The following is a 112,194-nucleotide window of genomic DNA, read 5'->3' on the forward strand; positions in this document are numbered from 1 at the left end:
TGCGGGGCTGCGGGCGATGGGGCTGAGCCTGTATGGGCAGGATGCCTATCGCATGACCAACGTGACGGGGGTTTATATTCCCGACGGCGTGGATGGCGAGCGGGTGCGGGCACGGATGCGCGGGGAGTTCGAGATCGAGATCGGCACCGCCTTCGGGCCGCTGGCGGGGAAGGTCTGGCGGATCGGAGCAATGGGCTACAATGCGATGCGGCACAAGGTGCTGATCACGCTCGGTGCGCTGGAGGCCGTCCTGCGGGCCGAGGGCTACGCGCCGCCGCCCGGCGCGGCCATCGATGCGGCCCGCGCCGTTTATGAGGCCGCGTGATGACTGTGCCCTATCCCCGTGACCTTGTCGGCTATGCCGGCGACCCGCCTGATCCGCGTTGGCCCGGCCAGGCGCGGATCGCCGTGCAGTTCGTCATCAATTACGAGGAAGGGGCCGAGAATTCGGTCCTGCATGGCGATGCGGGGTCCGAAGCCTTCCTGTCCGAGATGGTCGGTGCGCGATCGGTGCCTGGCGCGCGGGCGATGGCGATGGAGAGCCTGTACGAATATGGCTCGCGCGCCGGGTTCTGGCGTCTGCGCCGGCTGTTCGTGGAGCGGGAGGTGCCCGTGACGGTCTTCGGGGTTGCCGCTGCGATGGCCCGCAATCCCGACGCGGTGGAGGCGATGCTGGATGCGGGGTGGGAGATTGCCAGCCACGGCCTGCGCTGGATCGATTACCAGGATATTCCCGAGGCGCGCGAACGCGCGCATATCCGCGATTGTATTGCGCTGCACACCCACCTGACCGGGTCGCGCCCGCTGGGCTGGTACCAGGGTCGCACCAGCCCGAACACCGCCCGGTTGATCGTCGAGGAAGGTGGCTTCGTCTACGATGCGGATTCCTACGCTGACGACCTGCCTTACTACGACGACCGTTATGGGCGGCCGCAACTGATCGTGCCCTATACGCTGGATGTGAACGACATGCGCTATGTGGCGCTGAATGGCTTCACCGAAGGCGAGCAGTTCTTTCGCTATCTGCGCGATACGTTCGATACCTTGTACGAGGAAGGTGACGTGGCGCCGAAGATGATGTCCGTCGGGTTGCATTGCCGCATCGCCGGCCGTCCTGGCCGTGCCCGCGCGGTGGCGCGCTTCCTGGACCATGTTCTGGCCCATGAACGGGTCTGGGTGGCGACGCGCCTGGATATCGCCCGCCACTGGCTGGAGGTCCATCCTGCATGAACCTGGTGATGCAGCGCGTGAACGAGATGGAACCCGCGCGGTTCGTCGAATGGTTCGGCGCGCTCTACGAACATTCGCCCTGGGTGGTGGAACGTGCGGCGGCCTTGCGCCCGTTTGCGGACCCGGGCGCGATGCTGGCGGCGATGACCGGTGTGCTGGACCGGGCGACGGTGGAAGAGAAGCTGGCACTGGTGCGTGCGCACCCCGAACTGGCGCGCCGGGCGGGGCTTGACCCTGACCTGACCCGTGCCTCGCAGGCCGAACAGGCCTCGGCGGGGCTGGATCGGCTGACGCCGGAGGAATATGCGCGGTTCAACAGGCTGAATGACGGCTATGCCGCGCGTTTCGGCATGCCGTTCGTGATCTGCGTCCGCCTGTCGGACAAGGCGCTGATCCTGTCGGAAATGGAGCGCCGCCTGGCCCAGGCGCCGGTGGAGGAACTGGACACCGCGATCGTGGAAATCGGCAAGATCGCGACCCTGCGCCTGACCGATGCGTTGGGCGTGCTGGCACGGGAGGAGCCGGGATCATGAGCAGTCTGTCGAGCCATGTCCTCGACCTGGTCTCCGGCCGGCCGGCGGCGGGCATGGAGATCGTGCTCTGGTCCGGGGATGCCTGCCTGTTCCGTGGCCGGACCAATGACGATGGACGGTGCCCGGATCTGGCCGGGGCAGGGGAATTGTCGCCGGGAGCCTATCGGCTGGAATTCGCGGTTGCCGCCTATTTCCGGGCACGGGGCGTGGCGCTGAGCGACCCGCCCTTTCTGGACGTGGTGCCGATCGCGTTCGGGATTGCGGCTCCGGGGCCGGATGGTAAGGGCGGCCATTACCATGTGCCGCTGCTGGTCTCGCCCTACGGGTTTTCGACCTACAGGGGAAGTTGAAAAACGCCCCGCCGAGGCGGGGCGCGGGGCCGCCGGTTCCGAGGGGGGAGCCGGCGACCGGGATCAGACCAGGTGCTGCTTCAGCGCTGCCGTGAATTCGCGCGTGCCGTTATTGCCGCCCAGGTCGCGGGTCAGCAGTTCGCGCTTGGTGATCACGGCGCGGATGCCGCTTTCGATGCGCTTGGACAGGTCGTCGCGGCCGACATGCTCCAGCATCATGTTCGCGGCCAGCAGCAGGGCCAGCGGGTTGGCGAGGTTCTTGCCGGCAATGTCGGGGGCCGAGCCGTGGACGGCTTCGAACACCGCCGCCTTCTCGCCGATATTGGCTCCCGGGGCCATGCCCAGGCCGCCGACCAGGCCGGCCGTCAGGTCGGACAGGATATCGCCGAACAGGTTGGTGGTGACGATGACGTCATACTGCCAGGGGTCGATGACCAACTGCATGGCGCACGCATCGACGATGCGCTCGTTGCATTCCACGCGGCCTTCATATTCCTTGGCGACCTTGCGGCCCTCTTCCAGGAACAGGCCGGTCAGCAGCTTCAGGATGTTGGCCTTGTGGACCAGCGTCACCTTCTTGCGGCCATGCTTGACGGCATATTCGAAGGCGAAGCGGACGATGCGGTTACATTCGGCGCGCGAGTTGTAGCCGGCACCCGTCGCGATCCCGTGCGGGTCGTCGCCCACCGGGATGTAGCTTTCCATCGCCGCGTAGTACCCTTCCAGGTTTTCACGCACCAGGACCAGGTCGATCTTGTCGAAACGGCCGCCCGGAACGAACGTCCGCGTCGGGCGCAGGTTGGCATACAGCCCGAATTCCTGGCGCAGGGTCACGTTGATGGACTTGAAGCCGCCGCCGACGGGGGTCGTCAGCGGGCTCTTCAGGGCCAGGCCGGTGTGGCGGATGCTGTCGATCGTCTGGGGAGGCAGCGGATTGCCGGTCGCCTCAACCGCCGCCATACCCGCGAGCTGCTTGTCCCAGGCAAACGGCGCGCCAACCGCGTCCAGGATCTCGGTCACGGCATCCATGATTTCCGGGCCGATCCCATCGCCGGGGATCAGGGTAGCCGGAATGGTCTTTTCAGCGGACATTGTCGAACGTCTCCCTCTGTGCTTTGTCAGGCCCGACCTGCCGACCGTGCGTTCGCGAGGCGGGGCAGCCGGGCCGGAACCCGTATGGTCCTAAGCCTGTGGCAGACGGGTGACAATTGCACTCGCCCCCGTCGCAGGGGCTTTCGCAGTCACATTATCTGGCGCTGTCCGGGGAGGTTTCGCGCTATTCCGCCGCGATCGGGGCACAGGCAGTCGCCAGCCATGCACGGGCGTCTATATCCAGTTGCGGCGCGATAAGATCAAAAACGCGTGCATGGTACGTATCCAGCCATGCCGCCTCTTCGCCGGTGAGTAGCGCCGGGTCGATCAGCCGCCGGTCGAACGGCGCGAGGGTCAGAGTCTCGAACCCCAGGAAGGTCCGTCCGGCCTCGGCCGGGACCGGGTGGACCAGCAGCAGGTTTTCCAGCCGGATGCCGTAGGCGCCCGGCCGGTAATAGCCGGGCTCGTCGGACAGGATCATGCCCGCCGCGACCGCCACCGGCCGGTGAACGGGCGAGATCGAGCATGGGCCCTCATGCACCGAAAGGTAGCTGCCGATGCCATGGCCGGTCCCGTGATCGTAATCCAGCCCGTCCTGCCACAGCGCGTAGCGCGCCAGGGCATCCAGCGCGTGCCCTGTCGTGCCCACCGGAAAGCGGGCCCGCGCCAGGGCGATATGGCCCTTCAGCACGCGGGTGAAGGGGCCGCGCACGCCGTCGGGCCCCAGCCCCTTGCCGGTCCACAGGGTGCGCGTCACGTCGGTCGTGCCGAACGGATACTGGCCGCCGCTGTCGATCAGATAGACTTCGTCGGCACCGATCGTGCGGGCGGATTCCGGGGTGACCCGGTAGTGGATGACCGCGCCGTTCGGGCCGGCCCCGGAGATGGCGGGAAAGCTCTCCTCGCGGTAATCGGGGCAAAGCGCGCGGAAGCCATCCAGCTTTGTCGCGGCCTGGAGTTCATTCTGCCCGACGCCCTGTGTATCGACCCAGTGGAGGAAACGGCATAGGGCCACGCCGTCGATCAGGTGCGCCTTGCGTGCGCCGTCCTGCTCCACATCATTCTTGCAGGCGCGGGGCAGCGCGCACGGGTCCGTGGCGCGGGCGATGGTGGCACCGGCGGCTTCCAGCGTCTGGATGAACCAGATTGCCGTGCCCACCGGATCGACCCGTATCGTCTGGCCGGCCAGTGCCGCCAGGGCCGCGTCGAGCCCCGAGGGAGGCACGATCCGCACCTGTGGACCCAGCCAGTCGGCGGCGTCGGGCGACACGCGCGCCGGCTCGATGAACAGATCCACCCGCCCGTCGGCATGCAGGATGGCGAAGGCCAGGCAGGCCGGGGTGTAGGGAATGTCGTTGCCGCGGATGTTCAGCAGCCAGGCGACCGATGTCGGGTCGCCCACGATGGCCGCGTCCTGGCCGGCGGCACGCAGGATGGCGGCCATGCGTGCCCGCTTGTCGGCGCTGTCCTCGCCCGCGAACGACAGGGGGTGGGGCTGGCAGGGCGTGCCGGGGGCGGCCGGCTGGTCGGTCCAGATCCGGTCTACCGGATTGGTCGCCAGCGGCACCATGTCCAGCCCGTGGGCGAGGTAAGGCTGCAGCCCGGCCTCGCCCACCAGACGGGGGTCGTAGCCGATCCGCAGGCCCCGGCCGCCCTGTGCCGCCAGCCATTCCGCCGGTGGGGTGTCGCGCATATGCAGGCGGGCCCAGGCCGTGCCGTCCACCTGCTGGTCCATCTGCGTGATGTATCGGCCGTCGGAGAATACGGCCGACGGACCGTCGCGCAGCACGACGGCCAGGCCGGCGCTGCCGGTGAAGCCGCTGAGCCACGCCAGGCGTTCGGCGTAGGGGGCGACATATTCGCCCAGATGCTCGTCGCCGCGCAGCAGGACGAAGCCGTCGACATCCATCTCTTCCAGAACGCGGCGCAGCGCGGGAAGGCGGGCTTGGATCTCGGGCATTGTTATCGTCCTTATTGCTTTATAAACAATCTATTCTATCGTTTTTCTGTGGCGACGTACGATCTGTCAGGCGCCGGCGGACCCGTCGGGGCGGCGCAGGACGAGCGTCGACCAGTCGCCTTCGGTCAGGTGCCGTTCCAGGACCAGACCCTGCCGCCGGTGGGCTGCGACCACCATCCGGGCCTGGCTGTTCAGCAGGCCGGCCAGGATGGCGGTGCCGCCGGGCGCCAGATGCGCCGCCAGGTCCTTCGCCATCAGGCAGAGCGGGCGGGCCAGGATATTGGCGAAGATCAGGTCGAAGGGGGCATGGCGCTTCAGGCCCGGTGTGCCCCAGCCATTGCCCAGCCGGGCCGTCACGAGTGCCGACAGGCCGTTCAGCGCGGCGTTCTGCCGGGTGGTGCGGACGGACCATGGGTCGATATCCACCGCCAGGACCGGGCGGTGCAGCAATGCTGCGGCGGCCATGGCCAGGATGCCCGAGCCGCAGCCCATGTCCAGGATCCGGTGCGGCCGGCGATGGGCTACCTGTTCCAGGGCGCGGAGGCAGCCGCGGGTCGATCCGTGCTCGCCCGACCCGAAGGCCATGCCGGCATCGAGGGTGATCGCGATGCGACGCGAGGTGGACGGACCTTCCAGATGGGTTCCGCGCACCACGAAACGCTTCCCGACATCCTGCTCGGGGAAGGATTCGTAAGTGCGGGCCAGCCAGCCTTCGGCCTCGGTCCGTGTGCGTTCCAGTTCGGCAGCGTATCCGCTGACGGCTGCGGCCAGGGCCAGGGCAGCCGTCAGTTCGGCCTCGCCGAAGCCGAGATCGCGCACGCCTTCGACCCGCCACAGGATCTGGGTATCGTCGACCTCGAAGATCCCGATTGTGGAACAGACGACCGAGAGCGCGTCCTCGTACGCCATGACGGCGTCGGCGGGGACGGTGACGGCAATGGTTTCCAGTTCCGTCGCGTGGCGACGGGTCAGACTTGTCATGGTGCTTTCTCGACAAAACTGTCCAGGAGACGTTTCGGTCCCGCCTTGTCGAAGGCGACTTCCAGCCGGTTGCCCTCGACGGACGACACCGTCCCGTATCCGAATTTCTGATGGAAGACGCGCGTGCCCACCGGCATCGCCGCTTTGGCGGGGACCGCCGCGTCGCCCGCATCGGCCGCGCGCGGCCGGCGCGCGGTGATGGGGAAGGCGCTGGAGAAGGCCGGGGTCTGGCCTAAGCTCCGGCTGCGCGCCTGGCTGGCGGCACCGGTCGTGGTCACGTATTCGTCCGGCAGTTCCTCGATGAAACGGCTGGGCATGGCCGATTGCCAGTTGCCGTAGATGCGGCGGCTGGCGGCATGGCTGATGATGGCCCGATGCCGCGCCCGGGTGATGCCGACATAGGCCAGGCGCCGTTCTTCCTCCAGCCCCTTCTGGCCGCCTTCGTCCAGGGTACGCTGCGAGGGAAACACGCCTTCCTCCCAGCCTGGCAGGAACACGGTGTCGAATTCCAGCCCCTTCGCGCCGTGGAGGGTCATGATGCTCAGGCGTTCGGTGCCCGCGCTTTCCTCGTTTTCCATCACCAGGGCGACATGTTCCAGGAAGTGGCCCAGGCTTTCGAAATCGGCCAGCGCGCGCACCAGTTCCTTCAGATTGTCCAGCCGGCCCGGTGCCTCGACCGAGGTATCGGCCTTCCACATGTCGATATAGCCGCTTTCCTCCAGCAGCGTGTCGACGACCACGACATGGCCCTCGCGCGGCAGGGCCTCGCGGCCTTGTGCGAGGCTGTTCAGCAGTGCGGCCAGGCTGTCGCGGGCCTTGCCCTTGATCTCGCCGCGTTCCAGCATGATGCTGATTGCTTCCGTCAGCGGCACGCCGCCGTCGCGGGCGGCCTGATGGAATTTCTGCATCGCGACGGCGCCGATACCGCGCCGGGGCACGTTGATGATGCGTTCGAACGCCAGATCGTCCGCCGGCTGGTTCAGCACGCGCATATAGGCCAGCGCGTCGCGGATTTCCGCGCGTTCGTAGAAGCGCAGGCCGCCGACGACCCGGTAGGGCAGGCCGAGTGCGATCAGTCGCTCCTCGAACGCGCGGGTCTGGAAACCGGCGCGGACCAGGATGGCGATTTCCGACATTTTATGCCCGCCGGCACGCAGGCGTTCGACTTCTTCGCCGACCAGCCGGGCCTCGTCGTCCGAATCCCAGACGGAGGCCACGCGGACCTTCTCGCCCGACGCGTCGTCGCGGCCGGGGCGCAGGGTCTTGCCCAGCCTGCCGTCATTATGCGCGATCAGGCCGGAGGCGGCGCCCAGGATCTGGGCGGTGGAGCGATAATTGCGTTCCAGCCGGACGATGGCGGCGCCGGGGAAGTCGCGCTCGAAGCGCAGGATGTTTTCGACCTCCGCGCCGCGCCAGGAATAGATCGACTGGTCGTCGTCGCCGACGCAGCAGATATTCGCCTGCTGCCCTTCGCGCTGGGCCAGCAGGCGCAGCCAGAGATACTGGATGGTGTTGGTGTCCTGGTATTCGTCGACCAGGATGTAGCGGAACAGGCGGTGATATTGCGCCAGCACGTCCGGCCGGGTGCGCAGGATCTCGGTGACATGCAGCATCAGGTCGCCGAAATCGCAGGCGTTCAACTGGACCAGCCGCGCCTGGTAGCTGGCATAGATCGCCCGGCACTGGCCATTGGCGAAATCGCAATCCTCGGCCGGGGTGACGCGCTCGGGCGTCAGTCCGCGATCCTTCCAGCGCTGGATCACGCCCAGGATACCCTGGGGAGGCCAGCGTTTGCTGTCGATGCGCAAGGGCTCGATCACCTGCTTGAGCAGGCGGAGCTGGTCGTCGGTATCGAGGATGGTGAAGCCCGAACTCAGCCCGACATATTCGGCATGGCGGCGCAGCATGCGCGCGCAGAGGGCATGGAATGTGCCCAGCCACAGCCCTTCGACCGGTTCGCCCAGCAGGGTGCCGATCCGCTCGCGCATTTCGCGCGCCGCCTTGTTGGTGAAGGTCACCGCCAGGATCTGGTAGGGTCGCGCGCGGCCCGACAGCAGGATATGGGCGAAGCGGGTGGTCAGGACGCGGGTCTTGCCCGTGCCGGCGCCGGCAAGGACCAGCAGCGGGCCGTCGGTTGTCTCGATCGCCATCCGCTGTTCGGGATTGAGGCGCTGGAGATAATCCGGAGCGTCGGGGGTGGGGGCTGGGGTCTGGTTCACGGTTTCGGTATAGGGCGTCGCGGGACTATGACCAAGCATTGCGACGACGCGTTGCGGACTGATTCCCGCGCCGGGGGGGGACTGGTCCATCGGATACGGGAGACAGGCAGCGTCATGACGCGGGTGGGCAGGAGCGGCGGAAAGGGCGCGGGGCAGGCAGTTCCCTTCAGGGAAACCGGGCCGAGCGGGCACCGGGCGCGGATGCGCGCGCGGGTTCTGGCCTCCGGCGCCGCGTCGCTCGCGGATTACGAGATCGTGGAGATGCTGCTGTTCATCGGTGTGCCGAGGCGGGACACCAAGCCGCAGGCCAAGGCCCTGCTGAACCGATTCGGCAGCCTGGGTGCGCTGCTGTCGGCCTCGGCCGATGTCCTGCGGGAAGCGGGCCTGTCGGATCGGGCGGCGGCGGCGCTGGGGTTGCCGGCTTCGGTGGCCGATTGCCTGTCGCGTCCCGATCCGTTGACCCGTACCCCGATGGGGGACTGGGATGCCGTGCTGACCTATTGCGACACGCAACTGGCCGATGCGCCGCCCTGCCAGCTGCGTGTTCTCTTCCTCGACAGCATCAATCACATCATCGCGGACGAAGCGGTGGACGACATATGGGATGAGGGTAAACATGAACTGACCCAGCGCCATATCCTGCTGCGCGCGCTCGACCTGCATGCCACGGCGCTGGTCGGCGTCCGCATCGCGCCCTCATGGCCGCCGCCGGTTGCGATGATCGAAGGGGACGCGGTGCTGATGCAGGCCATTTCCTACCACGCGCAGAATCTGTCCCTGACGATCCAGGACCATGTGTTCCTGCGGCAGGGCCAGTGGCTCAGCCTGCGTCAGCAGCGGCGGCTCTAGATATTTTACTCCAGATATTTTACTCCGCTGGATGGATGTGCGCTGCCGCGAGCTGGCCCCGGATGGCGGCCATCAGTTCACCGGGATCGGTCACCAGCGCGTCCGCTCCGGCTTCGGTCAGTTCTTCCTCGCCGCCATATCCCCACAGCACGCCCAGCCCCCTGATATGGTTGGCATGCGCCCCGCTGATATCGAACCGGCGATCGCCCACCATGATGGCGCGGTTTTTGGCGATCTGGTGTTCTTCCAGCAATTGCGCGATCAGTTCGGGCTTTTCCGCGCCGGTATCGTCGGGCCGTGCGCCGTACAGAGCCGTGAAATAGGGGGTCAGTTCCCGCAATTCCAGGATCGCGCGCGCCAGGTGAACCGGTTTGGAGGTTGCAAGGAACAGGCGGGCGCCTGATGCCGTCACGGCCTCGATCACCTCGCGCATGCCGGGAAAGACGGGGCTGCGATGCATGCCGCGCCGTTCGTAATGATAGCGGTAGCGGCGTACGGCTTCTTCGGCGCGGTCATCGCCATAATGCGTCAGGACGCGGGCCACCAGATCATGCAGGGGCGGGCCGACAACCCAGGTCAGGTCTTCCGCCGGATCGGGTTCATGGCCAAGATCGCGTATCGCGTCATGCAGGGAACTGATAATGCCGGCGCGGGAATCGATGATGGTACCGTCGAGATCGAGAAGAATCGCGTCGTGATGGCTGAGAGACGACAGAACATTCATACCGGCGATGGTCCTTTTGGCTCCATGAAGACCCCTTATAGCCTCGCCGCAGCCGCTTCGCGACCATTGCCGGCCTTCCTTGCGGGTGGCCGGGGGCGCGGGACGGCATGAGCGCCGCCGCGACCATCGCGGAGGATGCCGCGCTGCTGTCCACGATCCTGGCGCTGATCCTGCCGCCGGGGGCTGATCCGACGGCGCTGGCGCAGGCCCTCCTGAAACGATTCGGGACGGCCGGTGCCGTCTTCGCCGCCGATGCCGACGAATTGTCGGCGGTTGCCGACGGACGCCTTCAGGTGGTCGTCACCTTTCCGCTGCTGCGTGAGGCGGCCATCCGGCTGATGCGTACGCGAATCCGGCAGGGCAGCCTGCTGGCGTCACATGATGCGCTGATGGCCTATCTGCAGGCCGTTCTGGCGCGCGAGACGCTGGAACAGTTTCGCGTGCTGTTCCTGGACCGGAATGCCCGCCTGATTGCGGATGAGGTACTGGCCCAGGGCACGATCGACCAGACGCCCGTCTATCCGCGCGAGGTCATGCGGCGTGCCATCCGCCTGAAGGCGAGTGAGCTGATTCTGGTCCACAATCATCCTGGCTGGAACCCCATGCCGTCGCGTGAGGACATCATGATGACCCGGCGGCTGGAACAGATCGCCACCGTGCTGGGGTTGACGGTGCGCGACCATGTCATCGTGGGCAATGGCGGCGCGACCAGTTTCCGGCAGGCCGGGCTGCTGTGAGAGCCCGTTCAGGCGCTGTCGGCTGGCTGTGAGGTGAGGGTGGCGTCGGCGATCATCAGCCGGTTGCGGCCCCCTCTCTTCGCGGCATAGAGCGCCTGGTCGGCGCGCTCGATCAGTGCCGCATGATCTTCGCCGGGCTGGTGGCTGGCGATGCCCATGCTGATGGTGACATGCAGGATCGGGCCCGACGGGATTGCGATCGAATCCGACGAGACGGCGCGGACGAGGCGGCGCGCCAGGCTGATCGCCTGCTCCGGGTTCCGGTTGGTGATCAGGACCGCGAATTCCTCGCCTCCGATCCGGGCGACCATGTCGCCGTCGCGCACCGAGGCCAGCACCGTGGACGCCACCCGCCGCAGCACCACGTCCCCGACCGGATGACCGTAGCGATCATTGACCAGCTTGAAATGATCGAGGTCGAAGATCGCGACCGCTATCTTCGATGGGCTCTCCGCCAGGCAGGCGTGGAGCGTCTGGAAGAATGCGCGCCGGTTGGGCAGGCCGGTCAGATCGTCGGTGTTGGCGGCATGCTCGTTGGCTTCGGCGATCTGACGGTTCTGCTCGTCCTGCGTCAACTGGTCGGTCACGTCGCGGATCAGCCCGCCATAACCCAGATCTTCATCCAGGCGGTGGGCCAGGATCTCGACATGTCGGATCGTGCCGTCGCGACGGCAGATGCTGACGATCTGGCGCAGATCTTCACGGCTGCCCGATACGATTTTGGCCAGCGCACGGCTGAGCGCCACGCGATCCTCGGGGATGACGCTTTCCAGCATGTGCTGGCCCAGCCGGTATTCGACCGGAACCCCGAATAATTGCTCGGACGCCGGGTTGAGGTAGCTCCACCGCCCGAATGCATCCACCCGGAACAGCACGTCGCCCACCCGGTCGGCCAGGTGACGGAAATCGCGCAGCCGCCGTTCGGCCAGTACGGCCTTCTGGTCGCGCTGGGTCAGCACGGCCCCCAGGGGCAAGGCACAGAAGAAGATCGTCGCCAGGTCGAGCTGGAAAATATAGACCCGTAGCGAGTCCGGCCCATGAAAGGGCATGACGGGACCGACGTCGGTGAAGATGAAATAGCTGCCGATCATGCCGATGATCGCAACGGCCAGCGCGGCGCCCTTGGCGTAGAGATGGTAGGTGGCCAGGACCAGCGGAGGCAGGAGAAGGAACTGGAACGGATAATGTGACTGGCGATAGACCACGATCGCCGCACCGGCGACGAGCGCCATCAGGCCGATGACCACCAGTCGCGAGGGGGCATCATGGTCTGCGCTCCCCTTGGTATCGTAGGGGTTCAGGGCCAGAAGAACCGGAACGGTGATCAGCAGGCCGGGCAGGTGAGCCATCGTCCAGGCCATCGCGCCGCCCAGCCAGTCGCGTCCCTCGCTGAGGTAAAGCACTTCCGCGGCGATGGCCGCAGAGCAGATCACGGCCGATACTGTCGCGATAGCGAAACGAAATGCCCATCCGGGATATTCGAAAAAGCCGGATATGGGGCTGAAACGGCGGGTCAGAAGAACGGCGAACAGGATTTCGATCAGATTGGCGGTGGCGAAGCCGACACTGGTGACCCATGGGCGATGGTCACCCAGATTGACCATCGTCGACAGGACCAGCAGCAGCGGGGGAAACAGCCACCAGTTGAAATTCCGGACGCATAGGGCCGCCGCCACCAGGATTGCGTTGGCGGGCCAGATCATCGAGGAACTGCCGCCATGCCGGGTCCATCCGACGCTGATAATGGCGACAAGGCACCAGACCGCGCAGGTCAATATCGTCGACAGACTGCTCCGACCCGCCAGGATTTCCGTCATATTCCGCGACCCGTCCACTCTTGTAATTTCAATTACCATCACCGGGCAGTCGATGGACAGACGGCAAGAGCGCCAGCGGGCAGTCAATCGTCGTTTTCGGCGGTTCTGGTCTGGCGCTCGACATATTTCTGGACGCTGATCTTCGATGCGACCGGGAGGCGGCGGTAAAGAGCGATGAGATCGTGTTCATCCACCGAGAGATCCATGCGGAATGACTGCTCCGTCATGCCGCTGAGGAAGAGTTCCATGGGCACCTGGAACAGTTCGGCCAGTCTGGGGATATGGATGCGTGCGCTACTGCGGCCGGTTTCCAGGGCCGCTATGGCGGAGCGGCTCAGACCGAGTGCCGTGGCCAGTTCGGACTGGCTCATGCCGCTGGCCAAACGCAGGGTGGCGATTTTCTTGGCGAGTTCGGCAGAGGGGGAGGCCTTCTCACCGTCATTGCCGGCCAATGTTGCGCTGTTCTCCCTGATCCATTTGCGAAAGAGCTGTTGGGTGACCAGATGTTCGCCATCGTCCGCCGAAGGCGAAACCTGGGTGTAGGAGAGCATGCCCCTGGGGAAATCGCGTACCCGGCGGGCCGGGAGGGATGGATCTTCCGGGCTCCAGATCTGTCCGGGCTGGAGGAGAATTCTTTGCGCCATGGATGGTGGATAAAGCAGAAGCCCTGCCCCCGTGAAGGGAGCAGGGCCCGGTCACGAAACGACCGTGCCAGGATTGTCAGGCCATTCGCTCCGACGCGGCCCCGGCCGATCCGGTGGAGGTGACGTAAAGACCGGATTCCCGGACCTGAATGGCCAGCAGGGCAACGCCATTGGGGTATCGCTGGCCGAGCGGCAGCAGCGCGTTGCCGTCGGTCCAGCGCCGGTCAGCCTGTTCGAGCGCATTCCAGCCGGACAGGGTCGTGTCGACCAGATGTGTCGTGATGTTCTGGGCATGATTGCCTTCGAACAGCATGATCTCGCCGACCGAGACGCCGAACTGGCGGCGGTCGTCGACGAATGGGCCGATCGTGTCGCTGGGGCGGCCGGAGCGAGAGACCAGGCGCACCGATGCAACCCCGGTCGGGATCATGAAGCTGATATAGCCGTTCGCCTCGCGGACCGGGCGGAGGGTCTGCCCCCTGTCGGTGACGAGATGCAGGTCCGGGTCGGCCGTCAGGGGCGGTGCCTCGGCACGGTTTTCCAGGGCGGCCTGCGTCGCACGGCTCTCGATCCGGCGGAACAGGGGCTCGGCGAAGCTCCGGTCGACGCCGAGGGGGGCCGCCGCGTCCTCGGCCCAGTTCTTCGCGCGGCCGCCGATCCTGAGGACTGGCCCGTTCTGACGGAATGTGCCGCGATTGCCCGTGTCGAGATAGGTTTCGGTCAGAACGCCGTCCGCCATGATCACGGCGTGTTCATCGGTCTCGATATGGTAATAGTCATAGGTGGTAAAGGACTTGTCATAGAAAATCGATCGTCCGTTGACGAGCATGCGGGCCGGGATGAACTTGCCATCAAAGAACAGGCAATGCTCGGCCGTGATCAGCATGTCCTTATAGGGCATGCCATCGGCGAGCGCGTCCTTGAGGATGCGGATCGGGTAACCTGCCTCGTCATCCGGCAGATCTGGATCGACAGTCGTCGTCCTGCTGCCGGCCCAGATTACCTTGCGGGTGATCGTCGTGTCGTTCTGCCAGTCGAAGACCGATACTTCGTCGCCGATACGCATCTCTTCGATCGCACGGTCACCGTCCGGCATCCGGATCATGGAGCCGGCGAGATAGCAGACACCGATATAGGTATTGCCGCTATTGTAGGTAATTTTCAGGGGATTGGTCGCGGTATCTGTCGTCGCCAGGTTATTGTAAGTTCCGGCGGGAAGGTATGCACCTGCTGCGGGTGTTGCAGTGTAAGTTGCAATCTGTGTCCCGTCGCTTCCAAAAAGTGTAATTGTTTTGTCTGTTCCCGAATTTGCTATGGTATAACCAGAAATGGGGGCGACAGTATTCTGTAGTTCTATGGTATCGTACTGCGGGTCGTATCCGGTGATGTTTATGTTGGAAAGGTTCAGGAAGACGTTGTTCCCATTCAGGACAAGAGTGCCGCCTCCTGTCATGAACCGGATATTCGTTCCCTGAAGAAGGCTGACGAGCTGCGTCGAGCCGTCATACTCCCCACCGTAACCGATGTTGATGTTCGAACCGGTGAGGGCGCCGGCCAGGATGCCACCAGAGAATGATGCGGTACCACCATAAATATTGACGGTCGCTACCGTCGCGGCGTTCGCAACAAAATTAATATCTGTCGTTCCGCCAATCGTGAATGTGGGAACAGACAAAAGGCCGAGAAGAAAATCGATGGTTCCGCTGGAGCCGGGGGTGGAGACCCACGCCCCGCCAAGAACGGACACAAGGCTACCGTTGGTCGCATTCGTTCCTGTCTGAATATTTTCAGCCAGAAGATTGTCCGGGACGCCGTTAATTGTAGAGATCGTCTGTCCACTTGCGTTTTTTATGACGATATTGGAGTTTCCGATGCCACCATTAAAGATGGTTCCATCAGTAATGGTCCACGTAGTTTCTACATGACCTGCTGCATCGTAAGTGTAGTACGTTCCTGCGCTCGACATGGTCGTGCTCCCCCAGAGATTGAGGCTTCCCTTCGAAGACCGGAGTTTCAGATTGTCATATAAAAGTTAACAAACGCCCCATATCGCGGGCGGCACGCGCGGCGGCCATAAGAAGCCATGAATCCGGGCCTGCTGCAGGCCGGGGAACCGGTCATGGCGGCAGGGCAGGCCGAATGACGATCCTTGTTGGATCGAAACCTTGCCCGTCAGAATGAGGACGTTTGAGGGGAAAACGCTGGAATCGCCTGAGACGCGGTCCCTGCGTTATTGCCCGTGGGAGGAATGAGGGGATTTCTGGTGCCGGGTGAGGGATTTGAACCCCCGACCTTCGGTTTACAAAACCGCTGCACTACCGCTGTGCTAACCCGGCGGCGATGGGCGCTGCACCATCGTTTAGGCCATTCCACGACATCGTTGCCCGTCTGGGACCCACGTCGGAGACTGTCTGCTTTTGCCTCTGTCTCCCTGACGGGTCAAGAGGGGAGGGGGCGGAGATATCATGGCCCCCGCCACCCTTTTCCGGTCAGGGCTGCTGGTACAGCAGGCGGGCGCGGATCGTGCCCTTCAGGTCGCGCAGGCGGCGCAGGATGCGGTTGTCCTTGTCGGTATCGCGTCCCGTATCGGCCTCGACCACCACATAGCCCAGTTCGCCGTCCGTCTGGAGATACTGGGCCGTGATGTTGCTGTTCTCGGCCATGAAGATCTCGTTGATCTGCAGCATGATGCCGGGAACGTTGCTGTGGACGTGCATGAAGCGGGTGCCGCGCGGGCTTTCGGGCAACTGCACGGTCGGGAAATTGACGGCGCCCAGGGTCGAGCCCACGTCGGAATATTCGATCAGCTTCCGCGCGACCTCGACGCCGATCCGCTCCTGCGCCTCGGCGGTGGAGCCGCCGATATGCGGGGTGAGGATGACATTATCCAGCCCCTGGAGCGGCGAGGTAAAGGCATCGCCCGCGCCCTTGGGTTCGGTCGGGAACACGTCGATCGCCGCCCCCAGCAGGTGGCCGTCGCGCAGGGCGTCGGCCAGGGCGGCCAGGTCCACGACATTGCCGCGGGCGTTGTTGATCAGGAAGGAGCCGGGCTTCATCGCGCGGATCTGTTCGGCGCCGATCAGGTTCGCGGTGCTGGGCAGTTGCGGCACATGGAGGCTGACCACGTCGCTCTGCGCCAGAAGATCGTTCAGAGAATCGACCGGGGTGGCGTTGCCGTGAACCAGCTTGTCGATCACGTCGTAATAGATCACCCGCATGCCGAACGCCTCGGCCAGGACCGAGAGCTGCGAGCCGATCGAGCCGTAGCCGACGATGCCGAGCGTCTTGCCCCGGACTTCCCAGCTATTGGCCGCCGATTTGTTCCAGCCGCCTTCATGGCACTGGACCGAGCGGGGGAAGATCCGCCGCATCAGCATCACGACCTCGCCCATCACCAGTTCGGCGACCGAGCGCGTATTGCTGAACGGGGCATTGAATACCGGAATGCCGTGGCCGCGCGCCGCCGTCAGGTTGACCTGGTTGGTGCCGATGCAGAAGCAGCCCACGGCGATCAGCCGGTCGGCGGCGGCAATGACCTCATCGGTCAACTGGGTGCGGGAACGGATGCCCACGATATGCACGCCTTCCAGCGCCTCGCGCAGGGCCGCGCCTTCCAGGGCGGTCTTCAGGCGCGTGACGTTCTCGTAACCGTTGGCCTTCAGCAGCGACACGGCGCTGTCATGTATGCCTTCGAGAAGCAGGATGCGGATCTTGTCCTTGGGGAGGGACAGGTGGGAGGTGGCTTCGCTGCTCATCTCGAATACTCGCGTTTATTCGGTGAAGATGGTGCTCCTATCCGATCCGCGGATAAATGGATAGGGGAAGGATGGCATCGGTGCCATGTGCCGGCCGGGCGGTCGCGTGGGTCAATGCGCAGGCAGGCCGGTATTCAGCAGGGAGACGGCATCCGCCAGGATCGCCTGATCGCCCACGGCCAGCACCGTGCCGTCGCCCTCGGCCCGCAGCGGGCGGCCGTGCCAGTCCGTCACCCGGCCGCCGGCACCTTCGATAATGGGTACCAGGGCGGCCCAGTCCCAGACCTTCATCGTGCATTCCGCGATCACGTCAACCTGGCCGAGCGCCAGCAGGCCGTAGGCATAGCAGTCGCCGCCCCAGGTCACGCGGCGGGCGGCGCGGCGCAGTGCGTCCCAATGCGGTGTCGGTGCGCCCTCGATCATCTCGGGCGAGGTGCAGGAGAGTTCGGCCAGTTTCAGGTCAGTGCAGCGCCGGGTGCCGATGGCGCCGGGAAGGCGGGATTCGTAGCGGGTTGGCCGGCCACGCATGCCGATCCAGCGTTCGCCGGTGATCGGCTGGTCGATGATGCCCAGCACCGGGACCCCGTCATCCAGCAGGGCGATCAGCGTGCCGAAGGTTGGCCGGCCGGTCACGAATGCCCGTGTGCCGTCGATCGGGTCGATCACCCAGCACCAGCGGGAGCCCGCGCGTTCCAGCCCGAATTCCTCGCCCAGAACCGCGTGTTCGGGCAGGCGTTCGGCCAGGATTGCCCGGATGGTGCGTTCGGCGGTGCGGTCGGCGACGGTCACCGGGCTCTGGTCGCTCTTGTCGTCCACCACGACCCCGGACCGGAAGAACGGACGGATCACGCATCCGGCGGCATCGGCGGCGGCGATCGCGGCTTCCAGCAGGCGATCGGCATCGGGGAGGGGGATGCTGGCCTGGGGCGTGTTGGACAGGGTCATGGAAGGTGTCCTCCGTCGGACAGGGTGTGCAGATAGGCGATGATCGCCGCGCGGTCGCGGATATCGGGCAGGCCGGGGAATGCCATGCGGGTGCCGGGCGCGAAACGGGCCGGGCTTTCCAGCCACGTCGAAAGGGCTTCGTCGGTCCAGAGCTCCGACCGGTGTGCCGACAATGCGGGGGAGAAGCTATAGGCGGGAATGCCGGCGATGGGGGTGCCGGCGACGCCGAACAGGTCGGGGCCGACCGTTGGGGGCGCGTCCTTCGTGAAACTGTGGCACATTGTGCAGGATCGTGCCGCAAGGGCCTGTCCCGCCTTGGGATCGGCATGGGCAAGTGCGTCGGCGATCGACGGGCGGGCCGCGCCGTCAGGTGGTTCGGGCAGGGCGAAGGCCGGACGGAGCGGGATGGCGACGGGGACGGCCAGGCGCCCGACCCAGACACTGCCCGCGACGGCCAGTGCGGTCAGCAGGATCGCGGCGCCGATGCGATTGGCGTCGTGGCTGTCCATTCGGGATACGATGCTCCATCCGTGTTTCGGTTGCATGCGGGCCAGTCCTTACCTAGACTGCCGGCCGCCTTGTGTGAAGCAGCGTGGGATCGTGCCGATGGGCCGGAGCGCGTATCCGCAGCGGCGTTTCCCCGGCCGGACGTTTCCGCCGCTTTCGTGTGTCAAGGCCCCCTGCGTGTTCGCATGAATCCAATCGTCATTATTCCCGCCCGCATGGCCTCGACGCGCCTTCCGGGCAAGCCGCTGGCCATGATCGGCGACCGGCCCATGATCCTGCATGTGCTGGAGCGTGCGCGCGCGGCCGATATCGGACCGGTCGTGGTTGCGGTGGCCGAACCCGAACTGGCGCAGGTGGTGGCCGACGCGGGTGGCACCGCGGTCCTGACCGATCCTGCGTTGCCGTCCGGCTCCGACCGGGTCTGGCATGCGCTTGCGACCATCGACCCCGATGGCCGGCACGACGTGGTGGTGAATCTGCAGGGCGATCTGCCGGGGCTGGCGCCGGAGACGCTGGCCGCTGCGTTGCTGCCGCTGGCCGACCGGGCAGTGGATATCGGCACGCTGGTTGCCCCCGTCACCGAGCCTGGCGAGGCGCAGGCGGAATCGGTGGTCAAGGTCGCCTGCGCCTTTCCCGACGGCGCCCCGCAGGCCGTGGCGCGGGCGCTGTATTTTTCTCGGGCGGCTGTTCCATGGGGCGAGGGCGCGCTGTGGCATCATGTCGGGATTTATGCCTATCGCCGTGCGGCGCTCGCGCGGTTCGTGGCGCTGCCGGAAGCGGCGCTGGAGCGGCGTGAGAAACTGGAGCAGCTCAGAGCCTTGGAGGCCGGAATGATCATCGGATGTGCCCGGATCGGAGTCGCGCCGTTCGGCGTGGACACGCCGGCGGACCTGGAACGCGCGCGCCGCATCCTGGCAGGCGTGGCATGAGCGGCGCGCCGGCCATTCCGCCGACGGGGATCATCGCTTTCCAGGGGCGGCCGGGTGCCTATTCCGACCTGGCATGCCGGCAGGCTTTTCCGGGCTGGATCACGCTGCCGTGCGAAACCTTCGCCGACGCGATTGCGGCGGTGCATGACGGGCGCGCGGATCTGGGCATGCTGGCCTGCGAGAACAGCCTGGCGGGCCGGGTGCCGGATATCCATGCCCTGCTGCCGCAGGCGGGGCTGAACATCGTCGGCGAGCATTTCCAGCGGGTCGAACATTGCCTGCTGGGTGTGCCCGGCAGCACGATCGCCCAGGCCCGGCGGGTGCATACCCATCCGGTCGCCATGGGGCAGATCCGGGGTGTTATCGAGACGCTGAACCTGACCCCGGTGGTGGAATTCGATACGGCGGGCGCGGCCGAGCTGGTGGCTCGCTGGAACAATCCCGAGGACGTGGCCGTGGCGTCGGCCCTGGCGGCGGAGCTGAACGGGCTGGTGGTGCTGCGCCATAATGTCGAGGATGCGGCGCATAACACCACCCGCTTCTATATCACCTCGCGCGATGCCATTCGGCCGCCGGCGGGGCAGAAGGGGACCGTGACCACCGTGCTGTTCCGTGTCCGCAACACGGCGGGCGCGCTGTACAAGGTGCTGGGCGGGTTTGCCACCAACGGCGTGAACATGACGCGGCTGGAGAGCTACATGCTGGACGGGTCGTTCGCCGCCACGCAGTTCCTGCTGGATGTCGAAGGGCATCCAGAGGACAAGCCGCTGGGGCGGGCGTTGGCGGAGTTGGCCTTTTTTTCCGAAACATCCGCGATTCTGGGTGTTTATCCGGGTTCGCCGTTCCGTGAGGACGCGGCGTCGGGCCGATGATGGTTGCCTATCCCCCGTACCCGGCATTAACAGGATAGATCAGAGGCTGACTTTGCAAACAGCCTCTTAACAGAACAGGCAGGATCAGCACCCTGCCGGGCCGGCCCGAGGAGGGCGGCCCATGTCACAGCCTGCGAGATTCGAGTGGAAACGACTATGTTCAAGGGTTCGATCACAGCCCTGATTACGCCGATGAACGATGACGGATCGCTGGATTTTCCGGCCTTGGGCCGATTCCTCGACTGGCAGGTCACCGAAGGATCGTCGGGCGTCGTGCCGATGGGCACCACGGGCGAAAGCCCCACCCTGACCCATGACGAGCACGCGCGCGTGGTCGAATATGCGGTTCAGGTCGTGGCGGGACGGGTGCCTGTCATCGCCGGTGCGGGTTCGAACAGCACCGCCGAGGCCGTCATCATGGCGCGCCACGCCAGGGACGCCGGCGCCGATGCCGTTCTGGTCGTGGCGCCTTATTACAACAAGCCGACTCAGGAAGGGTTGTACCGGCATTTCATGGCGGTTGCCGACGCGACCGACCTGCCGTTGATCGTCTACAATATTCCCGGCCGGTCAGTGGTGGATGTCTCCGTCGAGACCATGGCGCGTCTGGCGCGGCATGCGCAGATCGTCGGCGTGAAGGACGCCACCGCCAATCTGCTGCGGCCGATCCAGGTTCGCCGGGCGATTGGCCACAAGCCATTCAATCAGCTTTCGGGCGAGGATGGTACTGTGGTCTCGTTCCTGGCGGCCGGGGGCGATGGCTGCATCAGCGTGACCTCCAATGTCGCGCCGCGCCTGTGTGCCGAGTTGCACCGCGCATGGCAGGATGGGCGCGTGGCCGATGCGATGGCGCTGCAGGACCGGTTGTCGCCGCTGCATGACGCGCTGTTCTGCGAAAGCAATCCGGCACCGGTGAAATATGCCGCCAGCCTGCTGGGACTGGCGGGCGAGACCTGCCGGCTGCCGCTGGCGCCGCTGACCGAGGATTCCCGTGCCAAGGTTCGCGAGGCGATGGCCGCTGTCGGCCTGCTGAACTGACGATCATGGCTGAAAAAAACAAGAGCGGCATGATCTCGCACGGTATCGCGGCGCAGAATCGCAAGGGCCGGTTCGATTACACGATCCTGGAAACGGTCGAGGCGGGGCTGGTGCTGAAGGGGCCGGAGGTCAAGAGCCTGCGCATGGGGCGCGCCACGATCAACGAAGCCTATGCCGGTGATCGGAATGGCGAGATCTGGTTGTTCAACAGCTATATCCCCGAATATCAGGGTGGTGTGCTGTCGCGCTTCGAACCCCGCGCGCCGCGCAAGCTGCTGCTGCACGGCAAGCAGGTGAACAAGCTGCTGGGGGCCGTGGCGCGCGAAGGCGTGACGCTGGTGCCGCTGGATATCCATTTCAATGCCCGCGGTCTGGCCAAGGTCACGCTGGGCATCGGCGAAGGGCGCAAGAAGGCCGATAAGCGCCATGCGATCGCCGAACGCGACTGGCAGCGCGACAAGGCGCGGCTGATGCGCAACAAGGGCAAGGAATAGGCCCTTCGACAGCGTCTGGACGCGCTATCGCGTTGTTTTAAGGCGCATCGTCATGCGGGCGGACACTTTCGTGCCGCCAGTGGTCGGCTTTGGATTGAACGGCGCGGAGCGAAGGTGCGGGGAAGAAGTCCCCCCAAACAAAAACAGGGCCACCCGAAGGCGGCCCTGCTTGTTGATTCGGCTGATGCCGGATCAGTCGACGCTGATGGAGGCAGCCTCGGGGCCCTTCTGGCCCTGGACGACCTGCACGTTCGCCGTCTGGCCTTCCGTCAGGCCCGTCAGGCCCGAACGCTCCAGAGCCGAAGCGTGGACAAAGATATCCTTGCCGCCGGTTTCCGGGGTGATGAAGCCGAAGCCCTTCGTGGCGTTGTACCACTTCACGATGCCGCGCATATCCTGCGCCTGCGACAGGTCGGGGGCCGGGCGGGCCGGACGGCCGCCGAAGCCGCCGGGGGCACGCGGGGCGCCGGGGCCGGCGCCGAAGCCGCGCGGACGCTCCGGCTGGGCGGTGCTTTCGTCAACCGAGCTGACCGACGCGACCTGACGACCCTTGGGGCCCTGGCCGATGCGGACGACCAGCGTCGTGCCCGGCGACACGGAGCTGTGGCCGCTCTGCGCCAGCGCGTTGGCGTGAAGGAAGACATCGCCCGAACCGTCTGCCAGCTCGACGAAGCCGAAGCCCTTCTCGCTGTTGAACCACTTGACGGAGGCGCTGATCTCCGGTCCCGAGGCGATCACCTGCGAGGGGGCGCCGCCACCCATGGGGCGACGGGGAGCACTGCTGCCACGATCACCAAACGTCGGCGGCGACATGAAATCGTCGTCAAATCCGCCGCGGCGCGGGGAACGGGGGCTGCGGTCGGTCCTGTTACTTCTCAACGGTCGTAATCCCGAGGTCTAGTTGGCGGGTCCTGTCCCAGGAGCCACCGGATGAAGAAATTTTGCTGGATCAAGGCATTACACAACCGTTCTCCGAACCGCCTGAGCGGCCGTGGCGGACAGCATCCTTTCCCCGCGCGGACCCTAGCACGAATGCGTCGGCATCCAATACAGATAAGCATAACTTCGGCTCACGGTTCCATCACCTCGTCATCTTTAATGTGACCAACGATTAATGTTGGCGCGACTGCGGTGGGTGGCCTGGATGCTCGTCATGGCGGCCGGCCGGACTGGACCGCTCGATCACGAAAAACGTCCATGGGCTTTCTCGAAACGCCGGGACGTTTTAGACAGTCGATGAGCGCGGTAGACATGGCGTCGCGCAGGGGAAAGGGAAGCTGATGGGCCAGACAAAGACGGAAAGAACAGCCCTTTGGATGGCGCGGGCCGGTACGCTGGCTGGAATGGGGTGCCTCGCGGCAATCATCTGCGCCCCGGCCCGGGCCACGCCGTTGCAGGACCCGTACGGAACCTGGACGCTCCAGGGGGAGAACGACGCGGTCAGCACCCTGAAGGGCACGTCGGACCAGTATTATACCAGCGGCCTGCGCATCAACTGGACATCGGGCACCGACAACCAACCGGCCCCGATCGAGACGATCAACCATGCCATCATGGGCGCCGGCGTCACCCGCATCAGCCTGGGGCTGCAACAGCTTATCTATACGCCGACCGATACGCAGACCAGCGTGCCGTCATCGCGTGACCGGCCTTATTCCAGCCTGCTGCTGGGGACCGTCAACCTGATCAACGATACGGATCTGTCTCGCTCGGTTTTCGGTATCCAGGTCGGTGTCATGGGGCCGGCGGGTCTGGGCCGGCAATTGCAGAATGGCTTCCACGGCGCGATCGGCGATACCAAGAACCTGGGCTGGAAGCACCAGTTGCAGAACCAGCCGATCTTCCAGGTGCAGGCGGGACGGACCTGGCGGCTGCCGCTGGCTGACGTCTATGGCATCTCGATGGACATGCTGCCCGCTACCTCGGCCGCGATCGGTGATTACCGCATCTATGGTTCGGTGGCGGATACGTTCCGTATCGGCCAGGGGCTGAACAGCGATTTCGGCACGCCCACCATCGGGCCGGGCGCCGACGGGACCGACGCCTATCGCCTGAGCCGGCCGGTCGCATGGTACGTCTTCGGCAACGTGACGGGCTATGCGGTCGGGTATGACGCCACGCTGCAAGGCAACACGATGCGCAGCAATTCGCCGCATGTGCCGGTGAAATGGGATGTGGGCGAGATCCATGCCGGTGTCGCGATCATGTGGCATGGCATGCGCCTGTCCTACAGCCAGGTGTGGCAGACCCAGCAATTCCAGGGTGCGCGCAGCGGGTTGTTCAATTACGGGTCGCTGGCCCTGTCCGCCAAATTCTGACAGGCCGAACGGAAATGCGCGCCGGTGATGATCCGGCGCGCGTTTCCTGTGCTTCGGTGCTTACGGTTCATTACTTCTGGTCAGCCTCTTCGCAGCAAGGAGAGGAAGACCTAACCGGATCGTAAGGTTCTGGCGGCATCGTGCCTGTCGAATAATTCCACGGCCAGAGCGATTGCGCCCCGTCTTGCCTCGGCGCCGCCTTCGATGATGCGTTGCGCATCCTGTGCGGCGATCGTCACCAGCAGATCCAGCCGGGCGCCGGTTGCCAGTCGCAGGTCGGGCAGGCCGGACTGGCGGCGGCCCGTCAGGTCGCCACCGCCCCGCAGGCGGAAATCCTCGTCGGCGATCAGGAAGCCGTCCTCGGTATCGCGCAGCAGGGCCAGCCTGCGCCGCGCCGTCTTGCCCAGCGCGTCGTCATGCAGCAGCAGGCAGAACGATTCGGCACCGCCGCGACCCACCCGGCCGCGCAACTGATGCAATTGCGCAAGGCCGAACCGCTCGGCGTGCTCGATCACCATCACGGTGGCAGCCGGGATGTCGACCCCGACCTCGATCACCGTCGTTGCGACCAGGATCTGGGTTCGGCCGGCGGCGAAATCGGCGATTGCGGTCTCGCGCACCGCGATGTCCTGCTGGCCGTGGGCCAGGCCTACGACAGGCCCGAATCGCTCGGCCAGCACAGCAAAGCGTGCCTCGGCCGCTGCGATGTCCAGTGCCTCGCTCTCGCTGACCAGGGGGCAGACCCAGAACACGCGTGCGCCCCCCGCGATGGCGCGGCCGATTCCATCCAGCAGGTCGCCCAGTGATGCCATGGCGTGCAGCGAGGTGCGGACCGGCAGCCGCCCCGCCGGCTTTTCGTCCAGGCGGCTGACCTGCATCTCGCCCCACTGGGTCAGCAGCAGGGTGCGCGGAATCGGGGTGGCGGTCATGACCAGGATGTCGGTCAGGTGCCCCTTTTCGCCCAGCAGAAGCCGCTGTTCGACGCCGAAACGATGCTGTTCGTCGATGACCGCCAGTGCGAGGTCGGCGAATACCACCTTCTCCTGGAACAGAGCGTGCGTGCCCACGACCAGCGGTGCGCGACCGGTGGCGATGTCCTCCAGCACGTCACGCCGGGCCCGACCCTTGACGCTGCCGCTGAGGAAGGCGACCGGGACGGGCGCCAGCCTGGTGAAGGTGGCCAGATGTTGGCGGGCCAGGATTTCGGTTGGCGCCATCAGCACGGCCTGATGGCCGGCCTCTACCGCGCCCAGCATGGCCTGCAAGGCCACCAGTGTCTTGCCCGCACCGACATCGCCCTGCACCAGGCGCAGCATCGGGCTGGGGGAGGCCAGATCGGCATCGATCTCGCGCAGGGCGCGGGTCTGGGCGCCGGTGGGGGTGTGGCCGAAGCGCGCCAGCGCCGTGGTGCGCAGTGCCCCTGTCGGCACGACCGCGCGGCCGGGGCGGTTGCGGTTGCGCCGTCTTGCCTCGGCCATCGCTACCTGTTCGGCCAGCAATTCGTCGCAGGCCAGGCGCAGGCGCGCCCGTTCGGACGCTGCTGCGTAGGCTTCGCCCTTCAGCAGCTCGGGAAATTCATCGGGGCAATGCAATTGGCGCAATGCGGTTTCGAAATCGGGCCAATGCCGCCGGCTGACGAGCGTGGGGTCCAGCCATTCGGGCAGGGCGGGGAAACGCAGAAAGGCCTGGCGCAGCGCATTGCGGATGTGGCGGGGGAAGAGGCCCGCCGTCAGCGGCCAGACCGGGTCCAGCATCGGAATGCGGCCGATATCGCCGTCCGGCACGATATGATCGGGGTTGGCGATCGAGAGCCGGTCGCCGAATTCGTCCAGCATGCCCGAGACCGCGACCTCGCTGCCCACCGTCATCTGCCGTGCCTGGTAGGGCGAGAAAAAGGCCAGGTCGATCGTCCCGCTGCCATCCGACAGGCGGACCCGCCAGGGCTGGCGCCTGCCGCGCGCGGGTGCGTCCACCCGCTGCACGCTGCCATGCACCGTACAGATCCGCCCCGGAATGGCGTCGCGTATCAGGGGGCGATAGCGACGGTCGATCACGGACTCGGGTAGGTGGAACAGCAGGTCGGCCACGCGCGTGCCGCCGGTCGCGCGCGCCAGCAGTTTGGCGGTGGCGGTGCCGACCCCGGGCAGTGTGGCAAGCGGGGCCAGAAGCGGGCCGAGGAGGTCCCGTGAATCGTCCTGGATGATGATGTCGGACACGGTGGGCTCGATCGTCCTCAATTCCCCGGTTCGTTCTCTGCGGGGGCCGTTTCTCCGGGCCGGTGCGACTGCCGGGCTGACAGGACCCTGACGGAGGGCTATAGGACAGCAACGCGAAGGAACAAAACGAAACCATATCCGGGCAGGTACCATGTCCCTCGACACATCGGACTTTTCGACCCTTGATCCGCGCCGTCGCCGGATTTATTTCCGCGCCACGCATCGCGGTACGCATGAAGCGGACATCCTGATCGGTGGCTTTGTCGCCCCGCGCCTGGCTGCGATGTCGGATGCCGAAATGGATGCGCTGGAAGCGGTGATGGACCTGCCGGACGCCGATCTGGCGGATTGGCTGAGTGGCCGCAAGCCGGTGCCGGCCGAGGTCGACTGCCCGATGATGCGCGCCATCATCGCCGATGCGAACGATCCCGCCCGGCAGGCCGCGATCCGGGGAGAACGATGACAGCAGAGGGAAGGGACCACGCCGCTGCGGCGTCCGCCGGGCATGCCGGCTGGATGAACGTCTGGGGCGTGCCGGACGGGTACGACGCCTTCCTCGTCGCCCGGCGCGCGCGCGAGCATGACGGGCCGGTGCTGCATGTGGCGCGCGATGATGCAGGCATGGCGCGGATCGGCGATCTGCTCTCGTTCATCGCGCCGAATGCCGAAATCCTGCGCTTTCCGGCATGGGATTGCCTTCCCTACGATCGGGTATCGCCCAATCCGGCGATCGTTGCCGAGCGGGTTGCCACCCTGACGCGATTGCTGGAACCCGCGAAGGGCCCGCGCATCGTGCTGACCACGGTTGGCGGACTGGTTCAGCGGGTGACGCCGCGCGCTGCCTTTCGGGGCCAGTCGCTGACAGTGACCACCGGCGACAATCTGGATCAGGAATTCCTGATCGAACTGCTGGTGACCAACGGCTACAACCGCACCGATACGGTGATGGAACCGGGCGAATTCGCGACCCGGGGCGGTATCTTCGACATTTTCCCCTCCGGCGAGGCTGAGCCGGTGCGGTTGGACCTGTTCGGCGACGAGGTCGAGAATATCCGCCGCTTCGACCCCGCCACCCAGCGTTCCTCCGACCGTTTGGACCGGTTCGTGATGCGGCCGGTCGCCGATTTCAGCCTCGATCAGGCCAGTATTTCGCGCTTCCGCACCGGTTGGCGCGACCTGTTCGGGCCTGCCGCCGCCGGCGATCCGCTCTACCAGCATGTCTCGGACGGGCGACGCCATGCCGGGCTGGAGCACTGGCTGCCGCTGTTCTACGAGCATCTGGAAACGCTGGTCGATTACCTGCCGGGGGTCGCGGTGATCATGGCCCATCAGGCGGACGAGGTTCTGTCGTCGCGGCTTGAAATGATCGCCGACCATTTCGAGGCGCGGCGCCAGCCGGTGCGCGAGGGCGAGGTTCCGTACCGTCCGTTGCCACCGCACCTGATGTATCTGGACCGCAAGGGGTGGGACGGGATGCTGTCCGGTCACCCGGTGGTGGTATTCAATCCCTTTTCGCGCCCGGATGGGGCCGAGGGCATCGATGCGCTCGGTCGGCCGGGAATCCTGTTCGCCCGGTCGGTCGGGGACGGATCGCGCGAAAACGTATTTGCCATGCTCGATGCGCAGGTTCGGCAATGGGCCGAGACCGGGCGGCGGGCCTATCTCTCGGCCTGGACGCGTGGATCGCGCGAGCGGATCGCGACGCTGCTGCGTGAGCATGGCATGCGGGCCGAGACGTTCGAGACCTGGACCCAGGCGCAGGATCTGCCCGCCGGTACGGTCGGGCTGCTGACGTTGGGGCTGGAACGCGGCTTTATCGCCGATAATCTGGCCTTCGTCTCGGAGCAGGACCTGCTGGGCGAGCGGATTTCGCGTCCGCCGCGCCGCCGCAAGCGGGCGGACCAGTTCATCGCCGAGGCGTCGGAGATCGCCGAGGGCGATCTGGTGGTGCATCAGGATTACGGCATCGGCCGCTATGACGGGCTGGAGACGGTGGCGGTCGGCAGCGCGCCGCATGACTGTCTGCGCCTGGTCTATGACGGCAACGAAAAGCTGTTCCTGCCGGTCGAGAATATCGAACTGCTGAGTCGCTTCGGCTCCGATCAGGCCGGGGTGTCGCTGGACAAGCTGGGCGGGGCCTCCTGGCAGAACCGCAAGTCGCGGATGAAGCAGCGCATCCGCGATATGGCGGGCGAGCTGATTCGCACCGCCGCGATGCGGGCCTTGCGCGAGGCGCCGAGCCTGACCCCGGCCGAAGGCCTGTGGGACGAATTCTGCAGCCGCTTCCCCTTCGCAGAGACCGAGGACCAGGCGCGCGCCATCGCCGATGTGCTGGACGATATGGGTTCGGGCCGGCCGATGGACCGTCTGGTGTGCGGCGATGTCGGGTTCGGCAAGACCGAGGTTGCGCTACGCGCGGCCTTCGTGGCCGCGATGTCGGGCGCGCAGGTGGCGGTGGTGGTGCCCACCACGCTGCTGGCGCGGCAGCATTTCCGCACCTTCTCGGCCCGGTTTGCCGGGCTGCCGGTCACGGTGGCGCAATTGTCGCGTATGGTCACGGCGAAGGACGCGGCGGCGGTGCGCAAGGGGCTGGCCGACGGCAGCATCAACATCATCATCGGCACGCATGCCCTGCTGGCCAAAGGTGTGCAGTTCGCCGACCTGGAACTGCTGATCATCGACGAGGAGCAGCATTTCGGCGTCGCCCACAAGGAGAAGCTGAAGGCGCTGCGCGAGGACGTGCATGTCCTGACCCTGTCGGCCACGCCGCTGCCGCGCACGCTGCAACTGGCGCTGACCGGCGTGCGGGAGATGAGCCTGATCGCCACCCCGCCGACTGACCGGCTGGCGGTGCGTACCTTCATCATGCCTTTCGACAGCGTGGTGATCCGCGAGGCGATCCAGCGTGAGCGGTTCCGGGGCGGCCAGATCTTCTGCGTGGTGCCGCGGATCGAGGACCTGGACCGCATGGGGGCCCGTCTGCAGGAAATCGTGCCTGATGCACGGCTGGTGCAGGCCCATGGACGCCTGACCCCGACCGAGCTGGAACGGGTGATGACCGAGTTCAGTGACGGCAAATATGATATCCTGCTTTCCACCAACATCGTGGAAAGCGGGTTGGACATGCCGGCGGTGAACACGCTGATCATCCATCGGGCCGACATGTTCGGCCTGGGGCAGCTCTATCAATTGCGCGGGCGTGTGGGGCGCGGCAAGCAGCGCGGCTATGCTTATCTGACCTGGCCGCAGACGCATGTGCTGTCGGCTGCCGCCGAAAAGCGGCTGGAGGTCATGCAGACGCTGGACACGCTGGGCGCGGGCTTCACGCTGGCGTCCCACGATCTGGACCTGCGCGGCGCGGGCAATCTGCTGGGCGACGAGCAGTCGGGTCATATTCGCGAGGTCGGGATCGAGCTCTATCAGCAGATGCTCGAAGACGCGGTGGCCGAACTGCGCGCCGAAAAGGGACGGCGCAAGGCTGAGGACCGGGATTGGACGCCAAACATCATCCTCGGTCTGCCGGTGCTGATCCCGGAAGACTATGTACCGGACCTGCCGGTGCGGCTGGGGCTGTATCGCCGCATCGCCGCGCTGGCGAATGATGCCGAAATCGAGGCGATGGAGGCCGAACTGGTCGACCGGTTCGGCACGCTGCCTGATCCGGTGCGCAACCTGCTGGATGTCGTCACGATCAAGCGCCTGTGTCGCGAAGCGGGGGTCGAGAGGCTGGAGGCCGGGCCCAAGGGAATGGTGATCCAGTTCCGGGGCAATCATTTCGCGAATCCGGCTGGGCTGGTCGCTTGGATGGCGACACAGAAAGAGGGCAATGTCCGACTGCGCCCCGACCATAAGCTGGCGTTGGTGCGGGAAATGACGAACGTACAGCGGATTCGGCTGGCAAAGGATACGGTCCAGGCGCTGGGCCGCCTGGCGGAACAGGAGAAGGCGGCCTGACGACACACCCCGCTTGTGGTGACGGACACGCGGAAGGAGGAAGCGGAATGAAAATCGATCTGGCAGGTAAAACGGCGATCGTCAGCGGCTCGACCGCCGGGATCGGGCTGGCCATCGCGATGGCCCTGGCCGAAACCGGGGCGGATGTCATCGTCAACGGCCGCAGCCAGGGCAGGGTGGATGAGGCGATGGCCTATATCCGGACCCGCATGCCCACGGCGCGGTTGCGCGGCGTGCCGGCCGACCTGGGAACGAAAGAGGGGATCGACGGATTCGTCCGCCTTGTTCCCCAGGCTGATATCCTGGTCAATAATCTGGGTATTTTCGAACAGAAACCGTTCCTTGAGACCCCTGACGAGGACTGGCAGCGTTTCTTCGACATCAATGTCCTGAGCGGTGTGCGCCTGACGCGCCATTATCTGCCGGGCATGGTCGAGCGGGCTTGGGGCCGCGTGGTGTTCGTCTCCAGCGAATCGGCACTGAACATTCCGGCGGACATGGTCGCCTATGGTTTTTCCAAGGCCGCACAGGTCGCGATTGCCCGAGGCATCGCCGAGAGCATTCCCGGAAGTGGTGTGACGGTCAATTCGGTGCTGCCGGGGCCGACCCGCACCGAGGGCGTGATGGAGATGTTTGCCAAGGCGGCGCAGGAGAGCGGCCGGCCGATCGAGGAGATCATGGCCGAATTCGTGCCGCAGCATCGCCCGGCCTCGCTGATCCGGCGGCTGGCGGAGCCGGAGGAGATTGCCAGCATGGTCGCCTATGTCTGCTCGCGGCAGGCCTCGGCTACCACCGGAGCGACCTTGCGGGTGGAGGGGGGTCTGCTGCGCCATCCGGGGTGAGGGGCGGCTCTGCCGGGTTTGCCGATGACCCGATGCGGGTTTCCTGTGCTGCGCTTTCTGGTTGATGGACGGTTTTTTTAACTACTGTCTGAGCGGGCATATGGCGCGGCTCTGGGCATTGTGCGGACACTTTTTCGTCACAAAGCAAGTCCCGGAGAGGGCGGCCCTTTTCGTATTGTCGTGCCGGATGTTAAGAATAGTGACAATGCAGGAAGGGAGCGATTCATGCCTGAGACCGAGGATCATGCGCCCCAGACCCCGCTACGCGACGTGTTTCAGCTTATGGGTGCGATTCTGTTCGTCATGGGCATGATTCTGGTCGGTTGGCGGGCGGCTTTCTTTTCTGGCGTCTGGCCCGCCTGAACTGGCTCCTTCTGCTTTCCCCTAGCGGGCGCGCGCCCGGTAACAATGTTCTGACCAGGCGGCATGATGGCCGGCCGGCGATGTCCGTCATTGCTGTGCGTCTGCCGATTCCGGTGATAGTGCGGCTGTGATCGCGTTGCGTTCCTCGGCCGTCAGCGGGCGGGCGGCGGCGGTAACGTTGGCCTCGATCTGGGCTGGACGGGTCGTACCGGCAATGACCGACCCTACGATATCGTGCGACAGCAGCCAGCCGAAGGCGAGTTCGGTCAGGCTGCGCCCGTTTGCATGTGCTACAGCGTCCAGCCGGTCGAGCAGGGTCCAGTTGGCGCCGGTCAGGTAGCGATCGGCCAGGTGGGTCCAGGCGCTCAGTCGGCTGCCAGGGGGCGGGGGCGTGTTGCGGTGGTATTTCCCGGTCAGGACGCCGCTGGCCAGGGGGAAGTAAGGCAGCAGCCCCAATCCGTAATGACGGATCGCCGGCACCAGGTCGCGCAATGCGTTCCGTGCCAGCAGGGACAGTTCGTCCTGGCAGGAGATGAAGCCGGCATAGCCCGAAATGCGCGCGACGTGGCAGGCATCGGCGACCTGCCAGGCGGGGAAATTGGAACAGCCGGCATAGAGGATCTTACCCTCGCTGATCAGGTCGTCGAGCGCGCGCAGGGTCTCCTCGATCGGGGTGGCCGGGTCGGGGACGTGAACCTGGTACAGGTCGATCCGGTCGGTTCGCAGGCGGGACAGGCTGGCTTCGACGGCTTGGCGGATATAGCGGCGCGAGGCACCCTGGAGGCGGCCTTCGGCGTCCATGGGCATGCCGAACTTGGTGGCGAGGACGATCTCGTTGCGGCGCGGCCCGAGGATCGCGCCCAGTGTTTCCTCCGACGCGCCATAATGGGCCTCGCGCCGTCCATAGACGTCGGCGACGTCGAACAGGGTGATGCCGCTGTCCAGGGCCCGATGGACCACAGTCCGGGATTCTTCCAGCCCGATACGGCCGCCCAGATTGTTGCAGCCCAGCCCGACGGCCGAAACGCGCAGGCCGGAACGGCCGAGGTGACGATATTCCATGAAGAAAGCCTTTCGCCTGGTCAGGGCATGTCGAGCCCGACCGAGACCGGGCAATGATCGGACAGGTTCGGCGCCTGGGCGGGGTCCTGCGCGTCATAGATCAGGACTCGGAGGCTGTCGGGGCGGAGCCATGCGCGGGCCTGATTGCCCAGCAGGATGTGGTCGATGAAATAGGTGCCGCCCCAGCACGGGCTCGCGCGCCCGGCCGTTGTCAGCGTCAGGGGGCCGTCGGCTTCCAGTTGCCGGAAGAACGGGTCGGATGGGGTCAGGTTCCGGTTGAAGTCCCCCATGACCAGGAAGGCTACGCCTTCGTCCTGTCGCTGGGCAATCCAGTCATCCAGCACCATCAATTGACGCGCCAGCGTCCGGCAGGCCGGTCGACGGTCGGCCGGGGCCGCGTTACGGCATCCGGCCTTGAGATGCACGATCAGGATGCGCAGGCTGGCGGTGCCGTCGTCGATCGTGACATCCAGTCCCGCGCGTAAGTGATGGGGCGCGTCGGGCGGATAGACATCGAATTCCGAGATATCGGGATGGCGGGTGACGGTCAGCCCGGTCGCCACGGCCAGTCCGACACGCTGGACCACGTGATCGTCGCTCATGACGATCCGGTAGCGTGAGGGCGGGAACAGGCGGGCGGCCAGGGCTGGGGAATCCACTTCCTGAAACCCGACAATGTCGGCATCGAGCCGCGTGGCATAGGCCGCGAGCTGGCGCAGTCCGGCGTCACTGCGGTGGGGGAGGTCACGGGGCAGGGCGGGGTCGCCCGGCGCCCGCGCCGTCAGCCAGTCCAGGTTCCAGGTCGAGACCTTGATCGTACGCGCCATGGCCCCCTGGGTAGCCAGGGCGGCCACCAGCCACCCGGCGCAGGCCAGGAGGCGGATGGTCGCCGGCCGCGGGTCAGGCCTGGTCAGTCTTCCCATCCACCTCGCGGGTCAGGCGGGCGATGGCTTCGTCCACATGGATGCTGGACCGCGTGGCTTCGTCCAGAATCACGACCTCGCCGCTGGCGATATCATAGAACCAGCCTTGCAGGATCAGCGTGTTGCGTGCCAGGGCGGCGGCGACCGCCGGGTGCGTGCGCAGATGCGCGATCTGCAGCACCACATTCTGTTCCGCCAGGCTGCGCACGGATTGCGGGCCGGCGTCGGTGGCCTGCAAGGCACCCGCAACTGCTCGGGCCGCTTCGGCATTGCGCAGCCAGGACGCGACGGTGGGCATGTGCGCCAGTTTGGATGGATCGGGGTCCAGCAGGGCTTTCATCGCACCGCAATCGGAATGGCCGCAGACGATGATGGTCGACACGCCCAGCGCCAGGACGGCGTACTCGATCGCGGACGACACGCCGCCCAGCATTTCGCCGTAAGCCGGAACGATATTGCCGATATTGCGCAGCACGAACAGGTCGCCGGGCTGGGTCTGCGTGATCAGGCTGGGATTCACCCGACTGTCGGCGCAGGCGATGAACAGCGTATCCGGTGATTGCTGGCCGGCCAATTCCGCGAACAACTCGCGATTCTGAGGAAAGACTTCGGCATTGAATTTCTCTACTCCATGCAGGAGCGAGATCAGCGTTTTCTTGGCATCGGTATCGGCCATCGAAGGTCCCTATGTCCTGAAGTCCGCCTGGGACTTCACAGTGGCGTTCGAACGGTCACCCGGACGGAAGAACCCGTCATGGCATGCCGACGCCAGGGCGCCAGCATAGCCGGGTCCGTCACAGATAGCATGGAAACGGGGACGGCACAGGTCCGGTTTCTCCTTTGGAGGCCCGGGACACACTATGTCAGAGGCCGGACACATCGCCGCGTGTGCGTGACACGGCAAGGTGTCCGGCTGAGAGATCAGGCCAGGGCCTTGCGTACTGCCTCGAGTGCCGCATCGGCCTGTGTCACGTCCGGACCGCCGGCCTGGGCCATGTCGCGCCGTCCGCCGCCGCCCTTGCCACCCATGGCAGCGCTGGCGGCCCGCACCAGTCCGACCGCGTCGAAACGTTCCGTCAGGTCGGCGGTAACGCTGACGACCACGCTGCCCTTGCCATCGGCGGTCGAAACCAGCGCCACCACGCCGGAGCCAACCTGCTGACGCAGGGAATCGGCCAGCGCTTTCAGCTCGCGTGCCGGCAGGTCACCCACATTGCGGGCGATGAAGCCCACGCCGTTGATTGTCTCGGTAGTCGCGCCGCCCTCGCCGCCACTGGCCAGCTTGCGTTGCAGGTCGGAGATCTGGCGCTCCATGACCTTGCGTTCTTCCAGAATCACCGCCAGCCGCTCCGGGGCTTCGGCGGCCGAGACACGCAGCATCGCCGCAACCTGGGTCAGGCGCTGCTCAGTGGCGATGGCGGCGGCCTCGGCGGCCTTGCCGGTTACCGCCTCGATGCGGCGGATGCCGGCGGAGACGCCGCTTTCCGACGTAATGCGGAACAGGCCGATATCGCCGGTGCGGTTGACATGTGTGCCGCCGCACAGCTCGATCGACCAGGCCGGACGATTATCCTCGGGCGGGCCCATGAATACGACGCGGACCTCGTCGCCGTATTTCTCGCCGAACAGGGCCATCGCGCCCTGTGCCACGGCTTCTTCCTGCGACATCGGGCGGGTGGTGACCGGGCTGTTCTCGCGGATGCGGGCGTTCACCTCGGCCTCGACCTCGGCGATCTCTTCCGGTGTCAGCGGTCGGGGCTGGCTGATGTCGAAGCGCAGGCGATCGGGCGCGTTCAGGCTGCCTTTCTGCGTGACATGCTCGCCCAGGTGCCGGCGCAATGCCTCGTGCAGCAGATGGGTGGCGGAATGATGGGCGCGGATTGCGCTGCGTCGTTCGTGATCGACAGTGGCGGTCACCGCCTGGCCGACGCGGACCGTGCCCTCGATCACCATGCCGGAATGAACCAGCAGGTCGCCTAGCCGCTTCTGCGTATCGGTGACGGCGATGCGCAGGCCCGGAGCGGTGATCAGGCCGGTATCGCCGACCTGGCCGCCGCTTTCGCCGTAAAACGGCGTCTGGTTCAGCAGCAGCGCGACTTCGGTGCCCGCCGGCGCGTCATGAACAGACTGGCCGTTGCTGATGATGGCCTGGATCTCGGCATCGGCCTGCTCGGTCGCGTAGCCCAGGAACTCGCTGGCGCCGAACCTGTCGCGCGCCTCGAACCACGCGGTTTCGGTCGCGCTGTCGCCCGAGCCGCTCCACGCGGCGCGGGCGCGTTCGCGCTGGACCTGCATCGCGCTGTCGAAGCCTGCGACATCGACCTCATGACTGCCGCCGCGCAGCGCGTCCTGCGTCAGGTCCAGCGGGAAGCCGAACGTGTCGTACAGCTTGAACGCCACGTCGCCGGGCAGTTTCTGGCCGTCGCCCAGTTTCGCCGTCTCGTCGGCCAGCAGCGCGAGGCCACGTTCCAGCATCGCCTTGAAACGTTCTTCCTCGCCGCGCATCGTCTCGCGGATCAGGGCTTCGGCCTGGACCAGTTCGGGGTAAGCAGCCCCCATCTGGCGCACCAGGGCAGGGACCAGGCGATGGAAGACCGTTTCCTTGGTGCCCATCATGTGCAGGTGGCGCATCGCGCGGCGCATGATGCGGCGCAGGACGTAGCCGCGCCCGTCCTTGGAGGGCAGCACGCCGTCCGCGATCAGGAACGAAGTCGAGCGCAGATGATCGGCTACCACGCGGTGGCTGGCGCGGAACGGGCCGTCCGGGTCCTGGCCCGTCGCCTCGGCCGAGGCCAGGATCAGCGCGCGCATCGTGTCCGTGTCGTAATTGTCGCGCTTGCCCTGCATGATGGCGGCGAAGCGTTCCAGCCCCATTCCGGTATCGATCGAGGGACGCGGCAGCGGCGAGCGGACGCCCGGCGGGTCCTCGAAGAATTGCATGAACACGAGGTTCCAGATCTCGACGAAGCGGTCGCCATCCTCGTCCGGCGAGCCGGGCGGACCGCCGGGTACGTCGGGGCCGTGATCGTAGAAGATTTCCGAACAGGGACCGCAGGGGCCGGTATCGCCCATCCGCCAGAAATTGTCGGCGGTGCCGATGCGGATGATCCGCTGGTCCGGCAGGCCGGCGATCTTGCGCCACAGCGCGGCCGCTTCCTCGTCATCGGCATAGACGGTGACCAGCAGCTTTTCGGCCGGCAGGCCGAAATTGCGCGTGATCAGGCTCCAGGCGAATTCGATCGCTTCGGGCTTGAAATAGTCGCCGAAGGAGAAATTCCCCATCATCTCGAAGAAGGTGTGGTGGCGGGCCGTATAGCCGACATTATCCAGGTCGTTATGCTTGCCGCCGGCCCGAACCACCTTCTGTGCCGTGGTGGCGCGGGAATAGGGGCGGGTTTCCTGCCCCGTGAAGACGTTCTTGAACTGGACCATGCCGGCATTCGTGAACAGCAGGGTCGGGTCATTGCGCGGCACCAGCGACGAGGACGGCACGATCTGATGACCGTTGGCTGCGAAATAGTCGAGGAAGGTCGCGCGGATATCGTTTGTGGAGGTCATGGCGGAGGGCTGACGATCCTGAAATGGCGAAGGCTGGAGAGCTCGGATACCATCACCTAGCGCACGGCGTGCCCGGCAGGAAGAGCAAGGGCGCGCGGCAAGGCAAATCGGCGCAGCAAGAAAGCACCGTAAGGAAGGATGAATCCATGAGTTGGATCGCGGAACGGGACTGGCCCAGTCTGGAACAGGGGCTGGCCGGCAGGCTGCGACGCGATTGCGGTACGGATTGGGAGCGCTTCATCCACCATCCTTTCGTGCGCGGCATGGCGGACGGAACATTGCCGGAGGCGGATTTCCAGCGGTTCCTGATCCAGGATTACCTGTACCTGATCCAGTATGCGCGGGCCTATGCGCTGGCGATCTATAAAGCCGATACGATGGAGGACATGCGATCGGCCTCCGGTATCGTGTCGGGTCTGCTGGATACCGAACTGGCGCTTCATATTGCCTATTGTGCCGGATGGGGATTGTGCGTCGATGATTTGCACAATCAGCCCGAATCGCTGGAATTGCTGGCCTATACCCGTTTCATTCTCGACCGGGGGCAGACGGGCGACCTGCTGGACTTGATCGTGACGCTGGCGCCCTGCTTGATCGGCTATGGCGAAATCGGCGCCAGATTGATGGCTGACCCCACGACCCGGCGGGAAGGCAACCCCTACTGGGAATGGATCGCCCTGTATGGGGGCGAGAAATTCGTCGGGCTGGTGGACGCGGGGCTGCGTACGTTGGAAGCGCTGGCCGGGCGGTATGGTGCCGAAGGGCGGTATCCCGCGCTGCTCGCCGAATTCCGCACAGCCGTCAAGCTGGAGGCTGCGTTCTGGAATGCGGGCCGATCCGGGATGCTTTGATGAACCGGTTCAGGGGGGTGGCTGGCGATGGCGGAAGACCATCCGGTGGCTGAGCGTGAAGTTGGCCACCAGCCCCGTGAGTGAGCCCGCTGCCAAGGCCAGGACGGGGATGGTCCGGCAGAGTGGAGCCACCAGGAAGAGGGTGAAGACCATGCCCCGATTCATGACGAAACCGAGCGAATTGGCCATCAGGAACCGTGCCCACTGAACCAGGGGACGGTCGGCGTGAACGACGTGACGGAACGTCCAGAGCCGGTTGGCCAGCCAGTTCATGCTGGCCGCGATGAAATAGGCGAGCAGGGTGGCGCCGGTCAGGCCGAGGAGGGGGCGGAATCCGTACACGGCCAACGTATCCCACATCAGCCCGGTGACCCCGACCATCCCGAATTTCAGGAATGGAACGATCCGGACGCGCGGGCCTCCGGTTCCGCCGGGGGAGGTGGTGTTGGCGGGGGAAGGGCAGGAATCCGGCACGTCGCGCGGTCTCGTCAGTTAAGGGTGAGAAGGATCGTTTTCAGATCATAGCGCGCAATAAAAAAGGGATGCCCGAAGGCATCCCCTCTTTACCCTGTCGAACCGGGCGAAAATCGCCAGGATCAGTGCAGGATGATTTCCACGCGACGGTTCTGCGGCTCGCGGGTGTTCGGGCCCGTCGGAACCAGCGGATGCGCCTCGCCGTAACCATGGATGTCGATCGCGTTCGCGGGCACGCCGTCGCGGATCAGTTCGGCCTTCACGCTCTGCGCACGACGCTCGGACAGGCCGAGGTTGTACTTCTGACCGCGCGGACCCGGGTGAGCCGCCGAGTTGTCGGTGTAGCCGTTGACTTCGATCCGCGTCGTCTGGACGTGGGTCGATGCCTGGGCGGCTTCGGCCACGATCTCACGCGCGCGGGCCGTCAGGTCCGAACGATCCCAGTCGAAGAACACCAGATAGGTGCGTGCCGGGGTCGGGGCGGGCGGCACAACGACCGGAGCCGGCGGCGGCGGCGGCGGTGCGGTGTCGAACGCGTAGCGCAGACCCAGGATGAACTGGTGGTTGAAGCGATGGTCGAAGTTCGCGTTGCCACGGCTCAGCCCAGCCGGGCTGTACGAAGTCATCGTGAAGGAGCCGTTGTTGAACGTCTGGCCGACCATGCGATACTGCGCCGTGATCTGCAGGCCCGGAACGTTCGGGACGTCGAAGGCCGCACCGGCGATGCCCTGATAGGCAAAGCCGCCCGTCGTGCCGCCCAGGCGGTTGACGTTGCCGTTCATGTAGGTCGTCGTGGTCGGGTTGTAGTGCTGCCACAGATAGCCGGCACCGACACCGACGAACGGCGTCACCGGAACGTCGATCCCGAACTGCTTCAGGTCGATATCATACAGCACGTTCACCAGGCCGCCATAGGACTGGTCGCTGCCGCTGGTATGGTTCGGCGCGCCGCTGCGGTGGTTGAGCTGCGAGTAGTTATACAGGCCCTCGACCTCGACGCGCAGGCCGTTGCCGAAGCCCCAGCCGAAGGAGCCGAAACCCGTGTAGCCGTCCTTGTGACGGTACTGCGACGAGCTGCTCATGCCGGCCGTCGGATTGTTGGCAAAATGGCCGTGCTGATTCTGAACTAGGTTGTAACCAGCGCCCAGATCGACGTACGGACCGGTAATGATTGTGGCGTTGGCTGCAACAGGAGCCGCTGCCATCAGCGTGGTGGCGAGTAATGCCGTGCGGAGACGCATTTTTTCGTCCTCTTGATCATCCGTTCGAGTAGCCGTCAAACCACAGACGGCTAACCTCAGCGTGATGCTTAACCCCCTATAGATCTTCCGGTTCCGGCTTAGGAACCCGCATCATAGGCAAAGCAGCCATTACCACTGAGCACCGTGTTGAAAAAGCAACAGTTTGTTTCGCTAAGATTACGTGCTGATTGCAACCATTTCCGGGGGGCGCGTATTCGGCCGCAGGCTCGGGGCGGCTCTATGGCAGGATTATGTGATATCCGCGCATCTGTGTTGCGATGTCGCAACGCATGACGGACGTGTCATGCAGCGCATCCTTCTGCCAGCAGAATTTCCCGCACCAGGCTGTCCGGTACATCTCGGCAGGTAAAGGCCTGCCCGATGCCGCGTACCAGGACAAAGGACAGGCGCCCATCACGCATTTTCTTGTCACGCTGCATGTGGGCGAGCAGCCGTTCAGCCGAAAATGCCTGCGGCAGGTCACGCAGATGCACCGGCATGCCCAGCCGTTCCAGATGGGCGGTTACACGCTCGACATCCGCGCTGTCGCAGAAGCCCATGCGTTCTGACGTCAGGAACGCCAGACGAAGGCCGATCGACACGGCTTCGCCATGCAGCAGGCGGCCGTCATAGCCCAGTTCGGCCTCCAGTGCGTGGCCGAACGTATGTCCGAGATTGAGCAGGGCCCGTCCGTCCGACTTCCTTTCCTCCCGTTCGTCGTCGCCCACGACGGCGGCCTTGAACGCGCAGGCCCGGCGTACGGCTTCGGCCTGGATGTCGGCATCGCCGTCCAGGACCGCCTGGCCATGGTTTTCGCACCATTCGAAGAGGGCGGCATCGCCGATCAGGCCGGCCTTGACGATTTCGGCATAGCCGGCGCGGATTTCGCGCGGCGGCAAGGTGGCCAGGGTCGTGGTATCGGCCAGAACCGCCAGTGGCTGGTGGAAGGCGCCAAGAAGATTCTTGCCGAATGGGGTATTGATGCCCGTCTTGCCGCCGACGGAGGAATCGACCTGCGACAGCAGGGTGGTCGGAATCTGCACGAAGGGCAGGCCACGCATCGTGGTCGCCGCCACGAAGCCGGCGAGGTCGCCGACCACGCCGCCGCCCAATGCGATGATCGTGGTGCCGCGCTCGACCCCCATTTCGAGAACGGCCCCCGTCACGCGCTCGTATTCCGCCAGCGTTTTCGAGCCTTCGCCCGGTGGCACGACGATGGTCCGGGCCTCGATTCCCACCTGGGCCAGTCCCTGGAGCAGCCGGGGCAGGTGCAACGATTCGACGGTCGAGTCGGTGATGACCACGACTCGCTTCTGCGGCAAGACCGGCGAAAGCAGGGTTCCGGCGTGACGCAGCAGATCCTCGCCGATCGTTACGTCATATCGCCAGCGGTCCAGCGTGACGGGAACGAGCCGCGGCTGCCTGCCCAGCGCCAGGGCGTTGATGACGGTCGCGGCACTCTGTTCCACGCTTTCTTCTCCACAATCCACTGTAATGTCGGCCTCGGCATAGGTCGGGTGACGGACGTCCATCAGTTGCGCCAGAATGTCGCGCGGGTTGCCGGCGTTCAGAAGCGGCCGGTGGCCGCGCCCCTGCACCCGACGCACCAGGACCGGCAGCGGGCAACGCAGCCAGACCGAGGTGGCACGGTCGCGGATGATTGCCCGGGTCATCGGGTCCATGAAGGCGCCGCCCCCGGTTGCCAGCACAACCGGGGGACCATCGAGGATGCGGCGAATGACACGGTGTTCGCCCTTACGGAACTCGGCCTCGCCATACTGGGCGAAGATGTCTGCGATGGAGCATCCCGCCGCACGTTCGATTTCTACATCCGCGTCGATGAACGGCATGCCAAGGCGTGTTGCGATTCGTCGGCCGATCGTCGTCTTGCCTGCGCCCATCAGTCCGACCAGGACGATGCTGTCGTCGCGGGAAGCTGGCCCCTGCGGGGAGGCAACGGCTGTCACGGCCTCTCGAATGGGAGGGGGGAATGACATCGCCGGTCCTCCGGCAGAAGGCCGGGAGGTGGACTCGGGCGGATCGGAAGCGTTCTGGCGTGACATGAGCGCCAACCTACCATAGAGCAAAGACAACTCGCCATGTCGCATCGAGGCTGGCTCATCCGGCAAGGCGGCGGGCACCATCGCGCGGAGATTTGGTCATGCGGCGCATCCTGTTGGCTCTTGCGGGCATTGTAGTCCTGGTCGGAATCGGTGGCTTTGTGTCGCTGGGTGTGTTCCCGCCACCGGCGCCGGCCATGTCGGTACACAAGGATCTGCCGCCGGATCGTTTCGTCCACTCATGAACGTGGCCGTCCAGGCCGAATCGTTCCTGGAAATGCTGGCGGCCGAGCGTGGGGCGGCCGTGAATACGCTGCGGGCCTATGCCCGCGACCTGCGCGACCTCGAATCGTTCGCGGCGCAGGCCGGATGCGGGATAGCGGGCGCCGACGCAGGCGTGCTGCGCGACTACATGGCGAGCCTTGCATGTGCGGGTCTGTCGCCACGGACGCAAGCGCGGCGTCTCTCATGCCTGAAGCAGTTCTATCTGTTCCTGACGCGCGAGGGGATGCGGACTGACAACCCCGCCGCGTTACTGGATGCGCCCCGCCTGCCGGCCACGCTGCCGCGCTTCCTGACGGAAGAGGAGGTCGATGCGCTGCTGGGCGGGTGCGACGTACCGCCCGATGACGGGCGTCGCTGGCTGGTCGCGCGCGCGGCGCTGGAAATCCTGTATGCCTCCGGATTACGGATTTCGGAACTGCTGGTTCTGCCTCGCCGCGCCCTGGCGGGGGACGCACGCATGTTGCTGGTGAGGGGAAAGGGGGGGCGGGAGCGACTCGTGCCGCTGTCCGTCCAGGCGCGGGCGGCGGCCGAGGCGCTGGCGGTGCGAGACCAGGCATTGCGCAGCCCGTACCTGTTTCCGGGCCGGGATGGGCAGCGTCCCCTGACACGGCAGGGATTCGACCGGATCCTGCATGATGTCGCGCTGCGGGCAGGACTGGACCCGGCGCGCCTGTCGCCGCATGTGCTGCGCCATTCCTTTGCCACCCACATGCTGGCGCGTGGGGCCGATCTGCGTGCGCTTCAGGTGCTTCTGGGCCATGCCGACATCGCCACGACCCAGATCTATACCCATGTACTGGCCGAGCGGCTGCGTGCGGTCGTCGAGGCGCATCATCCGCTTGCGGGTGGTCGCAAGGATTCGGACGAACAGCCGGATATGCAGCCATAAGGACGGTTGCGCTGCCCCATGGATTTGGGGGGAGGCTGGACGGGGGGACTTGGCAGGATTCGTGGCTGTGCTATCCGCACGGGATGCGCCAGTTTCTAGATTTTGAAAAGTCGGTCGCCGAGCTTGAGAACAAGATCGACGAACTCCGCCATATGTCAGGCCCCGACGGCATCAATATCGCCGAGGAAATCGCCCGTCTGACCGAAAAGTCGGAAAAGCAGCTTCGTGCCGCTTACGCCAAGCTGACTCCCGGCCAGAAGGTCCAGGTCGCCCGTCATGCGCAGCGGCCGCACACGGTCGAGTATATCAGCACCCTGATCCAGGATTTCACGCCACTGGCCGGTGACCGCCTGTTCGGCGAGGACAAGGCCGTGGTCGGTGGTATCGGCCGTTTCCAGGATGTGCCGGTGGTGGTGATCGGGACCGAACGCGGGTCGGAGCTGGAAAGCCGACTGGAGCATAATTTCGGCATGGCGCGCCCCGAGGGCTATCGCAAGGCCCAGCGGCTGATGGAACTGGCGGGCCGTTTCGGCATGCCGATCCTGACCTTTATCGACACCGCCGGCGCGTGGCCCGGTATCGATGCCGAGGCGCGGGGCCAGGCCGAGGCGATCGCACGGTCCATTGATACCTGTCTGTCGGCGCCGGTACCGGTGATTGCCACCGTGATCGGCGAGGGGGGATCGGGCGGGGCCATCGCGCTGGGCGCCGGCGACCGGGTGATGATGCTGGAACACGCGATCTATTCGGTCATTTCGCCCGAGGCCTGTGCGTCGATCCTGTGGCGCGACCCCAAGCTGGCGACCAGCGCGGCCGAGGCGCTGAAGCTGACGGCTCAGGACCTGCTGCAACTGCATCTGGTCGACCGCATCATTCCCGAGCCGTTAGGTGGTGCGCAGCGCGATCCTGAAGCCGCGATTCGCGCGGTGGGTGAGGCGATTGCGGCCGAGCTGCCCGACCTGCTGTCGCTCAGCGCGGCCATGCTGGTGGCGCAGCGCAGGGAGAAATTCCTGGCCATGGGGCGTGACGGGCTGACCTGACCTGACCTGACCTGACCTGACCGGCCGGGCCTGCGGCCGTGGGGCTCTGGCGGTGATTTCTTCGTTGCATTCGGATACGCGCGGAGGATCCCCATCTGCGCGCGGTTACGGGCCAATACTCATTGGCCGGGACGGATAATCATGCAGTCCAGTCCCTGCTGGCGCAGGGACGAACAGGCTGTGGCGGCGCTGCTGCGTGCCAGGCCGGCCAGCCGGGCGCGATAGAGCGGGTGCCCGTTGAACGAAGGGACGGGTTGAACGACGCTGCGCGCCCCATCCAAGGCGCTGAACGCCGCCTGGCGGGCCATGGTGTTGGCAAAGCGGGCCTGCCCTTCAGAAGTAAACGCGCCGACCTGGACCGCCCATTGGCCGTAATTCACGCCGCCTGCGGCACTGCCGCCCAAGGGGGCGCGGGCCGCCATCGGTATCGCGATGGCGGCGGGGGCCAACGGTTCGGCGATGGACGGCGCGGGCGTGGGGGCCGCGTCGGCCCGGGGCGTAGGCGGCGGTAACGGCGACGACAGCGGGGGTGCCAGGGGTTGGCACGGAGCATCGGGATCGTAGGCAGCATCGGGGTCGTGCGCGCATTGCCCGGCGGGTGCGCGGGGTGGCACGTAGGCCGCATACTGGACAGGCTGGCCGCCCGTCGGATCGGCGATGGTTGGGGTGACGACGACCGGTTGGGTGGCGCGAGACGTCGACGCCATGGCAACCGGCAGCAGGGGCGGCGTGGCCGAGACCATCTGGCTGCCGCTGCCATAGGCGGCCAGCGGGCCGCTGAGGGCGACCGCCGTGCCCAGGTTGGGTGTGACCGAGGCCAGATAGTTTACCGTCTCGTTCGGCAATTGCCGGCCGGTCTGGAGATAGTCATCCAGACGCTGTGGGCCGGCATTATAGGCTGCGAGAAAGCCCGGCGCGCCATAGCGGTCGTACATCTGTCGGATATAGGCAGTGCCGGCGAGGATATTGTCGTGCGGCTCGTATGGGTCCGGTCCCAGCCCGTTCTGCGCCTGCATGTCGGCATAGGTCTGGGGCATCAACTGCATCAGGCCCATGGCTCCGGCCGACGAGGTGATCGGTTGTCCGTTCAGATATTCATGGCCGCCCGATTCCTGCTGCATCACGGCGCGCACCCATTCCTGCGGGACCGAGAAGCGGGTCGAGGCATCGGCGATATAAGGCCGCCACGGGTCCTGGGGCGGGCCGGGGGCACGATAGGCACCATTGCGGGCGTAATAGCGGGAATAGCGTGAACCGGGCGTACTGCTGCATGCCGCGAGGATGGCAGGGCCGATCAGGGCGAGCCCGATCATGGCGGCACGGCGGCCGCGCCGTCGGTAGGGGGGCGCTAGATCAGGCATAGGCCGGCCAGGTTCCGCCGCAGCGATTCGGGGAGCGTTCCGCCATCGCCTCCGCCGACGGACAGGTCGGGCGGTGCGTCGGCGGGGGACAGGTAGCGCCAGCCCTGGAACGGGCGCATCGGGCGCGGGGCAACCGGTATGATCTCCGGTGCCAGGACCACCAGTGCGCAGGCCACGCCGTCCTCGCGCGTGTCGGGACGAATCTCGATGACACGCTGGCGGCACAGGATCAGCCCGTTGATGACCCGGTAGAGCGAGCCGCCATCGAGGATCTCCGGTGCCCGGCGGGGGAACATGCGGGTCCGTAGCCAGGGGTGGCCGGATGGCCGGGTGCCGTCCAGCCCGTCCCCGGCTCCTTCGGCCATGGTACGCTGCCGGTGCGCCAGATCCTCGAGCGAGGTGATTCCGACAGCGAGCTTGACCAGATGCAGCATGAATCAGGGGTGACCGGCGGAGCGCACGTCGCTCTGTGCTTCGTGCAGGAACGTGTCCAGGAAACGCTGGGCGTCGATCGACTGCACGATCCGTACCTTGCGGATGTCCATCTCTCTGGGCGCAGTGGAATCGGGCCAGACGACCACATGACCGTAATGCGGCCCGTTGGCGATGTCGATGTCCATATAGGCGTCGAGCGACGCGGTGATCAGGCTGGGATCGGCGGCGATCGCCGTTGCCATTTCATCCCACATCGGCAGAGGATCGTAATAGGTGCCGATATAATCGGTCATTGGCGTGCGCTTCTGCTGAATGTGTTTCAGATAATCGCGCGTCATCATCAGGTCGTTGGACACGTTGCCGACGACGGTGATCGACGGCCATGGGGCGGTCAGCGTGATATGCGCCGCCTCCGGATCGAAGATCATGTTGAAGTCCGAGGCGAAATCGACGTTTCCGGTCAGGGCGCGCATGCTGGTGTCCAGCAGGCCGCCCATGAAGATCAGCTCCTTTGCCGTGGCGGCAAAGGTTGGGTCGATGCGGATCGCCAGCGCCAGGTTGGTCATCGGGCCGGCTTCGACGATGGTGACCTGGTGCGGATGGGCATGGACCTGTTGGATCAGGAATAGGGCCGCACTTTCCGCCGTGGGCTTCAGGGTCGGGGCGCCGTCCTTCATCGCCGGTAGCGGCGGCTGTTCGGAGGGGACTTTGTCCATCGGTCCCAGCGCGCCCCAGGCGCCCTTCCAGGGAATGGTGCCGAACTGTTTTTCACGCAGGCGCATCAGCTTTACGCTGTTGATCAGCGGGTAGACGGCACCGTCGGCGACCGGCACGTCGGTTCGGCCGATGATCTCGAGGAAGCGGCGCAGATGGGCGGATTCCTGATTTTCCCAGCCGTCGCCAGTTGCGACGGTAAAGCCCAGCACCTTGACGGCCGGATTGAACAGCAGGGGGATGACCGATTGCTGGTCGGAACCGCCCGGGCCGAGAAAATCATTGTCTTCGATCACCAGCCGCGGCTCCGCCGCATGGGCGGCAGGCTGTGTGGCCAGCAGGCCTGCCCCCAGGGCAAATGCCCGCAATGTGGTGGGCAGAAGGTGACGAGGGCGTGAACCGGCGCGCGTCCGGCGCTGGAAGGGGGAAAGTGGCATGCTGCGTCCTGTGTGCAAGAGCCCGGCTGTTCGGTCGTCCTGCAGACTGTTTTAAAAGTGCCGCTGTTGGCAATCCGGGGCGTGTTTTAAGTGCTTCGCGGCAGACGGCTGCCAAGACGTTCCTGAAGCGCACCGACCCTTTTAAAACAGCTCGTTAGAGCACCACGGCGCCGAGCAGGGCTTCCAGTCGGAGGCGGCCCGCATTCGTGGCGCGCAGGGCGACGCCCTCCGTTGTCTCGTCGCGGACAAGATATCCCTCTTCCAGCGCCGCTGCCAGAATCACCGGATCGAGCGCATCGTTCATTGCCATGCCGGTGCGTTGTGCGAACCGGGTCTCGGCCACGCCCTCGGTCAGGCGCAGGCCCATCAGCAGCATCTCGCGGGCGCGGTCGCGGGCGGTCAGGGTATCGTCCTGTGTCAGGCCGCTTCCCGTCCGTTCCACGCGCTCCGCCCATGGTTCCGGAGCGCGGTGGCGGCGGGTGGCATGTAGCCCGTCCGCCAGGGTTATCCGCCCGTGGGCACCGGGGCCGATTCCCAGATAGTCGCCGTAACGCCAATAGGTCAGGTTATGGCGGCTTTCCGCCCCCGGCCGGGCGTAATTCGAGACTTCGTAGGCCGCCAGCCCGTGACCGGCGGCGACCATGGCGGTTTCCTCGTACATCAGCGCCCCCGATTCCTCATCGGGCAGGACCAGCAGCCCCTGGCGGTGCAGTCCCTCGAAACGGGTACCTGGCTCGATGGTCAACTGGTAAAGCGAGAGATGGTCTGAAACCAGGGCGAGGGCCTGGTTCAACTCGGCCCGCCAGGAAGCGGGCGACTGGTCCGGCCGCGCATAAATGAGATCGAAGGAGATCCGGCTGAACAGATCGCGCGCCGTCTCGAGCGCCGCTACGGCCTGTCCGGCGGAATGCTGTCGCCCCAGCAGGCGCAGCGCGTCGTCGTCCAGGCTCTGGATGCCCAGCGATACCCGGTTGACGCCGGCGTCGCGGAATGCGCGCAGCCGCCCGATTTCGACGCTGGTGGGATTGGCTTCCAGCGTGATTTCCAGATCGGGCGCCGTGGCGAACAGGGACCGGGCATCGGCGATCAGGGACGCGACCGTCTCCGGCGCCATCAGCGACGGTGTGCCGCCGCCGAAAAAGATCGACCCCAGCCGGCGCGGACCGTCTGCTGTCAGGCGGGCGGCCTCATGCCCCAGTTCGCGCCGCAGAGCGGCGGCGAAGCGGGCCTGCGGGATGGAGTCGCGTACATGGCTGTTGAAATCGCAGTACGGACATTTGGCCAGGCAGAACGGCCAATGGACATAGAGTGCGAGGGGTGCTGCGTCAGATGGCAAGCCGCACGCCCAGTTCCACCACCCGGTCGGGTGGAATACGGAAGAATTCGGTGGCGGGGATGGCGTTGCGCGCCATCAGCAGGAAGAGCGACATCCGCCAGCGCGACATCTTGGGCACCGAGGAGCGCACCAGCAGTTCGCGGCTGGTGAAATAGGAGGCCTGCATGGCGTCGAACTCCACGCCGTTTGCTTTCAGTTCCTCCAGCGCGCGGGGCAGGTTCGGAGTTTCCATGAAGCCGTAGCGCAGGATCACCCGATAGATGTTCGGGGCGAGCTGCTGCAGGGCAACGCGGTGGCCGCGCGTGGCTTCCGGCTGGTCCAGGGTCTGGACGGTAACGAACAGCACATGCTCATGCAGTACCTTGTTGTGCTTCAGATTGTGCAACAGGCAGGTCGGCACGAATTCCGGCGTCGCAGTCATGAAGACGGCCATACCGGGGACGCGGATGGTACGTGACTGGGGCAGGCGGGCCAGGAAGGAGTTGACGGGCAGGCTGTCCAGTTTCTGCCGGGCCATGATCAGGCTGCGGCCGCGCTTCCATGTCGTCATCATCAGGGTCAGCGCGGTACCCAGCAGGACCGGCACCCAGCCGCCCTGCGGGATCTTGAGCGCGTTCGACGCGAAGAAGACGCTGTCCATGACGAAGAAGCCGCCGAACGTGACCGCTGCAGCCGCCCGCGACCAATGGTACTGGCGGCGGAACACCACCATCGCCAGTACACAGGTGCACATGAAGGTGCCGGTAACGGCGATGCCGTAGGCCGAGGCCAGCGCGTCGGAACTGCGGAAGGCCACCACCAGCAGCAGGGCGCCGACCATCAAGGCGCGGTTGAATTCGGGCAGGTAGATCTGCCCTTCCTCGTTCTTGTTGGTGTGGGTGATGCGCATGCGCGGCAGGTAGCCGAGCTGAATAAGCTGGCGACAGAGCGAGAAGCCACCCGAAATTCCAGCCTGACTGGCGATGACCGTCGCCATCGTCGACAGGATGATCATCGGGATCTGCAGCCAGCGCGGCCCCAGCAGGAAGAACGGATTGCTGATAGCCGACGGGTCGGAAATGATCAGCGCGCCCTGGCCCATATAGTTCAGCGCCAGGCAGGGCAGGACGCAGAACAGCCACGCATAGCGGATGGGCTGCCGGCCGAAATGGCCCATGTCGGCATACAGTGCCTCGGCGCCGGTGACCGACAGCACGACGGAGCCGAGGGCAATGAAGGACAGCCAGCCGTGATAGATGATGAACTGCACGGCATAGATCGGCGAAATGGCCATCAGGATGTGCGGATGGCGCACGATGGCCAGAAGGCCGAGGACGCCGAGCATCGTGAACCACAGCACCATGACCGGTCCGAAGATCGCGCCGACCTTGCCGGTGCCGTAGGATTGCACGCTGAACAGGCCGATCAGTACCACGATCGCAATGGGAATGATCAACTCGCGCGCGGCGGGGAAGCTGACCTCCAGACCTTCGACGGCCGAGAGGACCGAAATCGCGGGCGTGATCAGCCCATCCCCGAAGAACAGGCAGGCACCGGCGATGCCGGCCATGCCCAGGACCAGCTTCAGCCTGCTATCCTGAGACACTTTCTGTGCCAATGCCATCAGCGAGATGATGCCGCCCTCGCCATTATGGTCGGCGCGCATGATCAGCAGCACGTATTTTACCGTGACGATCAGGATCAATGACCAGAGGATCAGGCTTTCGACGCCCATGACCTCCCACGCATCGATCTGGTGATGCTGCGAGACGACGAGGATGGTGGAACGCAGGGCGTAGAGCGGACTGGTGCCGATATCGCCGAAGACCACGCCAAGAACGGCCAGCAGGGCGGCGAAACCGACCGGGCTGGCTGCGTGTTCGTGCTGGTCGGCGCCGAATTCGGTAATCTTGGACGACGTGTCCGAATGGCCGCCGGTTTCGGCGGCCGTTGCGGCAGCCTGGGCAGGCGGCGTCGATCCGGCAATATGGTCGACCGGGTCTGGCGTCATGTCGGGACGTCTCCGAAGACTGTTGGCAGGCAACGGCGCGCCGGCCGCGTTGTCTTCCGGCATAGCGTCATGATTCGGAGGCAGCAAGGCGAGCGGGCGGGATTGCGCTATTCGGTGGGCTGGCAGGTCGATGGCCGAAGATCGCGCTGCCCACGCGCACATGGGTGGCTCCCGCCGTGATCGCCGCCTCGAAATCCGCCGACATGCCCATGGATAGCAGCTTCAGGTCGTGCGCCCGGGCCAGATCCGCCAGATAACGGAAATGCGGTACCGGGTCTGCGTCGGCCGGCGGAATGCACATGAGACCTCGCACGGCGTCACCGAAACGCTGGCGGCACGAAGTGATGAAACTGTCGGCCTGTGCGCGGGGGATGCCGGATTTCTGAGATTCGTCGCCGGTGTTCACCTGTACCAGGAGATCCGGCAGGCGCCCCGCGCGGTCGGCGGCCCGGGCCAGCGCGTCGGCCAGGGACGGGCGGTCCAGACTTTCGATCATGTCGGCGATCCGTACCGCCTCCAGGACCTTGTTAGTCTGCAGGCCGCCAATAATATGCAGACGCAGGGCTGGCCAGGCGTCGCGCAGCGGGGGGAATTTCTCCGCTGCTTCCTGCACGCGGTTTTCGCCGAACACGGCCTGACCGGCTTGCAGAGCCTCCACCACGCTCGACTGGGGATGGAATTTAGAGACCGCGACCAGCGTGACCGTATCCGGCGCGCGGTGCGCGCGGTGGGTTGCCGTCGCGATCCGCTCCCGAATGTCGGCCAGGGCGGTGGCGATCGGGGATGGGCAGGACGGGGTGCCGGCCGTGGCGGCGGAGAACGTTGTCGTCATACTGTTACGGTTGGCCGGGGCCGGTCGCCGGTCAAGGGGAATATGACGCAGATTCCCGGCGCGAAGGGGTGGTGGCGTGAAGACGGGCATGCCATCAGCACGCGGCATATGGAACGGGACGGGAGGAGCGGACGCATCATGAGCCAGGGCGCACCAGACGGACGGGGGCAGCGCGGACCGCGCGGCGCCGGGGCGGACCCGACACGGGATATTGCCTTCGATATCGTGCAGGGCGTTCTGGAACATCGCCGCATGCTGGAAAACAGCCTGGACCAGTCGCTGGCGGCGCGCGGCGCGGATGCACGCGACCGCGCCGCCGCGCACCGGCTGGGGGCGACCGTGCTGCGCCACCTGGGGACGGCCGGAATGGTGCTGGAGCCTTTCCTGAAGAAGGAACCGCCACTGCCGGTGCGGACGGTGCTGCTGATTGGCGTGGCGCAGATCCTGTTTCTGGATACGCCCGCACATGCGGCTGTCGGCACCGCAGTCTCCCTGGCGCGCCGGCGTGGCCTGACACCGTTCGCCGGGCTGGTGAATGCGGTACTTCGCCGTGTCGCGCAGGCCGGCGCGGGTGCGCTGGATGGGTTGGACCAGGATCGGCTGGACGTGCCGCCGTGGCTGTGGAGCGCGTGGGGCGAATTGGCACGGCCCATCGCCGAAGCCCTGGGGCGTGAGGCGCCGCTGGACCTGACGATGCGTCCAGGCGCCGCATGCCCGCCCGGTGCGGAGCTGTTGCCAACCGGTACGGCGCGGCTGCCGGCGGGAACGCGGGTGGCGGAATTGCCGGGATATGCCGAGGGGGCATTCTGGGTTCAGGACGTAGCGGCATCGCTGCCCGCACGTCTGCTGGCGGCGCAGCCGGGCGAGCGGATTGCGGATCTGTGTGCGGCCCCAGGGGGCAAGACGGCACAACTGGCCCTCGCCGGGGCCGAGGTGACGGCCATCGAGCGCGAGGCGGGCCGGATGGCGCGGTTGCGGGAGAATCTGGCGCGCCTCGCCCTGACGGAGCGGGTGACGACGGTGCTGGGCGATGCGACCACTTGGCAGCCTGACGCGCTGCTGGATGGCGTGCTTCTGGATGCGCCCTGTTCGGCGACCGGCACCGCACGGCGCCACCCCGATGTGTTGTGGATCAAGCGCCCGCGCGACCTGCAGGCCCTGACCGAGGGGCAGGACCGACTGCTGGCGGCCGCGCGCGACATGCTGCGTCCCGGCGGGCGCTTGGTCTATGCCGTCTGCTCGCTTCAGCCCGAGGAGGGGCCGGAACGTGCTCGTGCCGCGGCCGCGATGGGACTGGTGCCCGACCCGTTCTCGGCGAAGGAACTGGCGATGTTGCCCGAGGCGCGTACCCCGGAAGGCTGGCTGCGGACCCATCCTGCACTATGGGCCGGAGTGGGGGGGATGGACGGGTTCTTCGCTGCACGTTTCCGTCGCGCCTAGCCTCTCTTGAGAACGTGAGGGAAGTCGGTCATCGTGGCGGTACGCAACTGCTTGCATGCCGCCCATGATTTCCTGTTACACTGCAAGCCATGTCCATTCATTTCCCCCCTCTTATCGCGCCCAGTGTCCTTTCGGCTGATTTTTCCCGCATGGCGGAGGAAGTCGCAGCCGTCGAGCGGGCTGGCGCCGACTGGCTGCATCTGGATGTGATGGATGGCCATTTCGTGCCGAATCTGTCCTTCGGCGCGCAACTGATCAAGGCGCTGCGCCCGCAGTCAGGCCTGGTATTCGACGTGCATCTGATGATGGCGCCGGTTGATCCGTATCTGGAGATGTTCGCCCAGGCGGGGGCCGACCATATTCATGTGCATATCGAGGCGGGGCCGCATACGCATCGGACTTTGCAGCATATCCGCGCGCTCGGCGTGAAACCGGGCGTCGCCCTGTGTCCGGCGACCCCGGCGCAGGCCGTGGAGGAAGTGCTGGATCTGGTGGACGTGATTCTGGTCATGACCGTCAATCCGGGATTTGGCGGCCAGAAATTCCTGACCAGCCAGTTGGACAAGATCCGCACGCTGCGCCGTATGGCGGAGGCGACCGGCCGGGACATCCGGATCGGTGTCGATGGTGGCGTGGATGTTCGGACCGCGGCGCTGGCGACCGAAGCTGGCGCTGACATGCTGGTGGCCGGGACGTCGGTCTATGGCCAGCCGGATTACGAGCGGGCGATTGCGGGCCTGCGCGGGGCGGCCAGACAGGCTGTATGATCCAGAGCGGGCGGTCATGCATGGGGTGGATGGATCTGTCTCGTGAAATGAGAGGGGCCTGATGGTCCTGCGACGTTGGAGCCAGGATGCGCGTCTTTCGCTGGCTCGCCTGCCGTCTCTGGCGGGGCTGGGGCGGGTTCCCGCCGCCCCGGTCCATGCCGTGCGCGATTTGTGGCCCGGTGACCCGACATCGGGCGCGCAACTGGCCCTCGGCAGCCTGACCTACGCGGGGGTTATGCGGCGAATCGGGCCGGGGCGATGGGAGGACCCGTCCTATCCCGATTCGTTCCGGGCCTATCTGCATGGCTTCACATGGCTGCGGGACCTGCGCGCCGTCGGAACCGATTCGGCGCGGCTCCAGGCGCGCGCGCTGGTCAATGATTGGCTGGACCATCCTCCGACCGACTCGATGGTGCGCGACTGTGCCGTGACTGGCGCCAGGCTGGCTGCGTGGCTGGGGCATTACGATTTCTTCGCCGCATCGGCCGATGACGGGTTCCGCCAGCGCCTGATGCAGCGGCTGCTGGCCGAGGGACGAACGATCGCAGCGCTGCTGCCGCCCGAGACGCATGACTGGCGGGCACTGATCGCCTTCAAGGGCCTGCTGGCCGCTGCGATCGCGATGCCCGAACATAGCGGATTCCTTTCCCGGTTCATGCGCTATCTGGATGCCGAACTGGCGCGGCAGATCATGCAGGATGGGTGTCACATCCAGCGCAGCCCCGAAATCCAGTTTCTGGCATTGCGCGAGCTGGCCGAAATGCGGGCGATGCTGCAGGCCGCCCAGTTGCCGTTGCCGGACTCACTGGCGCTGGCACTCGATCGCATGAGCCCGGTGCTGCGGGCCATGCGGCATGGTGATGGGGGGCTGGCGCTGTTCAACGGCAGCCATGCCGGCAATGTAGCGATGATCGAGATGGTGCTGGCGCAATCGACGCGGTCGCGGGTGGTGGCGACCACCATGCCCGATGGGGGCTTTATCCGGTTGCAGGTCGGACGATCCCTGCTGCTGCTCGACGCGGCGGCGCCTCCGCCGCCTGGTTTCGATGCGTTGGCCCATGCAGGGACGTTGTCTTTCGAATTCTCGGTGGCGCGGCAGCGCGTGATCGTCAATTGCGGTGCCGGGCAGACAGCGGAATGGCGGCGTGCGCTGCGTGAAAGTGCCGCGCATTCGCTGTTGGTGCTGGAAGGTCGGTCGTCTTCGGATATCGGGCCCGATGGTGATATCCAGCGTCGGCCCGCGCATGTGACTGCGGAACAGATGGGCCAGGATGGAGCCCATTGGCTGGACCTGTCACATGATGGCTATCACGCTCCGTTCGGTGCCTCGTGGCGTCGCCGGCTCTATCTGGGGGAGGGGGGGGAAGACCTGCGGGGAGAGGAAATCATCGAGGGTGAGCGGATGCAATCCTTCGATCTGCGTTTTCATCTTCATCCTTCAGTCGGGGCGGAATGGGATGCTGAGGGGCAGATCGTCGTCCTGGACGTCGGCGGCCGGATCTGGAAATTCCGGGCTGATGGCGGAACGCTCGCAGTCGAGGAGAGCATCTATTGCGGTGGGCTGAAACCCGAACGGACACGCCAGATCGTCATCCACGTGCGTCCGGGCGACGAACTGACGGCTGAAGCGACGGAGGAGTCTCCACCGGATGCGGCGACGGAGATGCAGTCCGGTGAAGGGGCCCTGCCCGACAGGGATGGTGACAGTGAGGAACCTGAGACGAAAGCGGCGGATATTCCAGTTCCTCCTGCCCGCACAGCGCGGACAGGAAGCGGGGAGCGGACGCGCCAGATCGTTCGCTGGGGATTGATGCGGATGGAAGGATAGGCCGGTCTCCACCGGGCCACGCTGCCCGTCGCCGTGGCATTGCGTGTCCTGAACGTGCCCGGGAGGGTTACCGGGAAGATAGGGCACGATGCTAAGAGAGGGGCATGGCGTGGAGATGAAGGGAAAGAATGTTCTGCATGCGGATGGTCGGTGCGGATCGCGTGTGAACGATGATGAAGATTCTTGAAGTTACGAACGTCGATTTTTCCCTTCGGCATTTTCTTCTGCCTCTGATGCGGGGATTGCGGGCCGAGGGGCACGAGGTTGTCGGCGTCTGCGCGGACGGGCCCTTGCTGGCAGAGGTGAGGGACGAGGGATTTCGGGTCGAGACGGTTCCGATGGTGCGTTCATTTTCGCCGCTGGCGCAGATTAAGGCGCTGACGGCGCTGATGAACCTGATTCAGCGGGAGCAGCCGGACATCGTGCATGCGCATATGCCGATCAGCGGCCTGCTGGGGCGGCTGGCGGCGAAGCTCTGCGGCGTTCAGTGCGTGGCCTATACCTGCCATGGATTTCTGTTCAACCAGCCTGGAGCAATGCCGCGGCGTGGCCTGTCGCTGGCTTTGGAATGGATGGCCGGCCGGATCACGGACCGCTATTTCACCGTTTCCACGCAGGAGGCCGAGGATGCGCAACGCCTACGCATCCACCCGACTCCTCTCGCACTAGGTAATGGCCGCGATCCGGCCAGCTTTCATCCCGACCCCGAATCGCGGCAGCGGATTCGTAATGAACTGGGCGTATCCGCGAGCGCAGTTGTGATCATCGTCGTTTCGCGACTGGTGCGACACAAGGGCTATCCGGAACTGCTCGAGGCCATGGAACAGGTTCCTGGGGCGGAACTCTGGGTGGTGGGGGAGCGCCTGGCCTCGGATCACGGTCCGTCGCTGGACGAGAATTTCGCTCGGGCGGAGGCCGAACTTGGTGGCCGGTTGCGCCAGTTGGGATATCGCCGGGATATTCCGGCCCTGCTGGCGGCTGCGGATATCTTTGTCCTGCCCAGTCATTTCGAGGGCCTGCCGATGTCGGTGATCGAGGCGATGCTGAGCGGGTTGCCGGTCGTGGCAACCGATATCCGTGGTCCGCGCGAGCAGGTGGTGACCGGACGCACCGGACTTCTGGTGCCTGCCGGAGAAGTCGCGCCGCTGGCCCGGGCGCTGCTACGTTTGGCACGGGATGGGGACCTGCGGTACCGGATGGGCGAAGCCGGGCGACAGCGTGCCCGCGGCCGCTATGATGAAGCGACAGTTACCGCCAATGCCGTCGCGGCGCTACTGGGTCATGGCGGTGAGGAAAATGAAGAAAACAAAGTGCTTGGCAATGAGAGCCCGCCCGTTTGAGGACACTGCCCAAGTGGCGCAAACGACATGACACTATCATGTGATTTTCCACGGGCCCCGTATGGACAGGCCCGGTTTTGGTGGCTAAAATGTTAATATTGACTTGAAAAACGATTGAAAAGCCGGCCCGTTTCGGGGCTCCGGTATCGTGAATGCAATCGGTATTGAGTCTGTCCAGCGGATTGTGGGCTCTCAGGAATATTTGGAGAGGGCGAATGTCATGCGGTTCCTGCGGGAAATTGTGGCCCTGAAATGCGATCGTCGGGGCGTAACTATGCTGGAATATGGGCTGATCGCAGCGCTGGTTGCTGTCGTGGCCGTTACCGCCTTGACGACTTTGGGCAAGAATCTGGGTAATACATTCAACAGCGTGGCGAGCCAGCTTCCGACGACCGATTCGACTACCGGGACTTCCCAGAATGGTGGTGTGAGTGCCCAGTAACGAGGGCGGGTAACCATGTCGGCTGCTCCTAGTCGGGGTCGATATCCTTCGTGATGTTTCATGTCGGAACGGCCGGGTGGTTTCTGACCTTGGCCTGTCTGGGCGGTGTGGTCGTGCTTTTGTTGCGCGCTGCTCTTCATGATATCGCAACCCGGCAGGTCTCCGACCAACTGGTTCTGGGCGTCGCGGGGCTGGATTTTCTCCTCGCCTGTCTGAACGGCCATCCGTGGCGCGGGCTCCTGTCCGGCCTGTGCCTATTCGCATTAGGGGTAGCCTGCTGGTCGCGTGGCTGGATGGGGGGTGGAGACGCCAAGTTGCTGGGGGCCGTGGGGCTGGCGTTGCGCCCCGACCAGATGCCGGTGCTGGTTATGGATATCGCATTGGCTGGCGGTGTGCTGGCGCTGGCTTATCTGTTGGGCAGGGCCAGTCTGCCGTCGCACTATGGGGGGACGGCCCCGCGGAACGGCATCGGACGTGTCCTGCGGATCGAGCGCTGGCGGCTACGTCGCGGATGCTCTCTACCCTATGTCTGCGCCATAACGGGAGGAAGTCTGATCGTCCTTCTGTAATCGGGTCCATGTGATGTTTCGTTCTGTTTTCTTTGTTCTTATGGCAATCGGCCTGGGGGGATTCGGGACGGTGGCATGGATCGCGACCCATCCTCCGATCGGGAAGCCGATGGTGCGACAAGTCGCCATGGTCAGGGTGCTGGCTGCGTCCCGGCCACTGGATGGAGGATATCTGCTGAAGCCGGAGGACGTCACCACGGTTGACATCCCCCGAGAACGGGCAGCTACGGATATGACAATTGATTCGCCCGAAGCGCGTGAGGCGCTGACAGGTGCGATGCTGCTTCATGGCGCCGCGAGCGGGATGGTTCTGCGATCTGCCGATTTGCTGCGTCCGAGCGACAGGGGGTTTCTGGCCGTCGCGCTGCATGGAGGCATGCGGGCGGTGACGGTCGGCGTCGATGCGATTACGGGAACGGCCGGGCTGATCTGGCCTGGTGACCATGTTGATCTGATCCTGACCCAGACTTTTCCCACCGAACCTCGGACCGAACGGCGCGTGGTGGCCGAAATCGTTCTGTCGAACGTGCGGGTGATCGCCATCGACCGCCGCCTGGTGCAGGGAGGCGATGCTGGCAGGCAGCCACAGGCGCGAACGGTGACGCTGGAGGTTACCGCGACCCAGGCGGAACAGGTTTCTGTAGCGACGCATATGGGGCGCCTGTCGCTTGCGGTGCGCTCGGCACAGCCCGGCATCGGACCCGAACGGACACCGCCTGCCGCCTGGGCAGGTGATGTTTCGCGGACCATGCGCGATGGCACGATACCGGCCCCGACTACCCGTTCGGTCATGCTGTATGAGGGCGGAGCGGATGGAAAGGAGGTTCGGTTCTGATGCGGGGTGGCGTGGTTGCGGCCCGGGTCGCGGTGCGACTGGTCGCGGCGGCGGCCCTTTGCGCCCTGCCGTTGACGAGCCCCCGTGGGCAGGAAACCGGCGCGGGAGAAACGGCTGACGGGCAGCATGCCCTTCGCCTGGAGGCCGGTAGCGGGCACATGGAATATCTGCCTGGGCCCGCCGCAAGGATCTTCGTCGTTGATCCCAAGATCGTGCAGGTTCGTCCAGCCGGAGGGACGAGCATGGTTCTCTACGGCGTGGCAGCCGGCCGGACCACGGTCATGGTGAGCGACGCCGATGGTCGGGTGATCGCGCAATTTACGATCGACGTTACGCCGTCGCATTATGGGGCATCGCAGGCCGAAGCCGAGATCGCGCGACAACTGCCCGGCAGCCAGGTCCGGATTCAGCCCGATCTGCGGAATCTGGTGCTGACGGGCGTGGTCGAAGCGCCCGAGGATGCGGCGAAGGCGGAAGAGATCGCACGGGGATTTCTGTCCGATGGCCAAGGGGTGAACAACCGGATCGCTATCCGTTCGGCTACCCAGGTCACGCTGGTCGTGCGGATCGCCGAGATGGACCGGAACGTGGTTCGCCAACTTGGCATCGACTGGCAGGCGGTCGGCAATATGGGAAAGTTCGGCAGTTTTCCGGCGCTGACGCTGAACATGAATGCCAGCACGGCCGCCTGCGTCGCCACCCGCAATCCGTTTTGCCTGGGCAGTAACGTTAACGGCGTGGTGGATGCGTTGGCCCAGGACAATCTGGTGCGTCTGCTCGCGGAGCCGAATCTGACGGTCATGAGTGGGCAGAGCGCCAGTTTCCAGGTGGGAGGCCAATATCCCATTCCCCTGGCGCAGCAGGCCGGAGCCATTTCGGTTGCCTTCAAGAGCTACGGCGTCAGTCTGGCATTCCTGCCGACGGTCTTCAGCAACGGGCGGATCAACCTGCATGTGGTGCCGGAAGTGAGCCAGTTGAGCAATCAGAACAGCGTCTCGGTCACCACGTCTGGTTCTACCTCCGTCATTCCGGCCCTGACCGTCCGACGGGCGGAGACGACGGTGGAACTGGGCAGCGGCGAGACTTTCGCCATTGCCGGCCTACTGGAGGACTCTCTGACGGATTCGACCAGAGCCATTCCCGGAGCCGGCGATATCCCGGTGCTGGGTTCGCTGTTCCGGTCTGGCAATTTCAACCGACAGGAGACTGAACTGGTCATTCTGGTCACGCCGTATCTGGTGCGACCGGTAGCTGATCGCACCCGCATGGCGGCACCGACCGATATGGCGGGGGTGCCCGGCGAGTTGGACCGCCTGCTGTTGCTGCGGCAGGCGACGCCCACGCAGCCCGCCCGGCCGGTCGTTGTTCCGGGCAGTGCCGGTTTCTTCGTCGAATGAAGGGGAATGGCATGAGGCATTTCCGGGGCGATCTGCTGTTCTGTGCCCTGGCTTTTCTGTCGAGTTGCTCCTCACTGGAGCCATACCGCAAGCCCTATGCCTGGCATCCGGCTGGTGCCAATGAGGCAAATCTGGCGGCGATGGTGGCCGATCCGCATGATCTTGCGAGAGGACGATCGGATCAGGAGACGGACGGGCAGGCTGCGGTGTTGGCGATCGAGCATGTACGGGAGGACAAGCCGAAGCGCCTGCCATCCACCAGTGGGATTTTCGGCGGTGGCATGGGATCCGGATCGGGACTGGCGGCCGGTGGAAACGGCGGCTTGCCCGTTTCCGCATACGGACACTGAACGATGACGGGCGGAATGGATACTGCGGGCCGGCATGACAGACCATTTCTGGTGGGTTTTGTAGGCGACGCCGCGACGGAGGCGATCATTCGCGACGGGCTGGGACCGTTTGTCGGTTTAACGATCGATCTTCGCCGTGGGTCTGTTCGGGCCGCCACCGCCGCTTTGCGCAAGCAGGCGACGCCGAAAGTACTGATTGTCGATATCGGGGACGAGAAGCAGCCGATTAGCGCCCTGCGCGAATTGGCCCATGTGGTTGAGCCGGATGTTTCGGTGTTGCTGATTGGCAGCATCGACAGTGCGGATTTCTATCGCGAGGTCACGCGCGGGCTCGGTGTGTTGGAATATCTGCCGCGCCCGTTGACGCGCGAGAAGATCGCGCGTGAATTCGGGCCGGTGCTGGTGGGCCAGATCCCTGAGCGCGACAATGGCGGCAGGTGCGTGACCGTTACGGGCGTGCGGGGCGGAGTCGGCGCTTCGACCATTGCCACCAATCTGGCCTGGTTATCTGGTGTGGCGATGCAGCGCCATACGGTAATGCTGGATGCCGACCTGTATCGGGGGATAGCGGCCCTGCTGCTGGATGTGGCAGCGGGAACGGGGTTGTGCCAAGCGTTGGAAATGCCCGAGCGGATCGACGTGCTGCTGGCGGAACGCGCAGCCGTCCCGGTGGCCGAAAGGCTTCATGTGCTGGCGGATCGCCTCGATTTCATGACCGAACTGAACTGCGCGCCGGGCGCGACGCGCGCCCTGTTGGGTGCGTTGCGGAATCGATATAATTTTATCGTGGCGGATGTGCCGTTCGTGCCGAATGCGTTCGGCCGTGACTTGCTGGTGGAGGTGCATCAGCGCGTCCTGGTTCTGGAGCCGACCTTGGCATCGGTGCGCGAGACCTTGAGACTGTTGGAGGTTCCTCCCGGCCCATTGCAGAAGCAGCGACCGGTTCTGGTCCTGAACCGCGTAGGCCGGGTGGGCGCGCTGAACCGCCGGCAGGTAGAGGATGCGCTCAAAAGTCACGTCGACCTAACCATTCCCGACTTGCCACGCCAGATCGGCAACGCCGAAACGCTGGGCGAGGCGGCGGCAGCCACGCGCGGCACGTTCCGCAATGCAATGCTGGAACTGGCGCGGCAGGTCGACGCAGTGGGGATGCTGGATGCCGGCTCCGGACTGTCGGTGTCGGTGACAGCCGGGATCGGACGGCGCTGGCTGCCATTCGGTTGGCAATGACGGGGTTTCAGCCTCCGCTTTTCGGCCGGCGTATGGTCGCGGGCATGCCGCTCTCGGCGCCCGATTCGGCCACGCGGGCAGAACGGCCGTCTGGTCCTCGGGTCAGGACGGAACCCGCCGCTGCCAGCCTGCCACTTCCGATCCTTGCCGATCTGCGCGCGATCTGTCTGGAGCGGTTGGATCCGGCGGCTGTGGCCGTCATGGCGCCGGAGCGGCTGCGGGCGGATATGGAGCGGCTGATTTCCGAGATCGCGACCGAACGGCGCATCCAGTTGAATAGTCGCGAGCAGCGGGTCCTGGCCGAGGAACTTGTCTTTGACATGCTTGGACTGGGGCCGCTGGAGCCGCTTCTGGATGATGAGGCGATCAGCGAAATTATGGTGAACGGACCTGAGAGGGTCTTCATTGAAACGAGGGGTAGGCTGATCGCCTCTGGGGTGCGGTTCCGCGATACGGCCCATCTCGTGGCGGTCTGCCAGCGGATCGCGTCTGCCGTCGGGCGGCGGATTGACGAATCGAACCCGATGACGGATGCGCGGCTGCGCGACGGGTCGCGCGTCAATATTGTCTTTCCACCACTGGCTCTCGACGGCCCGTATCTGACGATCCGGAAATTCGGGCGACAGATCATCGATTTCGAGCGGCTGCTCGCCTTCGGCTCGCTGAGCGCGCCGGTCGCGCGCGTGCTGCGCATCGCCGCCCAGGCGCGGCTGAACATCATCGTTTCCGGCGGCACTGGGGCCGGCAAGACGACGTTGCTGAACGCCCTCTCGCAGTTGATCGATTCCGGGGAGCGGGTGATTACCATCGAGGACGCGGCGGAACTGCAATTGCAGCAGCCTCATGTAGTGCGCTTGGAAACGCGGCCGGCGAACCTGGAGGGGGGCGGGGAAATCGCGCAGCGCGAACTGATGCGCAACGCGCTACGTATGCGCCCCGATCGTATCATCATCGGGGAATGCCGGGGGCAGGAAGCCTTTGACATGCTGCAAGCGATGAATACCGGTCATGACGGCAGCATGTCCACAGTACATGCCAATACCACCCGGGATGCGCTGACGCGTATCGAGAACATGGTACAGATGGGCAATATGGCTCTGCCTTTGCACGCGATCCGTACCCAGATCGTCGGTGCCATCGACTTGATCATTCAGGTGCAGCGCCAGCGCGATGGGGGCCGGCGCATTGTCCAGGTCACGGAAATCTGCGGCATGGATGGCGATGTCGTTACACTCAATGACATCTTCCGCTTCGAGCTTCAGGGCGAGGGAGCGGACGGGCGCCTGATCGGGCGTTATGCGGTCAGTCGCATGCCGCCGGCTTTCCTGCGTCGTCTGGCCTGTTTCGGCCTGGAACGCGAATGGCATGGCGCCCTTGAGCAGGCCGCTGGCGAATGCTGACGGGCGAGGCTTCGGCGACGATGTTGCTGGTTCTGTCCGGCCTGTGGCTGCTGGCCATGAGTGCCACCGGCCTGCTGACCGTGCGAATGCATAAGAGAAGCCGCCAGCGAGATGCACGGCTGGCGGCCGTGGCGCGCTCCCATCGCCCGGCACCTCATGTCGAACTGTCGGCGTTCAGGCGGCAGCAACGTATACGGCGTCCGCTGGCCCTAAGTGCGATTGGGCTTCTGGGCGTCGATATGGCTGGGGCGGATCTTTATCCCGTGCCGTGGTGGATGGTGCCGATGGGGGTATTCATTGTGGCGGGCGCTTTCATGATCATGACGAAAGAGGCTCTGGGCCTTCTTGCGCTTCCGGTCATGATTGTCGGTGGGATCTGCCTGTGCCGCGCGACATTCGGCTGGATGATCGAAAGGCGGCAAGGACGGCAGCTTCGCCAGTTTCCTGATGTGCTGTCGACGATCGTCCGATCGGTCAGTGTGGGCATTCCGGTAATGGAAGCGATGCGAGGGGTGGCTCGCGAGGCGCCGGAGCCGACGGGGTCGGAATTTTCCCGCATGCTGGAGCAGCTTTCCATCGGGGTTTCGATGGAAGATGGGCTGCGCGACCTGGCCGTCCGATCGGGCCTGCCGGAATATCGGTTTTTTGCCACTGCCCTGGCACTGCAAGCCCAGACCGGTGGCTCGCCTCGCGCCACACTGGATGGGCTGGCCGATGTCATCCGTAAGCGGCTGGCCTTGAAGGCCCGTGGCTATGCTCTGGCGTCCGAGGCGCGGGCCAGCGCGGTGGTGCTGGCCCTACTGCCCCTGGTGTTGGGCCTGATACTGTGGCTGACGAACCGGGCCTATATCCGCCTGCTATTCTCGGACCCGGCGGGGCATGCGATTCTGGCGCTTGCCGCCGGGTCGCTGACGATGGGCATTCTCACGATGCGTACGATCATCCGCCGGACCCTGAGATGACCGTCCTGATGCTCGTGCTGGGTGTGGCGACGGGTGCGACGCTGCTCGCGGCGGCGATGCTGGTACCGCTGACGGTAAGGCAGCGACGGATACAGCGACGATTGCACGACCTGCAAGCACAGGCGATGGCGCCTGCGGCATCGTTGGTAGGGGTTAGGGGATTGGGCACGTCCTCATTGCGCCTGGTTGCAGCCCTGGGCCAATGGATTGTCAGGCGGGGATTGTTGCCCACCGGCACGCTGGACGAACTCCGGGCATCCCTGGCCACGACGGGAGTGCGCGGTGCCAGTGCCGTCAGCCTGTTCATCGGAATCAAGATCCTGCTGGCGACGCTTTTGCCGCTGCTGGTGGTCGTCATCCTGTCCCGGCTGGGGAGTGACCTGCCACCCTTGCTTCACCGGGCTCTTGCAGCGGCGGCTGCGGTCGGGGGGCTGCTATTGCCGGATTTCATCCTGCGGGCACGGCGCAACCGCTATCTGAGACAGGTCGAACGCGGCCTGCCCGATGCGCTGGATGTGATGGTGATCTGCACTCAGGCCGGGATCGGGCTAGGGCCGGCCATTGTCCAAGTCAGCGTCGAATTGCAGAAGATGTGTCCTGCGATTGCCGGCGAGTTCGCCCAGACGGCCAGCGAACTGAGCGTGATTGCCGATACAAGGCAGGCGCTGATCAATCTCGGCGCGCGCACCGGAGTCGAGGGACTGAGGCGGCTGACGACGACCCTGTTGCAAACGCAGCAATATGGAACGCCGATTACGGGCGCTCTGCGCGGATTGTCGGCAGAACTGCGGCAGGAAACCTTGATGCGCTACGAGGCCGGGGCTGCACGACTAGCAGTTCTGCTGACGCTGCCCACGCTGCTGTTCATCATGCCCTGCGTGTTCCTGATTGCCGGCGGTCCCGCCGGGATTCAGGTGATGCATGTTCTTCATCATCGTCATCCCTGATGTATTAGGTGGAATATCGTTTGTGAGATGGATCTTGAGTATGAGATGGGCCTTCGTCGGGCTGCTGGCAGGGGTTCTGTCCGCCTGTGCCGCCGGCGGTGGCAAGGATCATGATGAGAGCAGGAATCTAGAGGTCGCGCGGGCAGCGCTGCGGGGTGGTGCGCCGCAGATCGCTTTGCGCGCCACCACGGCTCGCCTGACTGATGATCCGACCGATGTGGAGGCCGCGTTGCTTCAGGGCGACGCGCTCACGGCGCTTGGGCGGCTGGAGCAGGCGGAATGGAGTTATCGCGCGGCCCTGCGTGGGCGTCCGGTCCTGGCCGCCGCCCATTTGGGGCTGGGACGATGCCTGCTGGCGACCCATCCGGCCGAGGCCGAGCGACAGTTCCAATTCTCGGTTGATCGGGAACCGGGCAATGCTGCCGCATGGAACGATCTTGGTGTGGCGCGGGATCTGCTGCGCCGTCATGGCGATGCCCAGATGGCATATCGCCGCGCGCTGGCGGCGAACCCGCAGATGATCGGCGCTCAGGTCAATCTGGCGCTGTCCCTGGCGATGAGCGGCGACGCAGGCGCGGCCGAGCGCATGGTTCGTCCCTTCGCCGAAGATGCCACGGCGAGCATTAAATTGCGTCACGATCTGGCAGCGGTGCTGGCGATGGGCGGCCAGCGCGACGAGGCGACGCGCATCCTGTCGTCCGATCTGTCGCCACAGCAGGTCGCCGAGGCTCTGTCGGCCTATGTGGCGGCGCGTAACACGGGGGAGCCGTCGCAGAACGCAACATTTCGCAATGTGGCACCCCAGATGGCTCCGCCATAGACATGCCGGAGGCGGCGGGCAAGAGTAGATGGATACTGTCCGACCGGCATGGAGCGGTGGCACTGCTGGTTGCCTTGGCTCTGCCGGTACTGATGGGCGTGCTGGGTCTCGGGATCGATGTCAGCTATTGGGCGATGACGCGCCTGGAATTGCAGCGTATAGCCGACATCGCCGCAGTAGCGGGCGTTGCGCGCTACGGGGCCAGCGGTCAGGCTGCTGACGCGCTGGACACGGCGGCGGCCGTTGCCGAGTTGAACGGCCTGCCGGCCGGAACGCGTGGTGGGGACGGAGCGACAACCCTGACGGACAGTGCCGGCGCCTATGTGGCGACGATCGCATTCGTTCCGCCGGCTACCATTACTGTAACGATCGTCAAGGAAGCGCCGCGCTTGTTCAGTGCGTTGTTCCTGACTTCGGGCACCCAGCCGGTGTCCGCCCGCGCCGTGGCGCGGCTGATGCCGCGTGCCCACGGTGGAAACGCCTGTATCCTCGCCCTTTCGGGCATGGGCGAAACGGTTCTGGACGATGGCGCCAGCCTGAGCATGCCGGAATGCGACCTGCGCACCAACGGCGTGTTGACCCTGGGTAACGAAGCCGCAATCGACGTTGCGAACCTGATCGCGGGTGGAACGATTGGGGCGGATGGCAATAATGCCTGTTCGGCACTCACTTGTGTACAGCATGCGGCGCAGAAGGCCGATCCCTATGCGGATCTTTACGGTGCTCTGCTAGGTGTGCCATCGCGGAGCGTGAACCTGCCGCCGGGCCAGACAATGCTCACGCCCCCGCCAACGGGGGTGGCCTATGCGTGGCAGCCGGATGGTGGGGCGTATACGCTGGCACCAGGAGTCTATTACATCAATGGGGATTTCCGCGTGAACGCGGGTACGGCGTTGAGCGGGACGGGAGTAACGATCATCGTCAACGGCAACATTGCTATCGACGGCACCGCCTCGCTCCATCTCGTGGCGCCGGCAACAGGGGCTACGGCCGGTCTGTTGTTTGCCTCGACCGGCGGACTATTCCAATTCACTGGCGGGGCTGCGACCACCTTGACCGGTGCGATTTATGCCCCGGGCGCCAACTTGGTCATTGATGGGGATAATGGGGCGGCGGGCGACTGTGTTTATGCCGTCGCCGCATTCGTGACCCTTAAGGGAGGCGCCCTGTTCGCGGATGGCGACTGTGCGGCAGCAGGGATGATGCCGATTCACGACCTGTTGGGTGTCGCGAGCCTGGTGGAATGATGGGTGAGGGCCATTGCCGGCCGGGCAAAGCGGGCGTGGCCGCATTGGAATTCGCGCTGGTGACGCCTTTCCTGCTGGCAATTCTGGCGGGGTTGGCGGATTTCCCGTTGGCCTTCTGGTATCGGATGGTCGTGATTTCGGCGGTTGAAAGCGGAGCAAACTATGCTTTCGCTATCGAGCAGAATGCGTCGGGTACACACGGCTCGCTCTCGCCGGGCGATGTCAGGAACGCGGTGCTGGCTGCAGGTGGCCTGTCGGATATGAATGTTGCCGTTGGGTCTGCCAGCACGAACTGCATTCAGTCGGGACCCGTCAGCAGCCTGATCGCGGTGCCGGCGGATGGTGTCTGCGCAGACGGGACCATGCCGGGAACCTTCATGACCATCGCAGCATCCTACCGCTATGCTCCGCTCATGCCGTTCTATGCGATGGTGGCTCCAACGAGCCTGACCGATAAGGCCACGGTCAGGCTGCAATGAGCCGTCGGTATGATCTGGCGCATGATACGCGAGCTGCTGCCGCAGTCGAATTCGCCATCGTGGCCGGCCTGCTTCTAGTGATGCTGGTGGGTGCGATTGAACTCGGGCTGCAATGGTGGACGCGTGACTGCCTGCAGATGACGGCCGACCTGACGGCCCGGTGCATCGCGTTGGGCGCGTGCGGCGACGACCCGCTCGGTTTTGCGAAAGGGCAGGCTGCCGATTGGGCATTGCCTGGGGCAGTCGCTTCATTGTCGGTCGACGATAGTGCCACATCCTGTTACGGCATGGGCGTTCATGGCGGGCGGTTCGTCATCGTGCAGATCCGTTCGGATTTCTGGTCGGGTCTGCCGTTTCCGTTCTTTGCGCCGTCATTGTCGGTTTCGGCCTGCTATCCGCAGGTGTTGTGAAGGGGCGTCACCTTCATGGAGAGGGTGACGCCCCTTTGCTGAGCGTCAGTGGGACAGGAAGGCCCGGATCTTGGTGTTGACTTCTTCCGACCGTTCCATCTGGGGCATATGGCCGGTGTCGGGCAGGATTTCGACCGTGATTGCGTCGGGCAGGTCCGCTGCGTGACTGGAAGGCAGGATTTCGTCGTCCTTGCCCCAGATGATCAGGGTGGGCGGGGCCGTCTCCAGCACTGGCCGTAGATTGTCAGTCTGGCGGCCGTTGGTGAAGTTTGCTGCTGCCACTTGACGCAGGGCATCGACGGCGCCGTCCAGCCGCTTGTAGCGCAGCACGTCGTCCGCCATCTTGCGGCCGATCAGGCCTTTGTCATGGACCAGATAGGACAGGGCCGGGATCAGGGTTTTCTGGCGGTCGGCGGTGATGAAGCCGTCGATGAAGGCCATGTTGATGTCCGGCCCCAGACCGGCCGGCGCGAGCAGGGCCAGCGAGGCCACGCGGGATGGGGCATTCTTGACCGTGGTCAGCGCCACCGCACCACCGAGCGAATGGGCCACCAGATGGGCGCGTTCGATGCCCAGCGTGTCCAGCAGGTCGACGACGACCGAGGAGAAGAATTCCAGCGATCCGGGGCCGACATCCTTGGTCGAGCCGCCATGGCCGGGCAAGTCGAAGGCAATGACGCGCCGGCCTGCCGCGAGGGCGGCGTGATTGAACAGCCAGTTGCCGATATCGCCGCCGAAACCGTGGATCAGCACGATCGGGTCGCCCTCGCCATGTCCGATGTCCAGGACCCGAAGCGCGCGGCCCTTGACGTCCATTACGCTTGGCTCGGGCGGGATATCATCGGCTTCCTCGGCCGCTCCGGCCGAAAATTCGGCGTTGAACTGTGTGATGAAGGCATCGATGTCGGCGTCGGACGTGTCTGCATCGGCCAGAACGCCGATCAGCGCGCCGACGGCCAGCGTTTCGCCTTCCTGCGCCACCTGGCGGCGTAGCACGCCGGCGGCGGGACTTTCGTATGCGTTGGTGATCTTGCTGGTTTCGATATCCGCCAAATCGTCACCGGCGCGGACGGTCGCGCCGGGACGGACCATCCAGCCGGCCAGTTTGCCCTCGGTCATCGCCAGACCGAATTTGGGCATGGTGATGGGGGTGATGGAAGCGTTCATGGTTCAGGCTGCCTCGGTGACTTTATGGTTCATGACGGCCTTGACTGCGGCCTCGATCTTCGCGGCGTCGGGCAGATAGAGGGCTTCCAGCACCGACGCGAAGGGCACCGGGGTATGGGGCGGGATCACCCGCCGGATCGGCGCCTTCAGGGCATCGAAGGCCTCTTCCGCCACCAGGGCCGAGATATCGGCGGCCATGTTGCAGCGCGGGCTGGACTCATCGACGATCACCAGCCGGCCGGTATCGGCCACGCAGTCCAGGATGGTGTCGCGATCCAGCGGCGAGGTGGTGCGTGGGTCGATCACGGTGCAACTGATGCCCTGGCGCTCCAGCTTGTCGGCCGCCTCATTCGCCAACTTCACCATCCGGCCGAAAGCCACGATGGTCACGTCGTCGCCCTCGCGGGTCAGGTTCGCCTCGCCGAAGGGGATGGTGTAGGATTCGTCGGGAACATCCTCTTCGTCGTCATACATGACCTTGTGTTCCAGGAAGATCACCGGATCGTCGTCGCGGATCGCTTCGATCAGCAGGCCCTTGGCCTCGTAGGGCGAGGACGGGACGACGACCTTCAGGCCCGGAATGTGGGTGAACAGCGGATAGAGGGCCTGGCTGTGCTGGGCGGCGGCGTTGAAGCCGGCGCCGAACATGGCGCGGATGACCAGCGGGGTACGGGCCTTGCCACCGAACATGTAGCGGAACTTGGCGGCCTGGTTCATGATCTGGTCAAGGCAGCACCCGACGAAATCGACGAACATCAGCTCGGCCACCGGGCGCAGGCCCGTGGCGGCGGCACCGGCGGCGGCGCCGATATAGGAGGCCTCGGTTATCGGGGTGTCGAGGACGCGCTCGGGGCCGAATTCCGTATACAGGCCCTTGGTGACGCCCAGCACGCCGCCCCAGGCGTCGACGACGCCCGAGGAACCGCCCTGGCCGCCGGCTACGTCCTCGCCCATGATGATCACGCGCGGATCGCGGCGCATTTCCAGTCGCAGGGCCTCGTTGATGGCCTGCCGGTAGCTCTTCTTGCTCATGATGGTCTCTTTTCTGGCTCGCGGGATGAGACGGCGGGATGGTCAGTACCGGACATAGACGTCGGCCAGCAGGTCGGCCGGTTCGGGCAGTGGGGCTGCCTTGGCGGCGATGACCGAGCTTTCGATCTCATCGCGGACGGCTTCGTCGATCGCGTCCAGTTCCGAATGCTCCAGCAGGCCGGCTTCGGTTACCTTTTTACGGAACAGCTCCAGGCAATCATGGTCACGCTTGGCCTCGGCGACCTCGCCGCTGGCGCGATAGGTCATGGCGTCGCCTTCGAAATGGCCATACCAGCGGGCCAGATGCACGTGCAGCATGACCGGCCCCTTGCCGGCGCGAGCGTGGGCGATGGCTTCACCGGCCGTCTGGTAGACCGCGAAGAAGTCCGAGCCGTCGCATTCCATGTAGGGCATGCCGAACCCTTCGGCGCGTGCCTTCTGGGTGCCCGCGACGGCGAAGGATGAACCCGTGGCTTCGCCGTAGCCATTATCTTCCACCACGAAGACCACCGGCAGTTTCCACACCGTGGCGAGGTTGAGGCTTTCCAGCGTGCTGCCTTCGTTCGACGCGCCATCGCCATAGAAGGCGACCGCGACGCCGTCGTCTTTCAGAAGCTTGTGCGACAGGGCCGCACCGCACATCAGTGGCGGGCCGCCGCCGACGATGCCGTTGGCGCCCAGCATGCCGCGCGAGAGATCGGCGATATGCATCGAGCCGCCCTTGCCGCGGCAGACGCCGGTGCTCTTGCCATAGATCTCGGCCATCATGCCCGAGACCTCGACGCCCTTGGCGATGCAGTGGCCATGGCCGCGATGGGTGCTGGAAATGGTGTCGTTGTCCGTCAGGTTGGCGCAGACGCCGACCCCCGACGCTTCCTCGCCGCAATAGAGATGGACGAAGCCGGGGATCTCACCCGTGGCGAATTCGACATGCAGCCGCTCCTCGAAATCGCGGATCGTGCGCATGGCCCGATAGGAGCGAAGCAATGTTTCCCGTGCGATCTGCATTGGAAATCTTCCCTGTTATTCCGGGGATATCGAATCCCGATATCCGTCACCGCAGGGGAACGCGGATTGACGCCGGCGACAAGAAAGACTGTTATTCGAATAACGAATATGTGACGCTGTCTGTCCGGTCTGTCGCGTTCCTGCGACAGGGCGGGCGAGTTAAGTAGGGCACAGACCATAACCGTTCGAAAGAGACGGATGATGTTGCAGATACCATCACCATGGGGGGTAGGCCCTGTTCCGGCCGGCAATGCTGCCCGGATGCTGCTGGCGGCATCCTGGCAGCGCTGCGAGGGCGATTATGCCCTGGACCCGGCGCAATCGGGGCTGTCGGACCTGCTGTCATGCTTCGAACTGCGCCAGTCCTGTGACGAGGCCGGGCCGCTGTTGCGGTTTGCCGATGTCGAGCTGGACCGGCTGCATGCAATCGTGCGCGACATGGAATATGCGGTTCTGCTGGCTGACCGGACCGGCACCGTGCTGACCCGCCGGACCATGCGGGAGAGCGAGCGCGGCTGCCGACGCTGGCATTTATGGCCGGGCGCGCGGTGGAACGAGCGCGAGGAAGGCACCAACGGCATCGGGACCTGCCTGGCGGAGCAGCGGCCCGTCACCGTGCATATGAACCAGCACTGGCGGGTGAACCTGCGCTATCTGACCTGCACCGCGGTGCCGGTCTATGACGCGCTGGGGCGTCTGGCCGGGGCGCTGGATGCCAGTTCGTACCATCCCGATCCGGATGCGCGCGATGTCGCGCTGATCCGCAACACGATCACCGAGGCGGCACGGCGGATCGAGGCGCGCTGTTTCAGTGACCTTTATCGCGGACAGATGATTGTGACGATGGGGGCGGATGACGGCAGTTCGGCGCCGCTGCTGGCGCTGGACGCCGACCGCCGCGTGGTGGGCGCGACCCATGCGGCGCGCCGGGAAATGGGGCTGAAGGACGGCGATGAGCTGCAATTCTGCCTGATGGATGAACGAGGCCCCGGCAGGGACGGTTTCCGCGCCGCCGAGAAGGCGGTGGTCGAGGCCGCCCTGGCCTCGGCGCGGGGCAATGTCAGCGCGGCGGCGCGGCAACTGGGGATCAGCCGTTCGACCCTGCACCGGAAGATCAGGGCCCTGTCGATCGAGGCCGAAGCCTAGGCGGGTTTTCCCCTGTCTTCGGCCAGCGGACCCAGGGCGGCGTCGACGCCGAACTCCCCCGGTAGTGCGCCGGGGGGGAACAGCACGTTGACGTGACCCATCTTGCGGCCGGGCCGGGCCTCGGTCTTGCCGTAATGATGCGGCAGCAGGCCGGGCGTTGCCAGGATGGCCGGCCAGAGCGCCATGTCGTCGGGACCGACCAAGTTTTTCATGACCGCGTCGGAATGCCGGACAGCCGGTGGCAGGGGCAGACCGGCCACGGCGCGGACATGCATGGCGAACTGGTCGACCGGACAGGCGTCCATGGTCCAGTGGCCGGAATTGTGCGGGCGCGGCGCGATCTCGTTGACCAGGACCTGTCCGTTGCGATCGACGAACATTTCCACGCCTAGCAGTCCGACGAGGTCCAGCGCCGTGGCGATACGCAGGGCGATCGCGCGTGCGTCGTCTCGGACCGTCTCCGGCACGCGGGCGGGGGCAAGGCTGAGATCGAGGATGCCGTTCCGGTGACGGTTTTCCGTCACATCGAAGGTCACCGCCGTGCCGTCCAGGCCGCGGGCGACCATCACGCTGACTTCGCATGCGAAGTCGACCATCCCCTCTGCGACCAGCGGGTGGGGGGCCAGACTGTCGAAGGCGGCCGGCATATCCGCGTCGCGATGGATGCGGCTCTGGCCCTTGCCGTCATAGCCCAGACGGGTGGTCTTGAGGATGAAGGGCAAGCCGAGTTCGGTCCGGGCGGACGAGAGGTCGTCCAGCGAGCGGATCTCGCGCCAGGGCGCGACCGGGATACCGGCTTCGGTCAGGAAGCGCTTTTCGGCCACGCGATCCTGGCTGATGCGCAGGATATGGCCGGACGGGCGCACCGGCCGGAGGGCCGCCAGCAGTTCCAGCCCGTCGGCGCTGACATTCTCGAACTCGAAGGTGACGACATCGACCGCCATCGCGAAGCGGCGCAGGGCGTCCGGGTCGTCATAGGCGCCGATGGTAACGGCGTGGGCGACCTGGGCTGCCGGGCCGTCCGGTTCGTCGGTCAGGATGTGGGCCCGATAACCCAGGCGGGCGGCCGCGACGGCCGACATCCGGCCGAGCTGGCCACCGCCCACGATGCCTAGGACCGCGCCGGGGGGCAGGGCGGCAGGGGAGACAGGCATGCTCATCGGGACGGGCTGTCCGCGACCGCTTCCGTCTGGGCCTGACGCCAGGCTGACAGCCGGCCGGACAGGGCGGAATCGTTCAACGCCAGGATCGAGGCCGCCATCAGACCAGCGTTGGTCGCGCCTGCCTTGCCGATGGCCAGCGTGCCGACGGGCACGCCGCCGGGCATCTGGACGATCGACAGCAGGCTGTCCATGCCTTTCAGGGCATGGGATTCCACCGGTACGCCCAGGACCGGCAGGATGGTCCAGGCGGCGCACATGCCGGGCAGGTGGGCGGCTCCGCCCGCGCCGGCGATGATGACCGAGAGCCCGCGTGCGGCGGCGGCGCGGGCATATTCGGCCAGGCGGTCGGGTGTGCGGTGGGCGGAGACGATCCGGACCTCATGCGCGATGTCCAGCGCCTCCAGCACCGATACGGCATGCCGCATGGTTTCCCAGTCGGACTGGCTGCCCATGATCAGCCCCACCCGGGGAGGGGTCTGGGAGGCGGAATGGGGAGAAGGGGAGGGAGGCGTATCGGTCACGCTGGTCGGCTTTCGAGGGCTGCGGAGGGGATTTAGGCGATATTGTCGGGGATCAGGCGGCTTTCCAGCCACGAGATCTCGTCTTTCAGCAGCAGCTTGCGCTTCTTCAGCCGCTGGAGCTGGAGCTGATCCATCGGATGCAGCGCCAGCCGGCTGATGACGGTGTCAAGGTCGCGGTGTTCGCTGCGCAGTTCGTGCAGCTTGCGGAGCACGGTATCCCGGTCAGTCAGCATTGTACCCCGTCTGGCATGTGGTCGGCGGCCCATTCTATCGATTCCCGCAGCGATGGCGAGATCCCCGATAGCGCGCATGGCCGCCCCGACGAGTCCTGCAATTTTAGCATGCGCTGCGTCGGCACCGCTGGCTTAGGCTGGCTGGTGTCGGAAACGCAAACTCGCTGGAGGCATCATGTCCCACGAACCCAGGATTCGTAGCCTGCGCCTGCGCCATGCCCGTCTTGATGACAGGATCTTCGACGAAGACCATCGCCCATCGCCTGATCACAGCGTGCTTCGCCGGCTGAAGGTGGAGAAGCTGCGGATCAAGGAAGAGATCGAACGGCTGTCCCAGCCCTGACGGGACGCGGGCTGGCCGGGGGCGGGCATGAGCCCGCCCGCGCGGATCAGGTGGCGTCTTCGCCGATTTCCAGCGGCACGGGGACGGCGTGGCCTTCGCGGGTCAGGCGGTCGTTCGCTGCCTGGACCATCGCGTTGAGGTCCGTCTGGCTGCACAGGCCGAGAATGACCGGGTCGCGCGGCTTGATGTTGGCGCTGTTCCAGTGCTGGCGGTCGCGGACCTTGGCGATCGTGTCCTTGGTGGTGCCCAGCAGCTTGACGATCTGCGGTTCGGAAAGCTGCGGGAAATTGCGCAGGATGAAGGCGATTGCGTCCGGACGGTCGTTGCGCTTGGCGACGGGCGTGTAGCGCGCGCCCTTCGCGCGGCGGTGGATCGGGTTGGGCGTCGACAGGACCTTCAGCCGCAGGTCGGGATTGGCCTCGCAGCGGGTGATGTCTTCCTGGCGGACCTGATGGTTGGCGACCGGGTCGTAACCGACGATGCCCTGCGCGACCTCGCCATCGGCGATGGCCTGGACTTCCAGCGGATGCATGCCGCAGAATTCCGCGATCTGGGTGAAGGTCAGCGCCGTCTTTTCGATGAGCCACACGGCGGTGGCCTTCGGCATCAGGGGCAGTGCGTTCATGATAACGGGTCCTAACTGCGCAATGGGTGGCGCCGCGCAGGCACCCGATCCATGTCAGCGTCCCGGAACCCGGTCCACCCCTGCGTGCCTGCAGACGCGCAATGACTTGATTACCGATATGGGGCCGTTCGGGGGGAGGGGTCAAGGGCAGGCGGGGCCTTGGGGCCACGAAAAAGGGGCCGGACTTGCGTCCGGCCCCCTGTTTCCGAACGACCCGCGCCGGTCGTCAGGCCGCGTGTTCGGCCGTGGTCGCGGTAGTGCCGTCATTTGCCACTTCCGGCGCGGCCGGGATCGTGGACGCGCCGGTGCCGATCGGAATGCGGCGCGGCTTCAGGGCCTCCGGCACGAAATGCCTGACGGCGACGCGCAGGAGGCCGTTGGTCAGGTCCGCATTGTCGACCACGATATGGTCGGCGAGAACGAAGCGGCGTTCGAATGCCCGCGTGGCGATGCCGCGATGCAGGACCTCACCGGCCGGTGGGACATTGGCCAGACGGCCGGCCACGACCAGCGTGTTGTCCTGGACCGTCAGTTCGATATCCTCGGGCCCGAAGCCGGCGACCGCCATGGTCAGGACGTAGCTGTCCTCGCCAAGTTTTTCGATATTGTAGGGGGGATAGGAGGGGCCCGCCGGGTTCTGGGCGGCATTGTCCACGAGGCGCGCCAGACGGTCGAAGCCGATGGCGGTGCGGAACAGCGGTGCGAAATCATAGGTCATGTCAACCTCCTCGACAGCAAGGTTCAATTCAGCAGGCGGAATGGTGACCCCTCATGGAGCGGATCGATACCTGGCTGGCGGAAACCCGGATGGCGTTTCCGTATCCCTGATGTGAGAAACCCCGCCCCCCGGTTCAAGGGGCAGGGTTCTGCGAACATGACAATGTGGCGGGCGGGGGGTGTTGCCCCCGCAGCCTTTTACGCCTTGGCGCGGCGGCCCAGACCACCGAACTTCTTGTTGAACTTCGCCACCTGGCCCCCGGTGTCGAGCATGCGCTGCACGCCCGTCCATGCCGGATGCGACTTGGGGTCGATGTCCAGGCGCAGCGTCGCGCCGGCCTGCCCGTAGCAGGAACGGGTCTTGTATTCGGTGCCATCGGTCATGATGACAGTGATTTCGTGGTAGTCGGGGTGAATGCCGGATTTCATCGTCAAACCTTCATGCTGGGCCCGCCGATGCCGACCGGGGGCGTTTGCATGGCCGTATAGATGAGGCTCGATGCGGGATCAACGCCTATCTGCCGGGCGGGTGAGGCCGTCGATCGGCGGCGGCACGGCCGCAACGGGCGTGGGCACTGCGTTTTCCTGTTCACGCGGTATCAACCGGGTTGCTATCAACTGTCTGTCGGCAATGCGCAAGGAGGCTTCATGTCCGTCAAGGCCCCGTCCATCCACACTCCGGGATGGATTTTGGAATTCCGCACCTTTCTCATGCGTGGGAACGTCGTCGATCTGGCGGTCGGTGTCATCATCGGCGCGGCCTTCACCGCGATCGTCAACAGTCTGGTCAAGGATATCTTTACCCCGTTCATCGGGCTGCTGATCGGTGGCTTCGATTTCACCAACGTCTTCTTTACCCTGCGCGGACCGCATCTGCCGACCCTGGCAGACGCGCAGAAGGCCGGGGCGGTGACGATCAATGTCGGGCTGTTCCTGAATGCGCTGATCCAGTTCGTCATCATCGGCTTTGTGATCTTCTGGGTGGTCAAGGCCGTGAACAAGCTGACCGCGAAGCCCGAGGCGGCGCCGGCCGCCCCGCCGCCGCCGCCGCGCAGCGAAGTGCTGCTGGAAGACATCCGCGACCTGCTGGCTGCGAAGAAGACCGCGCCCTGAGCGCACGCCGCCATCCGCCTGGCGGATGGCGGCCCTTGGATCAGGCGGTCAGGCCGCCGTCGACGGCCAGGCTGGCGCCGGTGATGTAGCCGGAGCGGGGACTGGCCAGGAATGACACCATCTCCGCGATATCGGAGACCTTGCCGTAGCTGTCGGTGGCGGTGACGCTGCGGATGGCGGCCGCCCCGGCGCCGTCCGCCGGGTTCAGGTCGGTGTCGATCGGGCCGGGTTCCACCACGTTGGCGGTGATGCCCTGCCTGCCCAGGTCGCGCGCCACGCCGCGCGCGAAGCCCCCCAGTGCTGCCTTGGTGGCGGAATAGAGCGAGATGCCGGGGAAAGGGGCGCGCTGGCCGAAAGCCGAGCCGATATAGATCAGCCGGCCGCCAGCGCCCATGTGCTTCACGGCTTCCATGGTTTCGACCATCACCGCGCGCACGTTCAGGTGCAGCGTGCGGTCGATCTGTTCCACGCTCATCTCGCCGATCGGGCCGTAGGGGTACATGCCGGCATTGCACACCAGGACGTCCAGCCGGCCGAGCGCCGCCACGGTCCGGGTGATGGCGGTGACGTTGCCTTCGGTAGTGGCGCCGTCGGCCTGGATGGCCACGGCGCGGCGGCCGAGGGCCTGGACCCTGGTCACGACCTGGGTGGCAGCAGTGGCGTTGCTGGCATAGGTCACGGCGATGTCGAAACCGTCTTCAGCCAGTTTCGCGGCGATGGCGGCGCCGATTCCACGGCTTCCGCCGGTCACGAGGGCGACACGCTGGGTCATGGATTTCATCCTTGGCTTCTGGTGGAGGCGGAGGTGCCGACTGGCCTGGGGCCGCGGGACATGTCCGTTGCCGAGCCGGCAAGGCGCCTTCCTCCTCTATGCAGCGGGTTCCGCCGGGCCACAAGGAATTGGGCGGCAGGGATGGTGGGGACGCGGTATGCGCGGCCGCGAATAGGCAGGGATGCCGTCCATCGGCGCCGGTCGGCATGAGAGGTTTTGATCGGGGTCGATTCTGCTCTAGGCTTCGGCCATGACGGAGAGCTGGAACATGATCGGACGGCGGAAGCCCGTGGCCTTGCTGGTGGCAGGCTTTATCGGGCTGGCGGGATGCCATGCCGAAATGCCGGCGGAGACGATCCGGCCGGTCAGTCAATTGCCATTGCCGTTGCAGGCGTATCTGAGCGTCGACGCTTATTTCATCGCCCAGGGGATGGTTCGGGGGCGGTTGTCGGATGGGCGGCTGATGCATGACCAGGCGCGGGACCTGGTGGCCAGCACGCTTTATGCCCGCCAGTTGACCGCGCAGAACATGCTGCACCCGACGGCAGATGGACAGCGGCGGGTGCAACTGGCCATCGAGATGATGCTGGCCTGCGTCCAGCAGGCAAACAGCGGGTCGACCGCTGCCTGCCTGGGGCCGTCGCCGGTCAGCGGGGAGGCCGGGCGTCCCGTCGCAGGCGCTTCTCGCCCAGCAACAGCAGAATCGGCGCCGCGATAAAGATCGAGGACGAGGTTCCGACCACGATCCCGAACAGCATCACCCATGCGAAGCTGGAGAGGCTGGCGCCGAACAGGGCCAGCGGCAGGGCGGCCAGGAACACGGTCATGGATGTGCCCAGCGTGCGGCTGAGGGTTTCGTTGATCGACAGGTCGATCAGTTCGGCCAGGGGCATGGTGCGGTATTTGCGCAGATTCTCGCGCACGCGGTCGTAGACCACCACCTTGTCGTTGGTGGAGTAGCCCAGGATCGTGAGGATGGCCGCGACCATCACCAGGTCGAACTCGAAATGCGTCACGACCAGGAAGCCGACGGCCTTGGTCAGGTCGAGGATGAGGGTGATCACGGCGCTGACCGCGAACTCCCATTCGAAGCGGAACCAGATATAGCCCAGGATCATCAGCAGGCTGATGCCGAGCGCCAGCATGCCGTCGCGGAACAGCTCGGCCGAGACCGAGGCGCCGACCGCATCGGCGCGCAGCACCTGCGCGCCCGGCAGGGTGGCGACCGCGTGGCGGACCGAATCGACCAGCGCCTGGGTGCGGGCCTCGTGATCGGCGCTGGCAGCGGGGGGCGCATCCAGGCGGATCAGCACGTCATCGGGGGCGCCGAAGGACTGGACGCCGGCGGCATCGACATGCTGGCCCGCCAGGGCCGCGCGGACCTGGCCGAAATCGGCTGGCCCCTGGGTGCGGACCTCGACAACGATGCCGCCGCGGAAATCCAGCCCCAGCGTCAGGCCGGGGTGAAGGAACAGGATGATGGACGCGATCGACAGCACGGCGGACGTGGCCAGGCCGATGAACCGGCCGCGCATGAAGTTGATCCGGGTGCCGTTGGGCACGAAGCGCAGGAGGGGGCGAGAGAACATGGGCAGGGCGCCTCAGACCGGCAGGACAGTGGGACGGGTGCGCGCGTACCAGCGCACCATCAGCATCCGCGACAGCAGCAGCGTGGTGAACAGCGTCGTGACGATGCCGATCATGATCGTCAGGGCGAAGTTCTGCACCGGGCCGGTACCGAAGGCGAACAGCATGATATGCGCCAGCAGGGCGGTCGCGTTGCTGTCCAGGATGGTGGAGGTCGCGCGCTCGAAGCCCGCCTGCATCGCGGCCAGGGGGGTGCGGTTGCGGGCGATTTCCTCGCGGATGCGCTCGTTGATCAGGATGTTGGCATCGACCGCCATGCCCAGGGTCAGCAGCATGCCGGCCATGCCGGGCAGGGTCAGCGTGGCCTGGAACAGCGACAGGATGGCGACCATCAGCACCAGGTTGGCCAGCAGGGCCACGTTCGCGTACCAGCCGAACCGGCCATAGAACAGGGCCATGAAGACGATCACCAGCCCGAAGCCGACGCCCAGGCTGATCATGCCGGCGCGGATCGAATCAGCGCCCAGCGACGGGCCGATGGTCCGTTGCTCGATGACCGACAGCGGGGCGGGCAGGGCGCCGGCGCGTAGCAGCAGGGCGAGGTCGGTGGCCGATTGCGCGTCGAACCCGCCGCTGATCTGGCCGTTGCCGCCGGTGATGGCGCTGCGGATGACCGGAGCCTGTACCACCTTGTTGTCGAGTACGATGGCGAAGCGGCGGCCGACATTGGCGCGGGTCGTTGCGGCGAAGGCGCGCGCGCCCACGGAATCGAAGGTGAAATCGACGGCCCATTCGCCGGTCTGCTGGTCGATGGCGGCGGAAGCGTTGGTCAGGTCGGAGCCATCGACATCGACATGGTCCGCGATCGGCAGTTTCTGGTCCGGCGCGTTCATCATCGGCAGCAGGGTGACGCCGGGACCCGGTATGGCGCCGAGCGCGCTGTCCTGCACCATGTGGAAGGTCATCTTCGCCGTGGTGCCCAGCAGGTGCTTGACGCGTTCCGGGTCGCTGATGCCCGGCAGTTCGACCACGATGCGGTCGTCGCCCTGGCGGGTGATCTCGGGATCGACCGCGCCGGTCGCGTCGATGCGGCGGCGGACGATCTCGATCGACTGGGTGACGGCCTCGGTCGCGCGCAGGCGCATGGCCTCGGGCGAGAGCGTGATGGCGATGGCGCCGTCGGGCCGCTGGGCGACCGCGAACTCATTGGCCACCGCCATCGGCATGGCGCGCAGCGTCTTGAGGTCGGCCTCGGTTTCGGAGGGCGTGCGTGGCGTGAAGGTCACGGTGCCGGCATGCGTGTCGGTCGCGATGTCGCGATAGCCGAGGCCCGCGCCCAACAGCGCCTGGCGGGTGCCGTCGGCCAGCGTGCGCAGGCGGTCGGCGGTGACGCTGTTCATGTCCACCTGCATCAGCAGGTACGAGCCGCCCCGCAGGTCGAGCCCCAGATGGATCTGCCGCCACGGCACCGTGGGCGCGGGCTGGCGCAGGGCATTGGGAAGGCAGAGCAGCACTCCCAGAAGGCAAACGGCGACGACCGAGGCCAATTTGAGCCGGCTGTAATACATCATGACTGAAAAGGGTGCTCCTTACGCCCGGCCCAGCCGGCTCCCTGTTCGCGTGTCGATGCCGCCGGACGGTGGGCGACGCGGGAACATGCCGGGCCGGCGCGCGGGATGCAACCGCTGGCGGGCGCTGGCGGTGCGGAATCCGTCCGTTTCGCACGCGTACTCGTCAGAACAGTGACAGTTGTGCCTCGGGAGGGGGCGGTGGCGGGGCGAAGCGCGTGCAGTCCAGGGGACGTCCGCGGGTCAGGCCCAGCGCCCGGCGGGCGCGGGTGAAACGCTGGGCCAGCAGGTCGGCATGCACCCCATGGCCGCGGCCGCGCCGGCCGAAGGCCGAATCGTTCAGCTTGCCGCCGCGCACCGCACGGATGCGCTGCAGGACGTGGTGCGCGCGATCGGGGTAATGGCGCGCCAGCCAGTCCTCGAACAGTGGCGCGACTTCCAGCGGCAGGCGCAGCAGGGCGTAGCCGGCATCGCACGCGCCGGCCCCGGCGGCGGCGGCGAGAATCGCTTCCAGTTCGTGATCGTTCAGGGCCGGAATCATCGGCGCGGCCAGGACGCTGGCGGGAATGCCGGCGGCGGCCAGGGCGGATATGGCCTCCAGCCGGCGGGCGGGGGTGGAGGCGCGCGGTTCCATCCTGCGGGCCAGGTCGGGATCGAGCGTCGTCACCGACAGGCTGACGCGCACCAGGTTGCGCGCCGCCAGAGCCTTCAGCACGTCGAGGTCGCGCAGGATGCCGGCCGATTTGGTGACGATGGTGACCGGGTGAGAGAACCGGTCCAGCACCGTCAGGATGGCGCGGGTGAGGCCCATCCGGCGTTCCACGGGCTGGTAGGGGTCGGTATTGGTGCCCAGCGCGATCGGGCGCACCCGGTAGGCGGGGTGGCGCAATTCGCGCTCCAGAAGGCGGGCGGCGTCGGGCTTGCAGGTCAGGCGGGTTTCGAAATCCAGCCCCGGCGACAGGCCGATCCAGGCGTGGGTGGGGCGGGCGAAGCAATAGATGCAGCCATGTTCGCAGCCGCGATAGGCGTTGATCGACCGGTCGAAACCGAGATCCGGACTCTCGTTGCGGGTGATGATGGTGCGCGCGGGCTCGAATGTCAGTTCGGTGCGCGGAGCGGATTCGTCCTCGGCCAGGCTGTCCCAGCCGTCATCGACCGGGGAGGATTGGTGCCGGGCGAAGCGGTCGGGCGGCGAGAGGGTGGCGCCGCGCCCGTGGCGGATGCCGGCCAGGCTGGACGATTCGCCCGCCAGCGTGCGCGGGGCGGCGCGGGTCGGCTGTCCGGGGCCGATGCGGATGGGGGAAGAGTCGGACATGGCGGGCTCCGGCATGATGTGCCCGGTGGGGCGGGCGGCATGATGGCAGGCCGGCGTCGCGCCATCAAGAACAAAAAGGGAACATGTGGCCTTGCGCCCGTTCTGTGCGGCTGGCGCCTCTGGCCCATCGGGCGCCGGTGCTCTAACCCTTCGTCATCCTGGATGCGGAGAGGATGCGATGGCGGGGCTGTTCGGTGGCGGAGCGGGACGGGGTGAGGCGGCGCGGCAATTGCGCGTGGGCGTCATCGGTGCCGGGCATTTCGGACGGTTCCATGCGCTGAAGGTGGCGGCGTCGCCGCGCGAGTGCCTGGTGGGCATCCACGATCCGGACCAGGCGCGGGCGGCCGCTGTCGGGGCCGAGGCCGGCGGCGCGCCGGCGCTGGCGCTGGACGCGCTGCTGGAGTGCTGCGAGGCGGTGGTGGTCGCGGCCCCGGCCGAACATCATTTTGCCCTGGCCGACCGTGCGCTGCGGGCCGGCCGCCATGTGCTGGTGGAGAAGCCGATCGCCTCGACCCTGGAGCAGGCCGACCGGCTGGCGGCGCTGGCCGTGGAGACGGGGCTGGTGCTGCAGGTGGGGCATCTGCTGCGCTATTCGGCCGAGCACCATGCCATCGCGGCGCGGATCACGCGCCCGCTCTATATCGAGGCGACGCGCATCGCCCCCTTCAAGCCGCGCGGCACCGATGTGTCGGTGATCCTGGACCTGATGATCCATGATCTGGACCTGGTGCTGGCGATCGTGGAAAGCGAAATCGTGGATGTCGATGCGCTGGGGGCGGCGGTGAGTTCGCAGCATGAGGACATCGCCAATGCCCGTGTGCGTTTTGCGAACGGGTGCGTGGCCACCATCACCGCCAGCCGGATCTCGCTGAAGACGGAGCGGCGGATGCGCCTGTTTTCGGAAGAAGGGTATCTCTCAGCCGATTTCGTGAAGCGCGAGCTGACGATGATCGGCCGAAAGAAGGGGCTTCCGCTGCCCGGTACCGGGGGCTTCCGCCGCGAGGTCGTGAGCTGGGACGACCATGACACGCTGGCCGCCGAGCATGTGGCTTTCGCTGCCGCGTGCCTGGATGGGGCGCCTGTGCTGGTGGATGCGCAGGCCGGCCGGCGCGCGCTGGCGGCGGCGCTGGCGGTGACGGACAGTATCGCCTCGGTGCGGGCCCTGTGGGAGAAGTCGGGGCTGGTCAGCCCCGGCTGACGGGTGACTAGAGCAGATCCTGTTTGAACGTGTGCGTTCGAACAGGTGGAAATGCTCTAGTGGGGCAGGGTCTCGATGCGGGCCGCCATGATGAAATCGTTGCGGTGCAGGCCGCCGATGCTGTGGGTTTGCAGCGTCAGGCGTACATAGCCCCAGCCGAAGGCGATATCCGGGTGGTGGTCGGCGGCCTCCGCCAGGGCCGCGATGCGTTCGACCAGCGCGTAGGCGTTGGCGAAATCGGGCAGGACGCAGGAGCGCATCAGCATCGTTCCGTCCGCCGACAGGGTCCAGTTGGGGATCTGGGCCAGCAGGGTTTCGGCCTCGGCGCGTGTCAGGGCCGGCGTGTTGCGGGGGCAGGGGGCGATGACCTCGCGCGCGAGGGTGGCGGCGGCGGATAGGGGCATGGGCTATTATCCTTCAGCCGGCCGCGCGCGGGCTGGGTCAGGATGAACCCAGCGACTCGCGCAGCATTTCCAGTTCCAGCCAACGTTCCTCGGCCGCCGTCAGTTCGGCCTCGGCGCGGTCCAGTTTTTCCGTCGTCGCGGTGAAGGAAGCCGGATCTCGGGCATAGAGGCCGCCATCCGACAGGACCGTCCGCAACTGGCCGATCTGCTCCTCCAGCGTCGCGATCTGGCCGGGCAGGCGGTCCAGCGCGTGCTGGTCCTTGTAGGACAGTTTGCGCGTCGGGCTCTTTTCCGCCCGTTTCTGTGGTGCCGGAGGCGTGCCGGTTTCGGCGCGCCGGTCGCTCCGGCCTGCCGGGGCGATGCCGCCGCGCTGGGCCAGCATGTCGCTATAGCCGCCGGCATATTCAACCCATCGTCCGGCGCCTTCCGCCAGCAGCACCGACGTGGCCACCCGGTCGAGGAAATCGCGATCGTGGCTGACCAGCAGCACGGTGCCGGCATAGGCGTCCAGCATCTCCTGCAGCAGGTCGAGCGTTTCCAGGTCGAGATCGTTGGTCGGTTCGTCCAGCACCAGGAGGTTGGAGGGGCGGGCGAGGGCGCAGGCCAGCATCAGCCGCCCGCGTTCGCCGCCCGACAGGGCGCTGACCGGGGTGCGGGCCTGTTCCGGGCGGAAGAGGAAATCCTTCATGTAGCCGATGACGTGGCGCTTCTCGCTGCCGACCTGGACCATGTCGCCACCGCCGCCGGTCAGCGTATCGGCCAGCGTGCGGGTGGGATCGAGCGTGCGGCGCTGTTGGTCGAGGGTGACGACCGACAGGGCGGTGCCGATGCGGATTTCGCCCGAATCGGGCTGGTCCTGGCCCGTCAGCAGGCGGAGCAGGGTACTCTTGCCCGCGCCGTTGGCGCCGACGATGCCCAGCCGGTCGCCGCGCAGCACGCGCAAATCCAGCCCGTCGATGACCGTGCGGGGGCCGTAGGCCTTGCGCACATCCTCGGCCACGGCGACCAGCTTGCCGGACAATCCGTCCTCGTTGGCCTGCATCTTCACGCCGCCGGGGGCGCGCACGGCCTCGCGCCGTGCCTGGCGGAGGGCGGCGAGTTCGCCCACGCGGCGCACGTTGCGCTTGCGCCGGGCGGTGACGCCGTAGCGCATCCAGTCTTCTTCGCGCGCGATCTGGCGGTCCAGCTTGTGGGCGTCGCGTTCTTCCTGTTCCAGGATGTCTTCGCGCCAGGATTCGAAGCGGGCGAAGCCCTGGTCGAGGCGCCGCGTGAGGCCGCGATCCAGCCAGACGACGCTGCGGGACAGGGTTTCCAGCAGGCGGCGGTCATGGCTGATGATGACCATGGCCGAGGACAGGGACAGCAATTCGCGTTCCAGCCACTCGATGGTCGGCATGTCGAGATGGTTGGTGGGCTCGTCCAGCAGCAGCAGGTCGGGTTCGGGCGCCAGGGCCCAGGCGAGAGCGCAGCGGCGGGCCTCGCCCCCCGAAAGATTGGCCGGATTCTCTTCGCCCGTCAGGCCCAGTTCACCCAGCAGCAGGGCGGCGCGGTAATCGGGCCCGTCGGCGGGTATGCCGGAGCGGACGTAATCCAGCGTGGTGGCGAAGCCCGACAGGTCGGGTTCCTGCGGCAGGTAGCGCACGGTGGTGCCGGGCTGGAGGAATCGTGTGCCGTCATCGGCCGCCAGTTCGCCGGCCGCGATGCGCAACAGGGTGGATTTCCCGCTGCCATTGCGCCCGACGAGGCAGATCCGTTCGCCGGCCGAGACGCCGAAACCGGCACCGTTGAGCAGCGGAGCGCCGCCGAGGGTGAGGGTGATGTCCTGAAGAAGAAGGAGAGGAGGCGACATGACCGGGTTCTGGACCATGGCAAGGGCGGCACGCAAGGGGAAAGGGCCAAATCCCCGTTAAGGAGAAAGCCTGCCTTGAGTGCCGGTCTGGCGAGCGGGAGCAGCCCAAGGGGTCGCGGCCGGTGTGTGTGTCCCGGGTATCGGGGCGGCATCGACCACGCCGGGTCAGAAGCGCGTGACGTGAGGGGGAAACCTGCCTTGAGGGCCGCTCTGGCGAGCGGGAGCGGCCCACAGGGCCGCGGCCGGCGTGCGTTCCCGAGCACCGGAGCGGAGCGGCCTTGATGGCCGTGAGCACCGGCGCGCAGGGAACGCGCGTCGGACCGCCGCCAGAGTGGCTCTCAAGGCAGGTTTTGGGGGCCGCCGGTGACTGCCTGGTAGGTCGCGATGGCGAGGGTCATCGGTTCGAACGGTTTGGTGACGACGAAGGCGGGTTCGATGGCCTCGCCCGTCAGCAGGCGTTCGGGATAGGCGGTGACGAAGATGACCGGTGCCATGTGATGGCGCAGGATGCTGGCCACGGCGTTTGCGCCGTCGCCGCCCGTACCCAGATTGATGTCCGCGAGGATCAGGCCCGGCTTGGTCTGGCGGGCCAGTTCGATGGCGTCGGCCTCGGTCGCGGCCACGCCGGCGACCTGATGGCCGCACCAGCGGACCAGGTCCTCGATATCCATCGCGATGATCGGCTCGTCCTCGATGATCAGGATGGAGGTCTGGGCGACCTTGCGCAGGCCGGCATGGGCGCGGGCGAGGATTTCGGCGGCTTCTGCCTCGCCCAGGTCCAGGACCTGCGCGGCATCGGCGATCGTGAGTTCTTCCAGTGATGTCAGAAGCAGGAGCTTGCGCTCCAGAATGTTCAGGGCTTCGGCCTCAGAGGCCGGTGCGGGCCTGAACCGCCGCGAGATCCACTGGTACAGGCATTGCCGTGCCGGCAAGGGCCCGGCTTCCGCCATGGCCAGGCCCCGCAGGCTTTCGGCCACCAGGAGATCGCCGCGTGGCTGACTGCCGGTCAGGGCACGGGCATATCGCCTGGCATAGGGAAGGGCCCGGATCAGATCCTGCCGCCGCGAGAGGGGCATTGGACGGTCAACTCCGCAAGGAACACGTTACGTTAACAAGAAACACGTTACACTGTTGATCATGACAGCGTTAAAATTGTCCGCAAGAGGAAGCAGGGAGTAGCGCGCCCTTCGCTGGGCGATCGTGTCGCTGTCGCGACATCCGGACGGCGGAGGGAACGCTTCGCCCGCCCATGGGTGGCGATCGGCAGGAATGTGCATAAACGGTGGCAGATGCCGGTTTCAAAGTATCGGATTGGGGTCGCGACGGGATTTTCACGCTAGATTTGGGGTTTCTAAACGCTCTTCACGCTTTCGTCATGATAAAAATACAAACCTGCCATTACACTGATGCAAGTTTCGGCAAGCGAGGAACAGAACAATGGCAAATAATTTCCATGACCAGGTCATCGCGATCCTCCCGCGGCTGCGCGTTCAGGCACTTGCCCTGACACGGAACCGAACGATGGCTGAGGACCTGGTGCAGGATGCCGTGTGCAATGCGCTGGCCGCCCAGGACAGTTTCATCCCCGGGACCAATTTTTCTGCCTGGATGCACCGCATCCTCCGTAACCGCTTCATTTCCGACCTGCGCAAGCGGCGGGAGACCACCGATATCGAGGATATTCCCGCGTCGGTGCTGGCGACCACGGCCCCGCATGAGGACCGGCTGGCGCTGAAGGACCTGGCGATGGCACTGGACCGCCTGCCCGAAGACCAGCGCGAGGCCCTGATCATGGTGGTGCTGCACGGCATGAGCTACGAGCATCTGGCCGAGGCGACTGGCTGCGCGGTCGGCACGGCCAAGAGCCGGGTCTTCCGTGCCCGCCGCCAACTGGAAAGCTGGATGATCGGAGAGGACCAGGAATCGCCGCAGATCAAGGCGCGGATGGCCCGCATGCGTGGCCTGCTGGGCGCGCGGATGGGGACGCGCGAGGCTGAAGCGACACGTCCCTGATTCACGCCCCCCGCAACCCTTCGCTTGCCTGGTGGTTAAATCCTGAGTCGGACGGCTGGACGGTAGGTCGCGGGCTGTTTTACTGTCCGCCAACATCGACATGATCGGGATGCGGGTTTCAGAGGGTTGGCGGGGTATTAGTGGATCTCAGGGATCACCGATGACGTCCCGCAAGGATTCCCGTCCGACGCGGCCGTCGAAAGCCAGCAAGACCACCCAGCGAGACGATCCGTTCGAGCTATGGCTCAAGCGCGGGCTGCATGAGCTTTTCGACGAAGTCGCTTCCGAGCCTCTTCCCGAGGAGCTGTTGCGCCTGATCGAGGAAGACCGCAAGACCAGGGGCTAGATGGACAAGGGTGGCGAGCGGAGGCAGCCGAGGTGGGGCGTGCCCTATAGCGGATGGTTTCTGCAGTTGTTCGGGACGGTGAGCGCGCGGATGATCGCGATCATCTTCTGCGCGGCCGGCCCGATGGCGATTATCGCCAGCTTTCAGGCATGGAACAGCTATCGTCATACGCTTCAGGCGCCGGCTTTCCGGGCGGACATGGCTATCAGCCGGATCGATCTGGAAGTGCGCCACGATGTCGACCACATTGGCGCCCTGCTGTCTTCCGTCAGTCGCATGTCGCTGGATGAGAATGGGTTTGTGCGGACCCTGCAGATGGCCCGCTCGCTGACCGGGGAATTCTATCGGCTGGCGCTGCTGGATGATGAGGGGCGCGTGCTGCTGGCGGTCAATGGCGACACGCCGCTACCTCTGCCCGACCAGGTGCCTTATGAGGACCTGCCGCGCTTCAGCGGGGATGTGCGGGTGGTGCAACTGGATATCCCCTCGCAAGATACGGTCCGGCATTCCTATATCCGGGTCACGCTTTCCACGCCGATCGCCGATTCATTGGGGACGGTGCGATCCGGCTTCCTGACCGCCGTCATGCCTGTGGTCTGGAGCCGGCATCATTTGCAGATCGGCGATCCGCGGCTGGATTTCATGCAGAAGAACGGAACGATCGATGCGTGGATCATCGGTCGCGACCGCACGCTTTCCCCCCTGTGCGACGATTGCGCATCGCCGGGGCCGCCGCCGCCGGATGCCGTGCGCTGGCTTGGCAGCATGACGTCCGTACAGCGCGAGACCCGGCAGACCCTGAGTCTCGGGGATGCCGCATTCGCGTATGGCCCGATCGAAGGTGGGGTCGCGGCCCTGACGATGACCCGCCGCAACCTGGCCGAAACCCGGGCGCTGGTCATGTTCGTGATCTGGCTGTTCATCATCGTCAGCCTGCTGGGATTCTGCCTGATCATGGTGACGCAGAGCGCCAATGCGCTGCTGATCGCGCCCTTGCGCCGGCTGACCGCTTCGGTCGAGCGGTGGCAGGCGGGCGACGGCGTGTTCAATGCGCGTTCCAACTGGGTGGTGCCGGTCGAGATCCGCCAACTGGCGCGGGCCTTCACGCAGGCGACCCGCAGCCTGGTCCGCGACGAACGGCGCCTGGCGCGTGCGGCGGTGCGGCAGGAACTGCTGCTGAAGGAGATGCATCACAGGGTCAAGAACAACCTGCAGATCGTCGCCTCGCTTCTGAACCTGCAGGCCAATCGCATCCGCCAGACCGAGGCGCGCGAGGAATTCGCCCAGGCCCGCGACCGGGTGCGGGCGCTGGCGACCCTGCATCGTTACCTGTACGCCGAAGGCGAACTGTTCAGCATGAACATGGAGCATTTCGTCACCGAGCTGTGCAGCCAGATCATGCAGGCGGCGGGGCATGCGGGCGGCGGGCGCCTCGACCTTTCGGTCCATGCTGCGACCCTGGAGCTTGAGCCCGACCAGGCGGTGCCGCTGGCGCTGATCATCACCGAGATTGTCAGCAATGCCATCAAGCATGCCTTTGCCGACGGGCGGCGCGGCACCATTTCCGTCAGGTTGGAGCGGGTGGAGCCCAGCCAGGCGCGGCTGGACATTGCCGATGACGGGATCGGACTGGCCGGCGGATACCGGCTGTCGGGCGAGGAGCGAAGTGGGATCGGCATGCAACTGATCCGCGGTTTCGCGCGGCAATTGGGTGGAAGCCTGAAGATCATCGAGGAGAACGGGACGCGCTATATCCTCCTGTTCCCTCTGAAAGCGGATGAGGCGGGCGGTCTCGTCCGCTGAATCCGCATGGCGGGTGGCCGGATGGCGGGGGCGATTCACGATCTGGAATGGGTGTCCCTGGCCGGACGCTTCGATTATAGGTCGCGGTCATGAGCGGTGACAAAATGGTGATGCGTGCCTGGACACGGGCGCAGTCGCGCCTGGGACGAAGGCAGGCGATGCCCGTGATGGCCTGCGGCATGCTGGCAGGGCTGGTGGCCGTCGGCCAGGCATGGTGTGTGGCATCCATCCTCGCGCGGGGGCTGGTCGGGCCCGGTACGGCCGCATGGCCCGGTGCCGGCCAGTTGCTGGCCGCCCTGGCGGGGCTGGCCCTGCTGCGCGCCCTGCTGCTGGCCCAGGGCGACGTTTCGGCGGCCCGGGCCGGGCGTGGTGCCCGCGCGCGGCTGCGCGACGAGGTACTGGGGGCCATCCTGCGGGGCGGGCCGGCGCTGTTGCGGCGTCGGCACAGCGCGGAACTGACGGCGCTGGCCGTCGACCGGATCGAGGCGCTGGACGGGTTCTTCGCGCGCTGGATTCCGGCCTCGGTCCTGTGGATCGCGGTTCCGGGGCTGATCGCGGCGCTGGCCGCGCTGGTGCAGCCGGGGGCGGGGCTGATCATGATCGTGTGTGGCCTAGCCGTGCCGGTGGGGCAGGCCGTCTTCGGCATCGGCGCCGCCGTGGCGTCGCGCAACCAGTTTCTGGCCATGACCCGGTTGCAGGCCCGGTTCCTCGATCGGGTGCGCGGCATTGCCACCATCGTCCTGCTGAACCGGGCCGATGACGAGGCAAGGCGGCTGGCCGATGCCGCCGACGAACTGCGCCGGCGGACCATGAAGGTGCTGCGGGTGGCGTTTCTGTCCTCGGCATCGATCGATTGCGCGATGGTGGTGGCGCTGGTGCTGATCGTGGTGCGTGACGGCGGGATGGTGCAGGTTCTGCGCCATGGCGGCGCGTCGGCCGCGCTGGCCGATGCGGTGGCGCGCAGCCTGTTCGTGCTGCTGCTGGTGCCGGAATTCTTCGCCCCCCTGCGCGCGCTGGCCCTGGCCTATCAGGATCGCGCCCATGCGTCCGGCGCCGCGTCGGCGATGGGGGACCTGCCGGAGGGGACGGTCTCGGCCGTTACGGCACGGGACGCGGTGCCCGTTCTCTCGGGGAATGGGGTATCGGTGGCTTTCGAGAACGTCACCTTCGCGTGGGATGCCGCGCGTGGGCCGGTCTTCGAAAAGCTGAGCTTCACCGTCCCGGCGGGGGAGATCCTGACGCTGGTGGGGCCTTCCGGCGCCGGCAAATCGACGATCATCGAGATGCTGCTGGGCTTTATCGTGCCGGATAGCGGCCGTGTGCTGGTTGGCGGCGTGGACCTGGCTACCATGGCGCCGGCGGCCCAATCGGGGCTGATATCGTGGATCGGGCAGAAACCGGTGCTGTTTGCCGGCACGCTGCGCGAGAATATTCTGTTCGCCCGGCCCGATGCCGACGAGGATGCGTTGCGCGCGGCCCTGCGCGCGGCGGCGGTCGACCGCTTTGCCGCGGATCTGCCCGAGGGGCTGGATACGCCGATCGGCGAAGGCGGATTCGGCCTGTCGGGTGGGCAGGCGCAGCGGGTGGCGATTGCGCGGGCTTATCTGAAGGATGCGCCGCTGCTGCTGCTGGATGAGCCGACGGCGCATCTGGACCCGGAGACCGAAAGCGAGATCTTCGCCAGCCTGCGCATTCTGGCACGGGGGCGGACGGTGATCCTGTCCAGCCATGCGGCGGGGGTGCGGGCATTTGCCGGTCCATGCCTCGACCTGGGAAAAATACGCTGTTCGCAGCCGGGCGCCGGCCTGATGGCGCCTGTCGAGGAGGGGCATGCCCATGTCTGACAGATCCCTGTCCGGCCGGGCGGCCGAGGATCGTGACGGCCTGGCGCCGGTCCTGCGTATCGTGGGGTTGTGGAAGCGCCGCGCGCCGCGACTGGCGGCGGGTGGCCTGTTGTCGCTGCTGGCGCTGCTGGCGGGGCTGGTGCTGATGCGTGGGGCCGGCGCGCGCCTGGCCGGGCTTGCCTTTGGCGGCGCGGTGGCGGGGTTGGTACTGCTGCGTGTATCGGGTGTGGCGCGTGTGGTGCTGCGTTATGTCGAGCGCCTGGTCACGCATGATGCGATGTTCCGGGCGCTGGCCGATATCCGCGTCTGGTTCTTTCGCCGCCTCGCGGGCGGGGCGGCGGCCGGGCTGGGATTCCGCCGCGCGGGCGACCTGCTGTCGCGCCTGGTGTCGGATGTCGAGGCGCTGGACGGGCTTTATCTGCGGATTATGGTTCCGCTGGCCGGCGCGTGCCTGGTCCTGCCTTTCCTGGTGCTGGCGATCGGGCCTGTCGATCCGGTGCTGGCGGTGCTCGTCGGCGGGCTGTTCGTGGTCGGCGCCTTTGTGCTGCCGCTGGCGGCGGCACTGATGGGGCGGCGCGAGGCCGCGATCCTGACGCATCGTCTGGCCGACCTGCGGATCGGGGTGTTGGATCTGGTCACCGGGCTGCGTGAGATCCGGGCCTTTGGGGCTGAAGGACGCATGTTGTCGCACGCGCGGGCGCGCGATGCCGCGCTGCTGCAAGGGCAGGCGCGGCAGGCGCGGTTGCTGGCGGTGATGGGCGGGGCATCCTATCTGTGCGGTCAGGCGGCGGTGCTGGCGGTGCTGGCCGCGATCCTGGGTGCCGGGCTGGGGCCGATCCCGGCGGTGCGTGGGGTGGGGCTGCTGTTTCTTGTGATCGCGGGTTTCGAGAGTGCCGGTGGCCTGACGCGGGCCGGGGCGCTGGCCGGGGGGATCAGCCGTGCGGCGGCGCGGGTGGTTGCCGTTGGCGAGAGCGACGGGCCGGCGGTCAGCGTGGGGACGCGGCCGGCCCCGGCGGATACCGATATCCGCTTCGAGCAGGTCTCGTTCCGCTGGCAGGCGGATCGGGCAGCCGTATTCGACGGGCTGAATCTGGAGATCCGGCAGGGAGCGCGGGTGGCGATCCTGGGGCCGTCGGGGATCGGCAAATCCTCGCTTGCGGCGCTGCTGCTGAAGGTGGCGTCGCCGTCATCGGGGCGGATCATGCTGGGGGGCGAGGATCTGGCGACGCTGGAGAGTGGTTCGCTGCGCCAGCGGATGGCGTGGCTGTCTCAGGCCACGCATCTGTTTGCCGATACGATCCGGGCCAATCTGCTGTTGGGACGGCCCGATGCGACCGAGGCCGATCTGTGGACGGCGCTGGATCGTGCCCAGGTGGGCGATGTGGTCCGCGCGCTGCCCGAGGGGCTGGATGCCTGGCTGGGCGAGGGCGGCGCGTTGCTCTCGGGTGGCCAGGGGCGGCGGATCGCGCTGGCCCGGACCCTACTCTCCGACGCGCCGATCCTGATCCTGGACGAGCCGGCGACCGGGCTGGATGCCGAGACCGAGCGCGAATTCCTGACCACGCTCTATGACGTGACGGCCGGCCGCACGGTGATCCTGATCGCGCATCGGCTGGTCGGAGTGGAAAAACTGGACCGCGTCTGGCGCCTGTCGGACGGAAAGGCCGTCGCCGCCGCTGTTTAAAGCCGGCGGCTCGCAAATGTCTTCCAAGGGGCACGCGGGTTTCTGCCCGGAAACGGGGTTCTGGTGAGCGAGAGTGCCGCGCAGCGGCACGGCCGTCGTGTGTTTCCGAGCACCGGAGCGGAGCGGCCTTGATGGCCGTGAGCATCGAAGCACAGGAAACGCGCGTCGGATCGCCACCAGAACCCCGTTTCCGGGCAGAAACTGTTGACGTGGGGGTGGGGAGGGGGCACCAAGGTCCCCTGTCCATATGTCGCTGACTTTCCCGCATTGTTAGCGGCGGATTCATCCGTAAGCCGTTCAAGCAAGGGGATCTGCCGATGCGTCGCCTCTCTCTGGTCCTGGGGTTGTGCCTGCTGGCGGGGTGCGCCGATGGTCCGTCGCGGAAATATGTCGTGTTCTTCACGCGTGATTCCACGGCGCTGGAAGAACCGGCCCTGTGGGTGGTGCAGCATGCGGCGGAGCAGGCCGGGAAGTATCCGCTCTCGGTCGTGACGGTCGAGGGATATGCCTCGGCGCATGGCGACCTGTCGGCCGACGCGCTGCTGGCCATCGATCGGGTGAAGAAGGTCTCGGGGCAATTGGTGGCTGACGGGGTGCGGGCCGACCGTATCCGGCAGCGGCCGCGTGCGCCCGCGAACGAGGACGGCGCTGTTGGATCGCGCCGGGTCGAGATTGAGATTGCAGCACCCTGACGCCCCGGTTGCGGACCGTATGATGGGATCGCCCCTTGCCGGCATGACGGGTATCGAAGCGGAGGATACGCCCAGGGCGATCCTGTCGCGCGTGTTCGGGTTCCCGGATTTCCGCGGCCTGCAGGAGCAGGCGGTGGATGCGGTGATGGCCGGGCGCGATTGCCTGGTGCTGATGCCGACCGGCGGCGGCAAGAGTATCTGCTACCAGGTGCCGGCCCTGGCGCGTCCGGGCACCGGGCTGGTGATTTCGCCGCTGATCGCGCTGATGGACGATCAGGTGGCGGCGCTGCGGCAGGTGGGCGTGAATGCCGGGGCGCTGCATTCGGAACTGGAGCCCGATGACGCGGCGCGGGTGCGGTCGGACCTGGCCGCCGGCCGGCTGGATATCCTGTATGTCTCGCCCGAGCGGCTGCTGTCGCCCGGTACGCTGGATCGGCTGTCGCGGCTGGCGATCTCGGTGATCGCGATCGACGAGGCGCATTGCATTTCGGCCTGGGGGCATGAATTCCGGCCCGAATATCGGGCGCTGGCCAGCTTGCCCGAGCATTTTCCCGGTGTGCCGCGCATTGCGCTGACGGCCACGGCCGATCCGCGCACCCAGACCGACATCCTTGGCGCGCTGGCCATGCCAGAGACGCAGGTCCTGCGTGCCAGCTTCCATCGGCCGAACCTCGATATCGCCGTGCGGGCGAAGACGTCGGAGCTGCGGCAGGTGCTCGAAGTGCTGGGGCGGCATGCGGGCGAGGCCGCGATCGTCTATTGCGGCAGCCGCAACAAGACCGAGCGGGTGGCGAAGTCGCTGGCCGAGCGCGACTGGCCGGCGCTGCCGTTCCATGCCGGATTGTCGCCGATCGAGAAGCGTGCGGCCCTGGCCCGTTTCCGCTCCGGCGAGCCGGTGGTGATCGTCGCGACCGTGGCGTTCGGGATGGGGATCGACCGCCCCGATGTGCGGACGGTGGTGCATCTGGACATGCCCTCGTCGCCCGAAGCCTATTATCAGCAGATCGGCCGCGCCGGCCGCGATGGCGAGAAATCGGAGACCGTCCTGCTGTATGGCGGTGACGATATCGCGCGGGCGCGGCACTGGCTGGAGCAATCGGCAGCACCCGAGGCGCAGAAGCGGATCATGAGCGCCCGGCTGGAGGCGATGATCACCCTGACCGAAACCACGGGGTGTCGCACGCAGGCGCTGCTGGGTTGTTTCGGCGAGACGCTGGCCACGCCGTGCGGGCATTGCGACAATTGCCGCAATCCGGTCGCCTCGTTCGACGGCACCGTCGAGGCGCAGAAGGTGCTGTCGACGATCTATCGCATCGGCCAGAAATTCGGTGCGGTGCATGTGGCGGCGGTGCTGCGCGGCAAGGTGAACGAGATGGCGGCGCGCTACAGCCATGACCGGCTGAGCGTGTTCGGGATCGGCAAGGACAGGCCGGAGCAGTTCTGGCGCGGGGTGATCCGGCAATTGATCGCGCGCGGGGCCATCCGGGTGACCGGCGATTACAATGCGCTGGCGCTGAACGAGCCGCTGGCCCGTCCGATCCTGCGGGGCGAGGAAAAGGTGCTGCTGCGCGACGATCCGGTCGAGGAACTGAAGACGGCGCGCGGTGCGAAACCCGCCGGCACCGCCCGGCCGGCCATTGTCCTGCCGCCGGAGGCCGAGGGCCCGTTTGCCGCGTTGCGTGCCTGGCGGCTGGGGGAGGCGCGGGAACAGGAAATTCCGCCCTACGTCATCTTCCATGACGCGGTGTTGCATGACATCGCGATCGAACGTCCGGCGACGCTGGACGAGCTGGGGCGGATCAAGGGTGTGGGGGCCTCGAAGCTGGACCGCTACGGCGAGGCCGTGCTGCAGGTCCTGGCCGAGGCGGGCTGACTCCATGGCCGGGGTGCCGACCGAGGAACGCTATCGCGAGATCCTGTCGCTGGTGCGCGCGCGTGGCTATGTGGCGAACGAGGAACTGGCGCAGCGCCTGCGCGTGGCGGTGCAGACGATCCGTCGCGACGTGAACCATCTGGCCGGCATCGGGCAGTTGGCCCGGCATCATGGCGGGGCGGGGCTGGTCTCTTCCATCGAGAACATTGCCTATGCCGAGCGGCAGATCCTCAACCGGCGGGAGAAGGAGGCGATCGGCCAGATCGCGGCCCGGGAAATTCCGGATCATTCGTCGCTGTTCATCAATATCGGCACGACGACCGAAGCCTTCGCCCGTAACCTGCGGCATCATCAGGGGCTGCGGGTCATTACCAACAACCTGCATGTGGCCTCGACCCTGGCGCCGGAATCCAGCTTTCGCGTCGTGGTGGCGGGGGGGACGGTGCGTTCGCATGACGGGGGTATCACGGGCCCGACCGCGACCGCGATGATCGACCAGTATCGGGCCGATTTCGGGGTGATCGGGATCAGCGGTATCGAGGAAGACGGTACGCTGCTGGATTTCGACCTCGATGAGATCGATCTGGCGCGGGCCATCATGCGCAATGCGCGCACCGTGTTCCTGCTGGCCGATCATACCAAGTTCGGGCGGCGGCCGATGGGGCGGGTGGGGCATCTGTCCGAGGTGCAGGCGCTGTTCACCGATCGGCCGCCGCCGCCATCGGTACGTGCGGTGCTGGAGCAGCATCAGGTCGCCCTGCATATCGCGGGTGTCGGCGCGTAAATGTCCGCTATGTTCTAAAACGAACATGGCGGCCGGGTCTTATTATCGACGCGCCTTGAGAATGACGCATAAGGCGGGCCATTCCGGCTGAAGAAGCCTCGGCCAATTCCGGCTGCGACCCGGCAGAGCCTGAAGCTCCGCGCTCCAATCATTTGGTACCGAATGGGTTTCCAAAGGCGACCGCTCTTTGGTGGGTCAAGGGCAACGCGCCTGCCGGGCATCAAGAGTTCGTAACCGCGCTTCGATGCTTCGTTTTGCGTTGATTCTTCCTTTTATGTTCGTTTACGAACATCGTTCAGGAGGAACGAGTCATGCTGTCCGATCCATCGCGCGGGGCGAACGCCGCGCGGGAACCCTATGACCTGCTGATTGTCGGTGGCGGTATCAACGGCGTCGGCATTGCGCGGGATGCCGCCGGGCGCGGGGCGTCGGTGCTGCTGGTGGAGCAGCATGACCTGGCGTCCCATACCTCGTCCGCCAGTACCAAGCTGATCCATGGCGGATTGCGGTATCTGGAATATTACGAATTCCGCCTGGTGCGCGAGGCGCTGATCGAGCGCGAGCGGCTGCTGGCGATCGCGCCGCATATCATCTGGCCGCTCTCGTTCGTGCTGCCGCATTCCAGGCTGGTACGGCCGGCCTGGATGCTGCGGATGGGGTTGTTCCTGTACGATCATCTGGGCGGGCGGATGACGCTGCCGCGCTCGCGCGGGGTGCGGCTGGACCGGGACCCGGTCGGCAAGCCGCTGCGGCCGGACTATCGGCGGGGCTTCATCTATTCCGACGGGCGGGTGCTGGACAGCCGGCTGGTGGTGCTGAACGCCATGGATGCGCGGGCGAAGGGGGCCGATATCCGGACCCGCACCGCCTTGATCGGGGCCCGTCGGGTCGATGGTGTGTGGGAAGCGACGATCGAGGATGCGGCCGGGCAGCGGGTTGTGCGGGCGCGCGGACTGGTGAATGCCGCCGGGCCGTGGGTCGCGCGGGTGCTGCGCGACACGCTGGCGATCAAGACTTCCAAGCAGGTTCGGCTGGTCAAGGGCAGCCATATCGTGGTGCCCCGGCAGTTCGAAGGCGAACAGGCCTATATTTTCCAGAATCCCGATAAGAGGATCGTGTTCGCGATCCCGTACGAGCGGGATTTCACGCTGATCGGTACCACCGACATTCCGTGGGCCGCCGATCCGGGCGAGGTCCGGATTACCGATGACGAGGTGCGTTACCTGTGCGAGAGCGTGAACCGGTATTTCCGCAATCCGGTCACGCCCGAGGATGTCGTGTGGTCCTATGCCGGGGTGCGGCCACTTTATGACGATGCGGCGCAGAATGCCTCGGCGGTGACGCGCGATTATGTGCTGGATGTCGACGCGCCGCCGGGCGAGGGGGTGCTGCTGTCGATCTTCGGCGGCAAGATCACGACCTATCGCCGTCTTGCGGAGCATGCGCTGGAAAAGCTGGCGCCCAGCCTGCCGGTGCTGGGCGGGCCGGGATGGACCGCCAGCCGGCCATTGCCGGGCGGCGATCTGGGGGCGGGCGGGTTCGATACGGCCGTGGCGCGGCTGCGTGCCGATATGTCCTTTCTCTCGGCCGAGGAGGCGTGGCGGCTGGTCCGCAATTACGGGACGCTGGCGTGGGAAATCCTGGGGAAGGCGCAGCGACGGTCCGATCTGGGCGAGGATTTCGGCGGCGGCCTGAGTGCGCGCGAGGTCGAGTATCTGATCGCGCGGGAATGGGCCCTGACCGCCGACGATATCCTGTGGCGCCGCTCGCGCCTTGGGCTGCATATCGACCAGGCGGGCCGGGAGCGGCTGGAACGCTATCTGGAGGCCCGGCGCGAGAATGTGCCCGACATCCGGCCCGCCATGGCGGGCTAGGACCGGCTGCCCGGTAGGGCAAGGCGGCGGGTTCAGGGACCGCAAGAGCAATAACCCGAAAATCAATAACGAGAAGAAACGGGACCATGTTCAGGAACAAGCAGTTTGTCGGAGAACTGATCTCCGAATTCATCGCGGTCTTCATCATCATCCTGTTCGGTGATTCGGTGGCCGCGATGTATTCGCTGTACGATCCCAGCCCCTATCGCAACGCCTATTGGGGCGTATGTATCGTCTGGGGGCTGAGCGTCACCATTGCGATCTATGTCACGGGCGCGGTGTCGGGCACCCATGCCAATCCTGCCGTCACGCTGGCGCTGGCGGTGTTTCGCGGCTTTTCGTGGCGCAAGGTCGTGCCCTATGCCGCCGTGCAGGTGCTGGGTGGCCTGGCCGGGGCGGCGATCGTCTATGCGCTGTATGCGCCGGTGATCGATCATTTCAATCTGGCGCATCATCTGGACCGGCTGCATGACGGTGGGGCGGCCGGGGTGTTCTTTACCCATCCCGGCGATTTCGTGACGCCGATCCATGCGCTGATGGATGAGACCATCCTGACGGCGATGCTGCTGTTCGGGATCTTCGCCGTGACGTGCGAGTACAATACCCAGGCGCCGCAGGCCAATGGGGGCGCGTTGATCATCGGGTTGCTGGTGGCGGCGATCGGCGGATGCGCGGGTTATCTGGAAGCGTGGGCGATCAACCCGGCGCGCGATTTCGGGCCGCGCCTGTTCTGTTATTTCGCGGGCTGGGGGCCGTCCGCGCTGCCGTCGCCGGGCCATTACTGGTGGGTGCCCATCGTAGGCCCGCTGGCAGGCGGCGTGATCGGTGCCGGTGCCTATGAATGCCTGGTGCGCCCCTATATGCCGCGTCTGCGCGACCGGGTGCCGTCGGAGGCCGGTCCCCTGGCGGATGGACAGACGACCGATGGCCGTGTTGCCGGCCAGCCCTGATATCGAGCGGAGACTCGGGAGGAACGACCATGAGCAAGAAGAACACCATCCTGGCCATCGACCAGGGCACCACCTCGACCCGCAGCATCGTCTTCGACCATGACGCGCGGCCGCTGGCGACGGCGCGTGCAGAATTCGCGCAGCATTATCCCGACCATGGCTGGGTCGAGCATGACGCGGAGGAGATCTGGCGTGACGTGGTGTCGACCGCGCGCGATGCGCTGGAGCAGAGCGGCGCCGGGGACAGCGTGGCGGCGATCGGCATTACCAACCAGCGCGAGACGATCGTGGTGTGGAACCGCGAGACCGGCAAGCCGGTCCACCGGGCCATCGTCTGGCAGGATCGCCGTACCGCCCCGCTTTGCGCCCGCATGCGGCAGGAGGGATATGAGGCGCTGGTGCGCGAGCGCACGGGGCTGCTGCTGGACCCGTATTTCTCGGCCAGCAAGCTGGCCTGGATCCTGGACAATGTGGCCGGTGCCCGGCGGGATGCCGAGGCGGGGCGGCTGGCCTTCGGCACCATCGACAGTTTCCTGCTGTGGCGCCTGACGGGTGGACGGGTGCATGCCACCGATGTGACCAATGCCTCGCGCACGCTGCTGTTCGATATCCATCGCCAGTGCTGGGATGACGACCTGCTGCGCCTGTTCAATATCCCCCGCAGCCTGCTGCCCGAGGTGCGGGGCAATAGCGAGATCTATGGCGAGACCGATCCCGCGCTTCTGGGCCGCGCGATTCCGGTGGCGGGCATGGCGGGCGACCAGCAGGCGGCCCTGGTCGGGCAGGCCTGTTTTACGCCCGGCATGGCCAAGGCGACCTATGGCACCGGCTGCTTCGTGCTGCTGAATACCGGCGAGGCGCCGGTGACTTCGGCGAACCGGATGCTGACCACGATCGGCTATCGGATCGGCGGCAGGACGGTTTATGCGCTTGAAGGGGCGATCTTCGTCGCCGGGGCCGCGATCAAATGGCTGCGCGACGGGTTGCACCTGATCACCCATGCGTCGCAGACCGACGACATGGCGACGCGCATTCCGCACAGCCATGGCGTGTATATGGTGCCTGGCTTCGTGGGGCTGGGCGCGCCGCACTGGGACCCGGAGGCGCGCGGCCTGATCTGCGGCCTGACGCTGGATGCCACGGCGGCGCACATTGCCCGTGCCGCCCTGGAATCCGTGGCCTACCAGACCTATGACCTGATGGAGGCGATGGCGCAGGATGGGGGCGGACTGGTCACCACCCTGCGCGTGGATGGCGGGATGGCGGCCAATGACTGGTTCTGCCAGTTCCTGGCGGACATCCTGCAGGCGGGCGTGGAACGGCCGGCGCATCTGGAAACCACGGCGACGGGCGCCGCCTTCCTGGCCGGGCTGGCCTGTGGTGTCTGGACCGACCTGGATGATGTGGCCGCGCGGTGGTCGCGCGGGCAGGTGTTCGAGGCCAGCATGGACGGTGCGCAGCGCCAGACGATGCTGGACGGCTGGCGTCAGGCGGTGCGTCGGACCCTGACGCCGAAGGCGGCCTGAGTGCGCTCCGGGGAGGCTACGGCGTGGTTTCCTCGGTATTCGCCGCGGGGTGGACGGCGAAGGGGACGCTGCGGGTTGCGCCGCCCAGGAAGTGGAATGTGATGGTGATCTGCTGGCCGGGGCGCACGCTGTCGTCATAGCCGGCGCAGATGAGGTGATAGCCGCCCGGCGGGAAGACGAGGGTGGTCTCGGGCGGCAGGGCCAGATGCGTGAACAGGCTAGCGGTTTCGCCCGTGCTTTCCTGTTCCGTATGGTGGGCGACGAGATTGCGGCAGGCGGGCGACGAGACGCCGGCCAGCAGGTGGACGGCGCTGCCCCGGTTCTCGATCGTGAAATATCCGGCCGCGATCCGGCGTTCGGGGCGGAGGATCTGGATCGACGTATCGCGGATGTCGATATCCTGCCCGGCGGCGGCCTGGTCGTCGTCGGGCGTGAGCGGAGCGGCCCGGGCGGCCGAGAGGGCGGCCTGACTCATGAGGACCAGTAATCCGATCAGCAGCGCGTGTCGCGTCATGGGCTCCTCGGCTTCGGCATTTCGGAGAGGTTATCAGCATGCGGGGTGGGGACAAAGCGCATCCGGCATGTCCACATGGGCTTGCGTCCGGTTGATTTCGTGCGCATTTCCCGTGCCAGGAATACGCCGCGCAGGACTGAAGCCCACATGAGATGCCCTTTTTGTGGTCATGACGATACCCAGGTCAAGGACAGCCGCCCGCATGAGGATGGGGCGGCGATCCGGCGCCGGCGGATCTGTGCGTCATGCGGCCAGCGCTTCACGACCATCGAGCGGGTGCAGCTTCGGGACCTGTATGTGGTCAAGGCCGATGGACGGCGTGTGCCGTTCGAGCGGGACAAGCTGGCGCGGTCGGTGCGTGTCGCGCTGCGCAAGCGCCCGGTGGACGACGAGCGGATCGAGCGAATCGTCAACGGCCTGGTCCGCAAGCTGGAAGCGTCGGGGGAAACCGACATTCCGTCGGTCGATATCGGCAAGCTGGTGATGGACACGCTGCGCGAGGTCGATATCGTGGCCTATATTCGTTTCGCCAGCGTACATTGGGATTTTCGTGAAACCAAGGATTTCGCGGCGATCCTGGAGTCGATCCCCGGAGCGGCCGAGGCCCGGGCGGCGGCCGGGGGACGGAAGAACGACGCGCCCGAGGAAGGTGGCTATGGACCTGGCGACGTAAAGAGGCGATGAAGCCGCCTCTCGCGGAATCGTGGCAGCAGGAGACAGGCGCATGAACGGATCGCAGGACGAAGACAGGACCCATGCGCGCACCCGCTCGCGGACCGCATCGCGCGTGGCGGTGGTGCAGGCCCTTTTCCAGATCGAACAGGCCGGCGACACGCCCGAGGCGGTGATCCAGCAATTCCTGCGTCATCGGCTGGGCGTGGTGCCGGCCGCGGACCATGGTGCCGAGTATGAGGACGGGCGTGTGCCCGAGGCGGATATCCGCCTGTTCGAGCAGGTGGTGCGCTCGGCGATGGCGCGGCGCGAGCAGATCGATGCCCTGATTGTCGACGTGCTGCCGGCCTCCTGGCCGGTGGGGCGGCTTGACCCGGTGCTGCGTGCCCTGCTGCGTGCCGGCGGCGGGGAACTGGCGGTGGTTGGCGGGGTGCCGACGCGGGTGGTCATCAACGAATATCTCGACATCGCCCACGGTTTCTTCTCCGGGGACGAGCCGAAGATGGTCAATGGCGTGCTCGACACGCTGGCGCGCCGGCTGCGTGCAGCCGAAGACGCGCCGGCGAGCGAGGCCGAAGCCGGGAGCGTGGCCGATGAGACGCCCGAGGACGCCCATGGGGTCGAAGGCGCCTGATCCGGCGGGGCGCGTGGCGCCCCTGCCGTCGGAATTCCGGTTCATCCGGCGGCATTTCCGCGCGCTTGCGGGCGAGGGGGCGCTTGGCCTGACGGACGACGCCGCGCTGGTGCATCCGCCGGAAGGCCGCGAACTGGTGATCGCGGTCGATACGATGGTCGAATCGGTGCATTTCCTGCCGGACGATCCGCCCGACACGGTGGGCCGCAAGCTGCTGCGCTGCAACCTGTCGGACCTGGCGGCGATGGACGCGACGCCGCTGGGCTATCTGCTGGCGCTCACCCGGCCGCATTCGCGCGACGAGGAATGGTTCGGCGCGTTCGCGGCGGGACTGGGGGATGACCAGGCCCGCTACGGCCTGACCCTGCTGGGCGGCGATACCACGGCGACATCGGGGCCGCTGGTCCTGTCCCTGACCATTCTGGGCCATGTCCGACCGGGGGGTGCCCTGCGGCGCAGCGGGGCGCGCGACGGCGACGGTGTCTGGGTGACCGGCACGATTGGCGACGGCGCGCTGGGATTGCGGGTGCTGCGGGGCGAATTGGCGGATGCCTCGGGTTTCCTGGCCCGTCGCTATCGCCTGCCGGAACCAAGGCTGGGGCTGGGGCTGGGGGGGATTGCCTCGGCGGCGATGGATGTGTCGGACGGGCTGGTGCAGGATCTGGGCCATCTGGCGCGGGAAAGCGGGCTGGGCGCGTGGCTCGATGCGTCATGCGTGCCGCTGTCGGACGCCGCGCGGCGGGCGGGGCCGGACTGGCTGGCGACCTGCCTGACCGGCGGTGACGATTATGAGCTGTTGCTGGCGGTTCCGCCGGAACGGGAAGCTGCCTTGCGCGAAGCCGCCGCACAGGGCGGCGTGCCGGTGACCCGGATCGGTCGCTTTGATCGTGCGCTGCAAGGGGTCGAAGTGCGCGATGGGGCAGGTGGCACGCTGGCACTGGATCGCACCGGCTGGAGCCATCTGTAGCCCCGGGTTTCAGTTCGCCGTCAGCGAACGGTCGTACACGCGGTACCGCTTGCAGGGGGCGGGGGCGAGGCGTTCGATCAGCCGCCGCATGGGCATGTTGTTCTCGACGATCCAGCCCATTTCGACCATGCGGTAGGGCAGGGAATGGCCGCGCCGCATCAGTTCGGTAATGGCCAGGGCGGGCAGGATGGCGCCCAGGGCCGTTCCTTCCATCCTGGAACTGACGCCCAGCAGGATGACGCGGGCGGTATGGAACTGGTGGCGCAGCAGGCGCGCCGCCAGCCTGACCCAGCCCAGCGGCGAGGGCGCGCCGCCGAGATCGCCCGCGATGTCGTAGAGGTTCGGCACCACCAGGGCGACGGCCACGGGCTCGCCTTTCTGCTCGATCAGCACGAAATGCTCGGGCTTCAGGATCGGCTTCATCTGCGCGACCATCGCCGTCATCTCGTCCTGGGTCAGCGGCAGGGAGCCCCAATTGTTGCGCCAGGCATCGTTGTAGAGGCCGCGCAGGATCTCGCCGTCTTCCGCCATCCTGTCCTTGCGCATGGTGCGCGTCGTCACGCTGCCCAGTCGCCCTTCGCCCAGTCGCAGGCTGGAGGGAACCAGGTGCTTCGCCTCGGCCTGCGGTCCGATTTCCATCTGGTAGGCGAGGAAATCCATCGCCTTGGCGAAGCCGGCGGCCTCGATCAGCGGCGGCAGCCAGCGCGGGTGCCAGGGCATCGCGATCATCGGCGGGGCGTCATGGCCCTCGATCATCACGCCCAGTTCGCCGTTGGAATTGAGCGTGAAGGGGCCGCGGGCGGTGATCATGCCCCGCTCGCGCAGCCAGTCGCATGCGGCGTGCAGCAGGGCCGAGACGACGGACGCGTCGTCGATCGCGTCCAGCGCCCCGAAAAAGCCAATATTTTCGCCGAGTCTGTCAATGGCCAGATCGTCGATCTGCGCGGAAATCCGGCCGACGGGCCGCCCGCCGCGCATGGCCATGAAATATTGCGCCCGCCCGTGACCGAAGAAGGGGCTCTTGCGCGGGTGGAGCAGATCCTTCTGCTCCATGTCCAGCGGCGGCACATAGCCGGGCAGTCCGGCATAGAGCCGGCGGGGAAGGCGGATGAACTGCGAGAGCTGACGAAGGCCGGATACGGGAGTGATGACAAGTTGATCCGCTTCGTTCATGACCGGTCCGTTTTCTGGCTGCGGTGAGGCAGGCAAGTGGCTGAATGGATTGGCCGAGAAGACCAGCCTGTGCTGATGACATGGAATTGGTAGTCAAAGAAAGGGGCCCGATGGCCAAGACACATCAGGGTGGCGAAATCCGTTTTGATCCGGCGACCGTCCTGATTACCGGGGCTTCCAGCGGCATCGGGGCGGAACTGGCCCGCTTCTATGCCCGGTCCGGCCGCCGGCTGGTGCTGTGGGGGCGTGATCCGGCCCGGCTGGAACAGGTGGCGCGCGACTGCCGGACCATGGGGGCCACGGTGGCGACACGCACGTTGAACCTGGCCGACGGGGCCGCCGCGATCGCGGCCTTTCGCGAGGACGACGATGCGCATCCGGTCGATCTGCTGATCCTTGCCGCAGGCCTGGGGGACATGCGCCAGCAGACGGCGCTGACCGAGCGGGCAGAGACGGTGCTGGAACTGGGGCTGGTGAATTTTGCGACGCCGGCCGCGCTGGCGACCGCCGGGGCAGAGCGGATGGTGGCGCGGCGGCGGGGGCATATCGTGCTGCTGGGCTCGGTCGCGGCCTTCCATGCGTTGCCTTTCGCGGCTGGTTATTCGGGATCGAAAGCCGGGCTGGCGCGTTTCTCCGAGGCGCTGCGCAATGGGCTGCTGGAGCATGGTGTGGGCGTGACGCTGGTGTCGCCGGGATTTGTCGATACGCCGATGAGTCGTCGGGTCAGCAGTGCCAAGCCGTTCCTGCAAAGTGCGCCCCAGGCCGCGCGCCTGATCGCGCGGGCAGTGGAGGAGGAACGGCCGCATCTGATCTTCCCCCGGATCTTCGCGGGGCTGCGCCTGCTGGACATCGTGCTGCCGCGTCCGATACGGGATTTCGTGCTGAGGCGCCTGAAGGCTGAACAGGCGCCGCGACCGACGACATGAATCCCGGCGACGATGTGCGTCGGCATAGTATCCGCAGGGAGCCTGGCCTGGACATGAAAGAAATCGTCGCCGTGGATATCGGCGGAACCCATGCCCGATTTGCGATTGCCACGGTGGACGCCGGGCGCGTGACCGCGCTGGGGGATGCGCTGACCCTGAAATGCGCCGAGCATGCCAGCCTGCAACTGGCGTGGGAGGCCTTCGGCCGGCAGGTCGGGCGCGCGCTGCCGCGTGCCGCCGGCATTGCCGTCGCCTGTCCGGTTCAGGGCGATATCCTGAAGCTGACGAACAATCCCTGGATGATTCGGCCCGCCCAGCTTGGGGCGCAGCTTGGGGTGGACGAGCATGTCCTGGTCAATGATTTCGGCGCCATCGGCTATGCGGTGGCCCAGGTCGACGCGACGCATCTGCGGCACCTGTGCGGGCCCGACCGCGACCTGCCGGCCAATGGGGTGACGACGATCGTCGGTCCCGGCACGGGGCTTGGCTCGGCCTATGTCGTGCGGCGCGACGGGCGCTGCCTGGTATGCGAGACCGAGGGCGGGCATGTGGATTTCGCGCCGCTGGACAGTGTCGACGACCGGATTCTGCAGCGGCTGCGGCAGCGTTACCGCCGGGTTTCGGCCGAGCGGATCGTCTCCGGGCCGGGCCTGGTGAACCTGTACGAGACGATTGCCGAGCTTGAAGGCCAGCCGACCCGAATCCACGACGACAAGGAACTGTGGACCCTGGGGCTGGAGGGGCGCGACCCAATGGCGTCGGCGGCGGTGGAGCGGTTCTGCCTCGCGCTGGGTGGGGTTGCGGGCGATCTGGCCCTGGCGCAGGGCGCCAATGGCGTGGTGATCGCGGGTGGGGTGGGGCTGCGGCTGGCGGACCATCTGCCGCGATCCGGATTCGCCGAGCGATTCGTGGCCAAGGGGCGATTCGAATCGATGATGGCGGGGTTGCCGGTGAAGCTGATCACGCATCCGCAGCCCGGCCTGCTGGGGGCGGCGGCGGCCTTTGCGGAACGGTTCCATTAACGGGCCGGCCTCCCTTGCATCATATCGGAAGCGGTAGGACAGTCGCCTCATCTTGTTGAGGGAAGAGGCTGGCAGTGACGCATGACGGCGCCGGGGCAACCGGCTGGATTGACCGTTTTTTCCATGTGACGCGCCGAGGTTCGACCCTGTCGCGGGAATTGATCGCCGGGCTGACCACGTTCGGGGCCATGGCCTATATCATGATCGTCAATCCGGCGATCCTGGCCCTGGCGGGGCTGGACCGGCACGACATGATCATGACGACCATCGCGGCCTCGGTCTTCGGATCGCTGCTGATGGCGCTGCTGGCCAACCTGCCCATCGCCCTGGCCCCGGCCATGAGCAGCAACCTCATCTTCGCGCAGGTCGTGGTCGTGCAGATGGGGATCGCGCCGCCGGTGGCCTTTACCATGGTCTTCATCGGGGGGCTGGCCTTCGTCGCGCTGTCGCTGACGCACTGGCGGCAGAAGATCGTGATGGGCTTTCCCGTGTCGGTCCGCACCGGCATTCACTGCGCGATCGGTGCCTTCATCGCCCATATCGGCATGGTCAGCGGCGGGCTGGCGGTGAAGAGCGCGGACGGTTTCGCCTTCGGCTCGCTGCGCGATCCGGCGGTGCTGCTGGCGGTGGGCGGGCTGTTCCTGGCCGGGGTGCTGCGGATGATGCGCGTGCCGGCGGGAATGCTGCTGAGCATCATTGCCGTCACCGTCGCGGGATGTTTCGTCCACAATCCCGGCGGGCAGCCGGTCACGGCCCGGCCGTCGGCGTGGCTGGAATGGCCGCATTATCCGGTCCACATGCTGTTTCCCTTCGATTTCCATGGGTTCGTCACGCATTTCGGCCTGGTGCTGCCGGTGACGCTGTATTTCTTCCTTGGCGATTTCTTCGATGCGACGGGCACCATGATGGCGGTGACGCGCAAGGCCGGCCTGTCGGTCGAGGACGGGCAGCCGGTGCTGGGCCGGGCTGCCTTCGTCGCCGACGGTACCGCCAGCGTGGTGGGATCGATACTCGGGACGTCGACCGTGTCGGCCTATCTGGAATCGCTGGTCGGTGCCGAGGCCGGGGGACGGACGGGGCTGGTGGGGATTACGGTGGCCGCGCTGTTCGCGCTGTCGTCGGTCCTGTGGCCGGTCATTACCGCCGTGCCGGCGGTGGCGACCGCGCCGGTACTGATCCTGGTGGGGTTGGGCATGCTGGCCGATATGGGGCGGGCGGAGCAGGACGATGCCGGGGGAATCCTGACGCCGCTGCTGATGGTGCTGGTGACGGTCATGACGGGCAATTTCATGGTCAGCCTGGCGCTGGGCCTGCTGCTCTATACCGTTCTGGCGGTCGTGGGGCGGCGCTGGAGCGAGATCACGCCGATCCTGCTGCTGCTGGATGGGGTGTTCGTTTTCTATCTGGTGCTGGCCAGCGGTATCGGGGGCGGTGCATGAAGACGCTGCACGCATTCATGCTGCTGGCCGGCCTGTCCTGCGCGGTGCCCGCCGCTGCGGCGGAAGGAGGGACGATGTGGCCCGACACGCCGCGTGCGCGCCTGGAGCTGGAAACCCTGATTGCGACGCTGGATGCGCGTCTGCTTTCCCACCCCAGCGCGACCCTGACGCTGGAAGGGTGGTGCCGCGACCATGATCTGGCGCCGGTGGCCCATGTGGTGGCGCGGCGCGTAGCGGGCGTGGTGCGGGTGCCCAGTGCGGAACAGCGGCGGGAACTGGCCGTGGGGCCGGACGAGGCGATCGCCTATCGCCGGGTGGAGCTAGCATGCGGGGGGCGCGTGCTGTCGGTGGCGGATAATTGGTATGTGCCGTCGCGCCTGACCCCGGCGATGAATGACCTGCTGGCGCGGACCGACACCGCGTTCGGCCATGTGGTGGCGGACCTGCATTTCACCCGCCGGACGCTGGACAGCGCCCGCCTGTTCACGCCGCTGCCCGACGATTGGGAGCGGCGGGGCCTGCCGCCGGCCGGCGCGGGCAGGATTGCGATTCCGGCGGAAATCCTGCGCCATCGTGCACTGTTATATCGTCAGGACGGATTGCCGTTCAGCGAGGTGGTGGAGACCTATACCGGTGCCATGCTGGATTTTCCGCCGCCGCCCGCTGACGGCCCGTCGAAGTGAGGAGGCGCCATGACCCGGCCTGCGATCGATCTGCGTAATCCCGACCTGCCGGCCGATGCCGTGCGCGAGGCGCTGGCCCTGTCGGCGCACCCGGAGGGCGGGTGGTATCGCGAATTGTGGCGCGACACCCCGCCGGAAGGCGGGCGGGGGACGGCTACGACCATCCAGTTCCTGCTCGCGCGGGGCGAGCGGTCGCACTGGCACCGGGTGGATGCGGCTGAAATCTGGTGCTGGCAGGGTGGTGCGCCGCTGCGGCTGCGCATGGCGCGGGACGGGGTGGAAGAGATCGTGATCCTGGGGCCGTGCCCGGGCGAAGGGCATCTTCAGCAGGCGGTGGTGCCGGTGATGGGCTGGCAGGCGGCCGAATCGCTGGGGGCGTGGAGCGTGGTGGGCTGCATCGTCGCCCCGGCCTTCCAGTTCTCGGGCTTCGAACTCGCCCCGCCGGGTTGGGCGCCGGAAGGAGCGTCGGCGTGAGTGGCAAGCCGGAGTGGCTGACCTGGGGGCGGGAGATCCAGGCCATTGCCCAGACCGGCCTGACCTTTACCCAGGACCCGTTCGACCGCGAGCGGTACGTGATGCTGCGGACGATCGCCGCGCGCATGATGGCGGTGGGCACCGGCGCGCCCGTGGCGTGGATCGAGAGCCTGTTTGCCGGGCAGGAGGGCTATGCGACGCCCAAGGTCGAAGTGCGCGCCGCCGTGTTCGACGCGGCGGGTCGTATCCTGATGGTGCGCGAAGTGCTGGACGGCGGGCGGTGGACGCTGCCCGGCGGGTGGGCGGATGTGAACCTGACCCCGGCCGAGAACGCTGTGAAGGAAGTGCAGGAGGAAAGCGGCTATATCGTGACGGTGCGCAGGCTGGCGGCGGTGTGGGATCGCGACCGGCAGGGGCATGAGCACAAGGCGTTTTCCTGCGCCAAGTTCTTCTTTCTGTGCGATCTGGCGGGTGGGAAAGCGGCCACCAGTATCGAGACTTCGGAGATTGGCTGGTTCGGCCCGGAGGAGATTCCGGCCGACCTGTCGCTGGGCCGGGTGCTGCCGGGGCAGATACGGCGCATGTTCGACCATTACCGGGAGCCTGGCCTGCCGGCCGATTTCGAGTGATGGAAGATGGATGGGTCGCAGGGCGTTGAAATCATGATGTTCGTGACCCATATGCTGCCACTGGATGATTTTACGTAACAGAGAGATTTCCGACATGGTCGATCAGGCGACGGGTGGCGAGGAACATGCTTTCAGCGCGGAGGTCGGGCGGCTGCTCGACCTGGTGGTGCATGCGCTCTATTCCGAGCGCGAGATTTTCCTGCGTGAACTGGTGGCCAATGCCGCCGACGCCACCGACCGGCGGCGCTTCGAGGCCCTGACCGATGCCGCCCAGGCGCTGCCCGAGGGCGCGAAGGTGCGTATCGAGCCCGACAAGGATGCGCGGCGCCTGACCATCAGCGACGATGGCGCGGGCATGAGCAAGGACGAGCTGGCGCGCAACCTGGGCACCATTGCGCGCTCGGGCACCCGTGCGTTCGGCGAGGAGCTGGCCAAGCACAAGCCGGAGGAACGGTCCGGCCTGATAGGCCAGTTCGGCGTCGGCTTCTATGCGGCCTTCATGGTGGCGGAGCATGTCGATGTGGTGTCGCGCCGTGCTGGTACGGACGAGGCGTGGCGCTGGTCGTCGGACGGCAAGGGCAGCTTCACCCTCAGCCCCGCGACGCGCGAGCAGCCGGGCACCGACATCATCCTCTACATGAAGGAGGATGCCGACGAGTTTCTGGACGCGTGGCGGCTGGAAGCGATCGTGCGCAAATGGGCCGATCACATCGCCTGGCCGATCACGATCCACAGCGATGGCGAGGACAAGCCGGCCAATGCGGGCACCGCCCTGTGGCGCAAGCCGCGCAGTGAGGTCACGGAAGAGCAGCTGACCGAGTTCTATCGGCATGTCAGCCATAATTTCGATACGCCCTGGGCGACGCTGCACTGGCATGCCGAAGGGACCATCGATTTCACGGCGCTGCTGTTCATCCCCGGCAGCCGTCCGTTCGAGTTCGGCGAACAGGTGCGCGAGAGCCGGGTGCGGCTGCATGTCCGCCGCATGTTCATCACCGACGATGCGGCGCTGCTGCCGCCCTGGCTGCGTTTCGTACAGGGCGTGGTGGATACCGAGGATCTGCCGCTGAACGTCTCGCGCGAGATGCTGCAGGCGACGCCGGTGTTGCAGCGTATCCGCAAGGCCGTGACCAACCGGGTGCTGAACGAGCTGCGCACCCGCGCCAAGGACGTCGAATCCTATGCCGGCTTCTGGGACAATTTCGGCTCGGTGGTGAAGGAAGGGATCTGGGACGACGCGGAATACCGCACCGACCTGGCGGGTCTGGCCCGTTTCCGTTCCAGCACCGAGGAGGGCTGGACGACGCTGGCCGATTACGTGTCGCGGATGAAGGACGGGCAGGAGGCGATCTATTACCTGACCGGCGACAATCCGGACACGCTGCCGGCCTCGGCGCAACTGGAAGGGTTCAGGGCACGCGGGATCGAAGTGCTGCTGCTGACCGACCCGGTCGATTCCTTCTGGCCCGATCGTCTGGGCACGTTCGAGAGCAAGCCGCTGCGCAGCGTCAGCCAGAGCCATGCCGACCTGGAGAAGTTCGAGGCTCCGCTGCCGGAAGGCGAGAAGGCGGAGCTGGACACGCTGCTGCCGGCGCTGAAGGACGCGCTGGGCGATGCGGTGTCGGAGGTGCGCGGCAGCACGCGGCTGGTGAGCAGCGCGGTGGTGCTGGCGGCGGCCGGCCAGGGGCCGGACCTGCAATTGCAGCGCCTGCTGCGCCGCAGCGGGCAGGCGGTGCCGGACCTGGCGCCGGCGCTGGAGGTCAATCCGGCGCATCCGCTGATCCGCGACCTGGCGGCGCGGGTGGCGCGCGGTGAATCGGTGACCGATACGGCGCTGATCCTGCTGGATATCGCGCGTATCCAGGAGGGCGAGAGCCTGAAGGACCCGACCGCCTTTGCCAGCCGGCTGACGGCGACGCTGACCCATATCCAGGGCGGCGCGGCCTGACGCCTGCCATGACAGGTTCACGCGCATCTGCCGTGTGAACCTGATATTCTGTCGCGTGGAGCCCGCTGCCGGATGGTTGCGGGCTTGATGTCGCGGGGCTTGGGTGCTTCCCTGCGCGGCCTTTTTCCCAGCCATTGGAAACATGCGACATGAAGATCGGTAACGTCCCTTATCGCAGCGTATGGGTGGACCAGGATGATGGCTGGTCGGTCCATATCTTCGACCAGACCCGCCTGCCCTGGGTGCTGGATATCCTGCGCCTGACCGAGCGGGACCAGGTGGCACAGGCGATCCGCAGCATGCAGGTGCGCGGCGCGCCGCTGATCGGCGCGGTGGCGGCCTATGGGCTGGCGCTGGCGTTGCGCGTCGATGCCTCCGACGCCGCGATGGAGCGCGATGCGGCCATGCTGGCGGACACGCGGCCGACCGCGATCAACCTGCGCTGGGCGATCGAGCGCATGCTGGCGCGGCTGCGTCCGCTGCCGGCCGAGGCGCGGATTGCCGCCGCCTATGACGAGGCCGGGCGGATCTGCGACGAGGATGCGGCGCAGAACGAGGCGATCGGCCGGCACGGGCTGAGCCTGATCCAGGAGATCGCGGCGCGGCGGGGCGAGGGGGCGACGGTCAATATCCTGACCCATTG

106 protein-coding genes, 1 tRNA gene and 1 pseudogene (1 of these 108 only partly in view) are annotated in these 112,194 nt (G+C 66.2%); 63 read left to right on the forward strand and 45 right to left on the reverse strand.

Going from position 1 to position 112,194, the window contains the following annotated elements; all coding sequences use genetic code 11:
- From HLH36_RS08875 to uraH, 4 genes and pseudogenes are all read left to right on the forward strand, one after another.
- Positions 1-325, forward strand: a pseudogene (locus tag HLH36_RS08875) (alanine--glyoxylate aminotransferase family protein); the annotation flags it as partial.
- A complete protein-coding gene (gene puuE / locus HLH36_RS08880) occupies positions 325-1,230 on the forward strand; it encodes an allantoinase PuuE (protein ID WP_182986056.1) in 906 nt (301 codons plus the stop codon). The pseudogene HLH36_RS08875 and the gene puuE, both read left to right, overlap by 1 nt.
- The gene (gene uraD, locus HLH36_RS08885; protein WP_246376639.1) at positions 1,227-1,763 is read left to right on the forward strand and encodes a 2-oxo-4-hydroxy-4-carboxy-5-ureidoimidazoline decarboxylase; all 537 of its coding nucleotides are present in this window, start codon (positions 1,227-1,229) and stop codon (positions 1,761-1,763) included. The genes puuE and uraD overlap by 4 nt, the downstream gene beginning before the upstream one ends.
- Positions 1,760-2,113, forward strand: coding sequence for a hydroxyisourate hydrolase (gene uraH / locus HLH36_RS08890; RefSeq protein WP_182986057.1), 354 nt, complete (start codon positions 1,760-1,762; stop codon positions 2,111-2,113). The genes uraD and uraH overlap by 4 nt, the downstream gene beginning before the upstream one ends.
- Positions 2,114-2,176: 63 nt before the next feature.
- Here the strand turns inward: uraH and HLH36_RS08895 are convergent, their stop codons facing one another.
- From HLH36_RS08895 to HLH36_RS08910, 4 genes are all read right to left on the reverse strand, one after another.
- Positions 2,177-3,205: an isocitrate/isopropylmalate dehydrogenase family protein gene (locus tag HLH36_RS08895; RefSeq protein ID WP_182986058.1), complete on the reverse strand. Its 1,029-nt coding sequence runs from the start codon at positions 3,203-3,205 to the stop codon at positions 2,177-2,179.
- A gap of 184 nt (positions 3,206-3,389) precedes the next feature.
- A complete protein-coding gene (locus HLH36_RS08900) occupies positions 3,390-5,165 on the reverse strand; it encodes an aminopeptidase P family protein (protein WP_182986059.1) in 1,776 nt (591 codons plus the stop codon).
- Positions 5,166-5,231: 66 nt separating this feature from the next.
- Entirely contained in the window at positions 5,232-6,146 is a 915-nt protein-coding gene (locus tag HLH36_RS08905) for a 50S ribosomal protein L11 methyltransferase (protein ID WP_182964666.1), read from the reverse strand.
- Positions 6,143-8,404, reverse strand: a complete 2,262-nt coding sequence (locus tag HLH36_RS08910; protein ID WP_182986060.1) for an ATP-dependent helicase — start codon at positions 8,402-8,404, stop codon at positions 6,143-6,145. Before HLH36_RS08910 ends, HLH36_RS08905 begins: the two co-directional genes overlap by 4 nt.
- On the opposite strand from HLH36_RS08910, the gene HLH36_RS08915 reads away from it, so the two are divergent.
- A complete protein-coding gene (locus HLH36_RS08915; RefSeq protein WP_246376640.1) occupies positions 8,393-9,214 on the forward strand; it encodes a JAB domain-containing protein in 822 nt (273 codons plus the stop codon). The genes HLH36_RS08910 and HLH36_RS08915 overlap by 12 nt on opposite strands.
- A gap of 19 nt (positions 9,215-9,233) precedes the next feature.
- On the opposite strand, the gene HLH36_RS08920 is transcribed toward HLH36_RS08915, so the two are convergent.
- The gene (locus HLH36_RS08920) at positions 9,234-9,938 is read right to left on the reverse strand and encodes an HAD hydrolase-like protein (RefSeq protein ID WP_182986061.1); all 705 of its coding nucleotides are present in this window, start codon (positions 9,936-9,938) and stop codon (positions 9,234-9,236) included.
- A gap of 107 nt (positions 9,939-10,045) precedes the next feature.
- On the opposite strand from HLH36_RS08920, the gene HLH36_RS08925 reads away from it, so the two are divergent.
- On the forward strand, positions 10,046-10,675 hold the full coding sequence (locus HLH36_RS08925) for a JAB domain-containing protein (protein WP_182986062.1): 630 nt from the start codon (positions 10,046-10,048) through the stop codon (positions 10,673-10,675).
- A gap of 8 nt (positions 10,676-10,683) precedes the next feature.
- Here the strand turns inward: HLH36_RS08925 and HLH36_RS08930 are convergent, their stop codons facing one another.
- The 7 genes from HLH36_RS08930 to HLH36_RS08960 all read right to left on the reverse strand — a co-directional run bounded on the left by HLH36_RS08930 (position 10,684) and on the right by HLH36_RS08960 (position 18,381).
- Positions 10,684-12,492, reverse strand: a complete 1,809-nt coding sequence (locus HLH36_RS08930; RefSeq protein WP_182986063.1) for a sensor domain-containing diguanylate cyclase — start codon at positions 12,490-12,492, stop codon at positions 10,684-10,686.
- 83 nt (positions 12,493-12,575) lie between these two features.
- Positions 12,576-13,043 carry a helix-turn-helix domain-containing protein gene (locus HLH36_RS08935; protein WP_182986064.1) on the reverse strand — a complete coding sequence of 156 codons (468 nt, stop codon included), beginning with the start codon at positions 13,041-13,043 and terminating at the stop codon, positions 12,576-12,578.
- A gap of 169 nt (positions 13,044-13,212) precedes the next feature.
- Positions 13,213-15,102 carry a Hint domain-containing protein gene (locus HLH36_RS08940; RefSeq protein ID WP_182986065.1) on the reverse strand — a complete coding sequence of 630 codons (1,890 nt, stop codon included), beginning with the start codon at positions 15,100-15,102 and terminating at the stop codon, positions 13,213-13,215.
- Positions 15,103-15,397: 295 nt separating this feature from the next.
- Positions 15,398-15,472: transfer RNA gene (locus tag HLH36_RS08945), tRNA-Thr, on the reverse strand.
- 153 nt (positions 15,473-15,625) lie between these two features.
- A complete protein-coding gene (gene serA / locus HLH36_RS08950; protein WP_182964659.1) occupies positions 15,626-16,891 on the reverse strand; it encodes a phosphoglycerate dehydrogenase in 1,266 nt (421 codons plus the stop codon).
- A 111-nt stretch (positions 16,892-17,002) separates the two neighbouring features.
- Positions 17,003-17,836: an inositol monophosphatase family protein gene (locus tag HLH36_RS08955; RefSeq protein ID WP_182986066.1), complete on the reverse strand. Its 834-nt coding sequence runs from the start codon at positions 17,834-17,836 to the stop codon at positions 17,003-17,005.
- A complete protein-coding gene (locus HLH36_RS08960; RefSeq protein WP_246376642.1) occupies positions 17,833-18,381 on the reverse strand; it encodes a c-type cytochrome in 549 nt (182 codons plus the stop codon). The genes HLH36_RS08955 and HLH36_RS08960 overlap by 4 nt, the downstream gene beginning before the upstream one ends.
- A gap of 147 nt (positions 18,382-18,528) precedes the next feature.
- Between HLH36_RS08960 and HLH36_RS08965 the strand changes: the two genes are divergently transcribed.
- The 4 genes from HLH36_RS08965 (at position 18,529) to smpB (ending at position 21,676) form a co-directional block, all read left to right on the forward strand.
- On the forward strand, positions 18,529-19,272 hold the full coding sequence (locus HLH36_RS08965; protein WP_182986067.1) for a 3-deoxy-manno-octulosonate cytidylyltransferase: 744 nt from the start codon (positions 18,529-18,531) through the stop codon (positions 19,270-19,272).
- Positions 19,269-20,144: a prephenate dehydratase gene (locus HLH36_RS08970; protein ID WP_182986068.1), complete on the forward strand. Its 876-nt coding sequence runs from the start codon at positions 19,269-19,271 to the stop codon at positions 20,142-20,144. The genes HLH36_RS08965 and HLH36_RS08970 overlap by 4 nt, the downstream gene beginning before the upstream one ends.
- Before the next feature lie 156 nt (positions 20,145-20,300).
- Entirely contained in the window at positions 20,301-21,182 is an 882-nt protein-coding gene (gene dapA, locus HLH36_RS08975) for a 4-hydroxy-tetrahydrodipicolinate synthase (RefSeq protein WP_220792775.1), read from the forward strand.
- 5 nt (positions 21,183-21,187) lie between these two features.
- Positions 21,188-21,676, forward strand: a complete 489-nt coding sequence (gene smpB / locus HLH36_RS08980) for an SsrA-binding protein SmpB (protein ID WP_182948475.1) — start codon at positions 21,188-21,190, stop codon at positions 21,674-21,676.
- Positions 21,677-21,868: 192 nt separating this feature from the next.
- Here the strand turns inward: smpB and HLH36_RS20060 are convergent, their stop codons facing one another.
- Positions 21,869-22,555: a cold-shock protein gene (locus HLH36_RS20060; RefSeq protein WP_182986070.1), complete on the reverse strand. Its 687-nt coding sequence runs from the start codon at positions 22,553-22,555 to the stop codon at positions 21,869-21,871.
- Between the two features lie 437 nt (positions 22,556-22,992).
- On the opposite strand from HLH36_RS20060, the gene HLH36_RS08990 reads away from it, so the two are divergent.
- Complete coding sequence (locus HLH36_RS08990; RefSeq protein ID WP_408871868.1) at positions 22,993-23,994, forward strand: lipid A deacylase LpxR family protein; 1,002 nt, start codon at positions 22,993-22,995, stop codon at positions 23,992-23,994.
- Positions 23,995-24,104: 110 nt separating this feature from the next.
- Here the strand turns inward: HLH36_RS08990 and recG are convergent, their stop codons facing one another.
- Complete coding sequence (gene recG / locus HLH36_RS08995) at positions 24,105-26,231, reverse strand: ATP-dependent DNA helicase RecG (protein ID WP_182986072.1); 2,127 nt, start codon at positions 26,229-26,231, stop codon at positions 24,105-24,107.
- A 130-nt stretch (positions 26,232-26,361) separates the two neighbouring features.
- Between recG and HLH36_RS09000 the strand changes: the two genes are divergently transcribed.
- From HLH36_RS09000 to HLH36_RS09015, 4 genes are all read left to right on the forward strand, one after another.
- Positions 26,362-26,673 (forward strand): FAD assembly factor SdhE, encoded by a 312-nt coding sequence (locus tag HLH36_RS09000; protein ID WP_182964651.1) that lies wholly within the window; start codon positions 26,362-26,364, stop codon positions 26,671-26,673.
- A gap of 53 nt (positions 26,674-26,726) precedes the next feature.
- Positions 26,727-30,164, forward strand: coding sequence for a transcription-repair coupling factor (gene mfd, locus HLH36_RS09005; protein ID WP_182986251.1), 3,438 nt, complete (start codon positions 26,727-26,729; stop codon positions 30,162-30,164).
- A gap of 47 nt (positions 30,165-30,211) precedes the next feature.
- Positions 30,212-31,006: an SDR family NAD(P)-dependent oxidoreductase gene (locus tag HLH36_RS09010; protein WP_182986073.1), complete on the forward strand. Its 795-nt coding sequence runs from the start codon at positions 30,212-30,214 to the stop codon at positions 31,004-31,006.
- Between the two features lie 225 nt (positions 31,007-31,231).
- Positions 31,232-31,369 (forward strand): hypothetical protein, encoded by a 138-nt coding sequence (locus HLH36_RS09015; protein WP_182986074.1) that lies wholly within the window; start codon positions 31,232-31,234, stop codon positions 31,367-31,369.
- Positions 31,370-31,456: 87 nt separating this feature from the next.
- Here HLH36_RS09015 and HLH36_RS09020 read toward each other — a convergent pair whose 3' ends face one another.
- The 4 genes from HLH36_RS09020 to alaS all read right to left on the reverse strand — a co-directional run bounded on the left by HLH36_RS09020 (position 31,457) and on the right by alaS (position 36,912).
- Positions 31,457-32,431, reverse strand: a complete 975-nt coding sequence (locus HLH36_RS09020; protein WP_182986075.1) for an aldo/keto reductase — start codon at positions 32,429-32,431, stop codon at positions 31,457-31,459.
- A 20-nt stretch (positions 32,432-32,451) separates the two neighbouring features.
- A complete protein-coding gene (locus tag HLH36_RS09025; RefSeq protein WP_246376671.1) occupies positions 32,452-33,258 on the reverse strand; it encodes an endonuclease/exonuclease/phosphatase family protein in 807 nt (268 codons plus the stop codon).
- 73 nt (positions 33,259-33,331) lie between these two features.
- The gene (locus HLH36_RS09030) at positions 33,332-34,030 is read right to left on the reverse strand and encodes a carbonic anhydrase (protein WP_182986077.1); all 699 of its coding nucleotides are present in this window, start codon (positions 34,028-34,030) and stop codon (positions 33,332-33,334) included.
- Positions 34,031-34,275: 245 nt separating this feature from the next.
- Positions 34,276-36,912, reverse strand: a complete 2,637-nt coding sequence (gene alaS, locus HLH36_RS09035) for an alanine--tRNA ligase (RefSeq protein WP_182986078.1) — start codon at positions 36,910-36,912, stop codon at positions 34,276-34,278.
- Between the two features lie 146 nt (positions 36,913-37,058).
- On the opposite strand from alaS, the gene tenA reads away from it, so the two are divergent.
- Complete coding sequence (gene tenA / locus HLH36_RS09040) at positions 37,059-37,763, forward strand: thiaminase II (protein WP_182986079.1); 705 nt, start codon at positions 37,059-37,061, stop codon at positions 37,761-37,763.
- Between the two features lie 9 nt (positions 37,764-37,772).
- On the opposite strand, the gene HLH36_RS09045 is transcribed toward tenA, so the two are convergent.
- From HLH36_RS09045 to aroB, 3 genes are all read right to left on the reverse strand, one after another.
- Positions 37,773-38,144, reverse strand: a complete 372-nt coding sequence (locus HLH36_RS09045; RefSeq protein ID WP_246376644.1) for a GtrA family protein — start codon at positions 38,142-38,144, stop codon at positions 37,773-37,775.
- A gap of 215 nt (positions 38,145-38,359) precedes the next feature.
- On the reverse strand, positions 38,360-39,478 hold the full coding sequence (locus HLH36_RS09050; RefSeq protein ID WP_182986080.1) for an OmpA family protein: 1,119 nt from the start codon (positions 39,476-39,478) through the stop codon (positions 38,360-38,362).
- 302 nt (positions 39,479-39,780) lie between these two features.
- A complete protein-coding gene (gene aroB / locus HLH36_RS09055; protein ID WP_182986081.1) occupies positions 39,781-41,541 on the reverse strand; it encodes a 3-dehydroquinate synthase in 1,761 nt (586 codons plus the stop codon).
- 98 nt (positions 41,542-41,639) lie between these two features.
- Between aroB and HLH36_RS09060 the strand changes: the two genes are divergently transcribed.
- The 3 genes from HLH36_RS09060 to HLH36_RS09070 all read left to right on the forward strand — a co-directional run bounded on the left by HLH36_RS09060 (position 41,640) and on the right by HLH36_RS09070 (position 43,752).
- The gene (locus tag HLH36_RS09060) at positions 41,640-41,783 is read left to right on the forward strand and encodes a hypothetical protein (protein ID WP_182964641.1); all 144 of its coding nucleotides are present in this window, start codon (positions 41,640-41,642) and stop codon (positions 41,781-41,783) included.
- Positions 41,780-42,712, forward strand: a complete 933-nt coding sequence (locus HLH36_RS09065; protein ID WP_182986082.1) for a tyrosine recombinase — start codon at positions 41,780-41,782, stop codon at positions 42,710-42,712. Before HLH36_RS09060 ends, HLH36_RS09065 begins: the two co-directional genes overlap by 4 nt.
- A gap of 83 nt (positions 42,713-42,795) precedes the next feature.
- A complete protein-coding gene (locus HLH36_RS09070; protein WP_182986083.1) occupies positions 42,796-43,752 on the forward strand; it encodes an acetyl-CoA carboxylase carboxyltransferase subunit alpha in 957 nt (318 codons plus the stop codon).
- Between the two features lie 119 nt (positions 43,753-43,871).
- On the opposite strand, the gene HLH36_RS09075 is transcribed toward HLH36_RS09070, so the two are convergent.
- From HLH36_RS09075 to HLH36_RS09100, 6 genes are all read right to left on the reverse strand, one after another.
- Positions 43,872-45,113 carry a transglycosylase SLT domain-containing protein gene (locus HLH36_RS09075; protein ID WP_408871869.1) on the reverse strand — a complete coding sequence of 414 codons (1,242 nt, stop codon included), beginning with the start codon at positions 45,111-45,113 and terminating at the stop codon, positions 43,872-43,874.
- Positions 45,101-45,547 carry a DUF1489 family protein gene (locus HLH36_RS09080; protein WP_182986084.1) on the reverse strand — a complete coding sequence of 149 codons (447 nt, stop codon included), beginning with the start codon at positions 45,545-45,547 and terminating at the stop codon, positions 45,101-45,103. The genes HLH36_RS09075 and HLH36_RS09080 overlap by 13 nt, the downstream gene beginning before the upstream one ends.
- A gap of 3 nt (positions 45,548-45,550) precedes the next feature.
- Positions 45,551-46,699, reverse strand: a complete 1,149-nt coding sequence (locus tag HLH36_RS09085; protein WP_182986085.1) for a nucleoside hydrolase — start codon at positions 46,697-46,699, stop codon at positions 45,551-45,553.
- Positions 46,700-46,853: 154 nt separating this feature from the next.
- A complete protein-coding gene (hemW, locus tag HLH36_RS09090) occupies positions 46,854-48,035 on the reverse strand; it encodes a radical SAM family heme chaperone HemW (RefSeq protein WP_182986086.1) in 1,182 nt (393 codons plus the stop codon).
- Positions 48,025-50,025, reverse strand: coding sequence for a potassium transporter Kup (locus tag HLH36_RS09095; protein WP_182986087.1), 2,001 nt, complete (start codon positions 50,023-50,025; stop codon positions 48,025-48,027). The genes hemW and HLH36_RS09095 overlap by 11 nt, the downstream gene beginning before the upstream one ends.
- 67 nt (positions 50,026-50,092) lie before the next feature.
- Positions 50,093-50,857 (reverse strand): YggS family pyridoxal phosphate-dependent enzyme, encoded by a 765-nt coding sequence (locus tag HLH36_RS09100; protein WP_182986088.1) that lies wholly within the window; start codon positions 50,855-50,857, stop codon positions 50,093-50,095.
- A 138-nt stretch (positions 50,858-50,995) separates the two neighbouring features.
- On the opposite strand from HLH36_RS09100, the gene HLH36_RS09105 reads away from it, so the two are divergent.
- The 17 genes from HLH36_RS09105 (at position 50,996) to HLH36_RS09185 (ending at position 67,320) form a co-directional block, all read left to right on the forward strand.
- Positions 50,996-52,297, forward strand: coding sequence for an RsmB/NOP family class I SAM-dependent RNA methyltransferase (locus HLH36_RS09105; protein ID WP_182986253.1), 1,302 nt, complete (start codon positions 50,996-50,998; stop codon positions 52,295-52,297).
- 89 nt (positions 52,298-52,386) lie between these two features.
- Entirely contained in the window at positions 52,387-53,064 is a 678-nt protein-coding gene (gene rpe, locus HLH36_RS09110; RefSeq protein ID WP_182978654.1) for a ribulose-phosphate 3-epimerase, read from the forward strand.
- 61 nt (positions 53,065-53,125) lie between these two features.
- A complete protein-coding gene (locus HLH36_RS09115) occupies positions 53,126-54,892 on the forward strand; it encodes a heparinase II/III family protein (protein ID WP_182986089.1) in 1,767 nt (588 codons plus the stop codon).
- 173 nt (positions 54,893-55,065) lie between these two features.
- Complete coding sequence (locus HLH36_RS09120) at positions 55,066-56,232, forward strand: glycosyltransferase family 4 protein (protein ID WP_182986254.1); 1,167 nt, start codon at positions 55,066-55,068, stop codon at positions 56,230-56,232.
- 220 nt (positions 56,233-56,452) lie between these two features.
- A complete protein-coding gene (locus HLH36_RS09125) occupies positions 56,453-56,674 on the forward strand; it encodes a Flp family type IVb pilin (RefSeq protein ID WP_182986090.1) in 222 nt (73 codons plus the stop codon).
- A gap of 53 nt (positions 56,675-56,727) precedes the next feature.
- Positions 56,728-57,243, forward strand: coding sequence for an A24 family peptidase (locus tag HLH36_RS09130; protein ID WP_246376673.1), 516 nt, complete (start codon positions 56,728-56,730; stop codon positions 57,241-57,243).
- 40 nt (positions 57,244-57,283) lie between these two features.
- Positions 57,284-58,078, forward strand: coding sequence for a Flp pilus assembly protein CpaB (gene cpaB / locus HLH36_RS09135; protein ID WP_246376675.1), 795 nt, complete (start codon positions 57,284-57,286; stop codon positions 58,076-58,078).
- Complete coding sequence (locus HLH36_RS09140) at positions 58,078-59,475, forward strand: type II and III secretion system protein family protein (RefSeq protein ID WP_182986093.1); 1,398 nt, start codon at positions 58,078-58,080, stop codon at positions 59,473-59,475. Before cpaB ends, HLH36_RS09140 begins: the two co-directional genes overlap by 1 nt.
- Before the next feature lie 11 nt (positions 59,476-59,486).
- A complete protein-coding gene (locus HLH36_RS09145; RefSeq protein WP_182986094.1) occupies positions 59,487-59,825 on the forward strand; it encodes a CpaD family pilus assembly lipoprotein in 339 nt (112 codons plus the stop codon).
- 3 nt (positions 59,826-59,828) lie between these two features.
- Positions 59,829-61,055 carry an AAA family ATPase gene (locus tag HLH36_RS09150; protein ID WP_182986095.1) on the forward strand — a complete coding sequence of 409 codons (1,227 nt, stop codon included), beginning with the start codon at positions 59,829-59,831 and terminating at the stop codon, positions 61,053-61,055.
- Positions 61,056-61,099: 44 nt separating this feature from the next.
- A complete protein-coding gene (locus HLH36_RS09155) occupies positions 61,100-62,455 on the forward strand; it encodes a CpaF family protein (protein WP_246376648.1) in 1,356 nt (451 codons plus the stop codon).
- Positions 62,449-63,417: a type II secretion system F family protein gene (locus tag HLH36_RS09160; RefSeq protein WP_182986096.1), complete on the forward strand. Its 969-nt coding sequence runs from the start codon at positions 62,449-62,451 to the stop codon at positions 63,415-63,417. Before HLH36_RS09155 ends, HLH36_RS09160 begins: the two co-directional genes overlap by 7 nt.
- Positions 63,414-64,364: a type II secretion system F family protein gene (locus HLH36_RS09165; protein WP_182986097.1), complete on the forward strand. Its 951-nt coding sequence runs from the start codon at positions 63,414-63,416 to the stop codon at positions 64,362-64,364. The genes HLH36_RS09160 and HLH36_RS09165 overlap by 4 nt, the downstream gene beginning before the upstream one ends.
- A gap of 40 nt (positions 64,365-64,404) precedes the next feature.
- Positions 64,405-65,184, forward strand: coding sequence for a tetratricopeptide repeat protein (locus tag HLH36_RS09170; protein WP_182986098.1), 780 nt, complete (start codon positions 64,405-64,407; stop codon positions 65,182-65,184).
- A 2-nt stretch (positions 65,185-65,186) separates the two neighbouring features.
- On the forward strand, positions 65,187-66,431 hold the full coding sequence (locus HLH36_RS09175) for a pilus assembly protein TadG-related protein (protein WP_182986099.1): 1,245 nt from the start codon (positions 65,187-65,189) through the stop codon (positions 66,429-66,431).
- Positions 66,428-66,910: a TadE/TadG family type IV pilus assembly protein gene (locus HLH36_RS09180; protein ID WP_182986100.1), complete on the forward strand. Its 483-nt coding sequence runs from the start codon at positions 66,428-66,430 to the stop codon at positions 66,908-66,910. The genes HLH36_RS09175 and HLH36_RS09180 overlap by 4 nt, the downstream gene beginning before the upstream one ends.
- On the forward strand, positions 66,907-67,320 hold the full coding sequence (locus HLH36_RS09185; RefSeq protein ID WP_182986101.1) for a TadE/TadG family type IV pilus assembly protein: 414 nt from the start codon (positions 66,907-66,909) through the stop codon (positions 67,318-67,320). Before HLH36_RS09180 ends, HLH36_RS09185 begins: the two co-directional genes overlap by 4 nt.
- Positions 67,321-67,365: 45 nt before the next feature.
- Here the strand turns inward: HLH36_RS09185 and HLH36_RS09190 are convergent, their stop codons facing one another.
- The 3 genes from HLH36_RS09190 to HLH36_RS09200 are packed head-to-tail and all read right to left on the reverse strand — an operon-like array spanning position 67,366 to position 70,527.
- Positions 67,366-68,487, reverse strand: a complete 1,122-nt coding sequence (locus tag HLH36_RS09190) for an acetoin dehydrogenase dihydrolipoyllysine-residue acetyltransferase subunit (RefSeq protein ID WP_182986102.1) — start codon at positions 68,485-68,487, stop codon at positions 67,366-67,368.
- 3 nt (positions 68,488-68,490) lie between these two features.
- A complete protein-coding gene (locus HLH36_RS09195; RefSeq protein WP_182986103.1) occupies positions 68,491-69,519 on the reverse strand; it encodes an alpha-ketoacid dehydrogenase subunit beta in 1,029 nt (342 codons plus the stop codon).
- Between the two features lie 42 nt (positions 69,520-69,561).
- Complete coding sequence (locus HLH36_RS09200; protein WP_182986104.1) at positions 69,562-70,527, reverse strand: thiamine pyrophosphate-dependent dehydrogenase E1 component subunit alpha; 966 nt, start codon at positions 70,525-70,527, stop codon at positions 69,562-69,564.
- A 198-nt stretch (positions 70,528-70,725) separates the two neighbouring features.
- On the opposite strand from HLH36_RS09200, the gene HLH36_RS09205 reads away from it, so the two are divergent.
- Positions 70,726-71,673: a helix-turn-helix domain-containing protein gene (locus HLH36_RS09205; RefSeq protein ID WP_182986105.1), complete on the forward strand. Its 948-nt coding sequence runs from the start codon at positions 70,726-70,728 to the stop codon at positions 71,671-71,673.
- Here the strand turns inward: HLH36_RS09205 and HLH36_RS09210 are convergent.
- From HLH36_RS09210 to HLH36_RS09220, 3 genes are read right to left on the reverse strand one after another with little or no spacing between them, the layout of a single operon-like run.
- Positions 71,670-72,827 (reverse strand): 5-(carboxyamino)imidazole ribonucleotide synthase, encoded by a 1,158-nt coding sequence (locus tag HLH36_RS09210; RefSeq protein ID WP_408871874.1) that lies wholly within the window; start codon positions 72,825-72,827, stop codon positions 71,670-71,672. The genes HLH36_RS09205 and HLH36_RS09210 overlap by 4 nt on opposite strands.
- A 2-nt stretch (positions 72,828-72,829) precedes the next feature.
- A complete protein-coding gene (purE, locus tag HLH36_RS09215) occupies positions 72,830-73,357 on the reverse strand; it encodes a 5-(carboxyamino)imidazole ribonucleotide mutase (protein ID WP_338030423.1) in 528 nt (175 codons plus the stop codon).
- A 32-nt stretch (positions 73,358-73,389) separates the two neighbouring features.
- Positions 73,390-73,590 (reverse strand): YdcH family protein, encoded by a 201-nt coding sequence (locus HLH36_RS09220; RefSeq protein ID WP_182964611.1) that lies wholly within the window; start codon positions 73,588-73,590, stop codon positions 73,390-73,392.
- A gap of 175 nt (positions 73,591-73,765) precedes the next feature.
- Here HLH36_RS09220 and HLH36_RS09225 point away from each other — a divergent pair, with 175 nt between their 5' ends.
- Positions 73,766-73,933 carry a YdcH family protein gene (locus HLH36_RS09225; RefSeq protein WP_182964610.1) on the forward strand — a complete coding sequence of 56 codons (168 nt, stop codon included), beginning with the start codon at positions 73,766-73,768 and terminating at the stop codon, positions 73,931-73,933.
- Positions 73,934-73,979: 46 nt separating this feature from the next.
- On the opposite strand, the gene HLH36_RS09230 is transcribed toward HLH36_RS09225, so the two are convergent.
- The 3 genes from HLH36_RS09230 to rpmE form a co-directional block, all read right to left on the reverse strand.
- Positions 73,980-74,558 carry a DUF1013 domain-containing protein gene (locus HLH36_RS09230; RefSeq protein ID WP_182986107.1) on the reverse strand — a complete coding sequence of 193 codons (579 nt, stop codon included), beginning with the start codon at positions 74,556-74,558 and terminating at the stop codon, positions 73,980-73,982.
- Positions 74,559-74,784: 226 nt separating this feature from the next.
- Positions 74,785-75,276 carry an Hsp20 family protein gene (locus tag HLH36_RS09235; protein ID WP_182986108.1) on the reverse strand — a complete coding sequence of 164 codons (492 nt, stop codon included), beginning with the start codon at positions 75,274-75,276 and terminating at the stop codon, positions 74,785-74,787.
- A 197-nt stretch (positions 75,277-75,473) separates the two neighbouring features.
- The gene (gene rpmE, locus HLH36_RS09240) at positions 75,474-75,704 is read right to left on the reverse strand and encodes a 50S ribosomal protein L31 (RefSeq protein WP_182986109.1); all 231 of its coding nucleotides are present in this window, start codon (positions 75,702-75,704) and stop codon (positions 75,474-75,476) included.
- Between the two features lie 219 nt (positions 75,705-75,923).
- Here rpmE and mscL point away from each other — a divergent pair, with 219 nt between their 5' ends.
- Positions 75,924-76,388: a large conductance mechanosensitive channel protein MscL gene (gene mscL, locus HLH36_RS09245; RefSeq protein ID WP_182986110.1), complete on the forward strand. Its 465-nt coding sequence runs from the start codon at positions 75,924-75,926 to the stop codon at positions 76,386-76,388.
- Positions 76,389-76,428: 40 nt separating this feature from the next.
- Here the strand turns inward: mscL and HLH36_RS09250 are convergent, their stop codons facing one another.
- Complete coding sequence (locus HLH36_RS09250) at positions 76,429-77,160, reverse strand: SDR family NAD(P)-dependent oxidoreductase (protein WP_182986111.1); 732 nt, start codon at positions 77,158-77,160, stop codon at positions 76,429-76,431.
- Between the two features lie 268 nt (positions 77,161-77,428).
- On the opposite strand from HLH36_RS09250, the gene HLH36_RS09255 reads away from it, so the two are divergent.
- Complete coding sequence (locus tag HLH36_RS09255; protein WP_182986112.1) at positions 77,429-77,878, forward strand: hypothetical protein; 450 nt, start codon at positions 77,429-77,431, stop codon at positions 77,876-77,878.
- On the opposite strand, the gene secF is transcribed toward HLH36_RS09255, so the two are convergent.
- The 3 genes from secF to HLH36_RS09270 all read right to left on the reverse strand — a co-directional run bounded on the left by secF (position 77,808) and on the right by HLH36_RS09270 (position 81,630).
- Positions 77,808-78,749, reverse strand: coding sequence for a protein translocase subunit SecF (secF, locus tag HLH36_RS09260; protein WP_182986113.1), 942 nt, complete (start codon positions 78,747-78,749; stop codon positions 77,808-77,810). The two genes, HLH36_RS09255 and secF, sit on opposite strands and share 71 nt — an antisense overlap.
- Before the next feature lie 12 nt (positions 78,750-78,761).
- Positions 78,762-80,318 (reverse strand): protein translocase subunit SecD, encoded by a 1,557-nt coding sequence (secD, locus tag HLH36_RS09265; protein ID WP_182986114.1) that lies wholly within the window; start codon positions 80,316-80,318, stop codon positions 78,762-78,764.
- Positions 80,319-80,481: 163 nt separating this feature from the next.
- Positions 80,482-81,630 (reverse strand): PA0069 family radical SAM protein, encoded by a 1,149-nt coding sequence (locus tag HLH36_RS09270; RefSeq protein WP_182986115.1) that lies wholly within the window; start codon positions 81,628-81,630, stop codon positions 80,482-80,484.
- 178 nt (positions 81,631-81,808) lie between these two features.
- On the opposite strand from HLH36_RS09270, the gene HLH36_RS09275 reads away from it, so the two are divergent.
- Complete coding sequence (locus tag HLH36_RS09275) at positions 81,809-82,828, forward strand: Gfo/Idh/MocA family protein (RefSeq protein ID WP_182986116.1); 1,020 nt, start codon at positions 81,809-81,811, stop codon at positions 82,826-82,828.
- 56 nt (positions 82,829-82,884) lie between these two features.
- Here HLH36_RS09275 and HLH36_RS09280 read toward each other — a convergent pair whose 3' ends face one another.
- The 3 genes from HLH36_RS09280 to HLH36_RS09290 form a co-directional block, all read right to left on the reverse strand.
- Entirely contained in the window at positions 82,885-83,232 is a 348-nt protein-coding gene (locus HLH36_RS09280; protein ID WP_182986117.1) for a 4a-hydroxytetrahydrobiopterin dehydratase, read from the reverse strand.
- Between the two features lie 37 nt (positions 83,233-83,269).
- A complete protein-coding gene (locus HLH36_RS09285; RefSeq protein ID WP_182986118.1) occupies positions 83,270-85,081 on the reverse strand; it encodes an ABC-F family ATP-binding cassette domain-containing protein in 1,812 nt (603 codons plus the stop codon).
- Between the two features lie 338 nt (positions 85,082-85,419).
- The gene (locus HLH36_RS09290; RefSeq protein ID WP_182986119.1) at positions 85,420-86,157 is read right to left on the reverse strand and encodes a response regulator; all 738 of its coding nucleotides are present in this window, start codon (positions 86,155-86,157) and stop codon (positions 85,420-85,422) included.
- Between the two features lie 361 nt (positions 86,158-86,518).
- On the opposite strand from HLH36_RS09290, the gene HLH36_RS09295 reads away from it, so the two are divergent.
- The 11 genes from HLH36_RS09295 (at position 86,519) to glpK (ending at position 100,470) form a co-directional block, all read left to right on the forward strand.
- A complete protein-coding gene (locus HLH36_RS09295) occupies positions 86,519-87,094 on the forward strand; it encodes a sigma-70 family RNA polymerase sigma factor (RefSeq protein ID WP_182986120.1) in 576 nt (191 codons plus the stop codon).
- 160 nt (positions 87,095-87,254) lie between these two features.
- Entirely contained in the window at positions 87,255-87,440 is a 186-nt protein-coding gene (locus tag HLH36_RS09300; RefSeq protein WP_182986121.1) for a hypothetical protein, read from the forward strand.
- Positions 87,441-87,530: 90 nt separating this feature from the next.
- Entirely contained in the window at positions 87,531-89,243 is a 1,713-nt protein-coding gene (locus HLH36_RS09305; protein WP_246376651.1) for a sensor histidine kinase, read from the forward strand.
- 89 nt (positions 89,244-89,332) lie between these two features.
- Positions 89,333-91,087 carry a thiol reductant ABC exporter subunit CydD gene (gene cydD / locus HLH36_RS09310; protein ID WP_182986123.1) on the forward strand — a complete coding sequence of 585 codons (1,755 nt, stop codon included), beginning with the start codon at positions 89,333-89,335 and terminating at the stop codon, positions 91,085-91,087.
- Positions 91,080-92,771, forward strand: coding sequence for a thiol reductant ABC exporter subunit CydC (gene cydC / locus HLH36_RS09315; protein ID WP_182986124.1), 1,692 nt, complete (start codon positions 91,080-91,082; stop codon positions 92,769-92,771). Before cydD ends, cydC begins: the two co-directional genes overlap by 8 nt.
- A 317-nt stretch (positions 92,772-93,088) precedes the next feature.
- Positions 93,089-93,463, forward strand: a complete 375-nt coding sequence (locus HLH36_RS09320; protein WP_182986125.1) for an OmpA family protein — start codon at positions 93,089-93,091, stop codon at positions 93,461-93,463.
- A 22-nt stretch (positions 93,464-93,485) separates the two neighbouring features.
- Positions 93,486-95,336 (forward strand): DNA helicase RecQ, encoded by a 1,851-nt coding sequence (gene recQ / locus HLH36_RS09325; RefSeq protein WP_408871875.1) that lies wholly within the window; start codon positions 93,486-93,488, stop codon positions 95,334-95,336.
- Between the two features lie 4 nt (positions 95,337-95,340).
- Positions 95,341-96,120 (forward strand): DeoR/GlpR family DNA-binding transcription regulator, encoded by a 780-nt coding sequence (locus HLH36_RS09330; RefSeq protein WP_182986126.1) that lies wholly within the window; start codon positions 95,341-95,343, stop codon positions 96,118-96,120.
- Between the two features lie 311 nt (positions 96,121-96,431).
- The gene (gene glpD, locus HLH36_RS09335; protein ID WP_182986127.1) at positions 96,432-97,994 is read left to right on the forward strand and encodes a glycerol-3-phosphate dehydrogenase; all 1,563 of its coding nucleotides are present in this window, start codon (positions 96,432-96,434) and stop codon (positions 97,992-97,994) included.
- An 86-nt stretch (positions 97,995-98,080) separates the two neighbouring features.
- Entirely contained in the window at positions 98,081-98,944 is an 864-nt protein-coding gene (locus tag HLH36_RS09340) for an MIP/aquaporin family protein (RefSeq protein ID WP_182986128.1), read from the forward strand.
- A 29-nt stretch (positions 98,945-98,973) separates the two neighbouring features.
- Positions 98,974-100,470: a glycerol kinase GlpK gene (gene glpK, locus HLH36_RS09345; protein WP_182986129.1), complete on the forward strand. Its 1,497-nt coding sequence runs from the start codon at positions 98,974-98,976 to the stop codon at positions 100,468-100,470.
- Between the two features lie 16 nt (positions 100,471-100,486).
- On the opposite strand, the gene HLH36_RS09350 is transcribed toward glpK, so the two are convergent.
- Positions 100,487-100,984 carry a copper chaperone PCu(A)C gene (locus HLH36_RS09350; protein ID WP_182986130.1) on the reverse strand — a complete coding sequence of 166 codons (498 nt, stop codon included), beginning with the start codon at positions 100,982-100,984 and terminating at the stop codon, positions 100,487-100,489.
- Positions 100,985-101,131: 147 nt separating this feature from the next.
- Between HLH36_RS09350 and nrdR the strand changes: the two genes are divergently transcribed.
- Genes nrdR through thiL form a run of 3 tightly spaced genes read left to right on the forward strand, consistent with a single transcriptional unit; the run spans position 101,132 to position 103,257 of the window.
- Positions 101,132-101,668: a transcriptional regulator NrdR gene (gene nrdR / locus HLH36_RS09355; protein WP_182964586.1), complete on the forward strand. Its 537-nt coding sequence runs from the start codon at positions 101,132-101,134 to the stop codon at positions 101,666-101,668.
- A gap of 40 nt (positions 101,669-101,708) precedes the next feature.
- On the forward strand, positions 101,709-102,290 hold the full coding sequence (gene nusB / locus HLH36_RS09360; protein WP_182986131.1) for a transcription antitermination factor NusB: 582 nt from the start codon (positions 101,709-101,711) through the stop codon (positions 102,288-102,290).
- The gene (thiL, locus tag HLH36_RS09365) at positions 102,271-103,257 is read left to right on the forward strand and encodes a thiamine-phosphate kinase (RefSeq protein ID WP_182986258.1); all 987 of its coding nucleotides are present in this window, start codon (positions 102,271-102,273) and stop codon (positions 103,255-103,257) included. The genes nusB and thiL overlap by 20 nt, the downstream gene beginning before the upstream one ends.
- A gap of 9 nt (positions 103,258-103,266) precedes the next feature.
- On the opposite strand, the gene HLH36_RS09370 is transcribed toward thiL, so the two are convergent.
- Positions 103,267-104,430 (reverse strand): hypothetical protein, encoded by a 1,164-nt coding sequence (locus tag HLH36_RS09370; RefSeq protein ID WP_182986132.1) that lies wholly within the window; start codon positions 104,428-104,430, stop codon positions 103,267-103,269.
- Between the two features lie 110 nt (positions 104,431-104,540).
- Between HLH36_RS09370 and HLH36_RS09375 the strand changes: the two genes are divergently transcribed.
- From HLH36_RS09375 to mtnA, 8 genes are all read left to right on the forward strand, one after another.
- The gene (locus HLH36_RS09375; protein WP_182986133.1) at positions 104,541-105,356 is read left to right on the forward strand and encodes an SDR family NAD(P)-dependent oxidoreductase; all 816 of its coding nucleotides are present in this window, start codon (positions 104,541-104,543) and stop codon (positions 105,354-105,356) included.
- A 53-nt stretch (positions 105,357-105,409) separates the two neighbouring features.
- Positions 105,410-106,378, forward strand: a complete 969-nt coding sequence (gene glk / locus HLH36_RS09380) for a glucokinase (RefSeq protein ID WP_182986134.1) — start codon at positions 105,410-105,412, stop codon at positions 106,376-106,378.
- Positions 106,379-106,452: 74 nt separating this feature from the next.
- Entirely contained in the window at positions 106,453-107,817 is a 1,365-nt protein-coding gene (locus HLH36_RS09385) for a solute carrier family 23 protein (RefSeq protein ID WP_182986135.1), read from the forward strand.
- Positions 107,814-108,500 (forward strand): hypothetical protein, encoded by a 687-nt coding sequence (locus HLH36_RS09390; RefSeq protein ID WP_220792778.1) that lies wholly within the window; start codon positions 107,814-107,816, stop codon positions 108,498-108,500. Before HLH36_RS09385 ends, HLH36_RS09390 begins: the two co-directional genes overlap by 4 nt.
- A 9-nt stretch (positions 108,501-108,509) precedes the next feature.
- Positions 108,510-108,974 (forward strand): cupin domain-containing protein, encoded by a 465-nt coding sequence (locus tag HLH36_RS09395; protein ID WP_182986136.1) that lies wholly within the window; start codon positions 108,510-108,512, stop codon positions 108,972-108,974.
- Entirely contained in the window at positions 108,971-109,603 is a 633-nt protein-coding gene (locus tag HLH36_RS09400) for an NUDIX hydrolase N-terminal domain-containing protein (protein WP_182986137.1), read from the forward strand. The genes HLH36_RS09395 and HLH36_RS09400 overlap by 4 nt, the downstream gene beginning before the upstream one ends.
- A gap of 94 nt (positions 109,604-109,697) precedes the next feature.
- Positions 109,698-111,551: a molecular chaperone HtpG gene (gene htpG, locus HLH36_RS09405; protein ID WP_182986138.1), complete on the forward strand. Its 1,854-nt coding sequence runs from the start codon at positions 109,698-109,700 to the stop codon at positions 111,549-111,551.
- Between the two features lie 149 nt (positions 111,552-111,700).
- A protein-coding gene (gene mtnA, locus HLH36_RS09410) for an S-methyl-5-thioribose-1-phosphate isomerase (RefSeq protein WP_182986139.1) crosses the window boundary here: on the forward strand, positions 111,701-112,194 show its 5' portion. 610 nt of this gene lie beyond the right edge of the window; 494 of the gene's 1,104 nt are visible here — the first part of the coding sequence; its start codon is at positions 111,701-111,703; its stop codon lies beyond the right edge, outside the window.

Source organism: Gluconacetobacter aggeris (assembly GCF_014174395.1).
Lineage (GTDB): Bacteria > Pseudomonadota > Alphaproteobacteria > Acetobacterales > Acetobacteraceae > Gluconacetobacter > Gluconacetobacter aggeris.

Coding starts and splice junctions, on each gene's coding strand:
- puuE (WP_182986056.1), top strand. CDS start 325: ATGACTGTGCCCTATCCCCGTGACCTTGTCGGCTATGCCGGCGACCCG.
- uraD (WP_246376639.1), top strand. CDS start 1,227: ATGAACCTGGTGATGCAGCGCGTGAACGAGATGGAACCCGCGCGGTTC.
- uraH (WP_182986057.1), top strand. CDS start 1,760: ATGAGCAGTCTGTCGAGCCATGTCCTCGACCTGGTCTCCGGCCGGCCG.
- HLH36_RS08895 (WP_182986058.1), bottom strand. CDS start 3,205: ATGTCCGCTGAAAAGACCATTCCGGCTACCCTGATCCCCGGCGATGGG.
- HLH36_RS08900 (WP_182986059.1), bottom strand. CDS start 5,165: ATGCCCGAGATCCAAGCCCGCCTTCCCGCGCTGCGCCGCGTTCTGGAA.
- HLH36_RS08905 (WP_182964666.1), bottom strand. CDS start 6,146: ATGACAAGTCTGACCCGTCGCCACGCGACGGAACTGGAAACCATTGCC.
- HLH36_RS08915 (WP_246376640.1), top strand. CDS start 8,393: ATGACCAAGCATTGCGACGACGCGTTGCGGACTGATTCCCGCGCCGGG.
- HLH36_RS08910 (WP_182986060.1), bottom strand. CDS start 8,404: ATGCTTGGTCATAGTCCCGCGACGCCCTATACCGAAACCGTGAACCAG.
- HLH36_RS08920 (WP_182986061.1), bottom strand. CDS start 9,938: ATGAATGTTCTGTCGTCTCTCAGCCATCACGACGCGATTCTTCTCGAT.
- HLH36_RS08925 (WP_182986062.1), top strand. CDS start 10,046: ATGAGCGCCGCCGCGACCATCGCGGAGGATGCCGCGCTGCTGTCCACG.
- HLH36_RS08930 (WP_182986063.1), bottom strand. CDS start 12,492: ATGACGGAAATCCTGGCGGGTCGGAGCAGTCTGTCGACGATATTGACC.
- HLH36_RS08935 (WP_182986064.1), bottom strand. CDS start 13,043: ATGCTCTCCTACACCCAGGTTTCGCCTTCGGCGGACGATGGCGAACAT.
- HLH36_RS08940 (WP_182986065.1), bottom strand. CDS start 15,102: ATGTCGAGCGCAGGAACGTACTACACTTACGATGCAGCAGGTCATGTA.
- serA (WP_182964659.1), bottom strand. CDS start 16,891: ATGAGCAGCGAAGCCACCTCCCACCTGTCCCTCCCCAAGGACAAGATC.
- HLH36_RS08955 (WP_182986066.1), bottom strand. CDS start 17,836: ATGACCCTGTCCAACACGCCCCAGGCCAGCATCCCCCTCCCCGATGCC.
- HLH36_RS08960 (WP_246376642.1), bottom strand. CDS start 18,381: ATGCAACCGAAACACGGATGGAGCATCGTATCCCGAATGGACAGCCAC.
- HLH36_RS08965 (WP_182986067.1), top strand. CDS start 18,529: ATGAATCCAATCGTCATTATTCCCGCCCGCATGGCCTCGACGCGCCTT.
- HLH36_RS08970 (WP_182986068.1), top strand. CDS start 19,269: ATGAGCGGCGCGCCGGCCATTCCGCCGACGGGGATCATCGCTTTCCAG.
- dapA (WP_220792775.1), top strand. CDS start 20,301: ATGTTCAAGGGTTCGATCACAGCCCTGATTACGCCGATGAACGATGAC.
- smpB (WP_182948475.1), top strand. CDS start 21,188: ATGGCTGAAAAAAACAAGAGCGGCATGATCTCGCACGGTATCGCGGCG.
- HLH36_RS08990 (WP_408871868.1), top strand. CDS start 22,993: ATGGCGCGGGCCGGTACGCTGGCTGGAATGGGGTGCCTCGCGGCAATC.
- HLH36_RS09000 (WP_182964651.1), top strand. CDS start 26,362: ATGTCCCTCGACACATCGGACTTTTCGACCCTTGATCCGCGCCGTCGC.
- mfd (WP_182986251.1), top strand. CDS start 26,727: ATGAACGTCTGGGGCGTGCCGGACGGGTACGACGCCTTCCTCGTCGCC.
- HLH36_RS09010 (WP_182986073.1), top strand. CDS start 30,212: ATGAAAATCGATCTGGCAGGTAAAACGGCGATCGTCAGCGGCTCGACC.
- HLH36_RS09015 (WP_182986074.1), top strand. CDS start 31,232: ATGCCTGAGACCGAGGATCATGCGCCCCAGACCCCGCTACGCGACGTG.
- HLH36_RS09020 (WP_182986075.1), bottom strand. CDS start 32,431: ATGGAATATCGTCACCTCGGCCGTTCCGGCCTGCGCGTTTCGGCCGTC.
- HLH36_RS09025 (WP_246376671.1), bottom strand. CDS start 33,258: ATGGCGCGTACGATCAAGGTCTCGACCTGGAACCTGGACTGGCTGACG.
- HLH36_RS09030 (WP_182986077.1), bottom strand. CDS start 34,030: ATGGCCGATACCGATGCCAAGAAAACGCTGATCTCGCTCCTGCATGGA.
- alaS (WP_182986078.1), bottom strand. CDS start 36,912: ATGACCTCCACAAACGATATCCGCGCGACCTTCCTCGACTATTTCGCA.
- tenA (WP_182986079.1), top strand. CDS start 37,059: ATGAGTTGGATCGCGGAACGGGACTGGCCCAGTCTGGAACAGGGGCTG.
- HLH36_RS09045 (WP_246376644.1), bottom strand. CDS start 38,144: ATGGTCGGGGTCACCGGGCTGATGTGGGATACGTTGGCCGTGTACGGA.
- HLH36_RS09050 (WP_182986080.1), bottom strand. CDS start 39,478: ATGCGTCTCCGCACGGCATTACTCGCCACCACGCTGATGGCAGCGGCT.
- aroB (WP_182986081.1), bottom strand. CDS start 41,541: ATGTCACGCCAGAACGCTTCCGATCCGCCCGAGTCCACCTCCCGGCCT.
- HLH36_RS09060 (WP_182964641.1), top strand. CDS start 41,640: ATGCGGCGCATCCTGTTGGCTCTTGCGGGCATTGTAGTCCTGGTCGGA.
- HLH36_RS09065 (WP_182986082.1), top strand. CDS start 41,780: ATGAACGTGGCCGTCCAGGCCGAATCGTTCCTGGAAATGCTGGCGGCC.
- HLH36_RS09070 (WP_182986083.1), top strand. CDS start 42,796: ATGCGCCAGTTTCTAGATTTTGAAAAGTCGGTCGCCGAGCTTGAGAAC.
- HLH36_RS09075 (WP_408871869.1), bottom strand. CDS start 45,113: ATGCCTGATCTAGCGCCCCCCTACCGACGGCGCGGCCGCCGTGCCGCC.
- HLH36_RS09080 (WP_182986084.1), bottom strand. CDS start 45,547: ATGCTGCATCTGGTCAAGCTCGCTGTCGGAATCACCTCGCTCGAGGAT.
- HLH36_RS09085 (WP_182986085.1), bottom strand. CDS start 46,699: ATGCCACTTTCCCCCTTCCAGCGCCGGACGCGCGCCGGTTCACGCCCT.
- HLH36_RS09095 (WP_182986087.1), bottom strand. CDS start 50,025: ATGACGCCAGACCCGGTCGACCATATTGCCGGATCGACGCCGCCTGCC.
- HLH36_RS09100 (WP_182986088.1), bottom strand. CDS start 50,857: ATGACGACAACGTTCTCCGCCGCCACGGCCGGCACCCCGTCCTGCCCA.
- HLH36_RS09105 (WP_182986253.1), top strand. CDS start 50,996: ATGAGCCAGGGCGCACCAGACGGACGGGGGCAGCGCGGACCGCGCGGC.
- rpe (WP_182978654.1), top strand. CDS start 52,387: ATGTCCATTCATTTCCCCCCTCTTATCGCGCCCAGTGTCCTTTCGGCT.
- HLH36_RS09115 (WP_182986089.1), top strand. CDS start 53,126: ATGGTCCTGCGACGTTGGAGCCAGGATGCGCGTCTTTCGCTGGCTCGC.
- HLH36_RS09120 (WP_182986254.1), top strand. CDS start 55,066: ATGAAGATTCTTGAAGTTACGAACGTCGATTTTTCCCTTCGGCATTTT.
- HLH36_RS09125 (WP_182986090.1), top strand. CDS start 56,453: ATGCGGTTCCTGCGGGAAATTGTGGCCCTGAAATGCGATCGTCGGGGC.
- HLH36_RS09130 (WP_246376673.1), top strand. CDS start 56,728: ATGTTTCATGTCGGAACGGCCGGGTGGTTTCTGACCTTGGCCTGTCTG.
- cpaB (WP_246376675.1), top strand. CDS start 57,284: ATGGCAATCGGCCTGGGGGGATTCGGGACGGTGGCATGGATCGCGACC.
- HLH36_RS09140 (WP_182986093.1), top strand. CDS start 58,078: ATGCGGGGTGGCGTGGTTGCGGCCCGGGTCGCGGTGCGACTGGTCGCG.
- HLH36_RS09145 (WP_182986094.1), top strand. CDS start 59,487: ATGAGGCATTTCCGGGGCGATCTGCTGTTCTGTGCCCTGGCTTTTCTG.
- HLH36_RS09150 (WP_182986095.1), top strand. CDS start 59,829: ATGACGGGCGGAATGGATACTGCGGGCCGGCATGACAGACCATTTCTG.
- HLH36_RS09155 (WP_246376648.1), top strand. CDS start 61,100: ATGCCGCTCTCGGCGCCCGATTCGGCCACGCGGGCAGAACGGCCGTCT.
- HLH36_RS09160 (WP_182986096.1), top strand. CDS start 62,449: ATGCTGACGGGCGAGGCTTCGGCGACGATGTTGCTGGTTCTGTCCGGC.
- HLH36_RS09165 (WP_182986097.1), top strand. CDS start 63,414: ATGACCGTCCTGATGCTCGTGCTGGGTGTGGCGACGGGTGCGACGCTG.
- HLH36_RS09170 (WP_182986098.1), top strand. CDS start 64,405: ATGAGATGGGCCTTCGTCGGGCTGCTGGCAGGGGTTCTGTCCGCCTGT.
- HLH36_RS09175 (WP_182986099.1), top strand. CDS start 65,187: ATGCCGGAGGCGGCGGGCAAGAGTAGATGGATACTGTCCGACCGGCAT.
- HLH36_RS09180 (WP_182986100.1), top strand. CDS start 66,428: ATGATGGGTGAGGGCCATTGCCGGCCGGGCAAAGCGGGCGTGGCCGCA.
- HLH36_RS09185 (WP_182986101.1), top strand. CDS start 66,907: ATGAGCCGTCGGTATGATCTGGCGCATGATACGCGAGCTGCTGCCGCA.
- HLH36_RS09190 (WP_182986102.1), bottom strand. CDS start 68,487: ATGAACGCTTCCATCACCCCCATCACCATGCCCAAATTCGGTCTGGCG.
- HLH36_RS09195 (WP_182986103.1), bottom strand. CDS start 69,519: ATGAGCAAGAAGAGCTACCGGCAGGCCATCAACGAGGCCCTGCGACTG.
- HLH36_RS09200 (WP_182986104.1), bottom strand. CDS start 70,527: ATGCAGATCGCACGGGAAACATTGCTTCGCTCCTATCGGGCCATGCGC.
- HLH36_RS09205 (WP_182986105.1), top strand. CDS start 70,726: ATGATGTTGCAGATACCATCACCATGGGGGGTAGGCCCTGTTCCGGCC.
- HLH36_RS09210 (WP_408871874.1), bottom strand. CDS start 72,827: ATGCCTGTCTCCCCTGCCGCCCTGCCCCCCGGCGCGGTCCTAGGCATC.
- HLH36_RS09220 (WP_182964611.1), bottom strand. CDS start 73,590: ATGCTGACTGACCGGGATACCGTGCTCCGCAAGCTGCACGAACTGCGC.
- HLH36_RS09225 (WP_182964610.1), top strand. CDS start 73,766: ATGTCCCACGAACCCAGGATTCGTAGCCTGCGCCTGCGCCATGCCCGT.
- HLH36_RS09230 (WP_182986107.1), bottom strand. CDS start 74,558: ATGAACGCACTGCCCCTGATGCCGAAGGCCACCGCCGTGTGGCTCATC.
- HLH36_RS09235 (WP_182986108.1), bottom strand. CDS start 75,276: ATGACCTATGATTTCGCACCGCTGTTCCGCACCGCCATCGGCTTCGAC.
- rpmE (WP_182986109.1), bottom strand. CDS start 75,704: ATGAAATCCGGCATTCACCCCGACTACCACGAAATCACTGTCATCATG.
- mscL (WP_182986110.1), top strand. CDS start 75,924: ATGTCCGTCAAGGCCCCGTCCATCCACACTCCGGGATGGATTTTGGAA.
- HLH36_RS09250 (WP_182986111.1), bottom strand. CDS start 77,160: ATGACCCAGCGTGTCGCCCTCGTGACCGGCGGAAGCCGTGGAATCGGC.
- HLH36_RS09255 (WP_182986112.1), top strand. CDS start 77,429: ATGATCGGACGGCGGAAGCCCGTGGCCTTGCTGGTGGCAGGCTTTATC.
- secF (WP_182986113.1), bottom strand. CDS start 78,749: ATGTTCTCTCGCCCCCTCCTGCGCTTCGTGCCCAACGGCACCCGGATC.
- secD (WP_182986114.1), bottom strand. CDS start 80,318: ATGATGTATTACAGCCGGCTCAAATTGGCCTCGGTCGTCGCCGTTTGC.
- HLH36_RS09270 (WP_182986115.1), bottom strand. CDS start 81,630: ATGTCCGACTCTTCCCCCATCCGCATCGGCCCCGGACAGCCGACCCGC.
- HLH36_RS09275 (WP_182986116.1), top strand. CDS start 81,809: ATGGCGGGGCTGTTCGGTGGCGGAGCGGGACGGGGTGAGGCGGCGCGG.
- HLH36_RS09280 (WP_182986117.1), bottom strand. CDS start 83,232: ATGCCCCTATCCGCCGCCGCCACCCTCGCGCGCGAGGTCATCGCCCCC.
- HLH36_RS09285 (WP_182986118.1), bottom strand. CDS start 85,081: ATGTCGCCTCCTCTCCTTCTTCTTCAGGACATCACCCTCACCCTCGGC.
- HLH36_RS09290 (WP_182986119.1), bottom strand. CDS start 86,157: ATGCCCCTCTCGCGGCGGCAGGATCTGATCCGGGCCCTTCCCTATGCC.
- HLH36_RS09295 (WP_182986120.1), top strand. CDS start 86,519: ATGGCAAATAATTTCCATGACCAGGTCATCGCGATCCTCCCGCGGCTG.
- HLH36_RS09300 (WP_182986121.1), top strand. CDS start 87,255: ATGACGTCCCGCAAGGATTCCCGTCCGACGCGGCCGTCGAAAGCCAGC.
- HLH36_RS09305 (WP_246376651.1), top strand. CDS start 87,531: ATGATCGCGATCATCTTCTGCGCGGCCGGCCCGATGGCGATTATCGCC.
- cydD (WP_182986123.1), top strand. CDS start 89,333: ATGAGCGGTGACAAAATGGTGATGCGTGCCTGGACACGGGCGCAGTCG.
- cydC (WP_182986124.1), top strand. CDS start 91,080: ATGTCTGACAGATCCCTGTCCGGCCGGGCGGCCGAGGATCGTGACGGC.
- HLH36_RS09320 (WP_182986125.1), top strand. CDS start 93,089: ATGCGTCGCCTCTCTCTGGTCCTGGGGTTGTGCCTGCTGGCGGGGTGC.
- recQ (WP_408871875.1), top strand. CDS start 93,486: ATGGGATCGCCCCTTGCCGGCATGACGGGTATCGAAGCGGAGGATACG.
- HLH36_RS09330 (WP_182986126.1), top strand. CDS start 95,341: ATGGCCGGGGTGCCGACCGAGGAACGCTATCGCGAGATCCTGTCGCTG.
- glpD (WP_182986127.1), top strand. CDS start 96,432: ATGCTGTCCGATCCATCGCGCGGGGCGAACGCCGCGCGGGAACCCTAT.
- HLH36_RS09340 (WP_182986128.1), top strand. CDS start 98,081: ATGTTCAGGAACAAGCAGTTTGTCGGAGAACTGATCTCCGAATTCATC.
- glpK (WP_182986129.1), top strand. CDS start 98,974: ATGAGCAAGAAGAACACCATCCTGGCCATCGACCAGGGCACCACCTCG.
- HLH36_RS09350 (WP_182986130.1), bottom strand. CDS start 100,984: ATGACGCGACACGCGCTGCTGATCGGATTACTGGTCCTCATGAGTCAG.
- nrdR (WP_182964586.1), top strand. CDS start 101,132: ATGAGATGCCCTTTTTGTGGTCATGACGATACCCAGGTCAAGGACAGC.
- nusB (WP_182986131.1), top strand. CDS start 101,709: ATGAACGGATCGCAGGACGAAGACAGGACCCATGCGCGCACCCGCTCG.
- thiL (WP_182986258.1), top strand. CDS start 102,271: ATGGGGTCGAAGGCGCCTGATCCGGCGGGGCGCGTGGCGCCCCTGCCG.
- HLH36_RS09370 (WP_182986132.1), bottom strand. CDS start 104,430: ATGAACGAAGCGGATCAACTTGTCATCACTCCCGTATCCGGCCTTCGT.
- HLH36_RS09375 (WP_182986133.1), top strand. CDS start 104,541: ATGGCCAAGACACATCAGGGTGGCGAAATCCGTTTTGATCCGGCGACC.
- glk (WP_182986134.1), top strand. CDS start 105,410: ATGAAAGAAATCGTCGCCGTGGATATCGGCGGAACCCATGCCCGATTT.
- HLH36_RS09390 (WP_220792778.1), top strand. CDS start 107,814: ATGAAGACGCTGCACGCATTCATGCTGCTGGCCGGCCTGTCCTGCGCG.
- HLH36_RS09395 (WP_182986136.1), top strand. CDS start 108,510: ATGACCCGGCCTGCGATCGATCTGCGTAATCCCGACCTGCCGGCCGAT.
- htpG (WP_182986138.1), top strand. CDS start 109,698: ATGGTCGATCAGGCGACGGGTGGCGAGGAACATGCTTTCAGCGCGGAG.